The organism is Pseudomonas sp. NFPP25, from assembly GCF_900116505.1.
In the GTDB taxonomy this organism is placed as follows: domain Bacteria; phylum Pseudomonadota; class Gammaproteobacteria; order Pseudomonadales; family Pseudomonadaceae; genus Aquipseudomonas; species Aquipseudomonas protegens.
Map to the genome: position 1 here is coordinate 683,083 of NZ_FPBG01000001.1, position 112,254 is coordinate 795,336.

The following is a 112,254-nucleotide window of genomic DNA, read 5'->3' on the forward strand; positions in this document are numbered from 1 at the left end:
GCTATAAGCAATTGATACATTCCACCGTCAAGTTCTTGCTAATGTTACAGCCAGGTTTTCCAAATCACTGTTTCTAATAACTTTTCCATACCCTGGCGCCAAGGAACAGTCATGCTCGAAGCCCCTGTGCAGCGCCGTTTGCTGGTGGTCGATCCCTGTGACGATTGCCATCGCCTGTTACCCGGTTTGCGCACCATTGGCTGGGATGTCGACAGCTGTGACCTGGAGTCCGCTCGCGAACGCTCCTGCGATGTCGGCCTGCTGCGCCTGCAGCCTTTTCACCTGGAGCGCCCGGAGGCGGTCAAGGACCTGATCAGCCGCAGCGGCACCGAGTGGATCGCAGTATTGAGCCAGGAAGTGCTGCGCCTGCAGAAGGTCGGGGATTTCGTCTGCGAGTGGTTTTTCGACTTCCACACCCTGCCGTTCGACGTGTCGCGGGTCCAGGTGACCCTCGGCCGGGCGTTCGGCATGGCGCGCCTGCGGGGCCAGGGCTCGATCCATGTGGACCAGCCCGAGCATGAGTTGCTGGGCAATAGCCGGCCGATCCGCGACTTGCGCAAGCTGCTGGGCAAGCTGGCGCCCACCGAGTCGCCCGTGCTGATCCGAGGCGAAAGCGGCACCGGCAAGGAGCTGGTGGCGCGTACCCTGCATCGTCAGTCCCAGCGCCACGACAAACCCTTTGTCGCCATCAACTGCGGGGCGATTCCCGAACACCTGATCCAGTCCGAACTGTTCGGGCACGAGAAGGGCGCCTTTACCGGCGCCCATCAACGCAAGGTCGGGCGCATCGAGGCGGCCCATGGCGGCACCTTGTTTCTTGACGAGATCGGCGACCTGCCGCTGGAACTGCAGGCCAATCTGCTGCGCTTCCTGCAGGAAAAGCACATCGAACGGGTAGGGGGCAGCCAGCCGATTCCGGTGGATGTTCGGGTTCTGGCGGCCACCCACGTCGACCTGGAAGCGGCCATTACCAGCGGGCGCTTCCGTGAGGACCTCTACTACCGCCTGAATGTGCTGCAAGTGATCACCGCGCCGTTGCGCGAGCGCCATGGCGACCTGGGCATGCTGGCCAGCCATTTTGCCCACTTCTATAGCCAGGAAACCGGGCGCCGGCCCCGCAGTTTCAGCGAGGATGCCCTGGTGGCCATGGGCAAGCATGATTGGCCGGGCAATGTCCGCGAACTGGCCAACCGGGTGCGTCGCGGCCTGGTGCTGGCCGAGGGGCGGCAGATCCAGGCCAGCGACCTGGGCCTGCTCAGCCTGCAGGCCCAGGACCTGCCCATGGGCACCCTCGAAGACTACAAGCACCGCGCCGAGCGCCAGGCCCTGTGCGACGTGTTGAACCGGCACAGCGACAACCTCAGCGTGGCGGCGCGGGTCCTGGGGATCTCGCGCCCGACCTTCTACCGTTTGCTGCACAAGCACCAGATCCGCTAGGGCGGGGAGAAACGCCAAGGCCCGCTGCGATTGGGGAATCGCAGCGGGCCTTGGCGTTTTTGCCGGTGGGTCAGAAGTAGTAGGGGAATTTCAGGCTGAAGGTGAAGGCCGGAGCATCCTCGGTCATGCCGATGGACAGGTTGGGTACGATGGTCAGGTTGTCGGAGGCGGCAATCGTCATGCCGACGTTGAAGTAGCCGGCGTTGGCATCGCTGGAGACCACCGACTGCCAGTCGCCACCGTCCTGCTTGAGCTTGCTTTTACGCTGCACCAGGTCGGAAACCGAGAAGGACATACTCATCTTCTCGTTGAGCGCAAAGGCGACACCGGCGCCGATCTGGAAGCTGTCGCCCAGGCGCACCTTGCCGGGGGTCTTGCTGCCCACTGTCGAGCTGATGTCATCGAAGGACTCTTCCAGGTTGTGGGTATAGGCCAGAGTCCCGAACAGCACGGCCGGATCGAAGGTCTTGACCAGGGAGATCCCGGGGGTGACCGACCAGACGCCGTTACCGGTGGGCAGGCTTTCAGGCACATAGAGGTTGTTGTTGGCAGAGGACTGCACCAGCTTGATGCCGAATGGGTCCTTGCCGGTAGGGGCTTTGACGCGCAAGGTTGCCACCGCGTCGGGCCAGAACTCGGACTCGTCGAGGAACTTGTAGGCCACGCCGAAGTTCACGTCCCCCAATGTCGGGTCGCGGGTGACCGACTCTTCGGTGGTCTGGGTGCCTGAGCCGCCGCCACCGCCGGATTGGAAGGTGGATTCGCGATAGACCACGGGTGCGTTGATATCGAATTGCCAGCGGTTGTTGAGGTTGTAGCGCGCGGTCAGGTCGAGGGTCCAGGTATCGGACTTGATCCGGTCCAGGTTGATGTTGCCGAGAAAGATCGAATCCAGCGCCAGGAAGCCGTTGACTGTCAGTTGGCGGGCATCGTAGCGGGCATAGGTCAAGCCGGTCTCGACGCTGAACTTGCCGCCGCCAAAGAAGCCACTGGCCTCGTCGTAGAGGTTGCTGACGCTTTGTGCCGGTTCCGAATCATCCTTGAGGGACTGGCCATAGGAAGCGCCTCCTGCAGCGCCTCCGGAAGCGGCACCGGCCCCAGTACCGGCGACCTGTTGATTGCCTTTCAGGTCAGCAGGTGATTTGGCCAGGCGCTTGGGAGGCGGAGCCGCCGGTTGATCCTCCACTTGGCGAACCCGTTGTTCCAGCACCGCGAGGGCCTTCTGCTGCACTTCGTAACGTTGCTTGAGTTCCAGAAGCTCTCGTTTCAGGGTCTCTACATCGGCGTCCGGCGCCGCTTGTACCAGCGCCGCCGGGAATAGAGTGCTTAAACAGACTATTGCGCGCAGTGAAACCGATCGATACATGAAATAAACCGTCCCTTGTGAACCCCAATGGTCGAGAATCAGCGTAGTTCAAGATCAGAATTTGCGTAGAGCGTTGAGCGTACTCAAATTACAGTCCAAAGCACCGGTGCTGGGACCGTTGTTCCTGAGCACCACATTGAGCTGTGTCATGTTGTTCACCAGGTTGCTGTTACCCATCAACTGGGTGTTCTGCAGCAAATTGCCCTGGGCCACTTGCTGCAAGGCATTGCCCTGGTTGCCGCTGGCCTGAATGGCCATCTGGATGCCACCGTTGAGGGCCGACACCGCCACACTGCCGGCTGCGTTGCTGCCGGTGATGGTCTGGCCGCTGATCAATGCCTGCCCCACACCGGCCGCCAGTGCCGGCGCCTGATTGGCTTCTGTGACATTGATATTGATGTTGTTGTAGGCCGAGTTGCCGTCGCCGGCGGCCCTTACGCTCTGGGTTACGCCCTGGCCGCTGGCCAGCCCTGCGCCGCCGATCACGTTGCCGGTCCCGGGCGGGGGCGTAGTGCCATTGCCGGCCTGGCTGATGGTGGAGACGTAGAATTGCGGTTTGATCGTGGCTTGCTGGATCTGCAGCGAAGTGGACGCGCCGATCAGGTCACCGCTGGCGTTGCGCCAGGTACTGCTCATGACAATGCCGAAGCTGATGATCCGCCCCGGCATGACGTAACGGCCCCGCAACTGCGACAGTTCCTGATCCTGGATGAGTTCGGGCTTGAAACCAGCATGTGCTGGAAGAGCTGCTGCCAGGCAGGCGGCGGCCAGCCAGTATGAAGTCTTCATCTGCTTGCTGCTCCCGGAGCATCCTGCCCCTTTATAGTGTTTGCGCTTCTAGAAGAAGTCGCTCTGGATGAAGCCGAAGTCCATCAAGTCCGCGTCCCTGACCGGGTAGAAGTTATCGAGCTTGTTCTTCGCGGTCAGTGGGGCTGGCGGGTCGAGCAAGGCGTTGGCCTTGTCGTAGCCAGGGCCGATGATGGCGAACACGATACCGTTCCAGCCTTTGACGAAGTCATCATGGGTGTAGCGCTTGTGGCCCAGCACTGGATCACCGATATAGACCCAGCCTTTCTGCGCCCGCTGCATCACCACGAAGTGCTTGTAGCCGCGAATCTCCATCAGTACCACCACCGGGATGGTCACCGCTTCGAGCTTGTCGGGCGGAATCCGGTAGCCTCGGGCGCGCATGCCGATGCTTTCTACGTAGCGCTTCATATCGAGCATGGAAAAGCCCTGGGTGCGAACCAGGCCCTGATCCGAATTGACCAGCATGCCCTTGATGACGTGCTCCTCATCGACATCAAGCCAGTAGGCTTGACGCAGAATGGTCGCCAGTGCGGCGGCACCGCAGCTGAAGTCGGTCTTCTGTTCGACGATGTCGCTGAACTTGCGCTCGCGCACGCTCTGCACCTGTTTGAAGATCAGGTTGCCACCGGGCAGGCCGGCCACCGCCATCTGCGCAGCCTGGACTGGAGCACAGAGGCAAAGCAAGAGAGAGAGGATCGCAGTACGCATGATCGTTACGCCTGAGTCGGACTGTGGAAAAGCCCCGTTTCCGGGGCTTTCGTTACGATCGCGATTACATGCAGGCTTTGCAGCCAGCAGCGATGGACAGCGAGTTGCTTTGTTGGTTGCCCACACCGGCCGAGACGTTGGCGCCGCCGTTGCCGGAGAAGCCGTTCATCGAGTTGGTCATGCTGGCGTTGTTGACCACTGGGTTTTTCCAGCCGTCTTTGGTCAGCACTTGCTGGGTCCAGTAGCCAGCCAGTTCGATGGTGCCTTGTTCTTTGAAGGTGAATTTTTGATCGTCGTTGCCGTGGCCTTTGTTGTCGCCATAGCCATGGCCGCTGTGATCGTCGCCACCTTCGATTTTGCCGCTGCCGGTGCCTTTGTAGGTGCCGGAGGCAACGAAGCCGCCAGAGAGGGTGTCTTTTTTGTAGGCCTGGACACCTTTGTTATCCACGACCAGATTGGTCGACTGCTGGTTGGCCGAAGCAGCGGCAGTGGCTACGCGGCCACCGGAAACGGCAATGGCCAGGTTGTTTTTCTGTTGGTTGAAGTCGCCGGCGGTCACGTTGATGCCGATGTTGCCGGAACCGTTGTTGCCGGAGTTGTTGAGCACGGCGTTGTTCTGAGTCGAGGAGTTTTTCACGTAGTTGTTGTTGTTGACCTGGGTGGCGCTGGAAGCGGCCACGGCACTGCCGAAGATGAAGCTTTCGTCAGCGGTTGCCAGGGCAGCGGCATTGTCTTGTTGGTTGCCGTCGCCGGCGGCGACGTTGGCACCCATGTTGCCGTTGGAGTTGTTCAGGGAGTTGTCGGCCTTGGCGTTGTTGTTGGTGCCCTGGTTTTTCACTACGTTGGTGTTGCTGTTCTGCACATCGATGACTGCGGCACCGGCTCCAGCGGTGATTTGCAGCAGAGTGCTGAGGTCCGGACCTTGATCGTGATCGCCATGGCCGTTGCCATGACCGCCGTTGTTACCATGATCGTTACCACCTGCCTGAGCAGCCATTGCCATGACGGCGGCCAGTGCGAAAACCAGTGGTTTGAGAGCCATTGTAGGTTTCATGGTGTTTCTCCGGTGCTTATTAGTTGGTTAAGTGTTGGTACTTTCTAATTGCACTACGAGGGGTCAATCTGCGACCCGGATGCTCAGGGTGTTAGCCATTCGGTTCCCCACCCCGGCACTCTGGTTCACCTGAATCACTCCACGGCTGCCGGTGAAGGCCTGGTCGCTGGTAACGACCTGGCGGCTGCCTTGTTGAGTGCCAGTTGCTCCTGAGTCTGGTAACAGCGCCACGTTCTGTTGCGACAGGGCGCTGTCGTCAATGCTTTGCGGATTGGCACTGATGCTGATCCGCAGGGCATTGGCCATCTGGTTGTTGGCCCCGGCCGACTGGTTCACGCCCAGTGCGCCGTTGCCTTTGCTGAAAGAGTTGCCGCCGATGGTGCTGCTGGCGTTGACCGCGCGGCTGGCGGCGGTGGTGATCTTCTGGGTCACGCTGGTGGTTGCCGTGGCGTTGGTGCCGATGGCAATGGCCCGTACGTTGGTCTGTTGCTGTTGGTCGCCGGCGGCCTGGTTGACGTTGAAGTTGCCGGTATAGCCTGCGCCGGAGTTCTGGATGTTCGAGGTATCGGTGACTGGGCTGGCCGAGTCGGCCATGGCCCCGGTGCAGGTCAGCAAGGCGAGGAACAGCAGGGAGCGACTCATGTTATTGCCCTCCAATGTTGCTCAAGGGAGCCATGCCGGAGCTGATGCTGCGGTTGATCGAGTTGGAGATGCTGGCGCCCGCACCGCCGCCATGGCCGGCGGACATGCCGGGCAGGCCGTTGTTGTTGGTCAGTACATTCATGCCGGGTACACCGGCGCTGCCGGACAGCACCGTGCCGCGGACCAGCGCTCCGGTCTTGATTCCGGCAAAGTCGCCATCGCTCATTTCATTACTGGTCATCTGATTGACCAGGACCGACGGGTTGGTGTTGACCTCGACGGGGTTGGGATCTTTTTGCAAAGGTGCGCGGCCGATGGGCTGCGCCTGGACGGTGCGCTGGATGATGATTTCGCCATTCCCCGCAGCCATCACCGGAAGGCTGTACACCGCGCTGACGGCGCAGCCGATCAGCAGTAGGCGGGTGAAACTTTTATTCAGCGTCCCCACGGCGGTATTCCTTCTTCTCAGTGCTGGCCCTAGCCGGCGTTGCGAGGAAGAGAGCAGAAGCCGTGCCGCTTTTTGTTTGTTTTTAAGATTCAACGGCTTGCGAACGCTGCGGGGCGTCGGCTTTCGGGACTGTTTCAGGGATGAGACAAGTACCCCCGACGGCCATTGGCCATAACCGGGGCAACGCTCTGGAACAGGGGTTGCTGCGGGGGTGTATCAGGGGCTTAACAGTTTGCCCGGCCGTGGGCGCCACCGCGGAAAATGGCGGCCTGATGGCCAGGCAGGTGTTTCAGGGATGGACACTTGTGGCCCTGCGGCACTGCACCGATCACGCTTGCAGCAGTTGCCGGACCTGCTCGAAGGCCTGTTGCCGGCGGGCTTGCCAGTCGCCGCCAATGATGCGGTACGGCTGGCGGTGTTGCTCCAGCCAATGGCGGGTAGCCTCGAAGAACGCCATGCGTTCTGCCAGTTGTGGCTGGCAGCGCTGGCCGTCGTCGCTCCAGGCCACATCTTCCGGCGACAGCAGCAGGTGCAGGTCGTAGTGGCGGGCCAGCAGTTGGGGTTCCAGCCACGGCGGGCAGTCGCCGAACAGGGTCTGGCTCCAGAGTTGGTTGCTTAACAGGTGGGTATCGAGAATCAGCAGTCCAGGTTGCTGGGCGCGGGCCTGATCTTCCCAGGCGAGCTGGCCCCGGGCGATCTCGGGAATGTCCGCCAGGCAGGTGTCGCGGCCCTGCTGCTCGATGAAGTGGCGCACGTATTCGCCCACCTGGATGCCACCGAAGTGGGCTTGCAGCTCGCTCGCCAGCCAGCTCTTGCCGCTGGACTCGGGGCCGGTCAGTACCAGGACCTTCACGACTGCAGGGCCGGGTCGGCGCGCCAGGCTCGCCAGCCCTGGACGGCCAGCAGGGTGAACAGGGCATACAGCGCCGCCGTCAGGTAGAGCTCCTTGTAGACGAACAGCCCGACGAAAATCACATCCACGGCAATCCACAGCGGCCAGCATTGCACGCGCTTCTGCGCCATCCACCACTGCGCCACCAGGCTGAAGGCGGTCAAGGCGGCGTCCAGCCAGGGCTGCGCGGCGTCGGTCCAGTGGGCCATGGCAGCCCCCAGCAGCAGGCTGCCCATTGCGCCCAGGGCCAGCCCCTGTAGCAGTCCGCTGGACTGCAACTGGCTGACCGGCCGCCCCTGGTGCTGTTCGCCGCCCCGGGTCCACTGCCACCAGCCATAGAGCTGCAGCACCGCGTAGACCACCTGCAGGAGCATGTCGGAATAGAGCTTGACCTCGTAGAAGATCCAGCTGTACAGCAGCACCATGACCAGGCCGATGGGCCAGCACCAGGGGTTCTGTTTGACCGTCAGCCAGACGGCGATCACGCCGAGGGCGGCGGCAAACAGTTCAAGCCCGGACATGGCGGTTCCTTGGGGAAATGGAGGAGGGGGGCGATTGTACCCAGAGTCGGCCCCGGGCGTCAGTCCGGGGCCTTGGGTTCAGCGAGGGGTCAGACGCGGAACTGGCGCAACAGGCCGTTGAGCTGCTCCGACAGCTCCTTGAGGTGGCGGCTGGCGGCGCTGGAGTGCTGGGCCGCCAGGGCCGTGCCCTGGGACAGGCCGGCTGCCTGGCCGACGTTGTGGTTGATGTCTTCCACCACATGGGCCTGTTCCAGGGTGGCGCTGGCAATCGTCGCGTTCAGGCCGTTGAGGTTGCGCAGTGCCTGGCCGATGGCGTTGAGGCTGGCGCCGGCCAGCCCGGCCTGCTCGATGGTCAGTTGCGAGGCTCGGCTGCTATCGCCGATGACCTTGACCGCCGCTTCGGAGTGGTTTTGCAGGCGCTCGATCATGCCCTGGATTTCCGCAGTGGACTGCTGGGTACGCTGGGCCAGCAGGCGCACTTCGTCGGCCACCACGGCAAAGCCGCGCCCTTGTTCCCCAGCCCGGGCCGCCTCGATGGCAGCGTTCAGGGCCAGCAGGTTGGTCTGTTCGGCAATCGAGCGGATCACCTCCAGCACCGTGCCGATCTGGGTGCTTTCCGCCGCCAGGGTGCGGATCACTTCCACCGCCTGGTCGATGGTCACCGAAAGCTGGTCGATCTGCTGCAAGCTGCCGTCGATGTTGACCTGGCCCTGCTGGGCCTGGGCCTCGGCCTCGCGCACCTCGGTGGCGGCGTGCTCGGCGTTGCGCGCCACATCCTGGACTGCGCTGGTGACCTGGCTGATAGCGGCCGCCACCTGTTCCATCTGTTGGGATTGCTGCTGGCTGCGCTCCTGGGCGTCGTTGGCGTTGCTACCCAGTTCGCTGGAGGACTGTTCCAGGGCTGCGGCGCTGGATTGCAGCTGCATCACCACACCGCGCAACTTGGCGGTAAAGCCGTTGAAGTGCCGGGCCAGTTCGGTGACCTCGTCCTGGCCGTGGGTGTCGAGGCTGCGGGTCAGGTCGCTTTCGCCGCTGGCGATGTTGGCCATGGCGTGCACCGTTTCGCGCAGCGGGCTGACAATGCTGCGCACGATCAGCACCACCAGGGCGGCCATCAGCAGGGCAATCACCAGGCCGATGGAGGAGGCGCGCAGTACCTGGGCGTAGAACTCGTCCTGCAGGTCGTCGATATAGACTCCGGAGCCGATGATCCAGCCCCAGGGCTGGAACAGCTGGATGTAGGAGGTCTTCTGGACCGGTTGCTCGGCGCCGGGCTTGGGCCAGCGGTAGTCCACCATGCCGCCGCCCTTGGCCTTGGCCAGGGTCACCATCTCGTTGAACACCTCGAAACCGTCCGGGTCCTTGACCGCGGCCAGGTTCTGCCCGTCGAGCTTGGGGTTGGCCGGGTGCATGATCATCACCGGCGTCAGGTCGTTGATCCAGAAGTAGTCATTCTGGTTGTAGCGCAGCCCGCGAATCACCTGCAGCGCCTGCTTCTGCGCCTGCTCGCGGGTCAGGCTGCCGGCGGCTTCCAGGCCCTGGTAGTAATTCAGTACGCCGGCGGCGGTCTGCACCACGTGCTGGGTCTTCTGCGCCTTGGCCAGGTACAGGTCCCCATGAATCTGCTTGAGCATCATCACGCCCAGGGTCACCAGGGTCAGCACCGCCACGATCAGGATCAGCCACAGGCGCTGACTGATGGACATCTTGCGTAAGCTATTCATCATCCGGTCACTCCAGATTCTTGTTCTTGTCATAAAAGGCCCGGAGCATCCAAGCATGCTGGCCTTCCAACGCCAACCCTACGGAAGTCCAATAACATCGCGGCGTGTTTTGCGCCTGTCTGTTAGGATTTCGGCGCCTTTGCCGAAAACCTGAACCTTTCTGAACTTTTCACATAATTTTCATGGGCTTGTGTTGATCTTACGAGCGCCGATTTCTCGGCTACGCTCGACGCAGCAAATGCTTTGACCAATTAAAAAGAGGCATGCCACGAGCATCGCCTCATGGGGGAATTGATGGATCTTTGGACCGCCGCACAGGCATTGATACTCGGGATTGTCGAAGGCCTGACCGAGTTTTTACCCATCAGCAGCACCGGACACCAGATCATTGTGGCCGACTTGCTCGACTTTGGCGGCGAGCGGGCGATGGCCTTCAACATCATTATCCAGTTGGGGGCGATCCTTGCGGTTGTCTGGGAATTTCGCCGCAAGATCCTCGATGTGGTGATCGGCCTGCCGACCCAGCCCAAGGCCCAGCGCTTCACGATCAACCTGTTGATCGCCTTCCTGCCGGCGGTGGTGCTGGGGGTGATCTTCGCCGACCTGATCCATGCCTACCTGTTCAACCCCATTACCGTGGCCACGGCCCTGGTGGTCGGCGGCCTCATCATGCTGTGGGCCGAGCGCCGGCAGCACCAGGTGCATGCCGAGACAGTGGACGACATCACCTGGAAGGACGCGCTCAAGGTCGGCTGCGCCCAGTGCCTGGCGATGATCCCGGGCACCTCGCGCTCGGGCTCCACCATCATCGGCGGTCTGCTGTTCGGCCTGTCGCGCAAGACCGCCACCGAGTTTTCGTTCTTCCTGGCCATGCCCACCATGGTCGGCGCCGCGGTGTATTCAGGCTACAAGTACCGCCATCTGTTCCAGCCCGATGACTTCCCGGTGTTCGCCATCGGCTTCGTCACCGCCTTTGTCTTCGCCATGATCGCGGTCAAGGGCCTGCTGAAGTTCATCGCCAGCCACAGCTACGCGGCCTTCGCCTGGTATCGCATTGCCTTCGGCCTGTTGATCCTGGCGACCTGGCAGTTCGGCTGGGTCGACTGGACGGCGGCCAAGCCATGAGTACGGCCCGGCGCCCGGCGTCCTCGGCCAGTGCTGCGCGGCTCCAGCATCCCCGGGCCAAGCTGCTGGCGTTCGTACTGCTGTGCGGGTTGCCGCTGTTCGGTTCGCTGTCGCTGTGGTGGAAGGGGATTTCGCTCATTCCCCTGATCGCCTATGGCGCGGTCAGCCTGCTGGCCTTCCTGGTCTACTGGCACGACAAGCGCCGGGCCCAGGCCGAGGGCCGGCGTACCCCGGAGAACGTCCTGCATGCCCTGGAACTGGCCGGTGGCTGGCCCGGGGCCTTGCTGGCCCAGCAGCTGTTGCGCCACAAGACCCGCAAGGTCTCCTACCAGTTGGTGTTCTGGCTGATCGTGGCCTTGCACCAGGTGTTCTGGATCGACCGGCTGTTCCTGGAAAGCAGCCTGCTGAGCCTGTTCTAGAGCAGCAAACCCACCTGAACCCGCTTGGGCAGCTTGCTCACCACCAACTGGTGAGAGCGCTGCAGCAGCGCCTCGAGCTCCGAGGCGCCCAGGGGGTAGGGGGTGTTCATGATGATCCAGTGCGCCCGGGCCAGGTAGGGCGCCGGCGCAATGCCCGGGCGGTCGACATGGCCGAGAAACAGCTCCTGATCGACCTTGAAGGCCAGCGAGTCGCCCCGCAGGTGCTGCACGGCGAACATCTTGTTGCCGGCAATCGAGAACACCCGCACACCGCCCCACTTGTAGTCTTCCCGCGCACCCGGCAGGCCCAGGCAGAATTGCGCCACTTGCTCTTCATTCAAGGTTCGGGCTGTCACAGCAGTCGTTCTCCGCAGCGTTCGAAGGATTCACTCAGGTGCTCGATCCAGGCGCGCACGGCCGGCATCACACCCCGGCGGTGAGGATACACGGCCTGCAGCCAGCCGCCGGGCAATGACCATTGCGGCAGCATCTGCACCAACTGGCCGCTGGCCAGTTCCTCCTCGCAATACAGCATGGGCAGCACAGTGCAGCCCTGGCCAGCGAGGGCACAGGCACGGCGCACGATGAAGTCGTCGATGCCCAGGCGTGCCTCCAGGGCCAGGTCGCAGGCCTGGCCTTGCTGGTCGAGCAGGCGCAGGTGCACCAGGCGGTCGGCCTCCAAGGCGCCGAGAATCGGCACGCGCCGCAGGTCTTCCGGATGCTCCACCGGGTATTGCCGGAGGAAGTCTGGGGTCGCCACGATCGCCGTCTGGGCCCGGCGCAGGCGCCGGGTCACCAGCAGCGGGTCTTCGTCGCCCAGCTCGCGCACCCGCAGGGCGACGTCCACACCCTCGTTGATCAGGTCGACACGGCGGTTGAGCAGGAGCATTTCCAGCTGCACCTGGGGGTACTTCTCCAGAAAGCTGCTGACCAGCGGTGTCAGCAGTTCGTGGGCCAGGCCCACCGGGCTCGACACCCGCAGGCGCCCGCGGGGTTCGCTGGCCATGCTGGCCACGGCTTCGTCGGCCATCTCCGCTTCCAGCAGCATGGCCTGGCAGTGGCGCAGGTAACGCTCGCCCACGGCAGTCAGGCTCAGTTGCCGGGTGGTGCGTTGCAGCAGCCGGGCGTTGAGGCGTTCTTCAAGCTCGGCGATACGCCGTGACAGCCGCGATTTGGGAATGCCCAGCAGCCGTCCGGCGGCGGCGAAGCCACCGGCTTCCACCACCTTGGCGAAGTAATAGAGGTCGTTGAGGTCTTGCATGATGATTTTTCGCTCGATTGTCCTGCTGATGGGACGAACTATCGCATTTATACCGGCTAATCAGCTATTGGTTTCATCTGTAGGATTGCCCACATCCGATCGCCCAGTGGCGGTCCTCACTTGGAGATCCCAGATGAAACTCTTGCATATCGATTCCAGCATTCTTGGTGACAACTCGGCCTCCCGTCAGCTCAGCCACAGTGTGGTCGAGGCCTGGAAAGCCGCTCATCCGGCCACCGTGGTGACCTACCGCGACCTGGCCAATGACGCCATCAGCCACTTCTCCGCCGCCACCCTGGTGGCTGCCGGTACCGCCGCGGAGCTGCGTGACGCCGCGCAGAAGCATGAGGCCCAGCTCAGCGCTCAGGCCCTGGCCGAATTCAAGGCTGCCGATACCGTGGTAGTCGCCGCGCCGATGTACAACTTCACCATTCCCACCCAACTCAAGGCCTGGATCGACCGCATCGCCGTGGCTGGCGAGACCTTTCGCTACACCGAAGCCGGCCCGCAAGGCCTGTGCGGCGGCAAGAAAGTGATTGTGGTGTCCACTTCCGGCGGCCTGCACGTGGGCCAGGCCACTGGGGTGGCTCACGAGGACTACCTGAAAGTGCTGTTCGGCTTCTTCGGCATCACCGATGTCGAATTCGTTCGCGCCCATGGCCTTGCCTATGGCGAGGAAGTACGCAGCAAAGCCATGAGCGACGCCCAGGCGCAGATCAGCCAGCAACTCTTCGCTGCCGCGTAAGGCTTGTGTAAAGAGCCTTTGCTGCACGGCAAGGGCCACTAAACTCTGTATTCTGCTCACCGCATGAAGTGGGCAGGGTGCGGAGTTTTTTTATTGTGGTGTTCAGGGTTTCTGGCCCGGGTTATGCAACACACGGAGCAAGGCTCCCGGCTTGTGCATCCCTGGCTACGGCGTGGTACAGCTGCAAGGCCTTGGCGGCAAGGGATGGCAGGGGAGAACGGCTTTCTCGATCCGGCGGCAAAGGTGGGCGTGCGATGAAACGTCTTTGTGCAATGTTACTGATCTGCCTGCTCAGCAGCCTGCTTTCGGTGCAGGCCGCCCCTGGGCCGCATCCGCACTGGAGCGTGGGCTTTCACGAGATGAGTTTTCTCGACCCCCTGGACCGGCAACCGATGCGCGCCATTGCCTTCTACCCATCCACCGGTATCGAGCACGGCAGCCAGCTTGAGGGCTATCAGATCGCGGCTTCGCGGGATGCCAAGATCGCCATCGGCCGCTTCCCGATGCTGATGCTGTCCCACGGTAACACTGGCACCCCTCTGGCCCTGCATGACCTGGCCACCTCTCTGGCACGCAAGGGCTTTGTCGTGGTGGCGGTGATTCACCCCGGCGACAACTCCAAGGACCACAGCCGTCTGGGTACCCTGAGCAATCTGTACGGGCGGCCGATCCAGATTTCCGAAGCCATCACCGCAACCCTCGGCGACCCGATGCTGTCGCCCTTCGTCAATGCCGACCAGGTGGGGGTGATCGGCTATTCCGCCGGTGGCGAGACCGCGTTGATTCTCTCCGGCGCCACGCCGGACCTGGACCGCTTGCGGCGCTACTGCCAGGAGCGCCCCAATGACCGGGATGCCTGCAACACCCAGGGCGAACTGATCGTCGACCGCGACGACCTGCAACCGGTAGCCGACCCCCGGGTGCATGCCTTGATGCTGCTGGCCCCCCTGAGCCTCAAGTTCGGCCGCCAGACCCTGGCCGGGGTGCATGTGCCGGTGCTGCTCTACAGTGGTGATGGCGACCAGTTGGTGGCGCTGGACAAGAACGCCGCGGCCCTGGCGCGCAAACTGCCGGTGGCCCCGGACTTCAAGCTGCTGGCCGGCGCCGGGCATTTCGTGTTCATGGCGCCTTGTTCCGCACAGCAGATGGCCGCGATGCCGGCGCTGTGCACCGATGCCGACGGCGTCGACCGTGAAGACATCCACCGCAACCTGATTCTCGAAGCCGGCAACTTCTTCGCCCATACCCTGGGCCGGCCAAGCCGGGCCGGGATGCAGACCGCCGATCAATGACTCAGGCGCCGGCCCGGCGCTTGAGCATCAGGGTCAGGCCCAGGCCGGTCAGCGAGAGCAGGGCGGCGCAGAAGAAAATCCACGAATACCCCAGGTTCAACGCCACCGCGCCCATCAACGGCCCGGCGATGGCCAGTGCCAGGTCGAAAAACACCGCATAGGCGCTCAAGCCTGCGCCACGGCTGCTGTTGGGCACTTGCTTGATGGCCTCCACTCCCAGGGCCGGGTACACCAGCGACAGGCCGAAGCCGGTCAACCCGGCCCCCACCAGGGCCCAGCCGGTGGAGGGCGCCAGCCACAGCAGGGCCAGGCCCAGGGTTTCGACGCACATGCAGGCGATGGCCGAACGAAAGCCGCCGAAACGGCTGATGCAGGTGATGAACAGCAGCCGCGAAAAGATAAAGCACACGCCGAACACCGTCAGGCAATAGGCCGCGCCGGTCCAGCCGCGGCTGAGGTAGAACAAGGTGATGAAGGTGGTCAGGGTGCCGTAGCCGATGGAGGCCAGGCTCAGGCTGGCGCCAAAGGGTGCAATGCGCCCGAACACGGCCCAGAACGGCAGGCGCTCGCCGCGAACCACCGGCACCGAGGGTTTGTTGCGGATCAGCAGCAATGCCAGGGCCGCCAGGCAGGACAGGGCGACCCCCAGGCTGGCGAAACCGTATTGCTGGACCATCAGCACCCCCAACGGTGCACCAATGGCGATAGCGCCGTAGGAGGCAATGCCATTCCAGGAGATAGACCGCGCGGTGTGCTCCGCGCCGACCTGGCCCATGCACCAACTGATGGTGCCGACCCCGATCAGGCCCTGGGCCACCCCCAGCAGCAGGCGCCCGCCCAGCAGCACGGCGAGACTCAGCAGCGGCCACTGGACGAGCAGCACCGAAACCAGGGTCAGCACCCCGCTGAGCAGAACCCCCAGCAAGCCGTAGATGATCGAACGCTTGGTGCCCACGGTGTCCGACATGCGCCCGGCCATGGGCCGGCTGAGCAGGGTGGCCAGGTATTGCGCGCCAATGGTCAGCCCGGCGACCACCGCGCTGAAGCCCAGCTGTTCGTGGACATAACCTGGCAACACCGCGATCGGCAGGCCGATGCAAAGGAAGGCGATAAAGGTATAGAAGACGATGGAGACGATCTGCAGGGTGATCGCCATGGAGCTTTGAGCGGGCGTTTGTGGCTCGGGCATGAAGGCTCGTTCGCGGGCGGCGGTTAGAGGCCTGCATCATCGCGTGCCGTGAACATAAAAGAAAGCAGGCTAACTATCTATTCCCCGCACCCGGTAGGCGCTGGCAGGAGCGGTGCAAGTCTTGCGGGTCTCTTCGCCGGCAAGCCGGCTCCTACAGAGGCCTGTGGGTTCGTGCAGGAACTGGCTTGCCAGCGAAGGCGCCCGCCGGGTGATTCAAGGCTGGCGGGCCTTTTCGTCGGCAAGCCGGCACCTGCGAGCGAAGGGGGCATACAAAAAAGCCCCGTCACACTGGACGGGGCTTTTTTGTTGTCGCTTACCGCTTGCCGCTGTCTTTAGAACATCACGCCTTGGCTGCGCAGGTAGTCGTCGTAGGTGCCGCTGAAGTCGGTCACGCCGCTTGGGCTCAACTCGATGATGCGGGTGGCCAGGGACGATACGAACTCACGGTCGTGGCTGACGAAGATCAGGGTGCCCGGGTAGTTTTCCAGGGCCAGGTTCAGCGCCTCGATGGATTCCATGTCCAGGTGGTTGGTCGGTTCGTCCATCACCAGCACGTTGGGCTTTTGCAGGATCAGCTTGCCGAACAGCATGCGGCCTTGCTCACCACCGGAAATCACCTTCACCGACTTGAGGATCTCGTCGTTGGAGAACAGCATCCGGCCCAGGGTGCCGCGGATCATCTGTTCGCCCTGGGTCCACTGGCCCATCCAGTCGAACAGGCTGACGTCGTCTTCGAAGTCATGGGCGTGGTCCTGGGCGTAGTAGCCCAGCTCCGCGCTTTCGGTCCATTTCACTGTGCCGGCGTCCGGGGTCAGCTCGCCCACCAGGGTGCGCAGCAGAGTGGTCTTGCCGATGCCGTTGGGGCCGATGATCGCTACGCGCTCGCCGGCCTCGACGGTGAAGCTGAAGTTCTGGAACAGGGTCTTGCCGTCGAAACCCTTGGACATGCGCTCCAGGGTCACCGCCTGGCGGTGCAGTTTCTTGGTCTGTTCGAAGCGGATGAACGGGCTGACGCGGCTAGACGGCTTGACTTCGGCCAGCTGGATCTTGTCGATCTGCTTGGCCCGGGACGTGGCCTGCTTGGCTTTCGAGGCGTTGGCCGAGAAGCGGCTGACGAAGGTCTGCAGTTCGGCGATCTGCGCTTTCTTCTTGGCGTTGTCCGACAGCAGCTGCTCGCGGGACTGGGTCGCGGCGATCATGTATTCGTCGTAGTTGCCCGGGAACAGGCGCAGCTCGCCGTAGTCCAGGTCGGCCATGTGGGTGCAGACACTGTTGAGGAAGTGCCGGTCGTGGGAAATGATGATCATGGTGCTGTTACGCGCCGTGAGGATGTTTTCCAGCCAGCGGATGGTGTTGATGTCCAGGTGGTTGGTCGGTTCGTCCAGCAGCAGCACTTCCGGATCGGAGAACAGCGCCTGGGCCAGCAGAACTCGCAGTTTCCAGCCTGGCGCGACTTCGGTCATCGGGCCGAAATGCTGTTCCAGGGGAATGCCCAGGCCCAGCAGCAGTTCACCGGCGCGGGACTCGGCGGTGTAGCCGTCCATCTCGGCGAATTCGGTTTCCAGCTCGGCCACGGCCATGCCGTCTTCTTCGGTCATTTCCGGCAGCGAGTAGATGCGATCGCGCTCGGCCTTGACCTTCCACAGCTCCTCGTGGCCCATGATCACGGTGTCGATCACGGTGAATTCTTCGTAGGCGAACTGGTCCTGGCGCAGCTTGCCCAGGCGCACGTTCGGTTCCAGCATGACCTGGCCGCCGGACGGCTCGAGGTCGCCACCGAGGATTTTCATGAAGGTCGACTTGCCGCAACCGTTGGCGCCGATCAGGCCGTAGCGGTTGCCGCCGTTGAACTTGACCGAAACGTTCTCGAACAGCGGCTTGGCGCCGAACTGCATGGTGATGTTAGCTGTGGAGATCAATTACTTACCTACCAATGTTTTAGCGCCGACCTTAAATCCACAGGGCGCGATCTGGAGCCTTCCAGGTCGGACCGGTATGGGTGTGGAACTGAGCCAGCGGGCGTACGTCGAGCGCAACATTCCGGCCGAAAGGCCAGGTTGCTGAGCGAAGAGTGCGGGGTGCATGTTGAAATTTGCGCGCATTGTCGCATATGTAAACGAGCAGTTGTATGACACAGGGGCAGGGATTTTAGCGCGGGCAGCCGATGCTCAACCCCTGCCGGGCATGGCAGCCGCTTCCAGCAGGTCGTTCAGGAAGTGCTGCAATTGCGCCGCTGCCGCGGCCGGCGCGGCCTGGAGCAGGCAGTGGGGCGCCTCGATCTCCACCAGCCGGGCGTCGCTGCGCAGTTGCCGGACCAGGGCCGAAGCCGATGGGGGCACCAAGCGATCCTGGCGGGCCCGCAGGTACAGCAGCGGCACCCGGCTGGCAGCCAGGGCCTGGCGTACATCCACGGCGATCACCGCCTGCAACCGGGCCTGCAGTACCTGCGGCGCCACTTGGGCGATCGCCGCCGCCAGTGCCTGACGCAGTGCCGGGGTGGAAAAACCGCCCAGCAGCAGGGCATCCATGGGCCAGAACGGCAGGCGCTGCACCGGCAGTACCTTGAGCAGGGGCTGCAAAGGCGCAAGGCGCGGGCGCGGATTGCGTACAAAGCTGCTGCACAGCACCAGGCCCATCAGCCCTTCGGGATTGCGGGCGGCCACGCTCACCGCCACCGGGCCGGAAAAGGACTCGCCCAACAGGATGAATCGCCGGTTCGTCGGCAATTGCGCCATCACCCGCTCCACCAGGGCCGGGTAGCCCAGGGGCTGATCGCCGGGATAATGCAAGACCTGTACCGGCCAATGCTGGTCCAAGGCCTGGAGCAGCGGTTCGAACAGGGTGCCGGTGCCATCCATGCCCGGCAGCAGCACCAGGGTTGGCGGGAGATTGGGGTCGATCAAGTCGGGAATCCTTGCCGAAGAGGAGAGGGCAGCGGCGCGCAGGATACCTCGGCAAGGCCCGGCAACACAGTCCCTTGCGGGTCGCTACCGGCACCGAGCGGCTTTTGTTGAGCTGAATCAACAGCCGGCGCAATACCCGCATCTTTCAACGAAAGGAGCGCAGCTTTTAACAAATATGAGTTAACCATTGGTTACAAACTGTGGCTAAAATGCCAGCCGACGGCCAGATGCCGAGGGTCGAACCTGCGACGAAGAGTGTCGCCGGTTACGCTTTTTTCAACTCAGACGCTGCAATTTGCCTTTGGCCTTCCGGGCTTTCAGAGGCGCAGCATGTTCTCTTCTGACGTGTGACGATTTCCGTGAAACTCATCATTGCCGCTGTATACGTTTTATCCATTGCGTACGTACACCTGCGGGGGCGCGTGCGCCATAAACTGGGCCGCCAGCTCAGCGATCACTCGACCTTCCTGGCGCCCATCAACTGCTTCCTCTATCTGTTCTCCAAGTACCCCAATCGGCCGTACCTGGACCCGGCCGACTTCCCGGAGATGAACAAGCTGCAGGAACACTGGGAAGAGATCCGTGCCGAAGGCCAGAGCCTGCTGCAGGCCGGCGAGATCAAGCGCTCGGACCAGTACAACGATGTGGGTTTCAACTCCTTCTTCAAGACCGGCTGGAAACGCTTCTACCTGAAGTGGTACGGCGACAGTCACCCTTCGGCGATGAAGCTGTGCCCACGCACCACCGAGCTGGTGCAGAGTATCGGTTCGATCAAGGCTGCGATGTTCGCCGAGCTGCCGCCTGGTTCGCGCCTGGTTCGTCACCGCGACCCTTATGCCGGTTCCTATCGCTACCACCTGGGTCTTTCCACGCCGAACAACGAAGGCTGCTTCATCGAGGTCGACGGTGAGCGTTATCACTGGCGCGACGGCGAAGCGGTGATGTTCGACGAGACCTACATTCACTACGCGGAAAACACCACCGAGCAGAACCGCATCATTCTGTTCTGCGATGTCGAGCGGCCGATGAAGTACCGCTGGGCCGCTGCGTTCAATGGCTGGTTCAGCCGTACCGTGATGTCCGCCGCCGGCGCGCCTAACGATGCCGGTGACAAGACTGGTGGCCTGAACCGTGCCTTCAACAAGCTGTACAAGATCCGCTTGCGGGGCAAAGAACTGAAAAAGCGCAACCGCACGCGCTACTACCTGGAAAAGTGGGCGATCTTCGCTGCACTGCTGTTGCTGTTCATCTATATCTGACGTTGCACCCCCGCGGTGTAGGAGCGGGCTTGCCGGCGAACGTATCCTTGAGCCAGAGGCACGGCCAAAGGGCCCGTTCGCAGGCCAGCCAGCGCTTGCAGATGAAGGCACCGTGGATACCGGGTGTTACATGTTCTGAAGGATTATTTAGTTAACAAAGCCGAACCCTGGGCGTAGCGTGGAATCGAATTCGATACCTTGTCGCTCCTCAGGAGGCTTGTCATGAACTGTCTGGCTCGCGGGTTTGCCGCACTCATCGCGCTGGTCTGGACCAGCGGCGCCGCCTGGGCTGGCGCCCCTGAAGCACCTCCCACCCATCAACACCCCTTGCAATTGGCGCAGAACCTGCCCAGCAGCGGCAACAACGACCCCTACAGCAACCCCATCCGTCGCGCCAACCCCAACAGCATGCAGGGCACCCAGCCCAGCAGCCCGCCCGTGCGCGGCCCCAGCACCGCTCCGACCGGTCGCCCGCCAACCCTTGAGAACGGTGGCATCGGCAATGGCTACCCGCGTGGCGGGGTGCAGCGACCCAACCCTGATCCCCGGGTACAAAGCCCCCGCGACAGCGATCCCGGCAACCGGCGCTGAAGCACTGTCCTGCCACCCTGGCGGCAGGTGCGAAACCTGCTACCGAGGATTTTCTCGATCGACAAAAGGAAGCGAGCATGTTGCGTAAAACCCTTATCGCCACCTTGTGCTCCAGCGTCTTGCTGGGCAGTGCCGTGCCCGCCATGGCCGCCACACCCCAGGCTTTTCCCAGTGAGCAGGGCACGCTGAACCTGACTCCGGTGGCTGCCGGCCTTGACCATCCCTGGGCCCTGGCATTCCTGCCGGACCGCCAGGGCATTCTGGTGACCGAGCGCCCGGGCAACCTGCGGCTGGTCGGCGCGGACGGCAAGCTTTCGGCGCCCCTGAGCGGGGTACCCAAGGTCTGGGCCAAGGGCCAGGGCGGCTTGCTGGATGTGGCGCTGTCGCCGGACTTCAAGCAGGACCGCATGGTGTATCTGTCCTATGCCGAAGGTGGCGGCGAGGGCGGGACTGCCGGCACCGCCGTGGGCCGTGGCCGTTTGAGCGATGACCTGAGCGGGCTCAAGGATTTCCAGGTGATCTTCCGGCAGGAACCCAAGCTGTCCACGGGCAATCACTTCGGTTCGCGGCTGGTGTTCGACCGCGACGGCTACCTGTTCGTGACCCTGGGTGAAAACAACGACCGGCCCACCGCCCAGGACCTGGACAAGCTCCAGGGCAAGATCGTGCGCCTGTACCCGGATGGTCGGGTGCCGGATGACAACCCTTTCGTCGGCCAGGCCGGGGTGCGCCCGGAGATCTGGAGCTACGGCCACCGCAACCCCCAGGGGGCGGCGCTCAACCCCTGGAGCGGCACCCTCTGGGAGAACGAACACGGGCCCAAGGGTGGCGACGAGATCAATATCATCGAGCGCGGCAAGAACTACGGCTGGCCTCTGGCGACCCACGGCATCAACTATTCCGGCCAGCCGATCCCCGAGGCCGTGGGCCAGACAGCGCCCGGCACCGTGGCGCCGCACCATGTGTGGGAGAAGTCCCCCGGCATCAGCGGCATGGCCTTCTATGACAGCGACCGCTTCAAGCCCTGGCAGCACAACGTGTTCATTGGCGCCCTGGCCAGCCAGGAGTTGATCCGGCTGCAGTTCAACGGTGATCGGGTCGAGCACGAGGAACGCCTGCTGGGCGGGCTCAAGGCGCGTATTCGTGATGTGCGCCAGGGCCCGGACGGCTACCTCTACATCCTCACCGACGAGGACCAGGGCACGCTGTACAAAGTCGGCCTGCAATAGCCCCGGGCTCCCTTGCAGGCGCCGACAGGGGCCGCGCAAGGCTTGCGGGCCTCTTCGCCGGCAAGCCGGCTCCTACGGGGGGCGGCTGCGAGGCGTATCTGGCTGCTGTAGGAGCTGGCTTGCCAGCGAAGGCGCTGGCAGGGGCCGCGCAAGGCTGCGGGCCTTTTCGCCGGCAAGCCGGCTCCTACGGGTGGGCGCGCGCGGGGAAGAGGATCACCGCTGCGCGCAGTTTGCTGCTGCCGAAGCTGCACATCTTGGCGAACTCGCCGTGACTCACCGGCAGGTGCTGGCAGTCCAGGGGCTGGCGGTGCTGGCTGTGGTCGACATCCGGGTCGTGGAGGTAGACGAAGTCCTGGTCGCAGTCGGTGACTATCACCCAGTGCGGCGCCTTGGAGCGGGTCAGGCGATAGCTGCTGATCAGCACCAGGGGCTGGCCGCCTTCACGCAACAGGCCGGGCAGGTCCAGCGGCCCGCCGAGCACCTGCTGCACTTCGCTGGCATCCAGTTCCTTGCAGAACTCATCGTGGACCAGGCGCATGACGTCCTTTTTATGTTCGTCGCGCACGCCGTTGAGAAACAGCGGCCCGCTGCTGTTGACCTGCAAGCGCACGGCAAAACCGCGGCGCCAGGCCGCCAGGGCCAGGCCCTGGGGGCTGCAGCCACCATGGCCCGAGGTCATGAAGACGGTGGTGGCTTCACGCCAGATCTGCAGTTCCTCCCGACGCTCCAGGGGCCGTGAAGGTTGCAGGGCGCCCATGGCCATCAGCAGGCAGGCGGGGCCGCAGGTGAAGTCGGTGGTCTGCTGGTAATAGGGCACGCGGATGCTGCGGGTCTCGCGGTGCTGGAGGATGCGTTTTTCCAGGCGCAGGGCGTCGGCGTGGTCCTGGTAATAGTCGGGGACCAGGGCGAAGCGCCGGTAGCCGTTGCGCTCGTACAAGGCGATGGCCGCAGGGTTGTCGGTGCGTACCTCCAGGCGCAGGTAGGCGCAGTCATGGGCCAGGGCACAGGCCTCCATGCGTTGCAGCAGGCGCTTGCCCAGCCCCAGGCCCCGGGCGCTTTCGGCGATAGCCAGGGAATACAGGCGCGCCAGGGAGGTACCGCGATGAAACAGCACCAGGGCATACCCCAGCACCTGCGCCTGCTGTTCGGCCACCAGCAGCTGCCCATGGGCGCGGCTGATCATCCACTGGAAGCTGCGCGGGGTCAGCCGGTCGCTGGTGAAACATTGCTCTTCCAGCGCCACCAGCGCCGGCAAGTCCTCGAGGGTTGCAGTGCGAAAGACAAGATCCATATGACCGCCGTAAAAGTTGCGTAATGAAACGAGACTTCAAAAAAAGTTCGTGCTTAATAGAAAGGGTCAGGTTCTTCAGCGAGAGCGAACTTTATGTCAGCGGTACAAGGTCATTGGCGAGAAGTATCCGGGCAAAGTTTGCCGGCGACAATCACTTCCTCAACTAATATTGCCCGGCTGGACAAAACCTCAAGCCAGGTAATCATTATTGTCGAACGCAAGGAAGACTGGGCCTCGTACTTTCCCAGCGACGACATCCTCACGGCCCAGGAGTACCTCGAACACAGCCGCGAAAGCGCGCCCGGCAAGCGCGTCCAGGTGATCAACCTGTGCCGCAGCTACAAGTACCTGGGGCATGGCTACTATTGCTCGCTATTGGCTGAAGCCCGCGGCCACCGGGTGATTCCCTCGGTGCGCACCATCAGCGAACTGACCCGCAAGGCGCTTTACGGGTTGGCCCTGGACGATCTCGACAAGAGCCTGGAAAAGGCCCTGAGCAATCATCTTTACCGCGATACCGAAGGCTTTACGCTGACCCTTTACTTCGGTCGAACTCATATAGAGCCCTTGCAGGAATTGGCTCGGCAATTGTTTGAACTCTTCCCTTGTCCGATTCTGTTAGTTGATTTCAAGCGAACTAACAGTTGGCACATCGAAGGCGTCAAGTCGGGGGCGCTGCATAAGTTGCGCGAAGACCAGGAAGATCAATTCGCCAACTCCCTGGACAGTTTCAGCCGCAAGGTCTGGCGGGTTCCGCGCTCCCGGCAAGTGGCCCGTTATGACTTGGCCATTCTCCATGATCCCCAGGAACTGCTGCCGCCTTCCAACCCTCGGGCGCTGGAGAGTTTCATTCGCGTGGGCAAGGGCCTGGGCATCGATGTGGAACTGATCGAGAAGAAGGACTATTCGCGGCTGGCCGAATATGACGCGCTGCTGATCCGCGAGACCACCAGCGTCGACAACCACACCTACCGTTTTGCCAAGAAGGCCGAGAGCGAAGGGCTGGTGGTGATGGACGACCCGGCGTCGATCCTGCGCTGCACCAACAAGGTCTACCTCAGCGACCTGCTCAAGGGCCATCAACTGGGCATGCCCGCCACCGAGATTCTCTACAAGGAGCGACCGCAGGATTTCGAACGGGTCGGCGAGCGCCTGGGTTTTCCCCTGGTGCTGAAGATCCCCGACGGCTGTTTTTCCCGCGGAGTGATCAAGGTCGAGAGCCAGCAGGCCTTGATGGAAGCCACCGCCGAGCTGTTCGAGCACTCGGTACTGCTGCTGGCCCAGGAGTTCTTCTACACCGAGTACGACTGGCGCATCGGCGTGCTCAACCGCAAACCGATCTTTGCCTGCCAGTACTTCATGTCCAAGGGCCATTGGCAGATCTACAACCACAAGGCCAAGGGCCAGGACATCAACGGCGAGTGCCGCACCCTGGCGATCCACGAAGCGCCCCGGGCGGTGGTGGATCTGGCGGTGAAGACCGCCAACCTGATCGGCGACGGCCTGTACGGCGTCGATCTCAAGCAGTCCGGCGACAAGGTGGTGGTGATCGAGGTCAACGACAACCCCAACCTCGACGCCGGCATCGAGGATGCCTACCTGCAGGACGATCTCTATGCCCTGGTGCTGGAGGAGTTTGTCCGCCGCCTGGAGCTCAAGCGGCGCGGCCAGGCCTGGTAGGGGCCTTCATTGCGGTTGCAGGGTCAGCACCTCGAAGCCGTCCCGGGTCACCGCCACCGTGTGTTCCCACTGGGCCGAGAGGCCGTTGTCGCGGGTGACCACGGTCCAGCCATCCTTGAGCCCGCGGACCCGGGCGCTGCCCTGGTTGAGCATCGGCTCGATGGTGAAGACCATGCCCTCGCGCAGCTCCAGGCCGGTACCGGGGCGACCGAAGTGGAGGATTTGCGGCTCTTCGTGCATCTGCCGGCCGATGCCATGGCCGCAGTATTCACGGACCACGCTGTAGCCCTTGGCTTCGGCATGGGCCTGGATGGCATGGCCGATATCGCCCAGCCGGGCGCCGGGGCGCACCACCTTGATCGCCGCCCACATGGCCTCGAAGGTGGTGTCCACCAGGCGCCGGGCCTTGGGCCCGACAGTGCCGATCAGGTACATCTTGCTGGAGTCGGCGATGTAGCCGTTCTTCTCCAGGGTGATGTCGATATTGATGATGTCACCGTCCTTGAGCACGGCCTTGGGGTGGGGCATGCCGTGGCACACCACCTCGTTGATCGAGGTGTTGATGCAGTAGGGGTAGTTGTACTGGCCCTTGCTGGCCGGGCGCGCCTTGAGTTCATGGCGGATCAGGTGTTCCACCGCGGCGTCCAGCTCCAGGGTGGACAGGCCGGGGGCGACAAAACCGTCGAGATAGGTGAACACCTGGGCCAGCAGCCGCCCGGCTTCGCGCATCAGCGCCAGTTGTTCCGGGGTCTTGATCAGGGCCTGGGTCATGCGCGCCCCCTGAGCAGGTCGGGCTTGTTCAGCAACAGCTTGTTGATCAGGTCGTTGTAGGCGAGGTGAGGGTTGAGTTCGGCTAGCAGGCCGATCTTCATCCAGAACTCGGCCTGGGCGTTGATCGAGCGGTCCATGGCGGCGCTGGCCACGCGGATCTGCTCGTGCAGTTCATCGGAGATCTTGACGATGCCCATGGGGGGCCTCCCTTGAGGAAATATACGAATCATATATGTTTCGTATATTTTGCTTCAAGCCACGGTGCCCAATGGCAGACGTCGCCGTTCAAGGAGGCCGGGAAAAAAGCGTTGACCGGACCCTGCTGGCGCGAGTAATTTCCAGCCCATGACTTTCCCTGCATATCGTTTCCAGCCAAGCATTATTACCGCCATTCCTTATTGGCGGGCTTGCTGACGACTGCACCCAACCCGCCCTGGAGGCGGGTTTTTTCTCTCTGTCTCCCGGGCTTCGTACACAGCCAGGAGATCCACCATGAGTCGCCCCAGCCGTTCTGCTACCCCCCAGCCCAGTGCCGACATGGCGTTGCTGGAGCGCTACGTGAAGATGATTCTTGCGGCGCCGGTCTACGACCTGGCGATCCGTACGCCGTTGCAGGCGGCGCCGGCGCTGTCCGAGCGGCTGGGCAATCAGATCCTGCTCAAGCGCGAAGACCTGCAACCGACCTTTTCCTTCAAGATCCGTGGCGCCTACAACCGCCTGGCGCACCTCACCCCGGAGCAGAAGCTGCGCGGAGTGGTCACCGCGTCCGCCGGCAATCATGCCCAGGGCGTGGCGCTGGCGGCGCGGGAACTGGGGATCAAGGCAAGCATCGTGATGCCCGCCAGCACCCCGGAACTCAAGGTGCTGGGGGTGCGCAGCCGCGGCGCCGAGGCGATCCTGCATGGCCAGAGCTTTCCCTTCGCCCTGGAGCATGCCCTGGATCTGGCCCAACGCACCGGCAGTACCTTTGTTTCACCCTTTGATGATCCCCATGTGATTGCCGGGCAAGGCACCGTGGCCATGGAGATCCTGCGCCAGCAGCAGGGCGAACTGGACGCGATCTTCGTTCCGGTCGGCGGTGGCGGGCTGATCGCCGGGATCGCCGCCTATGTCAAATACCTACGGCCACAGATCCGCATCGTTGGTGTCGAGTCCGAACATTCCAACTGTCTGCAACAGGCCCTGGCGGCAGGGCAGCGGGTGGTGCTGCCTGAAGTGGGAACCTTTGCCGACGGCGTTGCGGTGGCGCAGATCGGTGAGCATGGTTTCCAGATCTGCCGGCATCACGTGGATCAAGTGATCAGCGTCAGCAACGACCAGCTGTGTGCGGCGATCAAGGACATCTACGACGATACCCGCTCCATCACCGAGCCCTCGGGCGCCCTGGCGGTGGCGGGCATCAAGGAATACGTGGCGCAAAGCGGCGTCCGCGGCCAGACCCTGGTGGCGATCGACTCGGGCGCCAACATCAACTTTGACAGCTTGCGCCACGTCGCCGAACGCGCCGCCCTGAGCAACGCCGCCTTGTAGGAACAGACCTGCCAGCGAAGGCGTCCTGCACAGCGATGCAGGCCTCAAGGGCCCATTCGCCGGCAAGCCGGCTCCTACGGGGGGCGTGCACGGTGTACCTGCCTGCTGCAGGAGCTGGCTTGCCAGCGAAGGCGCCCTGCGCGGCGATGCAAACCTTTCGGGCCTCTTCGCCGGCAAGCCGGCTCCTACGGGGGGCGTGCACGGTGTACCTGCCTGTTGTAGGAGCTGGCTTGCCAGCGAAGGCGCCCTGCGCAGCGATGCAAGCTTCACCGGCAAGCCGGCTCCTACGACAGCAGAGGGCGCATGAAGCTGCGTTCGTAGCTGAGGATGAAGCGCTTTTGCACCACCGCCGCTACCAGGGCCACGCTTTCCGGGTCACTGAGGGCGCTCTGGCGGTAGGCTTCGTAGTCCGCCAGGGAAGGAAAGCTGAACAGGCAGTAGGCGATGTTGCTGGCACCTTCGCAGGGCATGAAATAGCCGTGGTGGGTGCCGCCCAGCCGCCTCACCACCGCGATCCAGGCCTTGGAGTAGGCTTCGAACTCGGCCAGTTGGTAGGGGTCGATCACGTATTTGACATGGCAGGTAATCAAGGGCGGCACTCCGGCTGGGGGGATGGCTTATTCCTGGCGGGCGTTTTCTGTCTTGTCCGCGGCGCTCCACAGGCGGTAGCGCACTTCCACGTCCTTGGGCGCGTAGATCACGATCGGCAGCTTGCTGTTGTAGCGCAAGACGAAGCCGTCACCGGTCACCGGGACGAAATCCTCGCGGGTCTTGCCGTCGGGGCAGGCCATCCGCGTACTTATCGGGCCGCTGACCTGGTCCAGGCGGTAGTAGGGATAACCCCAGCCTTCGAGGTTCTTCTCTAGCAGCTTGCCGCCCAGGCGCTGCAGGTTGCAGTCCACGGTGAGGGTCTTGCCGGCGAGGATCTCGACCTTGTAGCGGTCTTCGTGCCGTTGCTTGGGCAGGTGGATGACCTGGCGGGTGAAGCCGTCTTCGGCCTTGGGGTAGGGTGCGGTGTCTTCGAGCTTGGCGGCAAAGGCCTGGGCGCAGAGAGCCGAAAGCAGGGTGACGCTGGCAAGGGGGAGCAGACGCATGAAGCCTCCTGGCTGATTGAAAGCGCGATACACCCGTTTGAGTGGGCGCCTTGGGGAAAGTCCGGCCCGGGCATTCTGACCGGCGCCCGAGGCGCAATGCAAACGTCCTGGGTAGCAGGGCATTTTGCAAGGCCAACTGCCTGCTTTCTTGCACTTTGCACGGCTGCTCGTGCGCCGCATGCCGATTTCGCAGGGCCCTGTGGCGCTGCCGGCCAGGCACGTTTCCTGCTGCTTTATCAATCAGGCCCGCGATTGAGCAAAACCTTGAAACAAGACCAGTTGCACGCAAATGGAGGGATAGGCCGGCGGCCGGTATGGGCTGGCAGCCAACCAAGCGAAAAAAACCGGTGCTCAGAGCGAAATCGAATTTAGCAGCCTCGGGAAAGCGGCTTAGTCTGTAGCTTGGCTCCGTCTGCAAGGATCAAGACCGGGCCCGGATCACTACCGAACACGGACGTCATTGTTGTCAGGTTGTTTGCCTATTGATTGGCCGTCTCGAACAAAGGAGAGAGTCGCCATGTTTCTATCTGCCCTTGAACTGCGAAATATCATTGAAAGCAGCTTTCTGCCCAAACGCTGCCAATGCACCCTAAGCCCCGACCTGTCGATGACCGTGAAGGTCTTCGGCGACCATCAAACCGACCGGGTCGACCTGGTGGTTACCGGCATCGACGCCTCGCAGCTCAACGGCTGTCGGGAAATCAACGAGCTGATTGCCGAATTGCGCTACGACCTGGCGCACAACCCTCGCCAGGTTGCCCCTCTGCGGCGTGCATTCTAGGCGCCTTCGGGAGTAGGGAATTCAACAGGGGGGCCGCCAGGCCGCCGCGAACCCCGGCTTGCCGATCGGCACCGGGCGTGATGAGGGGCCGCAGCGCGGCCCCGTGTGAGCGTGTTGCACAGCCTCAATTATCGGTGGTGCACGCATCCGACATCTTTCTGTAGGTGATTTCCTCGGGCTTGCCCTGGTTGTCGATGAACTTCATGTCGGCGGTGATCACTTTGCACTCCTGGGTCGCAGGTTCGGTCATCGAGATCACTTTGCCCACATGCAGCGGCATTCCATAGTGGTAGGGCACGGCGGTGGTGCTGTCTGCCTGGGCCAGGCCACTGAGGGCACTCAACAGCAGGGCGGTGGCAGTCAAACCGATACGCAGGTTCATGGCAATTCTCCGATGCAGGCTACGTCAGTTCCGCGCCAATCAGGCGTTAGAACTTGCCGCGCAGCGCTTCAGATTGTTCTGAGCTAGCGCGGTCAATGACACTTTTAGCCTGCCGGATTAATTGCCGATTAAATTGCATAGGGAGCTAATGTTTTTTACAGCTCGCTGTAGGCAATGCGTTGATACCCGGGCAATGCCTGTTGCAGCAGTTGCTCCAGAGACTGCTGCGCCGGCAGGTAATCGTCACCGAAATCACCCTCGGCCAGCTGGGTCGGGTGGGCCACCACTTCAATCACGCCGGGCGGGCGAAAACCTTCCAGCAGGTCCCTGGGCGTGCACACGCTCTGGGCCCCGGCCCCGCACAACCAGCGGATACGCCGGTTGAGCGCGCTCTTGAACAACCGCTTGAGGGGCCCGATGTTGCCCCCCACATTGCGCGCCAGGCGCACCGGCACCCCTTGCTGCGCGGCGAAGCGAGCGACGATGGCTGCCACCGGCCACAGGTTGTGCACGTGCTGGTGGGAGTCGATATGGCTGGGCCGCACACCCTGATCGACACAGCGCTGCCACTGGGCCTGCAACTCCTCGCGCACCGCCTCGGCCGCCGCGGCCGGCAGGCGCAGGGCCGAGCGCCGCAGGTTCAGGTCGAACTGCCCCTGAGGGTCACAGAACAACGGCTGGTGGCGCATCGCCGGGCTCAGTGGCGCGCCGTAGGTGAGGTTGAAATGCAGGCCGATGCGTCCCAGCAAACCGTGCTGCAGGGTCAGTTCACAGGCGTCGTTGAACGCCGGCATGTTGGCCATCAGGGTCGCCGAGCTGATCACCCCTCGCTTGAAGGCGCGCAGGGTCAGCTGGTTGTAGTCCAGGTCGAGACCGAAGTCGTCGGCATTGACGATGACCCGGTGGGCCCGGGCGGCAGTCAGGGGGCGGTTCATGGGCGGGATCCTTGTACGGTGTTGGCCTGGCGCCGTTCGCGCCAGGCCTTGAGGCGCGGCTTGAGCCACTGCCAGATGCGTTCGGCGGTACCGGCCAGCAGCGCTCGCGGGCGCCAGGAATAGAAGCTCCAGCGCTGGTGTTCCACCAGGCCGCTCATGCGTTCATGCAACTGATGGCTGGAGCGGCTGAGGCTGACCCGCGAGGCATCGACCCACTGCCAGCCTTCGTCCAGCCCCCAGCGGATCCACTCATCCAGCAGCAGCCGGCCGCTACCCAGGTTCTTGTATTGCGCCAGGAAGGCGATGTTGTAGTCGTACAGGCGGCCGCGCTCCAGCAGGCCGAGGCGATAGCTGATGCAACGGCCCTGGTGTTCCAGCATCACCACCCGCACACAACCTTCGGCGGCCAGGCCGCGCAGGGCGCTGGCCATCCATTGCCAGCGCAGCTCCCCGGAGAAGATCCCCAGCCCGTCTGCGCCTTTCCAACTGGCCTGTTCCACCTCGCGGAGCATTTCCAGCACCCCGTCCATGCCGTCGGCCTGGGGCGCCATGCGGATCACCCGAGCGTCGATTTCCGCGCAGCGTTTCTTCGCCCGGCGCAGCTCGTAGCGCAAGGTGCCGGTGGCTTCCTCGCGGTCGCTGTCGACAATCAGGTGTTCCGGCGCCCGGCAGCTCAGGGCTTGTTCGCTGTACCAGCTGGCCCGGCGCCAGGGCGCCAGCAGGCGCTCGGCGTCCACCAGTTCATGAAGTTGCAGCAGGTCATGGGGCAGTTGCCGGCGGATCTGCTCCAGCACCTCGGGCATGGCGCCTTGCGCCGGGTCCGCGACCAGCAGCGCCAGGCGATCGCTCAGCGGATGCCCCAGGTGGCGTACCACCTGCAGGCGCAGGCCGGCCCGGGTTTCGCGGCCCAGGGTCAGCGGCAGGCAGAGCACCAGGCGCTGGCCATGCCAGCCCAGGAGGATCTGCAAGTGCCGGTGATCCAGGGCCCGTTCCGCCCCCAGCAGCCAGCTCAAGCGATTGAACGGCGTGGCCTGTGGCACTTGCTGGCGCAGTTGCTCATAGGCCGCCACGGGAAAGTCCTGGGTGCAGAGGCTGGCGCACCATTGCCAACGCAGGCTCACGAACGTTCCTTGTCGATAGGGCTGGAACCGCTGGGCTGCTGTGCCAGGCGCCCGCGGCGCAGGTGGTGCAGGCGTGTCTGGTGGTACGGCCGGCGGCGGTGGAAGTGCAGGCAGCGCAACAGGCAGTAGACATGCAGGGATTCACCCACTTCCTGGAACCCCAGGCGCATGTGCATCTTCAGCGCCGGCTCGTTGCGCACGTTGACCAGGGCCCGGGTGGCCTTGAAGCCGCGCTCGCGGTATTCGTCCCAAAGCAGCTTCTGCGCCAGGATCACCACCCCCGAGCCGCGATACGGCACCGCGCACTCTCCGGCGAACTGATACAGGCAGCCCGGCGGGATGCGCATCCAGCAGCGGTACAACTGGTCGTCGTAGTAATCGCGCTCGCTGATCCACACCATCATCATCACGTTGCCGTCTTCATCCAGGTGTGCGCTGCCGCGGCTGCCTTTGTCCAGCAGGCCGCGAATGGCCGGCAGTTGTGCCTTGAAGTACTTGTCGAAGGCCGGCAGAAGCTCGCGGGTGATGGGCACCTGGGGCCAGCGGCCGGGGTTGATGGGGCAGGGCACCGGCAAGGCCAGGGAACGTTCCAGGGTCAGCAGTTCCCAGTGGTAATAGAAGAAGCGTTCACGCAGCACCCGCAGGCTGCCACGCAGGCCCTTGCGGCGGATTCTGGCCAACAGGCCGGTCAAGCGACTCATAGGGTTTTCCAGGTCAAGGCAAACAGGGTTTCACCGGGCACCTGCAACTGGGCCCGGCCATTGCTGCACTGCACGGCGGCGGAGCGGCTGTGCCCGTCGGCGCCGAGCAGCTCCAGGCTCGGGCCGGCCTGGCAGATCTGCTCGGCGCCGTCCAGGTCGATGGTTTGTGCGCGCGGGGTCTTGGTCACGCCCAGCAGGCTGTGGCGCGGGCCATCGCGCAGTGCCAGGGCATCCACCTCGAAGGCCGGGTTGTCCAGCGCCTGGACCTGCCCCAGCCAGTGCCGCTGGATGAATTGCTGGGCCACGGCCACCGGCTTCAGGCTGAAGCGCTGGGCGTCGTGCTGGACCAGCATGCCCTTGGGGTACTCGGGCTCATCGGCGGCCTGGAACCAGTTGAGCATATCCAGCAGGCCGTCCTGGGAGGCATTGGCCACCACCGACATCCACCACAAGGCGGCGTAGTGAGTGTCCTGCTGATAGGGGCTCAGGTCCGGGCCGCTGGAGATATTGGTCTGGCTCAGCAACAGCGCCTTGCGCGGCCGGCCCAGGTCATCCAGGCCCACCAGGTCGGCGGCGGCGCGCACGCTGGCGCGGTAGTGGCGGGTGGCCAGCAGGTCGCGGACCATCCACTCGTGCCAGGCCATGGCGTCGATATCGGCGCCGTGGGCCTCCAGCAACTGGCGCGCCCAGTCGATGCCGCGGCGCTGCCCGGCACCGATGCGAAACGGCCCGTCCAGCAGCCGCGAACTGACCGGCATGGCAATGCGCACACCTGCGGCCCGGGCCTCGGGGTTGGCCTTGACGTGCTCCAGCATGCGCCCGAAGTAGCTGGCGAACACGGCGTAGCTGGGGTAGTTGAGGTTGGGTTCGTCGGCGAACGCCAGGTAGTGCAGGCCCTGGTTGCCCAGGCGCACGCTGTCCGCCAGCCAGGCGTCGAGGCCGGCGAAGCTCTGGCTGTCGGCTGCCAGCACCGCACGGCGCCCGGTGCCCGCCAGCAGGGTGATGTCGCGGTCGATCTTGAACGTTTCGCGGTACAGCCGGCGAAAGCCCAGCTCGCGCTGGGGTTCCTGCTGGATCACATCGACGAAGCTGTAGAAGTTGGCCGCCCGCGGCCCCAGGGCCCGCAGCAGTTCAAAGGTCGACTGCGGCGGCTGGGCATAGGGCAGGGCGATCCCCAGGTGCGGGCTGGGGCCGCGCATCTGCGGCTTGAGGTTCAGCTCGACCCGGCCCGGTGTCCATTGCAGCGGGTGCAACTGGCGCAGGTCCTGGGCGAACAGGTTGGCGGTGCCGTCGAGCCAGAACGCCACCTTGCCCGAGCCGCCCAGGGACAGGCGCCAGACCTCGTCCTGCTGGGCCACCGGCAGTTGGATCTGGTCGAACTGACCGTACTGCGGGTGCTCCACCAGCTTCAGGCGCAGCAACTGGTGGTCACTCAGGCGCGTGGCCTGGAGCACGCTGACCCCACCGTAATACTTGCCCGCCAGTACCGCCTGCTCTCCGGCGGCCACGCGAAAATACAGCTCCACGCCACTGGGCACGTCGGCGCTGAAATGCACCTTGGCCGGTTCGAACTGGGCCAGGGTGGCGCTGTCGTGGCTGACCTTGAAGTTGCGAAAGCTGTAGCCCGGTACCTGCAGCCGGTAGTCGCCCTGGGTCGCGGGCAGTTGGACTTCCCGCTGGCCGTAGGGTTGGTCGGCGCGAATCTCCAGCTGTTGCAGCAACTGGCCGTCCGGGCGCAGCAGGTACAGCTGCTCCTGGTTGGCGTCGCTCTGCCAGGCCGGGCTCCAGCGCAGGTGCAGGGTGTCGCCGGCCTCGGCTTGCAGGTACAGGCTGCCGTCGCGGATATCGCCCCATTGCAGGGGCGCGGCGTGCAGGGCAGTGGCCGCCGAGATCAGCATCAGGGCGAGCAGGGAACAGGGTTTCATTGAAGCCTTTCCTTAGGGCGCAATAACTGGCGCACGTAGACGATGTCTCCAGGTAACAGGATCAGGGTGCGGTACCAGGGCACACCGCTGAGGTGGCAATACAGGCCGAGCATGGCCAGGCTCACCGCGAGGTAGGCGATGGACGAGGCCAGGCCGGCGCCGACGATGCCCAGCGACGGGATCAGCAGCGCATTGAGCGCCAGGTTCAGCAGGGCGCCACCGGCCAGCAGCAGCGACAGCGTGCCGGGGCGCTGCTTGCCCAAGAGGTCCAGGCGCAGGATGCTCGCGTAGCACAGGCCGAACAGGCCGGGCAGCAAGGCCAGCAGGGCACCGTAGGCCGGGGCGTAGTCGGCGCCGAACAGGGTGACAATCAACCACTGGCCGATCAGCGCCATGCACAGGCAGGCGCCGAGCATCACCGTGGCGGTCAGGCGCAGGGCCAGGGCGGTCAGTTGCTCGATGCCCGACCCCTGTTGCAGCAGGCGCTTCATCAGTGGCGTGGTCACCGCCTCGGGAATGATCAGCAGCAGCTCGGCGGCGGCGCTGGCCATGGCGTACCAGCCCAGGGCCGCGGGGTCGAGCAGGGCACCGATGAACAGGTAGTCCGAACGCAGCATCAATTGTTGCGACAGCACCCCGGGGTGGCTCTGGGCGCTGTAGCGCAGCAGCTTGCCCTGTTCCCCGGCCTGCCAGCGCAGGCCCAGGTCGTGGAAGCGTCGCAACCAGCACCAGCCAACCACCACCACCAGCAAGGTGCCCCCCAGCCAGCTGACCAGGGCCGCCGACAGCGGCTGGTCGCGCCAGATCCACCACAGGCCGACGAACAGCAGCAGCGGCACCAGGGATTCCAGCAGGCGCAGGGCATTGAAGGCTTCGACCCGGCCATCGGCGTTGTGCAGGGTCAGCAGGCCGCTCTTGAGCACGGTGATGGGCACCGCCAGCAACAACAGCCAGGCCAGGTCCCCCAGTTGCAGGCTCAGTTCCCACTGGCTGCCCAGGGTGTTCATCAATGCCAGCCCGGCCAGGGTCAGCAGGCTGGCCAGCAGGCAGCCGTAGACCAGCACCTGGGTCAGTAGCAGGCCCATGGGCCGCTGGCGCGCGGCCTCATAGCCGACCGCGGTGTTCAGCCCGCCGCTGGTCAGGGCGGCAATCAGGTCTGGCAGGGTGCTGAGCAGGGCGAACAGGCCGCGATCCGCCGGGCCCAGCAAGCGAGCCAGCAGCACGTTGCGCAGCAGCCGCAGGCCGATCATCGCCAGGCGCGTGCCCATGCTCAGGGCCAGGTGCCAGAGGTAGCCGCCGCGCTTCATGCCCGGGCTCCCTGCAGCAGGCGCCAGGCCAGCAAGCCGGGGCGGGCGGCGCTGGCGTGGCTGACGTCGATGCGTGGCAAGGCCAGGAGCGGGTTGCCACTGGCCTCGATCAGCCCGGGGCGGGTGCCCAGGGCGTAGCGATAACCCAGCCCGGCGACGGCGGCGCGCACCTGGGCATTGTGGTCGCCATTGGGGTAGCAATAGACCCCCAGCGGCGCCTGGCAATGGTTCTGCAACGCCTGATGGGAGCGTTGCAGATCCGCTTTCAGCGCGGCCTCGTCAAGGCCGGTGAGAATGGCATGGCTGGCGCCGTGGGGCCCGAAGCGCACCAGCGCCGAACGCTCCAGGCGCTGCACCTGGGCCCAGTCCAGGCTGTGGGGGCCGTGCTCGTTGGGGCAACTGTCGGCCAGGGCCTGGAGGGTGGGCCCGGGCAGGGTCTTCAAGCGTTGCAGGTAGCGGCCCAGGAGCCGGCTGCGGGCGTCGCTGTCACCCGGCTGCAACAGTTCGGCCGCAGGTGCCAGTTGCAGCGCCTGCAACTGTTCCAGCAGCGGCCGGGCCGCGGCGCTTGCGGGCCGCAGCCAGAGCGTTTCGCCGATGGACTCCCACCAGAAGCCCTGGGCGCTGCCGATGAAGTCGGTGGAGAGGAAGATGCTCGCCGGCACCTCGTAGCGCTCCAACATCGGGTAGGCCACCTCGGCGTTGTCGCGCCAGCCGTCATCGAAGGTCAGGGCCAGGCGCGGCCGGTCACCGCCGGGGTATTGCAGCAGGTGATTGAGCGGCACACAGTCGAAATGCCGCCGCAGCCAGCGCAGCAGGTGCTCGAACTGGCGCTGGCCGACGCACAGTGGCGCCCGGTGCGGCCGGCGGGCGGCCTGCTCGTCGGCCAGCACCCGGTGCAGCATCAGCACCACCCCGGCTTCGCTGAGGCGGGCGCGGCCGACGCTGTGCAAGTAGGCGTTGCCCAGCAGGCGCTTGAGGTTGAGTTTGAGGTTCATGTCAGCGGTTCTGTTGTGGGTTCCACAGGGCATAGCGCTGCCCGCGGAGAAATTGCCAGAGGCCCATGCTCATGCCGGCCATTGTCACCAGCACGAAACCGGCCAGGCGAAACACCTTGGGCAGGCGCCCGCGGCGGTCCAGCAGGCCCATGATCCCGGCGCCGTAACCCAGCACCTGGGCCAGCAGGGCCAGGCTGTAGAAGGCGCCGGCATTCCACAGCAGCAGGCTGCTGACCAGCAGTGGCAGCAACAGCACCGGGGCCAGGCGGCGGATCAGCTTGTGGCTGATCAGGGCGATGGCGTAGGCGCCGTGGCGCAGTGGGTTCATCAGCTCGCGGCGCTGGGCCAGGCTCTGCAGGCCGCCGACGGTGACCCGCAGGCGCCGCCGGTACTGCTTGCCGGCTTCGTCCACGCCCTGGTCCAGCACCTGGGCCTCCTCGACATAGACGATCCGCTTGCCGGCCACCGGGGCGCAGGTGCTGATGAAGAAGTCATCGTTGACCTCGGCCGGAACCCGCTGGAACAGTTCGCGGCGCAGGGCCAGCAGCGCGCCGTCGGCGGAGACCATGCAGCCGGTGCGGTTTTCCGCCTGGCGCAACCAGGCCTCGTAGTGCCGGTACAGGCTGTCTCCCAGGCTCAGGTTGTGCCCGGGGTCGGGGATGATCATGTGCCCGCCACAGGCCCCCACCTGCGGGTCGGCCAAGGGCGCCAGCAGCTTGCCCAGGGTGTCGTGGGACCACTGGTTGTCGGCGTCGGTGAACACCAGGATGTCGTTGCGCGCCAGTTCCACCGCGGCGTTCAGCGCCCCGGCCTTGCCCACCCGGGGCAGGTCCAGGACCACGATCCGTGAGTCGCGCACGCCCAGGGCCGTGGCCACGGTGTCGTCGCTGGAACCGTCGCTGGCGAGGATGATCTGCAAGTCGGTGGCCGGGTAGTCCTGCTGCAACAGGGTGCGCAGCTTGTGCTCGATGTGCGGGCCTTCGTTGTGCGCGGCGATGATCACGCTGACCGACAGCGGCGCGCCTTCCTGCACCGGCCGCGGCCTGACGAACAGGCTGAGCAGGGCCAGCAGCAGGGGGTAGCCGACCCAGGCATAGAAAGGCAGTAGCAGGCACAGCCAGAAAAGTGTTTTAGCCACGGTCAGGTCTCTCGGCAGAACGGTTGAACAGGGCCTGCACCAGGGCCAGGGCGCCCAGGTGCAGGCGCACCCAGTGCAGCAGCCAGAGTTGCAGGACGAACAGCGGGTCGCGTTGGCGCAGGCCCTGGCGCACGGCCAGGGCCAGGGGCGCCAGCGCCCCCAGCAGCAGGCACAGGCCCGCGGCGCCGGGCAGGCCCGCGAGCAGGCACAGCAACGCCACGAGGCTGAGCAGGGCGCAGGCCAGGCACAACAGGGGAAAGCGCAACAGGCGCAGGCTGAAGCCGCTGCCCTTGAGCAATTGCACGTGGCTGCCCTGGCGCCAGCGTTCCTTGCCGGCCCATTCGGCCCAGCTGGCCTCGTAGCCCCAATGCAGCACCTGGGGCTGGGGCAGGCTCAACTGGCGGGCGCCGGCAGCGTGCAGGCGCAGGCCGAAATCCTTGTCCTCGCCGGTGCGCAACTGCTCGTTGAAGCCGCCGACCCGTTCGAACCAGGCCCGCTGCAGGCACAGGTTGGGGGTGGGCATCCACGGCAGTAGCCGGGGTTGCGGGTCGCCGGCCAGGCTGCGGCGCTGCCAGGCCCGGGCGAACCAGGGGGCGCTGGCGGGTGCCGCGCAGTCCAGGGCGAAGACCTCGGCACGCTGCTCGGCCTGGGCCTGCTGCCAGAGCTGCAGCCAATTGCCGGGCACTTCGATGTCGGCGTCGAGGAACGCCAGGCTATCGCCGGTGGCCACCGCCGCACCGCGGTTACGTAGGGCGCCGATGCCGATGCCCGGGCACAGCAGCACCCGCGCGCCCAGCTCCCGGGCCCGTTGCGGCCCCTGATCGGTGGAGCCGTTGTCCACCACTATCAGTTCGCAGTCCAGGGTCGCCGCCCGGGCGGCGCGCAGCACGCTGTCCAGGGTGCGGGTGATGTGACGCGCCTCGTTGTACATGGGCACGATCACGCTGATCCTTTGCATCTTTGCCTCCCTTGGCCAGATTGCGTTGTTGTCGTGGGCGCCGGGTGAGGGCGCGGTGTTGCTGTTCTGTCGGTGCTGCTCCTGGGGGCCAGAAGGCCCTTCGGGCCTTGTCGCAGCCTGGGGCAGTGGCTACACGCGGCGTTGTCAGGCCGGGGCCGGGCGCGGCACGGGAGCGTCTTCGGCCTGCAGGCGCAGGACGCTGGACAGGGCCAGGAAGATCCACAGGTACTTGTGGTTCGGCGCGCTGAGAAACAGCAGGAACACCGCCATGGCCAACAGGCTCAGGCCCAGGTGGGTGGCGATATCGGCCTGTTCGCGCTGGCCCCGGGCAAGAAAGCCCTGGCGCGCCCGTTCGAAGTTGCGCAGGCCCATCAGCATCAGCGCCACGAAGCTCAGGCCGCCGGGAATGCCCAGCTCGCTGAACAGCTCCAGGTAGGTGTTGTGGGCCCGGCGGAACAGGTCCGGCTCGTTCATGTTTTCCGAGAAGCTGCTGGCAAAGCCGGTCTGCGCGTAGTGGATCGGGAAGGTCCCCAGGCCCGAGCCCAGCAGCGGGTTCTGGCGGATCATCTGGCCGCCCACCACCAGGTAGGAGGTGCGCCGGCCCAGGGAGGTGTCCGCCGAGTGCGCGCCGGACTTGAGCATGCTCAGGGACTGGATCCGCGCCACGTACTCCGCCGGCAGCACGGCAATGCCCAGGGGAATGACGATGGCAACGGCGAACATGGCGAAGCCCAGGTGCTTGGGCCGCAGGCCCTTGAGCCGCTCGCGGTAGTGCCAGACGCCGATGGCAATGGTGAACAGCACCACCAGCAGGCCCGAGCGCGAGTCGGTCTTGGTCATCCCGGCCATCAGGGTCAGGCTGATGCCGACCCAGAACAGCCGCACCGGCCAATGGGGCGAACGCAGGGCGAGGAAGATCGCCGGCGGCACCGCCATGGCGATCAGCAGGGCGAAGTAGTTGGCATCCTGCAACAGGCCGATGGCCCGGCCGCCCACCTGGTACTTGGCCGATACCAGGGCGATCACACAGGTGATGGCCACGCTCACCGCCAGCAGGCGGCAGAGCATCAGCAGGTTGACTTCCCGGGCAATCAGCAGGGTGACGAAGAACAGCACCAGGCCCACTGCCAGCTCCCGCAGGCTGTCCAGCGACACCAGCAGGTTCTCGCTGTACAGCATGCTCAGCAGCAGGCACAGCAGAAATGGCCCCAGGGCCCGCCACAGGTTGCTGCGCAGGCGGGTGTCGGGGATCTGCCGCAGCAACAGCTTGAACAGCATGATCAGGATCAGCGAGGCGCCCAGCAGCTTGGCCCCGGAGAACGCGCTGTCCTTGAACAGGCCTTCGAACGGCACCAGGGCGCAGATCCCCAGCAGGCCCCAGCCCGGGCGCCGGTACAGCAGCGCCAGGCCGAACAGCCCGACCACCACCAGCGGCGCAAGAAACGGCCAGGGGCTGGCCAGCAGCAACAGTGCGGCCAGGCCCAGCAGCAAACCCAGGAACGGAGCGGCGATCATACTCGGGAGCTCTCTCTGGCGACGCGGTACAGCTCATCCCAGCGGCGAGCCAGGGTGGGCAAGTGATAGTGCTTGCGCTGGGTGACCTGGGCGGCCTTGGCCAGCTCCCCGGCCAGTACCGGGTCGTCCAGCAACTGGCCGATGCAGCGCCCCAGCCCGGCACTGTCCAGGGGCTTGGCCAGCAGGCCGTTGTGCCGGTGCTGCAGCACATCGGGAATCCCGCCCACGGCAAAGGCCACCACCGGGGTGCCGGCCTGCATGGCTTCGAGCAGGATCATCGGTGTGCCTTCGGTGCGTGAACTCAGTACCAGCACATTCAGGCGCTTGAGCCAGGGCTGCATGTCGTTCTGATAGCCCGGCAGCAGGATGCGCGTGGCCAGCCCGGCTTCGTTGATGCGCTCGCGCAGGGCCTGGTTCTGCTCACCATCGCCCAACAGCACGGCCTTGAGCGCAGGGCGCTGCTGGCACAGGCCGATCAGCGCATCGAGAAACAGGTCCGGGCCTTTTTCCGCGCTCAGGCGCCCGACGAAACCCACCAAGGGTTCCATTTCGTCGCGGCGTACTTCGGGCTCGCGCAGCGGCGGCCCGTCCAGGCTCGCCGGCAGTTCCAGGGCCGGCTCCGGCAGGCCGTTGGGGATCACCCGCAGCTTGCCCTCGGCGACCCCCGCCTCCAGGTGCAGCAGGGCAATGCTCTGGGCCACGCAGGCGACCCGGCGCACCCGGCGGCTACGGCACAGGCGCAGGCTGAGCCAGGTGTAGAACTTCTGTTTCAGGCTGCGCGGGGTGAAGCCGTGCTGGGTCATGACCAGGGGCAGGCGCAGGCGCCGGGCGCAGACCCAGGCAAACACCTGGGCCTTGAAGTTGTGCGCGTTGAGCAGCCCCGGCTGTTGCCGCAGGTGCGCCAGCAGTTCCTGCAGGCAGTGGCAGTTGTGGCTCGCCACGCCGGCCTCGGCGAAACGCTGCAGCAGCGCATCGGGGGCATTGATGAACACCACCCGATGCTGCCCCGGGGTGCCCAGGCAATGATCCAGCAGCATGCGCTCGGCACCGTAGAAACCGCCGCTGTGGATCAGGTGCACGATAGGCTGCGCGGCCATGCTCAGGTCGCTCACTGTTTGGCCCAATGCCAGGCCCAGCGCCAGGTCCAGCGCGGGTACGGGTTGACCTGGGGCTGCTCGACCGCGTTGAGCACCATCAGCACCGGCAGGCCGAGGTGATCACTGACCTGGGCCGGGTGCTTGAAGCGATGGTCGAAGAACTCGTAGACATAGCCCAGGGCAATGGCCAGCAGCAGGCCGGTGAGCAGGCCCAGGGGAATGATCAGCATCGGCTTGGGGAACGCCGCTTCGCTGGGTTCGTAAGGCTGGCTCAGGACCCGCGCGTTGGACAGCTCGCCACTGATCAGGCGCTCGCCACGGCTCTCTTCGTAGCGCTGGGTGTAGGTGAAGAAGGCTTTGTGCAAGGCATCGATTTCAGTGTCCAGCTGGCGCAGTTTGCTCAGGACCTCTTGCAGGTCGCGCACCCGCGCCTTGTAGTCGTTGATCCGCGCGGTCTTCTGGGCGATCACCGACTGGGTGATCTGCAAGTCGCTGCTGCGCTCGCGCACGCGGTTTTCCACCACCTTGAGGAACTGCGCCCGGGCCCGCACGATCTGCTCGCGCTGCTGCTGCATGGGCACGCTGTCGGCGCGGTAGGTGTCGGCGGTGGTGCCGTACTGGCTCACCAGGTTGGTCAGCTGTTCGCCCAGTTGCTTGATCTCGCGGTCTTCGTAGGCAACGTTGTCCACGGTGTTGGCGAAGGCGAAGGGGAAGGTGTAGTCGGTGAGGCCGGCCTTGCGCGCGGCAGCCAGGTTCTTCTGCAGGTAATCCAGGCGGCGCTGGTTCTCCAGGGCCTGGTCGCGGTAGCCGTTGAGCGATTGCTCTTCGGTGTTGATGGCGTTCAGGCGGAAGGTGATCTCTTCCTTGGGGTCGGAGGCGTGGGCCGCTTCCAGCAGGGCCTGGCGCTTGCCTTCCAGGTCATCCAGGCGCGACTGGTACTGGGCCTTCTTCTGTTCGTAGAAGGCTTCGGGCAGTTCGTTGGATTGCAGGTCCTGGCGGTTCTTCAGGTAGTTGGCCAGCAGGCGCTCGACAAAGCGCGTGCCTTCGGCGGCATTGGGGCTGGCGTAGACGATGGAGATCACGTTGGAGCCGGGCAGGGTGCCGATCTTCAGGTCCTTGACCGCCTGGTCGGTGAAGGCATCCAGGCTGGTATCGCGCACCGGGTCCACGGCCAGGCCGAAGAAACCGCGCACCGGGTTGATCACATGGTTGCGCAGGGGGTCGATCAGGCCATTGCGGATCGGCTTGACGATCAGCCGGGTCAACAGGCCCTCGCTGCCGCCGAACTGGCCCTCGCGGCGCAACTGGTCGATGGTGTCGCGGATCAGCGTGGGTGAACGCAGGATGTTGCTCTCGGTCTCCATGTCCGCCAGCGACGGCGGGATGAACTTGTCGGAGTCCGGGGCGAGCACGGTGTTGGCGTCGGTCTGCGAGAGTTTCTTGGACTGCACGATGACTTCGGCAGTGATCTCGAAGCTCTGCTTGAGCACCAGGGGCAGCAGCAGGGCGATCACCGCGAAACCCAGGAACACCCGTTTGATCAGGCGCCGATTGACAAAGAACACGAGCAGGAACTCGTGCAGGTAGTTTTCGATCTTGGTCATCAAGAGGTAACTCAGTTGTTGTTCGTTTCTTTGTTGTCGACGCGGTAGCCGAAGCTGAACCCGACACCCTGGAACATGATCACGTCCGCCAGCTGCTTGCTCAGGGCGCCGGCCTTGGCCAGGCGGGTCTTGGGCACATAGAGCATGTCGTCGGGCTGCAGGTAGGCGAATTGCAGGGCCTTGCCGTCCAGCGCCGCGTCGGCGTCGTAGACCCGGGCTTCGACCTGGTTGCCCTTGCGCCGCATGATCACCACCGAATCCAGGCGTGCAGTGGGGCCGGCCCCCTTGGCCAGGGTCAGGGCCTCAAGCACCGAGATCGGCCGGCGGATCGGGTAAGCTCCGGGCTGGCCGACTTCGCCCATGACGAACACCTCGTTGGAGGCGGTGGTCTTGAGCAGCACATCGACGCTCACCGAACCCACCTCCTTGGCATAGCGCTGGTTGACCAGGGTCTGCAGCTCGCTGAGGCTCTTGCCCTGCAACGACAGGCTGCCCAGCAGCGGGAAACTGGCGCGGCCGTCGGAGCCCACGACGATCTCGCGGCTAAGCCCGGTGGCCGGGTTGGTCAGGCTGGTGCGCAGGTTGTCCAGCTGGGCCATGGCGTGGGAGATCGAAAAGTTGATCTGCGGCTTCTTCAGCACCTTGGCGTATTGGGTTTCCAGGACCTGGCGCGCCTGTTCGGCGGAGAGCCCGGCGACCTGGATGTTGCCCACGTAGGGCATGTCGATGCTGCCGTCGGGCAGCACCAGTTTGCTGCCGCCCAGTTCCGGAGCGGTGAGGAAGGTCACATCCACCTGGTCGCCAGGCTGCACGAGGTAGCGCTGCTGGCTGGTGGTGCCGATATGGAAGATCACGTCCAGCACGTCCTGGGGCCGCAGCACCTGCTCGATGGGCACCACCTCGGTGAGCTGGGCCTGGTCGGCCGGGGCGCTGAGGATCTGCACCGGCATCTGCTGCGGCTCGCGATTGACGCAGCCGCCCAGGGCCAGCAGCAGTGACAGGCTCAGCAGGGAAAGTCTTGGCTTGTTCATGGTTACACGGTCCTTGTGCCGGTCAGAGACGGTCATAAACCCACTTGGGCATGTAGTACTTGCGGGCGTTGAACACGCTGCCGATCAACTTGGCCTCGGCCTGGATCAGGCGCTGGGCGGCGGCCTGGGCCACTTCCCAGCGGGTTTCCTCGCTGCGCACCACCAGCACCACGCCGTCGACCTGGGTGGCCAGGGTGAGGATGTCGCCGCTGCTGTAGACCGGGTCGCCGTCGATGATCACGAAGCGGTATTCCTCGGCCAGGGCCTGCAGCAGTTCGCGCAGCAGTTCCGGGGTCAGGCGCTCGCTGTACTGCTGGCGGCGGCCCAGGGGCAGGAAGTCGAAATTCACCGCGTCGCTGCTCTCGATGCACGAGGCCAGGGGCGGCGGGGTTTCGGCCAGTGCCAGGTCGAGGAAGCCGGGCCGCTCATCCAGAGCCAGGCGCCGGGTCAGGCTGCTGTCCGAGAGGCTGGTGTCCACCACCAGCACCCGGCCGCGGCTGGTGCGCGCCAGTTCGTTGGCCATGCTCAGGCTGCTGCTGGTGACGCCGCTGTTGCGGTTGGCCGCGGTCAGCAGGATGACCCGCAGTTCCTGGTCGAGTACGGTCACCGCCAGGTTGCTTTCGCTGGGGCTCTGGATCTTCAGACTGGCAAAGGTTGCTGCCGCCATTTCAACTTGCTCCGTGGCCATTGAGGACCTTGAAAGGGGTTTTGATCAGGATCTTCAGGTCGAGCCAGGGGCTCTGCTGGAAGATGTAGGTCATGTCGAGGGTCACGCGGCCGTCGAAATCCACGTCGCTGCGCCCGGATACCTGCCACAGGCCGGTGATCCCCGGGTAGATGCTCAGGCGGCCGAGGTGGTGTTCCTTGTAGGTCTGGGCATGGAACGAGGTGGGGCGCGGGCCGACGATGCGCATCTGGCCGAGCACCACGTTGATCAGATTGGGCAGCTCGTCGAGGCTGGTACGGCGCAGGAAACCGCCGATTCCAGTGATCCGCGGGTCGCGGTCGATCTTGAAATCCACCGAGTCGGCGCCGTGCTTGTTCAGGTGGCGCACCGAATCCTTCAGGGCCTCGGCGTTGACCACCATGGTGCGGAACTTGTACATGCCGAAGCGCCGGCCGCGAAAACCGGTGCGCAACTGCACGAAGAACACCGGGCCGGGGCTGGTGAGCTTGATCAGCAAGGCCACGACCAGCAGCACCGGCGACAGCAGCACCAGCAGCACCGCGGCCAAAAGCGCCGAGGTCAGGCGCTTGCTGCGCGACAGGGTCCAGGGCCGCCCGCCGTCGCGGCCGGTGATCCAGCCGTGCTGTTGCAGGTCGATGGCGGCCTGGACCTTGCGCCGGAACGGGTCGTTGCGCCGGTCGATGTGCAGCGGGGCGGGCACCTCGGTTGCGGGCGATGAGAGAGGTCTATCCATATCCACCGGGAATACTTCCATTGCAGGGGTTGGGTAAAAACGTTCGGCTGTCGCGGCTCAGGACGCCGCGCCCGGGTAGTAGCTCAGGTACCACTGGACGAACTCGCGCAGGCCTTCCTCCAGGGGCAACTGGGGGCCGAAACCGGTGAGGTTTTCCAGGGCGCTGACATCCGCGCAGGTGTTGAGCACATCGCCGGGCTGCAGCGGCAGGTATTCCACCTGGGCCTTGTGGCCGAGGAGTTTTTCCAGGGTCGCCACGTAGTCCTTGAGCTCCACCGGGCGCTGGCCGCCGATGTTGAACAGGCGCCAGGGCGCCATGCTGGTGGACGGGTCCGGCTGTTCCCGGTCCCACAGCGGATCGCGCACTGGCGGCTTGCCCAGCAGGCGCACCAGGGATTCGACGATGTCGTCGATGTAGGTGAAGTCGCGCTGGTGCATGCCGTAGTTGAACAGTTTCAGCGGCCGGCCCTGGCTGATGGCGTCGGCGAACAGGATCGGCGACATGTCCGGCCGGCCCCAGGGGCCGTACACCGTGAAGAAGCGCAGGCCGGTGGCGGGCACGCCGAACAGGTGGCTGTAGCTGTGGGCCATCAGCTCGTTGGCTTTCTTGCTGGCCGCATACAGCGACAGCGGGTGGTCGACGTTGTCACTGACCTTGTACGGGGTCTGCTGGTTGGCCCCGTACACCGAACTGGACGAGGCGTAGATCAGGTGTTGCACCGGGTAGCGCCGGCACATCTCCAGCAGGTTGAGGAAACCGCTGAGGTTGCTGTCCAGGTAGGCCTTGGGGTTTTCCAGGGAATAGCGCACCCCGGCCTGGGCGGCGAGGTTGATCACCACCTGGGGCCGTACTTCGGCGAACAGCCGTTCCAGGCCCTCGCTGTCGGCCAGGTCCAGGCGCAGCAGGGGAAAGTGCCCTACCTGGCGTTCCACCCAGCGCACCCGGTCGCGCTTTAGCTGGGGGTCGTAGTAGTCGTTGAAATTATCCAGCCCGGTGACCTGGTGCCCATCCTTGAGCAAACGCAGTGCGGTATGGGCGCCGATGAATCCGGCGGCCCCGGTGATCAGGATATTCATGCGCGCAATGCCTCCGGTACACGGTAGGGCAGGCCGATGCTCAGGTAATGCAGGCCGGCATCCGCTGCCTGTTGCGGGTTGTAGAGGTTGCGGCCGTCGACCACCAGGCGATCCCTGAGGGTCTCGCGCAGCAGCGTGAAGTCCACCACGCGAAAGGCCTTCCATTCGGTGCAGATCACCAGCGCGTCGGCGCCTTGCAGGGTGTCGTCACGGGTGGCGCACAGTTGCAGGTCATCGCGGTAGCCGTACAGGCGCCGGCATTCGGTCATGGCTTCCGGGTCGTAGGCCTGGACCTTGGCCCCGACCTCCCACAGTGCCTGCATCAGGTAGCGGCTGGTGGCTTCGCGCATGTCGTCGGTGTTGGGCTTGAAGGCCAGGCCCCAGAGCGCGATGACCTTGCCCTGCAGGTTGTCCCCCAGGTGCGCCTTGAGCTTGCGAAACAGCACATGGCGCTGCTGCTCATTGACGTCGCGCACGGTCTTGAGCATGTGCGGTTCCAGCCCGTGGCTTTCTGCGGTGTGGATCAGCGCCCGCAGGTCCTTGGGGAAGCACGAGCCGCCGAAGCCGGCGCCGGGGTAGATGAAGTGGTAGCCGATGCGCGGGTCGGCACCGATGCCCTTGCGCACGGCATTGATGTCCACCCCCAGGCGTTCCGCCAGGTTGGCCATCTCGTTCATGAAGCTGATGCGGGTGGCGAGCATCGCGTTGGCCGCGTACTTGACCAGCTCGGCGCTGCGGTTGTCCATGAACATCAGGCGGTCATGGTTGTGGTTGAAGGGCGCGTATAGCTCGCTCAACTGCTGGCGGGGCAGGTCGTCGGCGCAACCGACGATGATCCGGTCCGGGCGCATGCAGTCGGCCACGGCCGAGCCTTCCTTGAGGAACTCCGGGTTGGAGACCACGTGCACCCGCAGTTCGGATTTGCCCAGGTCTGCCAGTTGTTCGGCGACGGTCTCGATCACCAGATCGGCGGTGCCCACCGGCACCGTGGATTTGATCACCAGGGTCTTGTCGCTGAACATCAGGCAGGCAATGTTGCGCGCCACGGCCAGGACATGGTCGAGGTCGGCGGAGCCGTCTTCGTTGGAGGGAGTGCCGACCGCGATGAAAATCACCTTGCCGTGGCCCACTGCATCGCTGGCCTGGGTGGTGAAGTGCAATCGGCCGGCCTTTTGATTCTCTTCGATCAGGGTCGCCAGGCCCGGCTCGTGAATCGGCGGAATAGAACGTTGCAGCTGGGCGATCTTGTGGCTGTCGATATCGACACAGACCACGTTATGCCCGACATCGGCCAGGGCAACTGCTTGCACCAGGCCAACATAGCCAGTACCAAAAACGCTGACTTCCAAGGGAACGACCTCGTCCATGATGAGTGTTGGGGTGAGGGTGGTTCTCACCTTCTGAAAAGGCGTATGGCACATTGCCGCTATCACGCTCTTTTTTTGACACTACCATAACGTCGAGACGTTTAATTGACGTTTTGCTGTGTTACATAAATGACAGCTGTGTTTTGTTTATTTTTCGATGAATAAAATAATGTTTAAAAACAATTAGTTAAGCGTCTTCATGATGGTCATCATGGAAAGCGTCAAATAGTTGGTTTTTGTTAATAAATGACTGAAAAAACCGACGAACGGTAGTGTGGCGAGACGAAAAGCTAATGCCTTTTTGATATTACCTGCTACGGCATCCTGGGTTCCGAAGGCGAAGCTGAGCAGTCGGACAGTTTTTTTGACGCTTTTCTGCAGCTTGAAAACTGTTGAAATTGATCGGTTTTTTCAAAGATATGGCTGGCAAGGCGGGACGGGTAGCGCCGGTTATGACCAGGCGGGCGTCAGACTAAAGTCGGGTTGGGAGGGTAGGGGCTATCTGCCATCATTGCCGGTCTTCATTGATTCAATCAATTCAGCTGGCGATCACAGATTCGCTGGATGAATTTCACCTGGGTCTTTTTCTTTACCTCGCGTCACTGATTTGCTGCTGGAGCCTGTTCATGCGTCCCCCTTTCCCCTTACTCAATCCGTGCCCATTGCTGGGCCTCGGCGCTGCCGTGCTGTGCGCGGGTTTTGCCCCCCTGGCCAATGCGGCGGGTTTTTTCGAAGACAGCAGCGCCAAGCTGGAATCGCGCACGATCTACTTCAACCGGGACTTTCGCGACGGCCACACCAGCACCGACCAGGGCGCATCCAAGCGTGAAGAATCGGCCCAGGGCTTTATTCTCAACCTGCAATCGGGCTACACCGAGGGCACCGTGGGTTTCGGCCTGGACGCCCTGGGCATGCTGGGGATCAAGCTCGACTCCAGCCCCGACCGCAGCAACAGCGGCCTGCTGCCCTCCAGCGGTCACGACCCGCGGGGCTCGGCGGACCAGTACGCCAAGCTGGGGTTGACCGCCAAGGTCCGGGTCTCGCAGACGGTATTCAAGTACGGCGCCCAGTTGCCGGACCTGCCACTGCTCAAGTACAACGACGGGCGCCTGCTGCCCACCATGTTCAACGGCGCGGTGCTGACTTCCCGGGAGGTCAAGGACCTGACCCTGACCGCGGCCCGCTTGAACCGCTACACCGCGCGGGACTCCAGCGATGCCCAGGACATCCGCGTGCACTGCAAGAACAAGCGCTACGCCTGCAACACCACGGCGGATCACTTCGACACCTATGGGGTGGACTACAAGTTCAACGATCGCCTGACCGGCCAGTACCACTACGCCGAGCTGGAAGACATCTACCGTCAGCATTTTGTCGGCCTGCTGGCCAACCAGCCCCTGGGGCCCGGCGTGCTCAAAGGCGACCTGCGCCTGCTCAAGAGTGCCGACACCGGCGCCGAGCGCGCCGGCGGCATCGACAACCGCGCCCTGAGCACCATGCTCGGCTACAGCGTGGCCGGGCACGTGTTCAGTGCCGGCTGGCAGCGCATGTACGGCGACAACTCCATGCCTTACCTGGATGGCAGCAACCCGTACCTGGTGAACTACGTGCAGGTCAACGACTTCGCTGCGATCCAGGAGCGTTCCTGGCAACTGCGCTATGACTATGACTTCAAGGCCATTGGCCTCAATGGCTTGAGCTTCCTGACCCGCTACGTCAGCGGCGACCACATCAAGGTCCCGGGCAGCCTGCGCGAAGGCCGCGAATGGGAGCGCGACAGCGAGCTCAAGTACGTGGTGCAGAGCGGCGCCTTCAAGGACGTGAGCCTGCGCCTGCGCAACGCCACCTACCGCAGCAACTACCAGAAGATCGCCCGCGACATGGACGAAACCCGCCTGATCGTCAGCTACAACTTCTCGCTGCTCTGACCGACGACTCTGGTAGAAGCTGGCTGGCCAGCGAAGGCGGTAGCCGCAATTGCGCAAGGCTTGCGGGCCTCTTCGCCGGCAAGCCGGCGGCTACGGGAGTTGATGCCGGTATGGCAGGTCCGGGCCGGTGCGGGTGCAGGTCTGGGCCGCGGCGTTGACGGCGAAACGCAGCAGGGCGTCGGTCTGTTCGCGATCGAGCTGTTCAAGGCCCTGGGGGGAATCCAGGCCCTGTTCGGTCAGCCAGGTGATCAGCGCAGCCTGGAAGGTATCTCCGGCGCCCACGGTGTCGGCAACCTCCACCCGGGGCGCGTCCACCGACCAGCTGCCATGCCCACGGCTGAACACCGTCGCGCCCTGGCTGCCACGGGTCAGGAACACCAGCCGGGCGTTGCCTTGCAGCCAACCCCGGATCAGCGTCTCGGGCGCCTGCCCGGGGTACAGCTGGGCCAGGTCTTCGTCGCTGACCTTGATCAGGTCGGCATGGCCGGCCAGTTCGGCGATGCGCTGGCGCCACAGCTGGATATCCGGCTGCGGGTTGAGTCGTACGTTGGGGTCCAGGCTGATCAGCCGCTGCCCCCGCTCACGGCGCACCAGGGCCAGCAAGGTATCGGCAATCGGCTGCACCACCAGGGCAAACGAGCCGATATGCAGCCCGCGCACCTGTGCGTCGAGCTGCGGCAGGTGCTCTTCTTGCAACTGGCGATCGGCACAGCCCTCGCCGCGAAAGCTGTAGTGGGGCGAGCCATCGGCGCCCACGGCCACCATGGCCAGGGTGGTTGGGGCGTCGAATTCCCGCAGGTAGCGGGTATCCACGCCTTCGTTTTCCAGCACCCGCCGCAGGCGCTGGCCCAGGTAGTCCCGGGACACCCCGGCCAGCAGGGCGACATCGACGCCCAGGCGGCGCAGGCCCACCGCCACGTTGAACGGCGAGCCCCCGGCGATCGCCTGGAACGCCACTTTACTGGCCGGGGCCCCGGCCTCATCCGCGCTGAAAAAGTCGAACAGCGCTTCGCCACACACCAGATACATAGTCATTCGCTCTTCAAAGGCTTGCCAGTTGCTGTCGATAGCGCTGGTACACCGGTTCGTAGGCCGCCACGTGTTCGGCCCGGGGCTGGGTTTCGCTGCCCGGGTCGAGGCGCACGCAGCGTTCGCAGAGTTGTTGCAGGTCCAGGTCCGGATCATCCTGCCGGCCATGGCACCAGGCTGCCTGGATCGCCGCGCCCAATGCGGCGGCTTCGGCCTCGCGGGGGCAGATCACCGGGGCATGCATGATATCGGCGACCATCTGCCGCCACAGCAGACTTTTCGCACCGCCGCCGATCAGCCGGATGCTCTGGCTGTGCAGGCCCGCTGCGCGCAACAGGTCGAGGCCGTAGCGCAAACCGAAGGTGGTGCCTTCCACCACCGCGCGGCACAGGTTGGCCGGGGTCAGGTTGTCCAGGGTCATGCCGTGCAGGCTGCCCTGGGCCTGGGGCAGGGCGGGCACTCGCTCGCCGTTGAAGAACGGCAGCAGGCACAGCCCCTCGGCCCCGATGGGGGCCTGCTCCAGGCACTGGTTGAAAGCGGCAAGGTCCAGGCCCAGCAGTTCGCGCACCAGGGTGGTGGCGTTGGTCAGGTTCATGGTGCAGATCAGCGGCAGCCAGCCACCGCTGGACGAACAGAAGGTCGCCACCGAAGGCTCGGGGCTGATCAGCGGGCGCTCGGCGTAGGCATACACGGTGCCGGAGGAGCCCAGGCTCATGGTGATGATTCCGGGCTGGATATTGCCGGTGCCGATGGCCCCCAGCATGTTGTCGCCACCGCCGCTGGCCACCCAGGCATCCGCGCTGATCCCCAGTTGCCGGGCGACCGGCGCAAGGATCCGGCCCACAGGCTGGTGCGCTTCGAGCAACGGCGGCAAGGCCCGCTCCAGGCGCCCGCTGGGGTCGATATGGGCCAGCAGGGCGCGGTCCCAGTCGCGCCTGCGCACATCGAAATAGCCGCTGCCCGAGGCATCGCCGTACTCGCTGCAGCAGCGCCCGGTCAGCCAGAAATTGAGGTAGTCGTGGGGCAGCAGGATATGCGCAATGCGCTGGAACAGTTCCGGGTGCTGCTCCCGGGTCCAGAGCAGCTTCGACACCGTGTAGCCCGGGGCAATGGCCAGCCCCAGGCGCTCCAGGGAGCCCTGGGTGCCCCCCAGCCAGTCCAGCAGGCGCTGGTTTTCGGCGCTGCTTTGGGTATCGCACCACAGCTTGGCCGGGCGCAGCACCTGGCCCTGGTCATCCAGCAGCACCAGACCGTGCTGCTGGCCGCAAACCCCGACACCGAGCACCTGCCGGCCATCCACCCCGGCCGCCTGCAAGGCCTGCCGGGTGGCGCTGGTGCAGGCTTGCAGCCACTGCGCGGGATCCTGTTCGCGGCAGCCATTGGCGCCGCTGATCAGGCTGTGGGGCGCAGCGCCCCGGCCCAGGACGGTGCCGCTCCGGCTGTCGAGGATCAGCGCCTTGGTGCCCTGGGTGCCGCAGTCGAGGCCGAGAAAAAGCGCGGGTTGAGTCATCGTCGCTCCTGGTGTGGGTGATTACTGTCGAGCTGTAGCCGCTGCCGAGCCTGCGGCAGCGGCTACACGGGCCTGGCCAACAACCGCTCCAGCGTCTTGCTCACGCCATGTTCGCGCAAGCTGTTGAAGCAGCGCTCGAAAGCATCGACAAACGCGCTGGAATGGGGAATCGCCGAGCCGAAGATTTCTTCCACCGCCAGCAAACGCTGGGTCAGCAAGGTATCGTCGGCCACCAGGGCCTGGCAGAACTCGGCCCGCGGGTCGGGAACCCGGTAGCTCAGGCCATTCTCGTCCACGCCCTTGAGGTACAGGGCCCAGGCCGCCACCACCAGGGCCGCACGCTCGGTATCACGGCCATCGGCGATCAGCCGGTTGATGGTAGGCACGGTGAACTTGGGAAACTTCGACGAACCGTCGCTGCACACCCGCTCCAGCTGGTCGGCGATCGCCTGGTTGGAGAAGCGCTGGACCAGGGTGTCCTTGTAGGCCGCCAGGTCGATGCCCGGTACCGGCGCCAGTTGCGGGGTTACGTCCAGGTCCATGTAGGCGCGCATGTAGGCGACGAACAGCGGGTCGTTCATGGTTTCGTGGACGAAGCGGTAGCCCTTGAGAAAGCCCAGGTAGGTCAGGGCCAGGTGGCTGCCGTTGAGCAGCTTGATCTTCATCTCTTCATAGGGCGTGACGTCGTCGGTGAACTGCACGCCGACCTGTTCCCAGGCCGGCCGGCCATTGCAGAACTTGTCTTCCAGGACCCACTGCACAAAGGGCTCGCAGACGACCGGCCAGGCATCGTCGATGCCGTGCTCATCGTGCAGTTGCAGGCGGTGGGCGGTGCTGGTCATGGGAGTGATGCGGTCGACCATGGCGTTGGGAAAGCTCACGTGGCGCTCGATCCAGTCATGCAGGTCGGCGTCGCGGCGGGCGGCGAAGGCCAGCAGCGCCTTGCGGGTCACCGCGCCGTTGTGGGGCAGGTTGTCACAGGACATCAGGGTGAAGGCCGGGATCCCCGCGGCCCGGCGCAGGGCCAGGGCCGCGCAGAGAAAGCCGAATACCGTGCGCGGCTGTTGCGGATGGGCCAGGTCGTGCTGGATCTGCGGCAGGTGCAGCATGAACTCGCCCGTGCTGTCGTCGATGCAGTAGCCGCCCTCGGTGATGGTCAGGGAGACGATGCGGATCTCCGGGCTGGCCAGCTTGTCGATCAGCGCCTGGGCGTCGTCCTCGGCCAGCAGCATCTGGCTGATGGCGCCGATCACCCGCACCTCGTGGCCGTCGCCATCGCCCAGCTCGTACAGGGTGTAGAGGTAGTCCTGGCCGGCCAGATCGTCCCGCGCGCGGCGGTCTTCGGAGCGCAGGCCGACCCCGCAGATGCTCCAGTCCAGGCCCTGGCCCAGGTTCATCAGGGCATCGGTGTAATAGGCCTGGTGGGCCCGGTGAAAGCCGCCGACGCCAATGTGCGCGATGCCCTGGCGGGTGGCGGTGACGGTGTAGGCGGGTACCCGCACCTGGGGCGGCAGTTGGCTGAGGTTCAAGCGTTTGAGTTTCATGCAGGGCTCTCTGGGATCAGGCGGCGGCGCGCAGGGGGCGGGACACGGCGACCCCCTGGGCATCGAATAGATGGCAGTGCTGGGGGGCCAGGTGCAGGTGCAGCTGTTCGCCGTAGCGGCTCGCCAGGTCACCGCGGATACGCAGGGTCAGGGCTTCACCGCAACTGCTGCGGACATGGCAGAAGGTGTCGCTGCCCAGGCGCTCGGCCACGTCGCTGGTGACCGCCAGGCTGCCCGGGCCGGGCTCGCCCAACTCCAGATGCTCGGGACGGATGCCCAGGGTCACCTCGCTGCCCAGGCTCAGTTGCGCACCGCTCTGCTCCAGGCGCAGGCGTGCCCCGGCATCCAGCTGGACCTCGCAGCCCTGGCCGTCGACGTGGCTGATGCGGCCCTTGAGAAAGCCCATCTTCGGCGTGCCGAGAAAGCCTGCGACAAACAGGTTGGCCGGGCGATGGTAGAGCTCCAGGGGCGAGCCCACCTGTTCCACCCGGCCACCATTGAGCACCACCACCTTGTCTGCCAGGGTCATGGCTTCCACCTGGTCGTGGGTCACGTAGATCATGGTGGCCTGCAGTTCCTTGTGCAGGCGCGCCAGTTCCAGGCGCATCTGTACCCGCAGGGCGGCATCGAGGTTGGACAGCGGCTCGTCGAACAGGAAGATCTTCGGGTTGCGCACAATGGCCCGGCCAATGGCCACGCGCTGGCGCTGGCCGCCGGACAGCTGCTTGGGCTTGCGTTCGAGCATCGGCCCCAGTTCCAGGATGCGCGCCGCTTCGTCGACCTTTTGCTGCACCAGGGCCTTGTCGACCCCCGCCAGGTCCAGGGCGAAGGACATGTTCTTGCGCACGCTCATGTGCGGGTACAGGGCGTAGGTCTGGAACACCATGGCCAGGTCGCGCTTGGCCGGGCTGACTTCGGTGATGTCGCGCCCGTCCAGCTCGATGCTGCCGCCGCTGACTTCCTCCAGGCCGGCAATCAGCCGCAACAGGGTGGACTTGCCGCAGCCCGAGGGGCCGACGAACACCACGAATTCCTTGTCGTTCACCTCAAGGTCAATGCCCTTGATGATCTCGAAGCCTTCGAAGCCTTTTTGCAGGTTGCTGATTTTCAGGTGAGCCATGGGATGTCTCCAGAATTCGAGGGTTACTTCACCGCGCCAAAGGACAGGCCGCGCACCAACTGCTTCTGGCTGATCCAGCCGAATATCAGGATCGGCGCGCAGGCCAGGGTCGAGACCGCCGAGAGCTTGGCCCAGAACAGCCCTTCGGGGCTGGAGTAGGAGGCGATCAGCGCGGTCAGCGGGGCGGCGTTGGAAGAGGTCAGGTTCAGCGACCAGAAGGCCTCGTTCCAGCACAGGATCAGCGACAGCAGTGCAGTGGAGGCCAGGCCACCCTTGGCGATGGGCATCAGCACCCGCAGCATTTCCTGGGCCAGTGTGGCGCCGTCCAGGCGGGCGGCTTCGAGGATGTCCCGGGGGATGTCCTTGAAGTAGGTGTAAACCATCCACACCACGATCGGCAGGTTGATCAGGGTGTAGATCACGATCAGCGCGATGCGCGTATCCAGCAGGCCAAAGCTCTTGGCCAGCAGGTAGATGGGCATCAGCACGCCCACCGGCGGCAGCATCTTGGTGGAGAGCATCCACAGCAGGGTGCGCTTGGTGTTGCGGGTTTCAAAGAAGGCCATGGAGTAGGCCGCCGGCACCGCGATCAGCAGGCACAGGGCGGTCGCGCTGAAGGAAATCACCACCGAGTTCCAGGCGAAGGCCAGGTAGTTGCTGCGCTCGTTGATGTGCAGGTAGTTCTCGAGCGTTGGCGTGAAGATGAATTGCGGCGGCGTGGCAAAGGCGTCGATCTCGCTCTTGAAGCTGGTCAGCACCATCCAGAAGATCGGGAAGAAGATCAGGATCGCGATGGCCCAGGCCAGGGTGCCCAGTAGCAGGCTTTGCAGGCGTCGGGATTGTTGCAGGGTCATGGCGGCCACCTCAGCTCTGGTCAGTCAGGTTTTTGCCGATCATCCGCACCAGGATGATCGCGGCGATGTTGGCGATGACCACGGCGATCAGCCCGCCGGCCGAAGCCATGCCGACGTCGAACTGCACCAGGGCCTGGTTGTAGATCAGGTACGCCAGGTTGGTGGAGGCGTAGCCCGGGCCACCGTTGGTGGTGGTGAAGATCTCGGCGAACACCGACAGCAGGAAGATGGTCTCGATCATCACCACCACGGCAATCGGCCGGGCCAGGTGCGGCAGGGTCAGGTGCCAGAAGATGGCGATGGGCCCGGCACCATCGAGGCGCGCGGCTTCCTTTTGTTCCTGGTCCAGGGACTGCATGGCGGTCATCAGGATCAGGATGGCGAACGGCAGCCACTGCCAGGAAACGATGACGATGATCGACAGCAGCGGGTAGTGCGCCAGCCAGTCCACCGGCTGGGCGCCGAACAGTTTCCACAGCGCGGCGAGGATCCCCGACACCGGGTGGAAGATCAGGTTCTTCCAGATCAGCGCGCCCACCGTGGGCATGATGAAGAACGGCGAGATCAGCAGCACCCGGACGATGCCCCGGCCGAGGAACTCGCTGGCCTCCAGCAGGGCGCTGATCAGTACCCCGAACACCACGCTGATCAGCAGTACGCTGCCCACCAGCAACAGGGTGTTGGTGGCCCCGGGCACAAAGCCCGAATCACTGAGGAAGTAGCTGAAGTTCTCCAGGCCGACGAACTGGTTCTCGCCGGGGTACAGCAGGTTGTAGCGGATCACTGAAAAGTACAGGGTCATGCCCAGGGGCACGATCATCCACAGCAGCAACAGCGCCACCGAGGGGCTGACCAGGAACCAGCCGGGGTTGGCCAGGCGGCTTTTGCGAGGCGCCGCCTGCGGTTGCACATGCAGCTTGGCAGTCGAGGTATTCATAAGGGTCACAACCAGTTGGGTACAAGGGGGCGCGACACGGCGCTGGCACGGCCGGGCTGCCCGTAGGTGCTGGCTTGCCAGCGAAGGCGCCCTTGAACACTGCGCAAGACTCAAGGGCCTCTTCGCCGGCAAGCCGGCTCCTACAGGGAGAGCCGGGTTATTTCGGGTAGCCGGCGCGTTTCATTTCCCGTTCGGTGCTCTGCTGCGCGGCCGCCAGGGCCTGGTCCACCGTGGTCTGGCCGATCAGGGCGGCGGAAAACAACTTGCCGACCTGGGTGCCAATGGCCTGGAACTCGGGGATGGTCACCAGTTGGATGCCGACGTAGGGCACGGGCTTTAGGGTGGGCTTGCTCGGGTCGGCGACCTTCAGCGATTCCAGGGTGACCCTGGCGAACGGCGCGGCCTGCATGTAGGCCTCGCTGTAGGTGGAGGCGCGGGTGCCCGGCGGCACATTGGCGATGCCATCCTTCTCGGCCACCAACGCGGCGTACTGCTTGGATGTGGCCCAGGCACTGAAGGTCTTGGCGGCGTCCTTGGCCTTGGAACTGGCGGGGATCGCCAGGGACCATGAGTACAGCCAGGCGCTGCCCTTGTCAGTGACCTGGTGCGGCGCGTAGGTGAAGCCCACATGGTCGGCGACCTTGCTCTGGCTCTTGTCGGTGACGAAAGAGCCGGCCACGCTGGCGTCGACCCAGATCGCGCACTTGCCGCTGTTGAACAGCGCCAGGTTTTCGTTGAAACCGTTGCTCGAAGCCCCCGGCGGGCCGGACTTCTTCATGTTGTCGACATAGAAGGTCAGGGCGTTCTTCCATTCCGGCCCGGTGAACTCCGGCTGCCACTTCTCATCGAACCAGCGCGCCCCGTAGCTGTTGGCCAGGGTGGTGATCAGCGCCATGTTTTCGCCCCAGCCGGCCTTGCCCCGCAGGCACAGACCGTATTGCTCCTGGTCGGGCTTGTTGAGCTTGGCGGCGAATTCGCCGATCTGCTCCCAGGTCGGCCGCTCGGGCATGCTCAGGCCGGCCTCCTTGAACAGGTCGGTGCGGTAGTAGGTCATGGAGCTTTCGGCGTAGAACGGCAGGGCATAGAGAGTGCCCTTGACCGACAGGCCCTCGCGCACCGAAGGGAAGACATCGTCCAGCCCATAGTTGGCCGGCAGGTCCTGCATCGGTTGCAGCCAGCCCTTGGCACCCCAGAGTGCGGCTTCGTACATGCCGATGGTGAGCACGTCGAATTGCCCGCCCTGGGTGGCGATGTCGGTGGTCAGGCGCTGGCGCAGCACGTTCTCTTCCAGCACCACCCAGTTCAGCTTGATGTCCGGGTGCTCGGCCTCGAAGGTCTTGGACAGGCGTTGCATGCGGATCATGTCGCTGTTGTTGACGGTGGCGATGGTCAGGGTCTGGGCGCCAAGGGTGACGCTGCTGAGGGTCATGCAGGTGGTGAGGAGCAGGGCTTTGCTGCAGGGTTTCATCGTTCACTCCTGTCCTGCGCCGGTGAGGGCTGCAGAAGGACGGTTATTGTTGTTATGTCTTCCTCTGCCGAGGAAGAAGGTGGGCTGATTACAGCCCTCAAACGCGGTGCTGACAAATCATCCCTGACACTTGAATTGATACTTTTTTGCACTGGCTCGCCAAAGGGCCCTTGGCTTGGGCAGACGTTCTGCGGGACTCGCTGGCGCTTGGGTCTGTTCGCGGCCTTGCAGATGCGTATTGGTTTTGCCTGGCAGGAGGGGTTGCCACTTAGCCCAAAGCCCACTGGCTTTTTCCCGGTCACTGCCTAAGATGGCCATCCCAGGATTGAGTAAACCGTTGGCCGCGATGTCGGAAAAAGACACCATCTCCATGCAACTGGTGCGCGAGGCACTGCTGCAAAGCTGCGCCCCGGGCGCCGCCACCGATGAAGTGCTGCACAAGGTTGGCATCGACCCGGCGGGCCTGCAGCAGGGCACGGCGCGGGTACCGGCCAGTGCCTATGCACGGCTCTGGCGCCTGCTGGCGCGGCGCCTGGACGATGAGTTCTTCGGCATGGACCCGCGCCGCCTGAAGTCCGGCAGCCTGGCCTTTCTCTGCCGCTCGGCCATGGCCCAGCCGACCCTGGCCAGCGGGTTGGACTCGGTGCTGGGCTTTCTGACGCTGATGTTCGAGCGCATGCCGGCGCAGCTGGTGCACCAGCAGAGCCTGGCGGAAATCGTCCTGCTGGAGGATGAACACGAGCCTAGGCGGGCCTTTACCTACTTCACCTACTGGATGATTGTCCACGGCGTGGCCTGCTGGTTGGCGGGCCGGCGCATTCCGATCCTGGCCATCGAGCTGCGCGGCCCGCAGCCGGATTTCTGCGACGACTACCGGGTGATGTTCTCCGACAACCTGCGTTTCGAGCGGCCGCGCACGCGGATGATCATCGCCGCCGACTGCCTGGACCTGCCGATCAAGCGCAGCGAGGAAGAGCTCAAGCGCTTCCTGGCCCATGCCCCGGCCAACATCCTGGTCAAGTACCGCGACCCCGAGAGCCTGGCCAGCCGCATCAAGCAGCAGTTGCGGCAACTGCCAGGGGAGCAGTGGCCCGAGAGCGAAAGCCTGGCCCAGAGCCTGTGCATGTCCGCCTCGACCCTGCGCCGGCGCCTGGCGGAAGAGGGCCAGAGCTACCAGGCGCTCAAGGACAGCGTGCGCAAGGAACTGGCGATTGTCTGGCTGGCCGAGCCGCAGATCAGCTTTGCCGAGATTGCCGGGCGCCTGGGGTTTGCCGACACCAGCTCGTTCTATAAGGCCTTTCGCAAATGGTCCGGTTCCAACCCCGGGCATTACCGCAGCCTGATCCTCAACGACCCGCACCTCTCGTAGGCGCCGGCTTGCCGGCGAAAGGGCCCGCAAGCCTTGCACCGCCCGGGCCGACGCCTTCGCTGGCAAGCCAGCGCCTACGGCAATTTCAGGTGCCGCCGCCAACCGTGGCGGGGCGTGCTCTTGGCCAAACCGGTCACGCAACTTGATAGCTTTGACCATTGTTCCGCGAGGGCTCTGGCGCCAGTATTTCCCTGATTTTCATGAGGTTCCCATCCTAATAAGAACAGTGAGGGATTCTGGCAATGCGCAACTACCTGTCTGCTATCAAGGAATTCGATTATCAGCACACCATGGAGTCGGCCCTGGCGGGCTCGCTCTCAGCCCTCAATGCCTGTGTCGAGTGCTGCGACCGGCATGCCTTGCCCGGGCGCATCGCGCTGTTCTGGGAAGGCCGGGACGGCAGCAGCGCCAGCTACACCTTCACTGAACTGCAGGACAAGGCCGGGCGCCTGGCCAACTTCTTCCTGGCCCAGGGGGTCGGCAAGGGCGACAAGGTCGCCGGGCTGCTGCCACGCAATGTCGAACTCTTGATCACGGTGCTGGCCACCTGGCGCATTGGCGCGGTGTACCAGCCGCTGTTCACCGCCTTCGGCCCCAAGGCCATCGAGCACCGCCTCAACAGCTCCAAGGCCAAGCTGGTGGTCAGCGACGCGGTGAACCGGCCCAAGCTGGCGGAAGTCGCCGAATGCCCGACCATCGTCACGGTCGCAGGCGCCCAGGGCCAGGGCATCGTGCGCGGTGACTTCAGCTTCTGGGCCGAGCTGGAACAGTACCCGGCCCAGTGCGAGCCCGTGCTGCTGACCGGCGAAGACCCATTCCTGCTGATGTTCACCTCGGGCACCACCGGCCCCTCGAAAGCCCTGGAAGTGCCGCTCAAGGCCATAGTCGCGTTCCAGGCCTACACCCGCGACGCCGTGGACCTGCGCCCGGAAGACGCCTTCTGGAACGTCGCCGACCCGGGCTGGGCCTACGGCATCTACTTCGGCGTCACCGGGCCCTTGGGCCTGGGCCACCCGATCACCTTCTACGATGGCCCCTTCACCCTGGAAAGCACCTGCCGGGTGATCAACAAGTACGGCATCACCAACCTCACCGGTTCGCCCACTGCCTACCGCCTGCTGATCGCTGGCGGCGACCAGTTCGCCCGTTCGATCAAGGGCCGCCTGCGTATCGTCAGCAGCGCCGGCGAGCCGCTCAACCCTGAAGTCATCCGCTGGTTCGCCGAACAGCTGGGCGTGGTGATCCACGACCACTACGGCCAGACCGAGCTGGGCATGGTGCTGTGCAACCACCACGGCCTGGAGCACCCGGTGCATGTCGGCGCCGCCGGTTTCGCCTCGCCGGGCCACCGCATCGTGGTGCTGGATGAGCACTACCAGGAACTGGGCGTCGGCCAGCCGGGGATTCTGGCCATCGACCGCAGCCAGTCACCCATGTGCTGGTTCGCCGGTTACGCCGGGGTGCCGACCAAGGCCTTTGTCGGCAACTACTACTTAAGCGGCGACACCGTGGAGCTGAACCAGGACGGCAGCATCAGCTTCGTGGGCCGCAGCGACGATGTCATCACCACCTCCGGCTACCGGGTCGGCCCGTTCGACGTGGAAAGCGCACTGATCGAACACCCGGCCGTGGTGGAAGCGGCGGTGGTGGGCAAGCCCGATCCGGAGCGCACCGAACTGGTCAAGGCCTTCGTGGTGCTCAGCGAGCAGTACCGCGCCACCGATGAGCTGGCAGAGGAGTTGCGCCAGCACGTGCGCAAGCGCCTGGCGGCTCATTCCTACCCCCGTGAAATCGAATTTGTCAGCGAATTGCCGAAGACCCCAAGCGGCAAATTGCAGCGCTTTATCTTGCGCAACCAGGAAATCGCCAAGGCTCAAGAGGCCGCGGCGTCAACAGCTACCGCATGAACAGGATTTGAATGATGGACATTGCAAACCAGGTGTTTCTCGTCAGTGGCGGCGCTTCCGGCCTGGGAGCCGACAGCGCCGAAATGCTGGTCGCCGCCGGCGCCAGGGTGATGCTGGTGGACCTCAATGCCGAGGCCGTGGCGGCCAAGGCCCAGCAGCTGGGCTGCCAGAGCGTGGTGGCCGACATCAGCCAGGAAGCCGCGGCCGAAGCGGCGGTGCAGGCCACGGTCAAGGCCTTTGGCGGGCTCAACGGCCTGGTCAACTGCGCCGGCATCGTGCGTGGCGAGAAAATCCTCGGCAAGAACGGTCCCCACGCCCTGGCCAGCTTCAGCCAGGTGATCAACGTCAACCTGATCGGCAGCTTCAACCTGCTGCGCCTGGCAGCAGCAGCCATTGCCGAAAGCCCGGCCAATGCCGACGGCGAGCGCGGGGTGATCATCAACACGGCGTCCATCGCCGCCTTCGACGGGCAGATCGGCCAGGCGGCCTACGCTGCCTCCAAGGGCGCCATCGCCAGCCTGACCCTGCCGGTGGCCCGGGAGCTGGCACGCTTCGGCATCCGGGTGATGACCATCGCCCCGGGTATTTTCGAAACCCCGATGATGGCCGGCATGAGCGACGAAGTGCGGGCCGGCCTGGCCGCCGGCGTGCCATTCCCGCCACGCCTGGGCAAGCCCGCCGAGTACGCCGCGCTGGTGCGGCACATCATTGAAAACAGCATGCTCAACGGCGAGGTGATCCGTCTCGACGGCGCCTTGCGCATGGCCGCCAAGTAAGGAGGATTCATCATGTCCATTGCCCAAGATCCGATTGTCATCGTCAGCGCCGTCCGTACCCCCATGGGCGGTTTCCAGGGGGACCTCAAAGGCCTCAGCGCGCCGCAACTGGGGAGCGAAGCCATTCGCGCCGCAGTCCAGCGCGCCGGCATTGCACCGCAGGCGGTCGAAGAAGTGCTGTTCGGCTGCGTGCTGTCCGCCGGCCTCGGCCAGGCCCCGGCCCGTCAGGCCGCCCTGGGCGCCGGCCTGGACAAGGGCACCCGCTGCACCACCCTGAACAAGATGTGCGGTTCCGGCATGGAGGCCACCATCCTGGCCCACGACATGCTGTTGGCCGGCAGTGCCGAGGTGGTGATCGCCGGTGGCATGGAAAGCATGTCCAACGCCCCGTACCTGCTGGACCGCGCTCGCAGCGGCTACCGCATGGGCCACGGCAAGGTGCTGGACCACATGTTCCTCGACGGCCTGGAAGACGCCTACGACAAGGGCCGCCTGATGGGCACCTTCGCCGAGGATTGCGCCGAGGCCAACGGCTTTACCCGCCAGGCCCAGGACGATTTCGCCGTGGCTTCCCTGACCCGTGCCCAGCAGGCGATCAAGGACGGCCTGTTCAAGGACGAGATCGTTCCCCTGCAGGTGATGGTCGGCAAGGAGTCGAAGCTGATCAGCGACGACGAGCAGCCGCCCAAGGCCAAGCTGGACAAGATCCCTACCTTGAAACCGGCGTTCCGCGACGGTGGCACCGTGACTGCGGCCAACTCCAGCTCGATCTCCGACGGCGCCGCGGCCCTGGTGCTGATGCGCCGCTCCGAAGCTGACAAGCGCGGCCTCAAGCCCCTGGCAGTGATCCACGGCCACGCGGCCTTCGCCGATACCCCCGGGCTGTTCCCGGTGGCCCCGGTGGGTGCCATCGAGCGGCTGATGAAGAAGACCGGCTGGTCGTTGAACGAGGTCGACCTGTTCGAGATCAACGAAGCCTTCGCCGTGGTCAGCCTGGTCACCATGAGCAAGCTGGAAATCCCCCACGCCAAGGTCAACGTGCACGGCGGCGCTTGCGCCCTGGGCCACCCGATCGGCGCTTCCGGTGCGCGGATCCTGGTGACCCTGCTGTCGGCCCTGCGCCAGAAAGGCCTCAAGCGTGGCGTGGCCGCGATCTGCATCGGCGGTGGTGAAGCCACGGCCATGGCCGTTGAATGCCTGTAACGAGGAATCCCGATGTTGCCCAATGACGAACAACTGCAGATCAGCGACGCGGCCCGGCAATTCGCCCAGGAGCGCCTCAAGCCTTTCGCCGCCGACTGGGACCGCGAGCACCGCTTTCCCAAGGAAGCCATTGCCGAGATGGCCGAGCTGGGTTTCTTCGGCATGCTGGTGCCCGAGCAGTGGGGCGGGTGCGACACCGGCTACCTGGCCTATGTCATGGCCCTGGAGGAAGTCGCCGCCGGTGATGGCGCCTGTTCCACCATCATGAGCGTGCACAACTCGGTGGGCTGCGTGCCGATCCTCAAATTCGGCAACGATGACCAGAAGGAACGCTTCCTCAAGCCCCTGGCCAGTGGCGCCATGCTCGGCGCCTTCGCCCTGACCGAACCCCAGGCCGGCTCCGATGCCAGCAGCCTGAAGACCCGGGCCCGCCGCGACGGCGACCACTATGTGCTCAACGGCTGCAAGCAGTTCATCACCTCCGGGCAGAACGCCGGGGTGGTGATCGTGTTCGCTGTCACCGACCCGGCGGCCGGCAAGCGCGGCATCAGTGCCTTTATCGTGCCCACCGACTCGCCGGGCTATAAGGTCGCGCGCGTCGAGGACAAGCTCGGCCAGCATGCCTCCGACACCTGCCAGATCCTCTTCGAGGATGTGAAGGTGCCGCTAGCCAACCGCCTGGGCGAGGAGGGCGAGGGCTACAAGATCGCCCTGGCCAACCTTGAAGGCGGGCGCGTGGGCATTGCCTCGCAATCGGTGGGCATGGCCCGGGCCGCATTCGAAGCGGCACGGGATTACGCCCGCGAGCGCGAAACCTTCGGCAAGCCGATCATCGAGCACCAGGCCGTGGCCTTCCGCCTGGCGGACATGGCCACCCAGATCGCCGTGGCGCGGCAGATGGTGCACTACGCCGCGGCCCTGCGCGACAGCGGCAAGCCGGCGCTGGTGGAGGCCTCGATGGCCAAGCTGTTCGCCTCGGAAATGGCCGAGAAGGTCTGTTCCGCGGCCTTGCAAACCCTGGGCGGCTATGGCTATTTGAGCGACTTCCCGGTGGAGCGGATCTACCGCGATGTGCGCATCTGCCAGATCTACGAAGGCACCAGCGACATTCAGCGCATGGTCATTTCGCGCAATCTCTGACTTTTAGCAGGAGCTGATTCATGAGCTACGAAACCATTCTGTTGGACATCAAGGGCCGGGTCGGCCTGATCACTCTCAACCGCCCCCAGGCGCTGAACGCCCTCAATGCACAGATCGTCGGCGAGGTGAACCAGGCCCTGGATCGCCTGGAAGCCGACCCGCAGATCGGCTGCATCGTCATCACCGGTTCCAAGAAAGCCTTCGCCGCCGGTGCCGACATCAAGGAAATGGCCGAGCTGAGCTACCCGCAGATCTACCTCGACGACCTGTTCAGCGACAGTGACCGCGTGGCCAACCGGCGCAAGCCGATCATCGCCGCGGTCAACGGCTTCGCCCTGGGCGGCGGTTGCGAACTGGCGCTGATGTGCGACTTCATCCTGGCTGGCGACAACGCCAAGTTCGGCCAACCGGAAATCAACCTCGGCGTGCTGCCGGGCATGGGCGGCACCCAGCGCCTGACCCGCGCGGTCGGCAAGGCCAAGGCCATGGAAATGTGCCTGACCGGGCGTTTTATCGACGCCGTGGAAGCTGAGCGTTGCGGCATCGTCGCACGCATCGTGCCGGCCGATGAACTGGTGGAAGAAGCCCTGAAAGTGGCAGCGGTGATTGCCGGCAAATCGATCCCGGTGAGCATGATGATCAAGGAAAGCGTGAACCGCGCCTTTGAAGTCAGCCTGTCCGAGGGCGTGCGCTTCGAGCGCCGGGTATTCCACGCCGCCTTCGCCACCCAGGACCAGAAAGAAGGCATGGCCGCCTTCATCGCCAAGCGTGACCCGCAGTTCAAGGACCAGTAACCGCAGCGTCCTAGCCACGTAGGAGCTGGCTTGCCAGCGAAGGCGTCCCCGAGGGCAGCGCATGACTCAGGGGCCTGCTCGCCGGCAAGCCGGCTCCCACGAGGGAACAGCCAAAAAAAATCGCAGCCCCGGCTGCGATTTTTTGTTTTCGGCGTCAATGCCTACAGCTGGTAATGCTTCAACTCGCGAGCGATCAGCAGGCGCTGGATCTCGCTGGAGCCTTCGTAGATCTGGGTAATTCGCGCATCGCGGTAGTAGCGTTCCACCGGATAGTCTTCCAGGTAGCCGTAGCCGCCATGGATCTGCATGGCCGAGGAGCAGACCTTCTCGGCCATTTCCGAGGCGAACAGCTTGGCCTGGGAAGCCTCCGACAGGCACGGCTGGCCCGCGCTGCGCAGGCGCGCGGCGTGGAGGATCAGCAGACGGGCGGCATTCAGGCGGGTGTGCATGTCGGCCAGCAGGTTGGCGATGCTCTGGTGTTCGATGATCGGCTTGTCGAACTGCACCCGCTCCCGGGCGTAGGCCAGGGCGGCTTCAAAGGCGGCGCGGGCGATGCCCAGGGCCTGGGCGGCGATGCCGATGCGCCCGCCTTCGAGGTTGGACAGGGCGATGGCCAGGCCCTTGCCCCGTTCACCCAGCAGGTTGGCCTCGGGGATGGTGCATTGGTTGAGGGTCACGGCGCAGGTGTCGGAGGCGCGGATGCCCATCTTGTGTTCGGTGCGGTCGACGATGAAGCCAGGGGTGTCGGTGGGCACCAGGAACGCCGACAGGCCTTTCTTGCCCAGTTCCGGGTCGGTCACTGCAAAAACGATGGCTAGCTGGGCGCGCTTGCCGTTGCTGACGAACTGCTTGGCGCCGTTGATTACCCACTGGCCGTCCCGCAGTTCGGCGCGGGTGCGCAGGTTGTGGGCTTCGGAGCCGGCCTGGGGTTCGGTCAGGCAGAAGCAGCCGATGGCTTCGCCAGCGGCCAGGCGCGGCAGCCATTGCTGCTTTTGTTCCTGGCTGCCGTAGTTGAGGATCGGCCCGCAGCCCACCGAGTTGTGGATGCTCATCAGGGCACCGGTGGCGCCGTCGCCGGCGGCGATTTCTTCCACTGCCAGGGCATAGGCCACGTAGTCCAGGTAGCTGCCGCCCCATTCCTCGGGAACCACCATGCCCAGCAGGCCCAGTTCGCCCATCTTGCGCACCAGGCCATCGTCGATCCAGCCGGCCTTTTCCCAGGCCTGGGCATGGGGGGCGATCTCGCCTCGGGCGAAGTCCCGGGCCATGTCGCGGATCATCACTTGCTCTTCGGTCAGTTCAATGTCGTGCATGAGTTCAGCTCCCGCTGCCGTCAAAACCGCTGAAGAAGCTCGCCACCCGATCGGCGTCGAGGGCCGCCAGGGTGGGCGGATTCCAGTGCGGAGTCTTGTCTTTGTCGATGATCAGGGCGCGTACGCCTTCCATCAGGTCGCCACGCTCGAACCACTGCCGGTCCAGGTGCAGTTCCAGGGCGAAGCATTGTTCCAGGCTCAACTGGCGGCCGTGGCGCAGCATTTCCAGGGTCACGGCCATGGCCAGGGGAGAACGGGTTTCCAGCAGGTCGGCGGTGCTGCGCGCCCATTCATGGCTGTCGGCAACGGTGACGGTACGCAGTTGCTCGACGATGCTGGGTACGTCCGCCTGGGCGAAGAAGTGGTCGACGACCGGGCGCAAGGCTTGCAGGGGCGCATCGGGCAGGGCCTGCACCGCGAGCCTGGCCAGCAGGCCTTGCAGGTCCTTGAGGGGCGAGTCGCTCCAGTGCAGGCGGTCCAGGCGCTGGTTCAGCAGGTCCAGCTTGCTGCTGTCCAGGTGCCAGTCGGCCAGGCCGCAGTACAGGGCATCGGCGGCGCGGATCTGCACGCCGCTGACTCCGAGATAGATCCCCAGCTCCCCGGGTATGCGCGACAGGAAGTAACTGCCGCCAACATCCGGGAAGTAACCGATGGCCACCTCCGGCATCGCCAGGCGGCTGCGCTCGGTGACTACCCGCAGGTCGGCGCCTTGCACCAGGCCCATGCCGCCACCCAGGACAAAACCGTCCATCAGCGCCAGCACCGGCTTGCGGTAGTGGTGGATGGTCAGGTCAAGGGCATATTCCTCGACGAAGAAGTCTTGGTGCAGGCTGTCGCCGCTGTGGTAGCTGTCGTACAGCGAGCGGATATCGCCGCCGGCGCAGAAAGCCTTGTCCCCCGCGCCACGCAGGACGACGGCGTGGATCAACGGATCCTGGGCCCAGTGGTCCAGGTGCTGCTGCAAGGTGCGGACCATCGACAGGGTGATGGCGTTGAGGCCGGCGGGGCGGTTTAGGGTCAGGTAGCCGATGTGGTTGCGCACCTCGACCAACACTTCGTCCGGGGTGGCGTCGCAGGCCCGGCTCGCCTGGGATGAAACCTGAGCAGTCATCACTAACTCCCTGCTTTTATTGTTTTTTATATGAGGCTCGCGCGCGAGCATCGGCGGATCGTAGCAGTGCAAATTTGCCAATTACAACCCGGAAAGCTGCAGGTCGACTGTGCATTTTTGCATGACAAAAAAACACGCCCTGGCCTTGCGCAACCGCTCTGGACCAAGGTGTAGAGCCTTGACGACAGAATCGGCTGTGAAATAGCCGTGATCAGCCGATCCCGGCTGTTTCAGGCGCCCCTTACGACACCTGGGCCACTTCGGCAGTTGGCATTCTGGCGCTCCGTTGCAGCGTAGACCGCGGCAACCAGGAACGGGTTCGGCTCTGCGCGCCAAACCCGGCCAATAACAACAAGAACCCGACTGCGGCGACCCCGCATCCACTCTCTGCCCCTGTCACAAGTGGGGCCTGGCATTGCTGCCGGGCCGCTATAAATCCAAATAATCCGGGACTCTGAAGATGACTAAACACTGGCTGGCTGTGCCGTTACTGGCAATTGCGTGCGTTTCCATGGGCGCCAGCGCCAAGGAATGGAAAGAACTGCGCTTTGGCGTCAACCCGAGCTATCCGCCCTTTGAATCCACCACGGCAGGCGGCGGCGTGCAGGGCTTCGGTGTCGACCTGGGCAACGCCATCTGCGCCGAGCTCAAGCTCAAGTGCGTGTGGGTCAGCAACGACTTCGACGGCCTGATCCCGGCACTCAAGGCCGGCAAGTTCGACGCCATCGAGTCCTCCATGACCGTTACCGATGCGCGGCGCAAGCAGATCGACTTCAGCGACCGCCTGTACGCCGGCCCCACGGCCATCGTCACGCGCAAGGGCTCGGGCCTCGAACCCACCGGCGAATCGCTGAAGGGCAAGACCCTGGGCTACATGCAGGGCACCGTCCAGGAAACCTACGCCAGGGCCAAGCTGGGCCCGGCGGGAGTCAAGCTGCGGGCCTACCAGAACCAGGACCAGGTCTATGCCGACCTGGTCTACGGCCGGCTGGACGCCTCGATCCAGGACAAGCTGCAAGCGCAGATGAGTTTCCTCGCATCACCCCAGGGCGCCGACTTCGAGAACAGCGTCGGCATCAGCGACCCTCTGGTGCCGTCGGAGATCGCCATTGGCCTGCGCAAGGACCAGGACGAGCTCAAGGCCATGCTCAATGGCGCCATCCAGGCGCTGCATGAGAAGGGCATCTACGCCCAGATCCAGCGCAAGTACTTCGGCGACCTCGACCTCTACAACAACTGATCGCCCACGGCGGGCCCCGGGACTGTTACCCAGTATCCCGGGCCCGGCCGTGGCCCGAGCAAGGTGATTGGCGTGAATACCTTTCTGACTCTGTTGGGCCTGGACCTCGAGGTCCTGCAAGGCTATGGGCCGCTGTTGCTGCACGGCGCCTGGATGACCCTGAAACTCTCCGCCCTGGCGCTGCTGGTGAGCATGCTCCTGGGGTTGCTGGGGGCGGCGGCCAAGCTTTCGCCGCTGCGCCTGCTGCAGATCCCGGCGACCTGCTACACCACCTTGATCCGCGGCGTACCGGACCTGGTGCTGATGCTGCTGATCTTCTACAGCCTGCAGGGCTGGCTCACGGCCCTGACCGAACTGCTGGACTGGCCCTATATGGAGATCGACCCCTTCGTGGCCGGGATCGTGACCCTGGGCTTCATCTACGGCGCCTATTTCACCGAGACCTTTCGCGGGGCAATCCTCAGCGTGCCCCGGGGCCAGCAGGAAGCCGCGGCGGCCTTCGGCCTGAGCCGCATGCAGCGCTTTCGCCACGTGGTGTTCCCGCAGATGATGCGCTTCGCCTTGCCGAGCCTGGGCAATAACTGGCTGGTGCTGCTCAAGGCTACGGCGCTGGTGTCGATCATCGGCCTCACCGACCTGGTCAAGGTGGCCCAGGAAGCCGGCAAGAGCACCTTCAATATGCTGGATTTCCTGCTCCTGGCGGCGGCCCTGTACCTGCTGATCACCAGCGCTTCAAACCAGCTGCTGCGGCGCCTGGAACGGCACTACAACCAGGGCGTGCGAGGGCTGTCTCGATGATCGAACTGATCCAGGAATACTGGCGGCCGTTTCTGTTCACTGACGGCGAGAGCCTTACCGGGCTGGCCATGACCCTGTGGCTGCTGGTGGCCAGCCTGGCCATGGGTTTTGTCCTGTCGCTGCCCCTGGCCATTCTGCGCACCTCGCACTGGGCGCTGCTGCGCTGGCCGGTGCAGCTGTTCACCTATGTGTTTCGCGGCACGCCTTTGTACATCCAGCTGCTGATCTGCTACAGCGGCCTGTACGGCATTGCCGCGATACGCCAGCAGCCGTTTCTCGAAGCCTTCTTCCGCGATGCCATGAACTGCACCTTGCTGGCCTTCACCCTGAACACCTGCGCCTACACCGTGGAGATCTTCGCCGGGGCCATCCGCAGCATTCCCTATGGCGAGATCGAGGCAGCCCACGCCTATGGCCTGAGCGGCTGGCGCCTGTACTGGCGGCTGATCCTGCCTTCGGCCCTGCGCCGGGCGCTGCCGTACTACAGCAACGAGGTGATCCTCATGCTGCACGCCACCTCGGTGGCCTTCACCGCCACCATCCCGGACATCCTCAAGGTGGCCCGGGACGCCAATGCCGCCACCTTCATGACCTTCCAGGCCTTCGGCATCGCCGGCCTGTTGTACCTGGGGCTGTCCTTCGGCCTGGTGGCGGCCTTCCGCCTGGCGGAGCGGCGCTGGCTGAGCTTCCTCGGCCAGGCTCACTGACGCTCCTTTCCTCTTTTTCCTATCCAGAACCTTGCTGCCAGCGGCGGGGTTCCAGGAGTCTGCGATGTACAAATTGACCGTTGAAAATCTCTACAAGCGTTTTGGTGACAACGAGGTGCTCAAGGGCGTCTCGTTGAAGGCCCGGGCCGGAGACGTGGTGAGCATGATCGGCGCCAGTGGCTCGGGCAAGAGCACCATGCTGCGCTGCATCAACTTCCTGGAGCGGGCCGATGCCGGGGCCATTGCCCTGGACGGCGAGGAGGTTGTCACCCGCGAGGCCCCTGGCGGCATGCAGGTGGCCAGCCCGGCCCAGTTGCAGCGCCTGCGCACGCGCCTGGCCATGGTGTTCCAGCACTTCAACCTGTGGAGCCACCTCAGCGTGCTGGAGAACATCATGCTGGCGCCGTGCCGGGTGCTGGGCATTGGCCGCAAGGAGGCCGAAGCCAGTGCCCGGGCCTACCTGGACAAGGTGGGCTTGGCGCAACGGGTGGCCGAGCAGTACCCGGCGTTCCTGTCCGGTGGCCAGCAACAGCGGGTGGCGATCGCCCGGGCCCTGGCGGTGGAGCCGCAGATCCTGCTGTTCGACGAGCCGACCTCGGCGCTGGACCCGGAACTGGTGGGGGAGGTGCTGAAGGTGATCCAGGCCCTGGCCGAAGAGGGGCGGACCATGCTCATGGTCACCCATGAAATGAGCTTTGCCCGACAAGTGTCGAGCCAGGTGTTGTTCTTGCATCAAGGGCGGGTCGAGGAGCAGGGTAGCCCGGCGATTCTCGACCAGCCGCAGAGTGAACGTTTGCAGCAGTTTCTATCCGGCCGTTTGAAGTGAGGGAAGACATCCATGGCGGACATCCGCGACCTGTCGATCGTGCTTGATCGAATCGACCAGGCGATCATCGAGGTTCTGCGCCACGAAGGGCGCATCACCTACCAGAAGCTCTCCGAGCGCGTGCACCTGACCCCCAGGCCGTGCCTGGAACGGGTGCGCAAGCTGGAGCAGCTCGGGGTCATCCGTGGCTACGGGGCGATCCTCGACGAAAAGAAACTCACCCCGGGGCTGTCGCTGCTGGTGCTGGTGGCCTTGTCCAACCAGAGCGGGCGGGCGGCGCAGAAAGCCTTCGAGGCCAAGGTCCGCGCCTGCCCCCAGGTGCTGGAATGCCGGCTGATCAGCGGCGCCTTCGACTACAGCCTGCGCATGCGCTGCCGGGACATGGAGCACTACCGGGTGCTGACCGAAGTCTGGTTCGACGACCCGGACCTGCACATCGACAAACTGGTCAGCCACCCTGAACTGGCGATGGTCAAGACCGGCATGGAATAACCCCCGGTACGCCCCCCGCCGCAGGAGCCGGCTTGCTGGCGAACAGGCCCGCAAGCCTTGCACCGCTCGCAAGATCGCCTTCGTTGGCAAGCCTGCTCCTGCAGGTCGCATATCGGTGTTTTCAGGGGGTGCGAAATCGGCTGGGGCAACCCGTGCTTTCAGCCATTTCCTGCTGTGCAGGCCCGCCGTTCAGCCGGGTTTTGTCCCGACAAAAAAACACAATGGGCCCCTCTGAAACCTCATTGATTGCGTGCCCCATGCAGACTACCCATAGCGTTTTGATGATTCGCCCTACGCGTTTTTCGTTCAACCAGGACACTGCCGGCAACAACCATTTCCAGCGCCCGCCCGGTGCCGCCGAAGACGTGCAGGCCAAGGCCCTGCAGGAGTTCGACGGCTACGTCGCGACGCTGCGCGAGCATGGGGTCCGGGTGCTGGTCCATGAAGACGGCGCCGCACCCCATACCCCGGATTCGATCTTTCCCAACAACTGCTGGAGCAGCCACCCCGACGGCACCCTGGTGCTGTACCCGATGCAGGGCCCCAACCGCCGCCTGGAGCGCTACAAGGGGGTACTGGCGCACCTGCACGAGCAGTACCAGGTGAACCGCACCCTGGATCTCACCTCCCTGGAGCAGGAGGAACTGTTTCTCGAAGGCACCGGCAGCATGGTCCTGGATCGCCAGCAGCGCATCTGCTACGCCGGCTACTCGACCCGCACCCACGCCCGGGCCCTGGACCAGCTGGTGGCGCACCTGGGTTACGAGCTGTGTGCCTTTCATGCCCGGGACCGCCAGGGTGAGCCGATCTATCACACCAACGTGATGATGAGCGTCGGCAGCCAGCTGGCGGTGGCCTGCCTGCTAGCCCTGGACGATGCACAGGAGCGGGCGGCCCTGCGCCAGCGCCTGGAAAGCAGCGGCAAACAGCTGCTGCCCTTGACCTGGGCCCAGCTGGAATCCTTCGCCGGCAATATGCTGGAAGTCCACAACAGTGCCGGCGAGCCGCTGCTGGTGATGTCCCGCAGTGCCTGGCGCTCCCTGGATGCCGAGCAGCGCCGGCTGATCGAGCGCCATGTGCAGCCGGTGCCGGTGAACATCGACACCATTGAACGCATCGGCGGCGGCAGCGCCCGCTGCATGCTGGCGGAAATCTACCTGCCCGAACGTCAACCTCAGCTGGAGCTCTCGCGATGATCGTCCGTCCCGCCACCCTGGCCGATTTGCCGGCGCTGCTGGCCCTGGCCCACAGTGCCGGTGCCGGCCTGACCACCTTGCCCGCCGACGCCGGGCGCCTGCGGTCACGCCTGCAATGGGCCGAGCAGACCTTCGCCGGCCAGGCCTCGCGGGCCGATGCCGACTACCTGTTCGTGCTGCAAAGCGCGCAGGGCGAGGTGGTCGGCATCTGCGCCCTGGCCGGCGCCGTGGGCCTGCGCGAGCCCTGGTACAACTATCGGGTCGGGCTGTTTGTCGCGGCCTCGAAAAACCTGGGGATCAACCAGCAACTGCCGACCCTGTTCCTGGGCAACGACATGACCGGCCATTCGGAACTGTGCTCGCTGTTCCTGCATGCCGACCACCGCCAGGGGCTCAACGGGCGCCTGCTGTCCAAGGCGCGCTTCCTGTTCCTGGCCGAGTTCCGCGAGCTTTTCGGCGACAAGGTGATCGCCGAGATGCGGGGCTATTCCGACGAGCAGGGTGTGTCGCCGTTCTGGGAAGGCCTGGGCCGGCACTTTTTCAAGATGGATTTCGCCGACGCCGACTACCTCACCGGCCTTGGCAACAAGACCTTCATCGCCGAGCTGATGCCCAAGTTTCCCTTGCCCACCTGCCTGCTGCCGGAGCCGGCACGGGCAGTGATCGGCCGGGTGCACCCCAATACCGAACCGGCCCTGGGCATGCTCAAGGCCGAAGGTTTTGCCTTCAAGGACTACATCGACATCTTCGACGGCGGGCCCCTGATCGAATGCGCCACCGGCGACATCCGCGCAGTGCGCGACAGCCAGGTGCTGCAACTGAGCATCGGAACCCCGGGGGAGCAGGCCCAGCCCTACCTGGTCCACAACCGCCAGTTCGCCGACTGCCGGATCAGCGTGGCGGCGGCGCGGGTCGCCGCCGGCACCCTGATTGTCAGCCGTGACAGCGCCCGGGCCCTGGGGTTGCCGGCCGGGGCCTCGGTGCGGGCGGTGAGCCTGGCGGTGCCGGCGCGGCAAATGTCCGCAGCCTAGAAGCGTCGTGGCGCGAGCGCCGCTACAATGGCGCTCGAATTTTCTGCCGGCGAGGCACCATGGACATCGATCTGGCCCGCACCTTCCTGGAAATCGTCCGCAGCGGCAGCCTGATCGCTGCTGCCGAGCGCCTGCACCTGACCCAGACCGCCATCAGCGCCAGGGTGCAGAACCTGGAAGGCCAGCTCAACTGCAAGCTGCTGGTGCGCAACCGCGCCGGCGCCCGGCCCACCGCCGACGGCGAGGCCTTCATCAGCTACGCCAACCAACTGGTGCAGACCTGGGAGGCAGCCCAGCGCGACCTGCCGCTGCTGGCCGGCTACCGCAATGTGCTGCACATCGGCGGCGAGCTGAGCCTGTGCAACCCGCTGATGCTCAACTGGGTGCGGCGCCTGCGCCAGGCGTTGCCCAACCACGCCGTGCGCACTCAGATCGGCGAAGGCGCCAGCTTGCAGCGGCAACTGGAGCTGGGCGTGCTGGACGCCGCGCTGGTGTTCCAGCCGCTGTACTCGCCGGGCTTGCAGGTGGAGCAGTTACTGGAGGAAAAACTGATCCAGGTGCGCTTGGCGGGGCGCCCCGAGCCCTATGTGTACATCGATTGGGGCGAGGACTTTCGCCGCCAGCACGACGCCGCGCTACCTGCGCAGGCCAAGGCGGCAGTGGGCTTCAACCTCGGGCCGCTGGCCCTGCAGTTCATCCTCGATGCCGGTGGCAGCGGCTATTTCCGCACACGCGTGGTGCAGAGCTACCTGGAGAGCGGTGTGCTGGAGCGGGTGGAAAAAGCCCCGGAGTTCAACTTCCCCACCTACCTGCTGTACGCCCGCGAGCGCGATACCCCAGAGCTGCAACAGGCGTTCGCGGTACTGCGGGAAGTGATAGAAAGCGACACCGACTGGTCCCAGCGCTGGTCGCCGATGGTCTGAAACCCGGCAACCTGGCAGGCGAGGAGGCCCTTGAGTGATGGGTTGTCCTTGAGGGCGCCTTGGCGGGCAAGCCGGCGCCTGGCGCTGGCTGTCAGCGGCGTGAGGCGAGCACCTGGCCGATGCTGCGGCGCCGGGCGTGGGCCTCGCTGGCATGAATCAGCTGTTCGAGGTCTTCGGGGGTGACGTCGAAGAACTCCTCCATCTCCGCCAGGGCCAGTTTCAGGTCCTGGGCCGTGATCGCCAGGCTGTCGCTGGCAGCGGTTGCTGGCAGGAGCGCCGGAGCTTCGCTGGGGCCCTTGGGGTAACGGGTGCGCGTCAGGTTGTTGTAGGCCAGGGCGCTGAGCAACAGGCTGGCGGCGGCCAGCATCACCGGCCCCAGCTCGTACCAGTCCAGGGCCACGCTGGCCGGGTCCGCCAGTACCAGGGTCAGGGCCAGGGCGCCGGCCGGCGGGTGTAGGCAGCGCAACCAGCACATCAGCACCAGGGCCATGCCCGCCGCCAGGCAGGCACTGCCCAAGGTACGGCCCAGTACATGGGCCACCGCCAAGGCCATGACGGCGGCACAGAGGTAGCCGCCAAGAATCGACCAGGGCTGGGCCAGGGCGCCTGAAGACACCGCGAACAGCAGCACCGCCGACGCGCCCAGAGGGCCGATCAGGTGCAGGGCCACCGGCATGCCGAAGACCTGGGCACAGAGCCAGACACTGAACAGGGTGCCCAGGGCCATGCCGATGGCGGCGCGGCTCCATTCCAGTGGGCGGGTATTGATGGCGGCGGGTTTCCAGCGGGCGAACATCGGTAAACGCTTTCCAATCCAGAACGACAGGCAAAAAGAAGGGCTTGCCTGGATGACCAGAAAGCCCTTGAACGTTCCAACATTTGGGGGAGGAACCGGCACAGTGTGCCGAGGAATCTTGTGCCTGACAAATTCATAATAATGCTGCTTCAGTGCATTTATTTTGCACTTAAATACGACAGCCCCTGTAGGAGCCGGCTTGCCGGCGAAGAGGCCTTTGAGTGTGGTGTAGCCCTGGCGGACGCCTTCGCTGGGAAGCCCGCGAAGGCAGCCCATTCCTCACCGGTTTCTACAGCGCCAGGCGCATGGCGCAGCGGCGCGCCGCGGGCAGGCCGTACCGGGCTTCATCGGCCAGCACCTGGCACAGCCGTGGGCCCAGTTGCGCCTGTTCGAGGGTGACAAAGCCCTGGCGCTGGTAGAAGGGTTCGTTCCAGGGCAGTTCGCGAAAGGTGCTCAGGGTCAGGGCTTCAAGCTGCTGCTCCAGAGCGTATTGCCGCGCCGCCTGCAACAGGCGCTTGCCGATGCCATGGCCCTGGTGAGCGCGGGCGACGGAAATCTCCCACACATGCAGTTCCCGGTTGCAGGCTTCGGCGTTGAGAAAGGCGCAAGGGATGTCATCCGCCGTCACCGCCACCCAGACCGGGTGGCGCTGGATATTGGCGCGGTGGCTCGGTACGTCGGCCACTGCGGCGTCTGCCAGCCAGGCCAGTTGCGCATCGGAGCGAAACAGTTCGGCAGCGCAGGTTTCAATGGCGGGAAGAAAGTCGGCGTCGGTCACCCGCGCCCGGCGGATCTCAATAGTCATGGGCGCGAGTGTAGGCAGCGGGCAGGGGCCGTGCAACGCTTTCAGGGTTGCGCGGCGGTTGGCCCGGTCAGGTGCAGGAGGACGAAGTCGTTCTTGTCGAAACGCCCGCTCAACACCGGCTTCAGGTCGGCCAGCGGCGTATTCTGCAGGCTGGCCAGGTCGCTCTGATCGAGGATGACCCAGGCCGGGCCGGGTACCTGAGCCAGGGCGTCTGGGCTTTCGGTGAACTGCGGTTGCAGATCCCGGTCCAGGTTGACCATGAACTTGATGGCCTTGGCGTCCTTGCCCATGCGGTGCAGGACCACCGGTGCCGGGTCGGCCTCGATCAGTTGCATGGCGCTGTGGCTGAAGGTGCGCGTGTCATAGAGACGGTGCTCCACCGGCTCGAAGACTCCGATGTAGCAGGCCCAGACTGCCAGCACTGCGCTGTAGGCCAGGCCCACGGCGCGCCACTGGCGCTTGAACAGCAGCCCCAGCGACAACAGCTGCAACAGGCCGAGCACCAGCAGCATCGGCGTCAACGAGTCGAGTTGCTCGGGGAATTTGCGCCGTAGCACCAGCAAGCCGATGATCAGCAACCCCGGCAGCAGCAGCCACAGGCCCTGGATCGCCCCGCGCAGCCAGGCCAGCAGCCGCCCGCGGCCGGCCTGGAACGGATAGGCGGCAATGATCGCCGCCATGGGCAGCATCGGCAGCAGGTAGCGAGCCTTTTTCGCTTGGGGAATCGACAGGCCGATCATCACGATCAACCCGGCCGCGGTGCACAGGCGCAACAGTTTCAGGCCCGGGCCCTGTTCCGTGGCGCGGGTCAGCAGCACGGCCAGCCACGCCAGGATCGCCAGGGGGTAGGCCAGGGCGTAGTTGCCCAGGGAACTGGTGAAGTAATAGAAGACATCGCTGGAGCCTTCGCTGCCGTCCATGCGCCCCATGAACTGCATGCGGATGACATCGTCGACGAAGGCCTGGCCGCCACTGAGCTTGGCCAACCACAGCAGTAGGCCGACGCAGGCCACCAGCAGCGCCAGGGCGCTGAAACCGACGCTGAACAGCCGCCGCCACTGGCCATTGAGCAGGTAGTAGCTGCACAGCATGCCGGTGGGAATCACCAGGCCGATGGGCCCGCGAATGGCAAAGCCCAGCACCAGCAGGAGGAAGATCCAGCCCAGGCGCCGGCGGGTACCGAAATGGTCATGGGCGTAGCCCAGGTAGAACACGGCCAGGGACACCGCAGCCAGCATCTGGTCCAGGGACACGGCGCGGGTTTCACTGATAAAGGTGTTGCTGAGCAACAGCAGGGCAACGCTGAGCAGGGCCCAGGTGCGGGAATAGGGCGCCAACAGGCGATAGATCAGGCTGACGATCAAGGCCGAGGCGATGGCCGTGGGCAACCAGGCGGTAAGGCTGGTGACTTGCCCCCCTGGCAGGGAGAACAGCCAGACCAGCAGGGTCGAGGCGCTGGAGTAGTCGGCGTAGGGCTGGCCGTAGGTGGTGGGGAAGAACCCCGGCCCGTGGCGCAGCATTTCCTTGGCAAACAGCACGAAGCGCGAATCGAAGCCGATCGCCGACTGGTGGTCGGCGCCGACGCAGAACAGCAGCAGGGCCAGCAACCCCAGCCCCAACGATTGCCAAAGAAGAGTGTTCGAAGGGGAGGAGTGACTGGTGTTCATTCAGGCCTCAGCAGACCACTGCTGGTGGGGGATCGGCAGGTTGCGCGATTCACCGCGGCCAATCGGGAAGTAGGTGAAGCCGTTGCGCGCCAGGCGCTCGGCGTCGTACAGGTTGCGCCCGTCGAAGATCACCGGCGCCTTGAGACGCTGCTGGATCAGGTCGAAATCCGGTGCCTTGAACTGCTGCCACTCGGTGCAGATGACCAGGGCGTCGGCGCCCACCAGTACCGATTCCGGGGTGCCCATGAGCATCAGGCGCGACTCGTCCGGGTACAGGCGCTGGGTTTCCTGCATGGCTTCCGGGTCGAAGGCCCGCACCTGGGCACCGGCGGCGAACAGCGCATCGAGCAGCACCCGGCTCGGGGCGTCGCGCATGTCGTCGGTGTTGGGCTTGAATGCCAGGCCCCACAGGGCAAAGGTCTTGCCTTTGAGGTCGCCCTTGTAGAACGCCTTGATGCGTTCGAACAGCTTGTGCTTCTGCCGCTCGTTGATGGCTTCCACGGCTTGCAACAGGTCGCTGGAGCAGTGGGCTTGCTGGGCACTGTGGATCAGCGCACGCATATCCTTGGGGAAGCAGGAGCCGCCGTAGCCGCAGCCCGGGTAGATGAAGTGGTAGCCGATGCGGGTGTCGGCGCCGATGCCCAGGCGCACCGCTTCGATGTCGGCCCCCAGGTGCTCGGCCAGTTCGGCGATCTGATTGATGAAGCTGATCTTGGTCGCCAGCATGCAGTTGGCGGCGTACTTGGTCAGCTCGGCGCTGCGCAGGTCCATGAACATGATGCGGTCATGGTTGCGGTTGAACGGTGCGTACAGGTCGCGCATCACATCGCGCACTTCTTCGCGCTCGCAGCCGATGATGATCCGGTCCGGCCGGCGGCAGTCGGTGACCGCCGAGCCTTCCTTGAGGAATTCCGGGTTGGAGACGATATCGAATTGCAGCGCACGGCCATCCAGGACCTTCTCGATGTGGGCCTTTAAGGTGTCGCCCGTGCCCACCGGTACGGTGGATTTTTCCACCAGGATTACCGGCTGCTCACGGTGGCGGGCCACCGCGTCGCCCACTGACAGCACGTAGCGCAGGTCCGCCGAACCGTCTTCGCTGGAGGGCGTGCCCACGGCGATGAACAGCACCTGGCCATGCTGCACCGCGAGTTTTTCATCGTGGGTGAAGTGCAGGCGCTTGGCTTCGAGGTTTTCCTTGACCAGGCTGGCCAGCCCCGGCTCGAAGATGCTCACGTGTCCCTGTTGCAGCTGTTTGACCTTTTGCTCGTCAATGTCCATGCAGATGACATCGTGGCCGACTTCAGCCAACACGGCAGCCTGTACGAGGCCGACGTAACCACTTCCAAATACACTGATTTTCATGGGGTATTCCTGGGACTTGTCGCGGGTGCAGATCGAGAGTTGATGGTGATGACCCCGAGGATGACCAGGGCCACCCCGAGGGTTTTGGAAAGCGTGAAAGGCTCGTTGAACAACGGCAGGCTGGCGGCCAGCAGGTAGACCAGGGCGTAGCTGATGCTGAGCAGCGAATAGGCCCGGCCCAGCGGCAGGTCGCGCAAGGCCAGCAGCCAGCAGAGCATCGACAGCGCATAGGCGGCGATGGCCGCGGCCACCACCGCCAGGGCGGCCAGGTCGACGCTGCCGGCACTCAACGCCGGCAACCACTGATCCGGAGCGGGCAGGCGGGTCATGCTCCAGCGCATGCCCAGCTGGGCGCCGCTGACCAGGGCCACGCTGCCCAGGGCGAAGGCAAACCCCTTGGCCCGGCTCATGCGTGGCGACTCAACAGCAGCACGCCGCCGATCACCAGGGCCACGCCGAACCAGTGGCGCCGGTCGATGTGCTCACGGAATACGAAGTGGGCAATCAGGGTGATGAAGACGAAGTTCAGGCTGAGCATCGGGTAGGCCACGCCCACCTCCATGCGTTGCAGCACCAGGAGCCACACCAGCAGGCCCAGGCCGAGGCTGAACAGAGCCAGCCACAGCCAGCCCGAGCGCAGTTTCTGCAGGGCGCTGGAAGGCCGGCCGCGCCAGCTTTCCACGGCGAACTTCTGCGCCACCTGGCCCAGGCAGGTCAGCCCGCAGGCCAGCAACAAAAGCAGCAGGCTCATGGCTGGCCCTGGGGAATGATGAAGATCACGATATTGCCTTGCTCGTAGCGCTTGGCATCCTTGGGCAGCAGCTCGACTTCATGTTCCTCGTCGCTGCTCTTGACCCGCATCACCACGCCGATCGAACCCTGCTTGCGGGCCTCGGCGATCCACGGCTGGACCTGATTGAGGTCGACCTTGCGCGCGGCAGTGTCTTCGTAGCCCAGGCCGTATTTCACTTCGCCTTCGGTGTTGTACAGGGTCACGTCAGGGCGCCGCAGGCGCCAGGCCAGGGCGGAGGCAGCTCCCAGGTCGTTGCTCAGCAGGGCCTTGGCCTGGCCCAGCTCGGCCACGTGATCGATGATGAACTGGTCGGGGATCTTGTTGTAGACCACCGAGTTGGGCAGCGCTGCCGGGGCCAGGGCCACCAGCAGGAAGCTGCCCAGGGCCGGCGCCGCCCACAGGGTCAGGGGGCGCATGGCTTGCAGCAGGTTGCTGAGGATCCAGCCCAACAGCAACACATACACCAGCACCAGGTGCTGCGGCTCGTCCACATACACCGGCTTTTTCATCTGGAAGTACACCAGGGCCAGCAGCCCCAGCAGGCCGGCCACCAGGTTGAGCACGCCGTTGAATGCCAGCAGCCGGGTCTTGCCGGCAGCCAGGCGGTCCACCAGGGTGTTGCCCATCAACAGCGCCAGGGGCAACAGGCACGGCAGGATATAGGCCGGCAGCTTGCCCTTGCTCAGGCTGAAGAAGGCCAGGGGCAGCACCAGCCACAGCAGCAGGAAGCCGCTGCTGTTCTGGCGCCGCTGTTGCCAGGCCTGCTTCAGGCCGGCCGGCAGCAGCAGCACCCAGGGCACGCTGAACCCCACCAGCAACGGCAGGTAGTACCACCACGGCGAGGCGTGCTGGGCATCATCACCGGCAAAACGGCGGATGTGCTCGTGCCAGAAGAAGAAACGCCAGTAGTCCGGTTCCTGGGAGTGCACCGCCAGGGCCCAGGGCAGGCTGATGAGAATGGCCACCAGCACACCGATGCCGCCATAGATCAGCAGCGAGCGCAGGCGCTTCTGCCAGATGGCGTAGGGCAGGGCCACCAGCACCGGCAGCAGCCAGGCCAGAAAGCCCTTGGTCATGAAGCCCATGCCGCAGGCCAGGCCCAGCGCCACCCAGGCCAGCACCTGGCCGCGGGTTGTCCGGCAGTCGAAGGTGAACCACAGCGCCACCAGGCTCAGGTTGACCCAGAAGGTGAATTGCGGATCGAGGTTGGCGTAGCCGGCCTGCAGCGCGACCACGGTAAAGCTCATGTAGAGCAGGGCGCTGGCCAGGCTCTTGCGCGGATCGTTCCACAGGCGCCGGGCCAGCAGGTAGGCCAGGACCACGCTCAGGCCGGTGCTCAGGGCCGAGGCCACGCGCACGCCGAACAGGTTGTCGCCAAACAGCGCCTGGCCGATGGCGATCATCCAGTAGCCGGCCACCGGTTTCTCAAAATAGCGGATGCCCATGAAGTGCGGCGACGCCCATTTGCCGGTCAGGAGCATTTCCTGGCTGATCTGCGCGTAGCGGGTTTCATCGGGAATCCACAGGCCGTGGGTGGCCAGGGGCAGCAGGTAGAACAGGCCAAACGCGATCAGCAGCAGCGGCAGAGCCCAACGTCTGGTCATGCGCCTTGCACTCCCAGCCAGCCTTCACGGCCTTCCAGCACACCGCGCACCACCTTGCCCGCGGGCAGGCTGGCCAGATCCGCCGGGAGCATGTCGCCCAGGGGTTGGAAGTGGATGTCGCGCTGCCTGGCGCTGGCCAGCAGCTGGCGAAAATCGTTGGCCATGAGAATCCCTTCTACTTCTGCATGCACGGTATAGACGTTGAGTTTGTCCGGGCTGAACCGGTCGAGGATGTAACTGTTGAAATCCTTGGCGGCCACCACCGGCCCGACCACTTCGTCGAAGGTCGGCAGGTCCACCGGAATCTGTGGTGCGCCCAGGCTGCCGTCCGCCAGGCGTGGCAGGAACAGGCTCTGGCCGCGGCAGTCGCTGTTGTAGCGAAAGCCGAATTGCTGTTTGGCTTCGATGACGCGTTCGTCGGCGCGCCAACCGGCGGACGCCGAGCAGCTCACCGCTTGCCCGAGAATATCGTTGAGGCTGTCGACGCCACGGCGGATCTGTTCGATCAGCTGTGCCTGGCTCCAGCGCCCGGTATTGGCCTGCCAGCCGTGGTGATCCCAGGCGTGCAGGCCGACTTCATGACCGGCGGCCAGGGTCTGGCGCATCAAGTGCCCCAGGTCCCGGCCAATGGGTTTACCCGGCCAGGCCGTGCCGGCCAGGAGAATGTCCCAGCCGTACAGGCCCGCGGCATTGGACCGCAGCATTTTCCAGAGGAACTGCGGACGGATCAGGCGCCACAGGTGGCGCCCCATGTTGTCCGGCCCGACGCTGAAGAAGAAGGTGGCCTTGACCCCGGCTTCATCCAGCGATTCGAGCAGCCGCGGCACCCCCTCCCGGGTGCCGCGGTAGGTATCGACATCAATGCGCAGACCTGCCTGCATCAGCGTGCTTCTTGCTTGGCGCGGTCGGCGATTTCCAGCATCGCTTCACGCAGGAAGAAGTCCAGGGTATTGCCGATGGTTTCGCTCATTTCCACGGTCGGCTCCCAGTTCAGCAGGCGCTTGGCGTTGTCGATGCTTGGCTTGCGGTGTTCCACGTCCTGATAGCCGGCACCGTAGAACGCCTTGCTCTCCACATCGCGGAAACCGGCGAACGGCGGGAAGTTGCCGCGCAGCGGGTGAGCTTCGAACTGGCGCAGCAGCTCTTCGCCCAGCTGACGGATGCTGGCTTCGTTGTCCGGGTTGCCGATGTTGATGATCTGGCCGTTGCAGCAGTCGTTTTCGTTGTCGACGATGCGTGCCAGGGCTTCGATGCCGTCGGCGATGTCGGTGAAGCAGCGCTTCTGCTCGCCACCGTCGAACAGACGGATCGGGGTGCCTTCCACCAGGTTGAGGATCAACTGGGTGATGGCCCGGGAGCTGCCGATGCGTGCCGAGTCCAGGCGGTCCAGGCGCGGGCCCATCCAGTTGAAGGGACGGAACAGGGTGAAGTTCAGGCCCTTGGCGCCGTAGGCCCAGATCACCCGGTCCAGCAGCTGCTTGGAGACCGAGTAGATCCAGCGCTGCTTGTTGATCGGGCCGACGATCAGGTTGGAGGTGTCTTCGTCGAAGTTCTTGTCCTGGCACATGCCATAGACTTCCGAAGTCGACGGGAAGATCACGCGCTTGTTGTACTTGACGCAGTAGCGAACCAGCTTGAGGTTCTCTTCGAAGTCCAGCTCGAACACGCGCAACGGGTTGCGGGTGTACTCGATCGGGGTGGCGATGGCCACCAGTGGCAGGACCACGTCGCACTTCTTGATGTGATATTCGATCCACTCGGAGTGAATGCTGATATCGCCTTCGACGAAGTGGAAGTTCGGATGGCTGCGCAGGCGCTCGATGGCGTCGGAGCCGATGTCCAGGCCATAGACGTCGTACTTGTCGTCACGCAACAGGCGCTCGGACAGGTGGTTACCGATAAAGCCGTTGACGCCCAGGATCAGTACGCGGGTGCGACGTGGCTTGCGCCCCGATTCGGCGCCGCGCAGCAGGGAACCGTCCACCAGGCCCAGTTCGTTGGCCAGTTGCGGGCCACCCAGGAACAGGCCGTTGGCGTTGCGCTGGCCGGAGGTGATCACCAGGGAGTCCTGGCCACAGGCGATGCGCAGCGGGTCGACGCTGATGACCCGGCCCGGGGCCTGGCCTTCGTTGCCCTTGGCGACTTCGGCGCTCCAGACGATCAGCTTGTGCTCGCCCACGGCGCAGAAGGCGCCCGGGTAGGGTTGAGTCACGGCGCGCACCAGGTTGAACAGCTCTTCGGCCGGACGCTGCCAGTCGATCTTGCCGTCCGCCGCGGTGCGACGACCGAAGTAGCTGGCCTTGGACTCGTCCTGGGCGGTTTCGGTGATCTTGCCCTGGGCCAGTGCCGGCAGGGTGTCGCGCAGCAGGCTGGCGGCGGCGTCACGCAGTTTGTGGTGCAGGCTCAGCGCGGTGTCGCTGCGCTCGATGGCCACACGCTCCTGGGCAATGATGGCACCGGCATCGGCACGCTTGACCATGCGGTGCAGGGTCACGCCGGTTTCGGTTTCGCCCTTGACCAGCACCCAGTTGGCCGGTGCGCGGCCACGGTAGCGCGGCAGCAGCGAGCCGTGCAGGTTGAACGCGCCTTTGCTGGCAGTGGCCAGCAGCGGCTCGCTCAGCAGGTTGCGGTAATAGAAGGAGAACAGGTAGTCGGGGTTGAGCTTGGCGATGCGCTCGATCCACAGCGGGTGGTTGGCATCTTCCGGGGCATGCACGGCAATGCCCTTGCGGGCGCAGAGCTGGGCCACCGAGCCGTAGAAGGTGTTTTCCTTGGGGTCATCGGCGTGGGTGAACACGGCGGCGATCTCGTAACCTGCGTTGAGCAGGGCTTCGATGCCAGCACAGCCAATATCGTGGTAGGCGAAGACAACAGCTTTATTGCTCATGGCGAAACCTGATCAGTATGAGTGGAAGTTAAACCGTCGACAGTCACAGCAGGGGCCGGGGCCGCAGGCTGGCTGCGCAAGACTTTTTCGATGAAGAAACGCGGGCGGGCCCGCACGTCGCTGTACATGCGTCCCAGGTATTCACCCAAAAGACCCATGCCGATGAACTGGCCACCGGTGAACACGAACAGCACCGCGAACAGCACGAAGGTGCCGTCGCCGGCCCAGGTGGCGCCGAAGATCAGGCGCAGCACGATCAGCATCAGGGCAAACAGCGCGCCGAGGCCGGCCATGCCGAAACCGATGATGCTCAACAGCCGCAGGGGCGTGGTGGTCATGCAGGTGATCAAGTCGAACATCAGGTTGATCAGGCGCATCGGGCTGTACTTGGAGTCGCCGTGCTCGCGCTCGGCGTGCTCCACCAGCACCTCGGTGGTGTGCCGGGCAAAGCTGTTGGCCAGGATCGGGATGAAGGTGCTGCGCTCGGTGCAGGCCAGCATCGCGTCGATGATGGTCCGGCGATAGGCCCGCAGCATGCAGCCGTAGTCGCTCATGGCCACACCGGTGGAACGCTGCACGGCCAGGTTGATCAGCTTCGAGGGCCAGCGGCGGAACGCCGAGTCCTGCCGGTTGTTGCGCACGGTGCCGACCACGTCGTAGCCCAGTTCGGCCTGAGCCACCAGGCGCGGGATTTCTTCCGGCGGGTTCTGCAGGTCGGCGTCGAGGGTGATCACCACATCGCCACGGCACTGCTCGAAGCCGGCCATGATCGCCGCATGCTGGCCGTAGTTGCGGTTGAGGATCACCGCCACTACCGGGCTGTCTTCGCGCTCGGCGGCAGCTTGCAGGATGTTCGCCGACTCGTCGCGGCTGCCGTCGTCCACCAGGACGATTTCAAACTCGTGCTTGAGCTGGCGGCAGGCCGCTTCGGTGCGCCGCAACAGCTCGGGGAGGCTCTGTTCTTCGTTGTAGACCGGGATCACGATCGACACGAACTGAATCGGATAAGGTTTCAAAGGCTTCAGTCCAAAAGGTTTGCAATGGCACCGGTCACCCGCTCGACATCGTCGAGGGTCATGTCCGGAAACAGTGGAATCGAGCATAGCCGCGCCGAATTCCATTCGGTATGGGGCAGCTGCACTTCAGGGAAGCGCTGTCGGTAATAGGTATGCAGGTGCGTCGCAATGAAGTGGATACCGGTGCCGATATTCTGTTCCTGCAGGCCTTTCATGAAGGCTTCGCGGTCCAGGCCGCAGCGTTCGGCGTCGATGCGCAGGATGAACAGGTGCCAGGCATGCTGCTGCGGGTACTGGGGCAGGAGCAGGGGCTGTACCGGCAAGCCTTCCAGGCGCTGCAGGTAGGCCTTGGCCAGCACTTCACGCTTGGCGTTGATCTCGTCCAGGCGTTGCAGTTGCACCAGGGCAATGGCCGCGTTCATGTCCGCCAGGTTGTACTTGAAGCCGGGCTCGATGACCTGGGCCTGTGGCTTGCGGCCATGGGTCAGGCGGTCGTAGGCGTCCACTCCCAGGCCGTGGAACTTGAGCATGCGCACGCGGTTGGCCAGGGCTTCGTCATCGCTGACGAACATCGCGCCTTCGGCGCACGTCATGTTCTTGATCGCGTGGAAGGAAAAGATCGCCGTGCCCCGGGCGCCGATGGCGCGGCCGCGGTAGGTGGTACCGGCGGCGTGGGCGGCGTCTTCGATTACCGCGATGCCGTGCTTGTCGGCCAGGGCATAGAGCGGGTCGAGGTCGAAGGCTGCGCCGGCGTAGTGCACCGGGATGATCGCCTTGGTCCGCGGGGTGATGGCGGCTTCGATGGTGGCGGCGTCGCTCATCAGGGTGTCGGGGTCGACATCGACGAACACCGGGGTGGCGCCCAGCAGGCAGATCATGTTGGCGGTGGAGACCCAGGTCTGCGACGGGGTGATCACTTCATCCCCGGGGCCGATGCCCAGGGCCAGCAGGGTGATGTGCATGGCGCCGGTGGCGGAGGACAGTGCCACGGCGTGGCGGGCGCCGACGCGTTCGGCGAACTGCTGTTCCAGTTCCTGGTTTTTCGGGCCGGTGGTGATCCAGCCGGAGCGCAGAACCTGCTCCACTGCAGCAATCTCTTCTTCGCCAATACTCGGGCGCGAGAAAGGAAGGAAAGCCTGGTTCATGGTTACCTCGGGTTTACACAATGCGAATTACTGGAATACGGGTTGCTGCGGGTGAACGGACAGTTCATGGAAAGCGGGGAGGTCTTGCAGTCATCAAGGCGCATCCAGTTATTGAGCCAACAGGGCATTCCATGCAGCGAATCAGTAAAGACTGGGTTTGTGAAAAGTAAAGGTGGATCAAGGTGTTATCTTTACAACCTGAGAACAAACTGCACTCGGATGGTTGTCTGTCGGGGGCTGAGATTAAGCCGAAAATTGTGAAACGAATATGAAAAATAAGGTAAAAGTCCGTTTTTCTGCGAGCCAGACAGCTAGTGTTCAGTTTGTTTCCAAAGTTATCGAAGTGCGCAGGCCTGGCGGCTTTTGTAACCAGTTTTCAATGGGTATTGAAGGGGCCTGCGGGAGTGTTTTTTTCACCTCGCCAAGGTGCTACCCGGTACAACCTTGCCCAGCGGAGCATCCATGAACCCGCCGGGCCATGACCGCGCCGCCGGCCTTGACGCGCCCAACCCCTTGAGCCTGTACCTGAAGCGCCTGGCCCCCTCCAGCCAGTCGACCCTGCGTTATGTGCTGCAGGACGCCGCCGACCGCCTGGGCTACGCCGAGCAGAACCTGGAAGAAATCCCCTGGCACCTGCTGCAACCCGAGCATGTCACGGCCCTGGTGGCCACCTTGCGCGAAGACGGGTATGCGCCCAATACCTCATCGCTGTACGTCAACGCCCTGCGCGGGGTGATGAACGAGGCGTGGCGTGCCAGCCTGATCAGCCAGGACCACCTGCTGAAGATGCGTTCGGTCAAGGCCATCAGCGGCACGCGCCTGGCCCGCGGGCGCAACCTCAAGCGCGGCCTGATCCATGAACTGATGGCCGTGTGCGCTTCCGACCCGCGCCCCCAGGGCGTGCGCGATGCAGCGCTGATTGCGCTGCTCTATGGCTCGGGCATGCGCAAGTCCGAGTCGGTCAACCTGGACCTGGCCCAGGTGGATTTCAGCGAGCGCAGCCTGCAGGTGCTGGCCAAGGGCAATCGTCAGTTGATCAAGTACGCACCCACCTGGGCTTTCGACAAGCTGCAGGCCTGGCTGGAGCTGCGCCGCCGGCATCTGCCCGCGGGCCTGGTAGACGACCCGTTCCTGTTCAACCGCATCCGCCGGGGCGGGCACATCACTCGCGAGCGCATCACCAAGCACGCCATCTACTACATTGCCCGGCAACGCGGGGCCCAGGTGGGCGTGCGGATCATGCCCCATGATTTCCGGCGCTCGTTCATCACCCGGGTGATTGAGGAACACGACCTGTCGCTGGCGCAGAAACTGGCTCACCACAGCAACATCCAGACCACGGCCAGCTATGACCTGCGCGATGACAACGAACGGCGCCGGGCCATCGACCGCTTCGATCTGTAGGCCGTGGCAGGGTCAGAGCGAGGGCAGGGTGGGCGACAACTGCCCGGTGAGGTCCCAGGCTTCCAGCATCTTCGCGTACTCGAAGGCATGGCTCGGGTCGCTCTGCAGCCAGTCCTCGAATGCCCGGCGCTCGGCCAGGCTGCAATCGGCCTCGCGCAGGCGCATGCACCAGTGCGCGGCCTGCATCATCAGGTATTCCTCTGCTTGGCTGGCAGAATCAGTCATGGTTCATTCCTTGTTCAAGGTGGAGCCGGTAGCCACGGTGTACAGCGGCATGGCTGAAGTATCGGAGCGATTGCCGCGCGTGACCATGATCAAGGGCAGCATCCTTCACTCAAGCACCGGGGGCCGCCCCCAGCACATGGGCATGCCCCAGGGTGCGGATGCGCACCCGGCTGCCGACCGGTAGCGCATGCAGGCCGGAACTGCGGACCGGCACCAGTTGTTCATGGCCCCCGGCACCGGCCACGCCGATGCTCAGGGTGCAGGTGTTGCCGGCAAAGTCGCAGTCCCTGACCACTCCCGGGCAACTGCCGGCGCCATCGCCGTCGTCCGCCAGCACCTGCAGTTGCTCGGGGCGCAGCATGATCCGCGCCGGGCCCTTGAGCGAGCGCTCGCGGATCGGCACCTGCCCCAGGTCACATTGGGCCAGCCCCTGGTCCAGCTGCGCCGGCAGCAGCACCGCCTCGCCGAGAAACAGCGCAGTCTGGGCATCCCGCGGGTGCTGGTACAGCTCCAGCGGCGCACCGGCCTGCACCAGCCGGCCCTGGCGCATCACCGCCAGCTGGTCGGCAAAGGACAAGGCCTCGGCCTGGTCATGGGTGACCAGAATGGTGGTCACCCCGGCCTCAGCCAGGAGCCGTGCCACGGCCTTGCGCATCGAGGCCCGCAGGCCGGTATCGAGGGCGGAAAAGGGCTCGTCCAGGAGCATCAGCCGCGGGCGCTGCGCCAGGGCCCGGGCCAGGGCAACCCGCTGCTGCTGGCCGCCGGAAAGCTCGTGGGGCCAACGGGCGGCCAGGCTGCTATCCAGAGCCACCATGTCCAGCAGCTCGGCAATGCGCTGCTGCCTCTGCGGGTTCTTGCCCGTCAGGCCGAAGCCGATATTGGCCGCCACGTTGAGGTGCGGAAACAGCGCGCCATCCTGGGGTACATAGCCGATCAGGCGCTGATGGGCCGGCACCGCGCCCTGAGCGTCCGCCAGCACCTGGCCATTGAGGCTGATGCGCCCGCGATCGGGAAACTCGAAGCCGGCGATCATTCGCAGCAAGGTGGTCTTGCCCGAGCCCGAAGGGCCGACGATAGCCGTGCGGCTGCCGGCGGGCATGCTGAGGCTGATGTCCTGCACCGCCGGCACGCCGCCGAAGGATTTGTGCACTGCGTGGAGTTCGAGAGCGTTCATCGGCCCGCCGTACGTCTGGATTGATGGTAGAGGAGGCCGGTCAACGGCAGGGACAGCAGGATCATGATCAGGGCATAGGGTGCCGCGGCGGCGTAGTCGATCTCGCTGGTCCTGGCCCAGAAGCCGGTGGCCAGGGTGCGGGTGCCGTTGGGCGCCAGCAGCAGGGTCGCGGTCAGTTCATTGCTGATGGCCAGGAATACCAGCGCCGCGCCGGCTGCCGCTCCCGGTGCCGCCAGGCGCAGGGTGACCCGCCACAGCGCCTGGAGCGGCGAGCGGCCCAGGCTGCGGGCGATGTTTTCCAGCTCCACCGGTGCCTGGGCGATACCCGCCCGCAGGCTGACCAGGGCCCGGGGCAGGAACATCAGCAGGTAGGCCAGGAGCACGGTGAAGCTGGTCTGGTAGATCGGCCTGGCGAATTTCACCGTGACCGTCACCAGGGCCAGGGCCACCACGATGCCGGGCAGGGAACTGGTGAGGTAGTTGCAGCTTTCCAGTAGCCGCAGCAGGCGCCCCGGGGCACGGATCGACAGCCAGGCCACGGGGATCGCCGCACAGGTGGTCAACAGCGCCCCCAGGCTGGCCAGCATCAGGGTCTGGCGCAGGCTGGGCAGCAGCTCCGGCACCTGCCAGACCTCAAGGCCGCCGGCCAGCAGCCAGTTGCCCAGGGTCAGCAGGGGCACGCCCAGGGCCAGAGCACTGGTCAGCGCCGCCAGCAACAGCCCGGCGGCCCGGGCCACGCCGCGCAAGGCCTGCATGCGCTGGGGCCGCGGGCTGCCCGAGCCGACCCGGGCATAGCGCGCCTGGCCACGGCTGGCGGACTCCACCCCCAGCAGCACCAGGCAGCACAGCACCAGGATGCCCGCCAGCATGTTCGCCGCCGGGCCGTTGTAGGTGGATTGGAACTGGTCGTAGATGGCGGTGGTAAAGGTGTCGAAGCGGATCATTGCGTACAGGCCGTACTCGGCCAGCAAATGCAGGCCTACCAGTAATGCGCCGCCGCCCACGGCCAGGCGCAACTGTGGCAGTACCACCCGCAGGAACAGGGCCCAGGGTTCGAGCCCCAGGGCCTCGGCCACGTCTTCCAGGGCCGGATCCAGCCGGCGCAGGGTGGCCGCCGCCGGCAGGTAGACAAAGGGGAAGTAAGCAATCACCGACACCAGCACCGCCGCTGGCAAGCCGTGCAGCGCGGGCGCCAGGCTGACCCAGGCATAGCTGTGGACGAACGCCGGCACGGCCAGGGGCGCCACGGCCAGCAGCGACCAGATGCGCCGCCCGGGCAGGTCGCTGCGTTCGGTCAGCCAGGCCAGCGCAATCCCCAGCAGCACGCACAGCGGCAGGGTCAGCACCAGCAGCAACAGGGTATTGCCCAGCAGCTGCGCGACTCGCGGGCGCAGCACCAGCTCGGCGATGGTCGCCCAACCGGTCTGGATCGAGATGCCGACGACAAATCCCAGGGGCAGCAGCGCCCACAGCGACACCAGCAGCGCCGCGCCCAACAGCCAGGGAGCGGCCCGCCGTCCCGGCCCGTGGCGGCGATAGCCAGTGTGGGTCGCGGCAGCGACCCGGGTCGTATCCCCGGCGGGCAAGCGTGAGAGGTCGTCGGCCATGGGTTTACAGGAGGCCGGCCTGGGTCATCAGGTCCACGGCTTTCTTGCTGTTGAGCCTGGCGGCGTCAACCTTGGGCGCGTCCAGCTCGGCCAGGGGCACCAGCTTGGGATTGGACTGCGCGCCCAGGCCCACCGCGTATTCGAACGACTTGCCGCTGCCGAGCACTGCCTGGCCCTTGGCGCTGGTGATCCACTTGAGGAAAGCCTGGGCCTGCTCCTGGTGCTTGCTGGAAGCCAGAACCGCACCGCCGGAAAGGCTGACAAACGCCCCTGGATCCTGGTGCTTGAAGTAGTGCAGGGCGGTGTTCTTGCTGTTTTCCCCCGTCTTGGCCTGGTCGACGAAGCTGTAGTAGTGATAGATCACACCACTGTCCACCTGACCGGCGTTGACCGCCTTGAGCACCGCGCTGTTGCCCCGGTAGAGGCTGGCATTGCTCTTCATCCCCTTGAGCCATTCCAGGGTGGCGGCTTCGCCCTTGAGTTCCAGCACCGCGCTGACAATGGCCTGGAAGTCGGCTCCGGCAGGGGATGCGGCCCAGCGGCCTTTCCAGGCTGGGTTCGCCAGGTCGAGCAGGGACTTGGGCAGGTCGGCCTGCTGCAGCTTGGCCGGGTTGTAGACGAACACCGTGGAGCGCGCGGCGATGCCCACCCAGTTGCCGTGGGTTGGACGATAGGCAGCGGCCACTTGCTCCAGGGTGGTCGGAGCCACTTTGGCGAACAGCCCGGCGTTGTCCACCAGGGCCATGGCCGGTGAGTTCTCGGTGAGGAACACGTCCGCCGGCGAAGCCTGGCCTTCCTGCACCAGCTGGTTGCCCATTTCGCTGTCATCACCGTTACGCAGGGTGACCTTGATCCCGGTGTCCCGGGTGAAGCCTTCGACCCAGGCCTTGGTCAGGCCTTCGTGCTGGGCGTTGTACACCAGCAGGCCGTCGGCATCGGCCGCATAGGCATGGCCGGCAGTCAGCAAGGCACCGACCAGCAGGCCGGCTTTCAAGCGTGAGGGGATACGTGGGGTCATGGAGAAGGTAGCTCCTGCGGTGGTTTTTGGATGCATCAAGCCGGAAGAATCGAGCCGTCGGGCAGCTCGAACAATAGGAATCATTTGCAAATGAAAACTGCGCGCAATGTAGAGCGGCAAACAAGAAAAAATCGTCAAATTTATGGTGAATTCCCGTGATGCCCGGAGGTTCTCGCGGTAGCCGGTCACGCGTCTGCCTTGAGGCTGTGACGCACTCGACAGCGTGGGCCCCGGGTTGCTTTATAATCACGCGGCGAAAACCGCAGTAAATGGAATTGACCGGTCAACCGAGGGAACAAACGTGAGCGCCAGACTCTGCAACAACATCAGTGCCGTGACCTTTGTCAGCAAGTACAAGGCGGTGTGCCAGCCGATTGCCGACCAGCTGGACCTGCCGGTGGAAAACCTGCTGGGCCTGGCCGCCCAGGAAAGCCAGTACGGCACCGGGCGCATTGCCCGGGAACTGAACAACTACTTTTCCATGCACGCACCGGCCCCCCTGCAGATCGGCGCCGAGGCGCCCCTGGGCAACGCCAGCATCAAGGTGGCCAAGTTCGACTCCTTCCAGAAGTCCGCCCAGTCCTTTGCTTCGAGCTTTGGCACGGCAGTACGTGGCCAGCGTGACCCCATGGCATTCGCCCAGGCGCTGGTACGCAGCGGCTACAACACCGGCAACGCCAAGACCGGCGGCCGGGATGGCTTCGCCCGCTACCTGGCGGACATCATCATCGCGGTCAGAGGGCGCATGGCGTGCTGAAACTAAAGAGCCCTTCCTGGGTGCTTGGCCTGTCCCTGGCCTGCACCACACTGGTGGCCTGCGCCACCGATAGCCTGCAGCCGGCGCGGATCAAGGACAGCGGCCTGACCCGCGAACAGGCGGAGCAGGTCCTGCGGGTGGCCCTCAAGCACCAGGACTATCAGTTGCAGCGCCCCGGGGTGTTCATCGACGGCGACCTGCAGGACGAAAACGGCAAGCCGCCCCATCCCGGGTACTACGACTTCAGCCTCGGCTACAACGATCCCAAGGCCGGGGCCACCGAGTACTGGGGCCTGTTCTCGGTCAGCCTGAACACGGGCGATACCTGGGAAATCAACAGCTGCAAGCGCCTTGATGGCGCCGAGCTGCGAGCCTTGCAGCGGCGGGTGATGGCCCGCACCGGCAAGAGCCTGGCGGATGAAAAAAGCCAGCGCGAGGGCCTGGGCTGCGAAGACCAACAATAAGCCTAGGAGCACCGTCGCCGCGTGCTCTTCCAACCTCTGGCTCATCACTCGGGCAGCCCTGCGGCAAAGGCTTGCACCGGCGCCTGCTGCATGGCCGGGGCCGCTGCAGCACCGAGCAATAGGCGCTTGGGCCGCCGGAAAGCATCCAGGGCCCTGGGAGACAGGTCGCCGGCCAATTGCGACAGGGTCCAATGGTGCTCGCTGTCGGGGTGGTTCGGCACGGGCGGCGGGTTGATCCGCACCCGGGCGCTCAGCAAGCGTTGGGCCAACTGCACCGCGTGCGCCGGATCTTTGCTGAACAGGGTCACCTCAAAGCTTGCCGGGCAATCGTTGGCCAGTTGCGCGGCTGCGCCAAGGTCACTCACCCGTCGGATGACCGCCACCGGGCCCAGGCACTCTTCCTGGGTGATGACCATGTCGTCGTCGATCTCGGTGAGGATCACCGGCGGTTGCAGGCTGCCGGGCAGCGGGTTTTCGAGTGCCTGTTCTCCGGCCAGCAGTGCGGCGCCCTTGGCCAGGGCGTCACGCACCAGCCGCCGGACTTTGTGCCGTGCGGCCTGGCTGATCAGCGGCCGCACCGCGCTGCTGGAGTCGTGGCCCGGGTGGCGGGTGTGCTCGATGAAGTGCCGGACGAACAGGTCATGGACCTGCGCCTCGACGAAAAAATGCTGGATCGACAGGCAACTCTGGCCACCGCGGCTGAAGGCGGCGCGAGCTCCGTAGGCGGCGGCGAGCGCGACGTCGGCGTCCTGGGCAACGATCATCGCGCCGCGGCCGGTGCTCTCGATCGCACAGGGCTTGAGCAGTTCGGCGCAGGTCACCGCCACCGCGCTGGCAGCGCCGACACTGCCGGTGAAGGCCACGGCATGGGTGCCGCTGGACTGCAGCAGCCATTGTGCGGTGGCGGCGTCCCCGGGAATGCACGAGACCAGCCCCGCCGGCAGGCCAGCGAAGTGCTGCATGAAGGCCAGGGTGGACAGGCTGGCGTTCTGCGCCGGCTTGACCAGGCAACTGTTACCGGCCGCCAGGGCTGCGGCCAACGTGCGCCCCAGCAGGGCAATGCCCAGGGCGAACGGCAGGATATGCACGCTGACGCCGTAGGGCTCGTACCGTAGCCGGCACTGCGCTGCACCGCTCGGGCTCGGGGCCGGGACATCGCCATCGGCCAGTGCCCCGTAATAGCGGAACACGGCTGCGCAGTGATCCAGCTCGGCCCGGGCTTCGGCCACGCAAAGCGCCAGTTCCCGAGTCATCTGCCGGATGATCTGCCGGTTCAGTTCGCTGTCGGCGGCCATGCTGTCCGCCAGTTGCAGCAACAGCGCCTGACGCTGATCCGTATCCAGCAGGCGCCACAGGGTGTGGGCAACGTTGGCCGCCGCCACCGCGGTGTGCACATCGTCCTTGGTACAGCTGGGGTTGAGCCCGATGGGCTCGCGGGTGTCCGGGTTGAACACCTGGTGCGGGGCATCGCCGGAAGCCGGCAGGTACAGCGGGTTGATATAGAACTGCGGGTTCCAGGGTTGAAAACCGTGCATTGGAAGATCCCTTTCCAAGTGTGCCGGGACTGGCAACGATGGCAACGCCGGGCCACCGCGGCGCGGTGGTCATTCAGCGGGGAGTCTAGGAAGGGGAGTGCAGAGGCGTCTTGTACGATTGTGCGAGGGCCGGGTGCTCAGAGGCGGTAGCCGACGTTGACCATCACCGCCGCGGCCCCCAGCACCACCAGCTCTGCGCCCACCGGGCCGTAATGGGTGCCGATGGCCGGGATCAGCACTGGCGCCACGCCAAAGTGGTTCAGCGGGATCTTGTCCTTGTAGTCGCCCTTGTAGCCCTGGATCAGGCCGCCACTGAGCTTGGCATAAACCGGCCAGTCGGCATTTTCCCAGGCCTTGCCGACATAGGCGTAGTAGGAACGCTGGGAGAAGGAGTTGCGAAAGGTGCTCACGCCCCACAGTTCACCGTCGGCGTAGTTGCGCTCCAGGCCGATCAGGTCCTGGTGGTTGTTGTGGTCGGGGTCGTTGCTCCAGTGGTTGGTGTACACGCTGGTCTGTACGTACCAGAAGTCCTGTTGCTGGTCGGCCTGGGCGCTGGCGGCCGCGCCCAGCAACAGCAGGGCCGCAGCGGCGGCTTTCAGGGTGCGGTGCTTGGGCGTTGGCAGGCGCAGGGCCGGAGATTGAAGCATGGAGATCATGGTCTTTCCCTGCCATGGCGGCAGTTGCGCCCCCTCGGAAATCAAGGAGGGTAGGGGGCGGCGAAACTACCACTTGGGTATTCACGGGATCAATCAATGAACTGTTGCTTTATCTATCTGCGCCTCGATGCGCTGGATCAGGTAGGGGTAGAACGGGTTCGCGCTCAGGCGCATCAGCTCATCCATGGGCACCACCAGCACACCCCGTTCGCCACGGGCGGCAATGGTGCCCAGGTGCACGCCAAAATCCTCATCGGGGCTGGGCTGGGCGCCGTACAGGCCGTCATCGATGGGGAAGGGCAATGCCACATGGGACAGGGAAAACACCCCCGGCGGGTAGGCCAAGCCAAGGGGCCGCCGGCTGCTGTCCGGGCTCAGGGCGGGGGTGCTCACTTCTTCCAGTGTCGCGCTGCCCGTGCCTTCGTTGCTGAGGATGCGGGTGGTGTAGTTGCGTGGCGCGGGCGGTAGCAGGCTGGCCAGGGAGGTGACGCTGGCCGGGTCCAGCAGCCCTTCGAAATCGCGCTCGCGGTTGAGGTCGAAGATCACCAGTTCACTGCCGTTGGCCGGCAGTTGCCGGTACAGCCCACTGACCAGGGCCGGGGTGCTGACGGTGGCGTCGGTCAACGACTGGAAGCTGAGGATAGGTGGCAATCGGGCCAGCCGTGGATCGCCCACCAGGGCCAGCAGCTGCTTTTGCAGGGTGTCGGTCAGCAGCCAGGACTGGCGCGCGGCATTGGCTGGAAACGAGTTGTACTTGAACGGGTTGTATTCGGGCCGCAGGTTGAGCCACGCCGCCTTGCTGAAGGCCGGGAACACCGCAGGCAAGGCGGCCAGCCCGGCAAAACGGGCGGACGAGGCGACGCCGATCATCGGGGAAATCAGTACCAGGCGCTGGGCCTGGGGCAACTGCGGGTCGCTCAAGGCATCCAGGGTGTACTTGACTGCCAGTGCGGCGCCGTTGGAGTAGCCCACCAGGTGCAGCGGAGCCGGCGCCGGCACTTCGGCCCGGGCGGTACGCAGGGCCAGGCGGGTGGCGGCCAGCCAGTCCTGCCACTGGGCATCGGTCAGCCCCGCCGGCACCGTGCCATGGCCGGGCAGGCGCAAGCCGATGGCCAGGTAGCCGTGCTCGACGTAGCGCTGGGCGACATGCCGCAGGCTGTAGGGCGAATCGGTCAGGCCGTGCAGCAGCACCACCACGCCCCGGGGCGTACCCGCCGGGCGCAACAGGTAGGAACGGTTCCAGTTCGTGGCAAAGCGTGGCGGGTAGGCCCGGCTGTCCTGGCGGTAGCGGTTGAAGGGCGGTACCTGCCCGGGGTCCAGGCGCTCGCTGACCTGCTGCCGGACCTCGGTGAATACCCGGTCCTCGGCCTGCAGCCAGGCGCCCCAGTCGGCGTGGTCCAACTGCTCCACGCTCAGTTCATGGGGCACCTTCAGGTGCCAGGGCTGCAGCGCCGGGCCGCGCTCGCTGTCGTAAGCCCGCCAGGCCAGCAGGGTCAGGGTGGCGACGCCGAGGATCAGCGCGCCCTGTTTGAGCAGGCGGGACAGGACTGGCAGGGGCACGGGCATCAACTCACTGGGGTGGCACGGATGCGATAGACGCAGCGTCGATCGCCGGTAATCAGGTGTTCCACGCGCTGTACCTGGCCCAACTCGCCGATGGCGGCCTGGAACACTTGCAACTCGGAACGGCAGAAGCCCTGGCACTGCTGGGCCGCGACGCAGATCGGGCAATGGCTCTCGATCAGCAGCCAGGCATCGCCGTCGGCTTCGACACTGGCCATGTAGCCGGCCACTTCACGGATCTGCGCCAGGGCCCGGACCCGCTGCTCCAGGGTCGGCAACGGCGCGCAGACGCTGAGGTACTCGGCGCTGTTGGCCCGCTCCATATCGCTGACGATGCGCTCCACGCCGTCGGCGCCATACACCGCGCGGATCGAATCGATCAACTGCAGGGTCAGGTTGGCGTGGGTGTCGGGAAAGCGCGCCTGGGCCAGCTCGGTGAGCACCCATTTCTGTGAGGGCCGCCCGGCGCCCTGGGCCGGCATCAGTTGGCCGACGATCAGTTCGCTGTCCACCAGCTTCTGCAATTGCTGGCGCGCGGCTTCCTGGGACACCTTGAGCAGCGGCGCCAGATCGGCGGTTTTCAACGGGCCGCGGGTTTTCAGCAGAAACAGGATCCGCTCGGCGGTAGCCCCGGGGCTTTTCTTATCGGTGGAGGGGGAAATCAAAGACATCTGGGCCATTAACCAATGCACAGGTGGGGTATCAGGAGCGTCCATGACGCCGGCAACCACGCAAGCATAACAGGCTCGGGCGCAGGGGCTCGCAGCTTGTCGATCCATTGCCTGCTGCTGGGGGGAATTGCCGGAACGGCTGGAAAAAACAATTATCAAAGTATTTGCTTGTGTATTACATTCGCCCAACAGCGAACAACACACATGGAGAACGGCATGGCATCGACAAGCGGATGGTCGGCACTGTTACTGGGCAAGAACGGGCTGCGTTCTGCGGCCCTGGCTGGTGGCGTGGCCCTGCATGCAATCAACGTCTACCTGGTAACCACCCTGTTGCCTTCGGTGGTCAAGGACATTGGCGGCCTGGACTACTACGCCTGGAACACCACCTTGTTCGTGGTGGCCTCGATCATCGGCTCGGTGCTCTCCACCCGGGCCCTGGCGCTCCTGGGGCCCAAAGCCGCGTACGGCCTGGCGGGCCTGGTGTTCATGCTCGGTTGCAGCCTGTGCGCCCTGGCGGCGGACATGGGCGGGCTGATCCTCGGGCGCAGCGTCCAGGGGCTGGGGGGCGGCCTGCTGTTCGCGTTGCCCTACGCCATGATCCGCCTGGTGTTCGACGAGCCGCTGTGGCCCCGGGCGATGGCGTTGATTTCCGCCATGTGGGGCGCAGCGACCCTGATCGGCCCGGCGGTCGGCGGAATTTTCGCCGAACATGGGGCCTGGCGCGCGGCGTTCTGGGTGCTGCTGCCCTGCACCTTGCTGTTCATGCTGCTGGCCGTTGCACTGTTGCCGGGCAAGAGTCGGGAAAGCGCGCCCCGTAGCCCGATTCCCGCCCTGCAACTGCTGTTGCTGACCGCCGTGGTACTGGCCATTTCCATCGGCAGCATCACCCCATCGCCGCTGTACAACGCCCTGGGGCTGGGAGCCGGGCTGGTTCTGCTGGTGCCGGTATTCGCTCTGGAGAACCGCGACGGCGCGCGCTTGTTGCCGCGCAATAGCCTGAAGGCCGGGAGTGCCTTGCTGGCGCTGTACATTTCCATGGCCCTGCTGGTGGTGGGCATGACCAGCGAGGTCTTCGTACCGTTGTTTCTGCAGGTGCTGCATCAGCAGACGCCGTTGCTGGCAGGTTATATCGCCGCGCTGATGGCCGCCGGCTGGACCCTGGGGGCGATCTTCAGCTCAGGCCTTGGCCCGCGGGGCGCGGCCCGGGCGATTGCCATCGGACCGTTCCTGGTGGTGGCCGGGCTGCTCCTGGCCTGCCTGTTCATGCCTGCCACCGCCACCCCGGCCCTGAGCCTGGGGGCGGTGTGCCTGGCCATGCTGCTGGTGGGCGTCGGTATCGGCCTGGCCTGGCCGCACCTGCTGTCCCGGGTTCTGGAACAGGCCCCGCAGGATCAGAAGGAACTGGCCGGCGCCTCGATTACCACGGTGCAACTGGTGGCCACTGCCCTGGGGGCGGCGCTGGCGGGAATGATCGTCAACCTGGCAGGCCTGACCTCCACGGGCGGGACTGCTGGCGCGGCCCAGGCTGCGGCCTGGCTGTTCGGCCTGTACGCCGGGCTGTCGGCGCTGCTGTTTGTCTCGGTGCGCCAGGTACGGCGCAACGGTTCACCGCACCTGGCCCAAGCCTGAACCCTGTCGGGCGTGCGCCTGGCGTCATTGACCTGTAAGGAAACCACGATGAACAGCCTTGCCACTGATGCGCCGCAACCGGCCTTGATCCTCGATCCGGGGCTGGCCCCGCACTTGCACCACCTGCAGCTCAGGCAGTTGGGAGGAAGGGTGATCGGCATTGCCGACAACCGCTTCACTGACTTGCTCAGCGTTGTCGGCGGGCCCGGCTGCGCGGTGCGCAACGGCAACCCCTGGGACCTGCGCCGGGAGAATATCTGCCAGCTCGGCTATCGCCTGGGCGGGCAGGGCGAATTGAGCCGTGCAACCGCGCCTGCGCCGGCGGCGCTCCCATGGCCGGTGGCAACGCCGGCCCCGCCCCTGGAGCTGGATTTGCCAGCCCTGCGCCTGGGCCGGCAAAGCCGCTATGGCTTCCTGCCCCTTGGCCAGAGCACACACCGCGAGAACATCTCCCTGGATTCCATCGATACCCCGGCGACCCTGTTGACCCTGTCCCATTGGCCGGCGAACAAGACGCCTGTCGAGCACAAGGCCAATCTCTCCACCACCAGTGCCCTGGGCTTTCTCCAGCAGGGGTTGACGGTGGACCGGGCGCAGGTGATCACCAGCGATCATTTCGACCTCGACGGGCTGGCCTCGGTGTATGCCTTCCTGGCGCCGGAGCATGCCCTGGGGCACCGCCAGTTGCTGATCGACATTGCCCGCCTCGGTGATTTCTCCCGGGGCACTTCGGCCCAGGCCCTGCACTGCGCCTTTGCCCTGCATGCCCTGGCGGCCCGGGTGCGCGTCGACCCACAGGCCAGCAACGACCGGCAATTGCTGACACGCTTCGCCGCGCTGCTGCCGCAGATGGCCGATGTACTCGACAACACCCGGCGCTATGCGCCCCTGTATGCTCCGGCCATGCTCGCGCTGCAACGCAGCGAGGCGCTGCTGGCCGATCCGGGCACGGTGATCGAGGAGTACCCGGCCATTGATCTGGCGGTGTTTGTCCTGCCCGAGCAGGGCTGGGACGGTTTGGGCGAGTATTGCGGCCTGTCGCCGGTGGCGGTGCACAACCGCAGCCGTTGCGGGGTGCTGGCCATGGTCCGTCAGGGGCGGGTGGAGATTCGCCAGCGCTACGAGAGCTGGGTCGAGCGCATCAGCGGCATTGCCCGGCCCCGGCGCGACCTGGCGATCTTCGCCCGGGCCCTGCAGGAAGCCGAACGCACCCCGGGGCAATGGCACTACGACGGCGTGCAGGAAATCATGCCGGCCCTGAGGTTTGTCGCCAGCCGGCCCAGCAGCCACGCCAGCAGCACCCTGCTGGCCGAACTGCGCCAGTTCCTCGAACAAGCCCCTGTCGCCTGGGATGCCAACGCCTGAGCTGCGGCCCGCTCCTACGATGGAGGGGCAGGGCTACCAGGTATCGACAAAACCCTGGGCGCGCTCGGCCCAGGGCACCGGGCGCGGTGCGGCCTGCAGGCCACGCAGCAGCCACGCTCGGCTTTCCAGGGGGTCGATCACCGCGTCGATCTCCAGGTAGCTGGCCATGTTCAGCGCCTTGCCCCGGGCGTAGGCCTTGGCCACCAGTTTGTCGAACAGCGCCTGTTGCGACTGCGGGTCGGGCTGGGCCGCCAGTTCCTTGGAGAAGCCCAGGCGCACCGCACCTTCCAGGCCCATGGCGCCGAACTCGGCGCTGGGCCAGGCGACGGTGAACAACGGGCTGTGAAAACTGCCCGCCCCCATGGCCTGCGCGCCCAGGCCATAGCCCTTGCGCAGCACCAGGGTGAAGAACGGCACCGTGAGGCTGGCGGCACTGACAAACATCCGTGACACATGGCGCACCGTGGCCTGCTGCTCCGATTCCGGCCCTACCATGAACCCCGGGGTGTCGCACAGGGACACCAGCGGCAGGCCGAAGGCTTCGCACAGGCGCATGAAACGTGCGGCCTTGTCCCCGGCCGCGGCGTCGATGGCGCCGCCCAGCACCGCCGGATTGTTGGCCAGCAGGCCAAAGGCCCGGCCTTCGACGCGGATCAGCGCGGTAATCAGCCCCGGGGCGAATTGCCGGCGCAACTCCAGCACGCTGTCGCGGTCGGCCAGGGTCTCGATGACCCGGCGGATGTCGTAGACCCGCAGGCGGTTTTCCGGAATCAAATGCCGCAGCTCACGCTGGTCGGCGCAGTGCCAGTCCTTGAGCGGCCCCTGGAAATAGCTCAGGTACTGCTTGGCCACCTGCACGGCCTCGGCTTCGTCGGCCACCAGCACGTCGATCACTCCGTTGGGGCCTTGTACCGACACCGGGCCCACCTGTTCCGGGGTGAAGCTGCCCAGGCCGCCGCCTTCGATCATCGCCGGGCCGGCCATGCCGATGCTGGCGTTCCGGGTGGCGATGATCAGGTTGCAGCAGCCGAGCAGGGCGGCATTGCCGGCGAAGCAGCGCCCCGAGGCGATGCCCACCGTGGGCACCCAGCCGGACAGCCGAGCCATGGCGGCGAAGGTATGGCAATCCAGGCCGGCGACCCCGACAAAGTCGCTGTCGCCGGGCCGGCCACCGCCGCCTTCGGCAAACAGCACCACCGGCAGCCGCCATTCCTGGGCCAGGCTCAGCAGGCGGTCGGTCTTCTTGTGGTTCATCACCCCCTGGGTGCCGGCGAACACCGTGTAGTCGTAGGCCAGGGCCAGGCAACGGGCGTCCTGGCCGTCGAACAGCCCGGCATTCACCGTACCTATGCCTCCCACCAGCCCATCCGCCGGGCTCAGGGCCTGCAACTCCTCGACGCTGCGCCGACGCCTTTGGGCGGCCAGGGCCATGGCGCCGTACTCCATGAAACTGCCCGGGTCCAGCAGGTGCTCGAGGTTCTCCCGGGCGGTGCGCTGGCCGTTGCGGCGACGCTTGGCCACCGCCTCCGGACGCTGGGCATCCTCCAGCAAGGCATGGCGTTCGCGGACTTCGGCCAGGTCGGCGCGAATCAGTGCCAGGTCCAGTTGCTCTTCGCTGCGCTGGCCCTGGTCGGCAAACTCCGCCGGCTCCAGAAACAGCAGGGGCTGGCCTTCGCCCAGTGCCTCGCCAACCTGGACGGCCAAGGCCCGGACGATACCGCTGCTCTGCGCCTTGACCTCGAACTCCATCTTCATCGCTTCCAGCACCGCAACCCGCTGGCCAATCCGCAACTCATCACCCACGGCCACTTCCAGGCTCACCAGCACCCCGGTGCTCGGGGCGTTCAGCGCCGCCGTGCCCGGGGGCGCCTGGACATCGCTGCGAGTGCTCTGCGCAGTGGCGGCCTGCCGGGCAAAGAACATCGGCCGGTGTTGCCCGGCGCAATCTTGCAGCAACTGGGCCCAATGGGCTTCGACGAACCTGGTGTCCACCTGATAGTCCAGCACCGCCGGCTGGCGCAACAGGTTCAACAACAGCCCCAGGTTGCTCGGCACGCCCTCCAGGCGAAACTCGCAAAGCCCACGATAGGCCCGGCCCAGGGCCGCGGGAAAATCCGTACCCTGGGCGATCAGCTTGGCCAGCAGCGAGTCATAGCCGGGGTTCACCGGGTAACCGGCATAGCCGTAGCCGTCAACCCGCAGCCCGGGCCCGCTGGGGGCTTCATAGGCACTGAGGGTGCCGGCCACCGGCCCCATGCCGCCATCGGCCAGGGGCTGTTCCAGGTTGATCCGCGCCTGCACGGCAAAGCCTTGGGGCTCTGGTGGCCGGCTCAGGCCCAGGCTGGCCAGGGAGGCGCCCGCGCCAAGGCGCAGTTGGGTGTGCAGCAGGTCGACGCCGGTGATGGCCTCGGTCACCGTGTGCTCCACCTGGATCCTTGGGTTGGCCTCCATGAAATAGAAGCGCCCCGGGTGTTCCTGGTCGAGAAGGAATTCGAAGGTACCAATGCCCTGGTAACGCACTCGCGCGGCCAGGGCCAGGGCGGCGTCGATCAACTGCTGGCGCAACTGCGGGGCAAGGTCCGGGCTGGGGGCGATTTCCACCAGCTTCTGGTGTCGGCGCTGCAGGCTGCAATCGCGCTCCCACAAGTGGCTGACCGCGCCGCTGCCGTCTCCCAGCACCTGGATCTCGATGTGCCGCGCCCGCTGCAGCAGTTGTTCGACATACAGCGCGCCATTGCCGAAGGCCGCCTGGGCTTCGGACTGGCAACGGATGAATGCCTGCTGCAGTTGCCCGGCCTCGGTGACCGCGCGCATGCCCCGGCCACCGCCACCGGCCAGGGCCTTGAGCATCACCGCGCCATGGCGTTCGAGAAAGGCTGCGGCCTGTTCCAGGCTGACTGCTCGGTTGATGCCCTCCAGCAAGGGCACCCCACAATCTTCGGCCAGGGCACGGGCCGCGGCCTTGTCGCCAAACAGTTGCAGCACCTCGGGGCCGGGGCCGATCAGGGTCAGCCCGGCTTCCAGGCAGCCCCGGGCAAAGTCGGGGTTTTCCGCGAGAAAGCCGTAGCCCGGGTGAATCGCCTGGCAGCCCTGTTGCAGGGCCAGGGCGATCAGTTGCTGGCGGTCGAGGTAGGCCGCCACCCCGCGGCCCTTGAGGGGCAGGGCCAGATCGGCCTTGCGCGTGTGCAGGCTGGCGGCGTCGTCCTCGGCGAATACCGCGACGCTGCGAACGCCCAGGTCGGCGCAGGCCCGGGCAATACGGATGGCGATCTCGCCGCGATTGGCGATCAACAGACTCTGGAACATGGCAATTCTCGCAATGCTGAAAAGGAAGGGCTCAGAGCTGTTGTTCCAGCTCGTTCTTCTTGACCTTGCCGGTGGCGGTCATGGGCAGGCTGGCCACCAGGCGGATCTGCGGCACCTTGTAGGCGGCCATCACCTCCTGGCACCAGGCTGCCAGGGCATGCGGGTCTTGGGGCGCATCGGGCTTGAGCACAACGAAGGCCACCGGCTGCTGGCCCCGACGTTCATCGGCGCGGCCGATCACTGCGCTGGCCAGCACCTGCGGGTGCTGGCCGAACAGCGCCTCCAGCTCGCTGGGAAACACGCTCATGCCATTGACCTTGAGCATTTCCTTGCGCCGGCCCAGGTAGCGGATAAACCCTTGTCCGGTGATCTGCCCCAGGTCACCGGTGTGCAGCCAGCCGTCGCGCAGGGCCGCCGCGGACGCCTCCGGGCGCTGCCAGTAACCCTGCAGCAGGGAAGGGCTGCGCACGCACAACTCGCCCTCGGAGCCCAGGGGCAGCAGGGCGCCGCTGTCGAAGTCGCAGACCTTGAACTCGGTGCCCGGCACCGGCAGGCCAACGAAGGTTGGCGCGCTTTTGAGGTCGAAGTCGTCGGTCTGCAGGCCGGCGGTAAAGGTGTCGCAGGTGTGGGTTTCGGTCATGCCGAAGCTGAACTCGAACAGGGTGCAGCCGGTTTGCGCGCGCCAGCGCTGGCGATAGTCCGGGGTGAGCTTCTTGACGAAGGAGATGCAGCCGGTGGCCTTCAGGGAGCTCAGGTCGTAGTCGGCGACGCTTGGGTGCTCCAGCACTTCGGCGGCGCTGTCCACCAGCAGCCCGCAATGGCTGACCCAGTAGTGCGCCACCGCCGCCATGAAACCCAGGGCGTCCCAGCGCGCCAGCAGCACCAGGCGGCAGCCGGCGTAGATGGGAAACAGCAGGCCGGCGTTTTCCCCGGCGATCCAGAACTCGGGAAGGAAATTGAGCAGCACGCTGTCCTGCCTCAGGCCCAAGGCCACCGGCACGAAGCTGGCGCAGGTGTAGAGCATGTCGCCGTGGCTATGAATGCAGCCCTTGGGCATGCCGGTGGTGCCACCGGTGTAGTTCAGTGCGGCCATATCGCCCAGGGCAGGACGGTGGGCCGGGGTGGCGGCGCGACAGGCCTCCAGGGCGGGGAAAAAGTCGATCACCCCCGGGGCCAGGCGCTTGGGCGCCCGCAGCAGGTCCGGCAGGGGAATGCTTGGGGTGGCCGGGCACAACTCGCTGAGGCTGGTGGCCAGGATCGCGCTCAACTCGCAGGCGTCGCTGACCGCCTGCACCACATCCAGCAGTTGGTCGAAGCACAGGATCACCCGGGCGCCGCTGTCCTTGAGCTGATACTCCAGCTCCAGGGTGCGCGCCAGGGGGCTGACCGGCGCGTACACGGCGCCGCACTTGAGAATGCCCCAGAAGCCGATATGCAATTGCGGGCAGTTGGGCAGGTACACCGCCACCCGGTCACCGGGGCCGATTCCCAGCTCGCCGAGCAAGGCGGCGCACCGGTCGGACAGCCGGTCCAGCTCGGCAAAGCTCAACTGATAGCCATAGAAGTCCAGGGCCACGGCACTGGCTTGCGACTGCGCCCAGGCCCGCAGGTATTCGGTAAGGGGCTGCTGGCCCAGGGGGTACTGCGGGGTACGCGGCGCGCCTTCGGGCCAGGCGGCCTGCTGCAGGGCGTGAAGGTGCTGCTGATAGGCCGCAAGGTCCATGGTGCCTCCTGAATTGTTGTTATCGGCACGGCCATCTTAGGCAGCGCCCGGGGCACCACAGAACCGACGGTTATTCATCGAGATTCATGAATGCGCTACATGGTTCTGCCGGCGCCGGCCCGCTGCTAGCCTGCTGCGGGTCGAGACTGCGAGGGCACAACCATGAACTCACCGCATGAATGGTCAGGGCTGAGCCGCCTGGACCTGAACCTGTTCCGGGTCTTCGAGGTGGTGTACCAGGAGCGCAACCTGACCCGCGCCGCCTCGGTGCTGCACCTCAGCCAGTCGGCCATCAGCCACGCCCTGGCGCGCCTGCGCGCCCAGCTGGACGATCCGCTGTTCGTCCGCGAGGGCTATGGCGTGGCCCCTACGCCGCTGGCCAAGCAACTGGCCCCGGGGATCCAGGACGCCCTCAGCGGTCTGCGCCGCAGCCTCAACCCGGCCCAGGCCTTCGACCCGTTGCGGGACCGCCGGCGTTTCACCCTGAACATGCCGGAGCAACTGGAGCCGGTGATCCTGCCCTTGATCCTGGCGCACCTGAACCGTGTTGCCCCGCACCTGGAAGTGCGCAGCACCAGCGTGCACTGGGCCGACCTGAAGCTGGAGATGATTGCCGGGCGTATTGACCTGGCCATCGAACTGTCGCGGCTCACCGACCCGCAACTGCAACAGCAACTGCTGCTGCAGGATTCCTTCTGCGTGATGGCCGGCCCCGGCTTCAGCGGCGAACTGACGGTGGAACGCTACCTGGCGGCCGAGCATGTGGCGGTGACCTCCAGGCGCCGAGGCATCTGCGTCGAAGACCTGGCCCTGGGGCACCTGGGGGTGGTACGGCGCATCCGCCAGCACTGCCAGCACTTTCTCACCGCCGCGCAACTGGTGGCCCAGGGCGATGGCCTGCTGACCCTGACCCGCAACAATGCGCAGTTGATCAACGCCGGGCTGGGCAACCGGATTCTCGACATGCCCCTGACCCTGCCCGAGGTCTGCCTCAACCTGTACTGGAGCAAGCAAGTGCAGAACGAGTCGGCCAACCGCTGGCTGCGCGGGCAGTTGCTGGAGCTGGCAGGGCGCAGTTGAACGGCTTGATGCCCGGCCCAAGCGCCGTTGTGCTGTAATTTGCGGCCACACACGCACACGGAAACCTGTGGATGCACGAGTCCGCCCGTCATATCGTCGATCTGTACCAGCGTCATGCTCGGGCCTGGGACCAGCGTCGCAGGGCCAACCCCGAGGCCTTCGAGGGAGAGCAGGCATGGCTGGAGCGCTTTCGCCGGGTCATGGGGCAGGGCGGCCAGGTGCTGGACCTGGGGTGCGGAGGTGGCGAGCCGATTGCGCGCAACCTGATCGAACACCAATGTGCAGTCACCGGCGTCGACAGTTCTGCCACCTTGCTGGACCATTGCCGCCAGCGCTTTGCCGGGCAGCAATGGATCCACGCTGACATGCGCAGCCTCGCCCTGGACCAGGATTTTGCCGGCATCCTCGCCTGGAACAGCCTGTTCCACCTGAGCCCGGACGATCAGCGCGCCATGTTCGCCGTTTTCGAATGCCACGCCGGCCCGGGCTGCGCCCTGATGTTCACCAGCGGCCCCGAGGCAGGGGAGGCCATCGGCGAATTCGAGGGCGAAGCCCTGTACCACGCCAGCCTCTCCCCGGGGGAATACTGCACCTTGCTCGACACCCATGGTTTCGAGGTGGTGCAGCACATCAGCGAAGACCCGGACTGCTGCGGGTTCACCGTTTGGCTGGCGCGGGCGATTGACTGGGGATGAAAAAAAACCGGCCCAAGGGCCGGTTTTTCTTCACGGTGCTGTCAGTGCTTCATCATGCTGTGGTCCGGCGCATTCAGCGCTCGGGCTTGGGCTTCGACCTTGATGGTCTCCTTCTCGCCCTTGGCGTTTTCCACGGTCAGGGTCAGGGGCACCTTGTCGCCGGCCTTGATCTGGCCGGTAAGCTCCATGAGCATCACGTGGTAGCCGTGGGTGTCCAGGCTGACTTTCTGTCCGGCCGGCAGGGCCACGGCGTCCACTTGCTGCATGCTCATCACGTCGTTGTGCATGCTCGACTGGTGGATCTGCACGTTCTTGGCCACTGGCGATTGCACCTCAACCAGCTTGCTGTCGCTGCTGGCGGTGAGGTCCATGAAGGCGCCGCTGGCGTGCTGGCCGGCTACGGTGGCGCGGACCCAGGCGTTGTCCACTTGGGTCGCGGCGCTGGCGGTGCCGCCCAGGCCCAGCAGGGAAACCAGCAGCAGGGCAGCTTTGAGACGGGATGGGCGCTGTAGGGAATGCATTAACAAACCTCCATGACGGTGAGCAGGTCTTCCGCGCACTCTTGGGCGGTAAGGGATTGGGAAAGCCCCAGGCGCAAGGTGCCCCGGGAGTCGAAGACGAAACTGGTGGCGGTGTGGGACAGGGTGTAGGTCGAGCCGCTGGGGATCTTTTCGTAGAACACGCCGAATTCCTTGGCGGTGGCAGCGGTCTGCTCCAGGGTGCCGTACAGCGCCTCGAAGCTGGGATCGAAGGACTTGACGTAGGCGTCCAGCACTTCGGGGGTGTCGCGCTCCGGGTCCAGGGTGATGAACACCACTTGCAGGCGGTCGCCATCACGGCCCATCAGCTTCTTGGCCTGGGCCGCGCGGGCCAGGGTGGTGGGGCACACGGCCGGGCACTGGGTGAAGCCGAAGAAAATCATCGGCATCAGGCCGCGGTAGCTGGACAGCGACTTGGTTTCGCCCTGGGAATCGGTGAGTTTGAAGGTGCGGCCAAGAATCTGATTACTCAGGTCCTTGCCGTATTTGAAGGACAGTCGGGGACTGTTGTCGCAACCGGCGAGCAGGCCCAGGCCGAGCACTCCGGCGCTGGTGAGCAGGGTGCGGCGAGTCAGCAGAACACTCATGAAATAACGCCCTTTGAACAGCCAGACAGGCAAAAACCCGCGCATGGTAACAAACAGACGAAAGCGGCGGCGGGCTAATTAGACCAATGCCTGCGGCCATCGGTCGCAGGTCGGGAAGGGCCGGGGCGTGGCTGCTCAGCTTTCCAGGGCGGCCATCTGCACCAGGGCGCGCACGGCGCTGCGGGTGGCCTGGGTCAGGGGTTGGGGCAGGCGGTCGAGCTCGAACCAGGCCACATCGCTGTGCTTGTGCGGCTCGCAATTGCGCGCCGGCATGGCCGGGGCCGAGGCCAGGTACACCGGTGATACCCAGTGCTCCTGGCGCTGCGGGTCGATCTGGTCGACCACGCACAACAGGCTCACGCCTTGCAGGGTCAGCCCCAGTTCTTCGTGGATTTCCCGGCGCATGGCCTGTTCCACCGGTTCCAGCCAGTCGACCTTGCCTCCGGGCAGGCCCCAGCAACCGGCTTCCGGGTCGCGCAGGCGCTTGACCAGCAGCAGCTGGCCGTCCCGGACAATCGCGACACCGCACCCCAGGCGTGGTTGTTGTTGCATGGCAGGTCCTCCTTGCACTGTTTCGGCGGGGCAGATACCGGGCAATGCCCGGCAGGCCCGTTCACCGTTGCGACAATATCGGCAGCGGCGCTTTCGGCAGATTATTGCTTTGTTGTTTATTTGTAATGACAGTTGGAAGTCACTGCCCGGGGCGTGGATCAGTGACGCCACACAGTGGCGCCGATCACCAGCAGCGCCAGCAGGATCAGCACCACCCCGGTGCCCCGTTCCAGCCAGGGCAGGGCCCGGGCAAAGCGCTCGCGCACCCGGCGGTTGCCAATGGCCAGGGCCACCAGCACGTCCCACAACAGCACGGCGCTGAACATCCACAAGCCATAGACCAGCTTCCAGCCGGCACTGGTCTGGGCCCCCACCAGGGACGCCAGGCTGACATAGAACAGAGCGTTCTTGGGGTTGAGGATGCCAGAGAGAAAGCCCATGCCCAGGCCACGCCACCAGGTGGCCCGGCCCAGCGGCCGGGCTTCGCCGTTGCCGTCTACCGCGGCCAGTGAACTGGCGCCGGCATGGCGGATAAACAGCCAGCCCATATAAAGCAGGTAGCCGCACCCGGCCAACTGGATCGCCAGGAACAGCGGGCTGCCTGCCCGAAACACCGAGACCCCGGCAAACGCCAGGACGATAAAGGCACCATTGGCCAGGGCGATGCCCAGGCAGGCGCCGGTGGCCGATCGCCACCCCGCGGCCATGGACATGCGTGCTACCAGGAAGAAATCCGGGCCGGGGGAGAGCAGGGCGAGAAAGTGCGCGGCGGCGACCAGCAGGAACTGTTGAATCATGGGTAGAGCCTTCCAGTGACGTGAAAGCCTGGAAGTCTGCGGCGCCGAGAGAGCCGGGGTATTGAAGAAAATTGCGCGGCCTCAGGCCTTGTACAGGCCCGGGGTTACGCCGACATGAGCCTTGAACACTCGCTGAAAATGCGCCTGATCGGCAAAGCCCAGGCGCTGGGCCAGGGCTGCCGATGCTTCCCCGGCCTGCAGCGAAGCGCGGGCCTGGATGATCCGCTGGTTCAACTGGTAGGCATGGGGCGTCATCCCGGTGGCCGCGCGAAAGGCGCGGATCAACTGGTAGCGGCTGATTCCCGCCAGTTCCGCCAAGTGCTCCAGAGGCCCGGCCTGCTGCGGATCACACTGGAGGAAATCCACGACCCGGCGCACACCTGCGCTGGCCCGGGCCGGATCGGCCGCCAGGGCAATCACCGGTTGCTCCCGGGTGGCCAAGCCACCGATGAACTCGATCAGCGCGGCCTCCTTGTGCTGCCAGCTGGCGCTGGAAAACAACAACTGGTTGAGCCGGCAAAAAGCCTGGTAGAGGCCACTGTCGTGGCTCAGCACGACCTGGGAAAGCGCCGCCCCATGCTGCTGCGCTTCTTCGCGCACAGCGTCCACCCAGCGCGGGTCCAGGTGCAGCATCTGGTAACTCCAGGCGCTGTCGGGCAGGGGATTGCAGGCATGGGCGCAATCGGCCGGGACAAATACCACGCTGCCAGCCTGGATCCGGGTCGGGCCCTGGGCGCCGCCGCTGAACACACTGACACCCCGGTCCACGGCACCGATGGACACCGTCGGATGGCTGTGGGCCTTGTAGTTGGCGCGGCTGTCACAGGCCCGGCGGCTTTCGACGTAAGGCAGGTTCGGGTCGCGCCAGAATTGGGCGGTGGAGGACATGGTGCGGTTCCGCGAAGGGCTGTAGAGACCGCGGCGACGCGGTGGGCGGGTTAGCCTAACAGGCCCCCCGGCAGGCTTGCCACAGGGTTGAAGGCCGATGGGGAGCCTTGACCGATCGGAGATTGCCAGCTATTTGATTCAAAAAAATATTTCAATGCTGTTTTTGAATTTCGCCCAGGGTGGAGGACTTTCCTTGGCGCCTTGGCCGCTCCCGTGAAATACAACCGACCTGAAGCTTGGCTGGAAAGGGACGTCCTGCCGTTTTCATGACCTCTCGATCATGGCCATTACCCCGGCGAAACACTTCGCCCTATGCGTGAGGAACAACAATGAAAAGCTTGAATAGCCTGATGATCGCAAGTGCGCTTGTCATAGGGTTGTGCTCCACGACCCTGGTGGCCGCTGCACCACACTTTTCACCCCAGGGCCCGTTCTACGGCAACAATGGCACCCTCTCGATAAAACTGCCGTCGTCGTTTCAGGCACAGGTCACCTGTGGCATCAGCCTGAGCGGTTCGATCAACACTCAGGATGAAGCCAAGATCTACAGTGTGTTCATCAGCGGTGGCGGAATCTGCAAGTCCTTGCAGGCAAAGAACCTGCCCTGGATCTTGAAACCGGAAACCGTGTTTTCCTTGAAGCTGGAGGGCGTCAGCTTTGTCGTCTCCAATTTCGTGCCTGCCAGCAATTGCGGGGCCAATGACATATTCGTGACCTGGAACGGTCCCTTTCAAAAGTTGAGTGCCTTCAACCAGGCCCTCACTGGCAATTGCACACTGGCCGCACTGGATATCACCCTGCAGCCGCCACTGACCCTGGTCCCGTAGCCCCCTCGCGATACCCCAAGCTCCCGGGCCTTGTGGCCTCGGGCGCTCGGGGCACATTGCCTCGGCAGCGTAGAAACCCCTCAGGCACCTTGAAACTTGAAGGCGGGGGTGACCTTGAAGTCGCCGGAATAGGTGGTGGACTGGTCCTTGCCCAAGTCGAGCTTCTTCACCTGGCCCGTAGTGCTTGCGAAGTCGATCTTCTTCAGGTCGACCCAAAAGGTATTGGGGGTCAGTGCCGACTCGAAAAAGTACAGCTTGCGTTGATGGTCCACTACAGTGCGCCAGCGAGTGGAGGAAATATTCGGTTCACCAGGGGTGGAGATGCCGTAAGGCACAGAGACGTTTCTGATCACGCTGAATACGCTGGCCAGGGAGACCTGCGGGCTCTCGTCCTTGGGAATAGCGTTGACATAGAAGGAGGCTCGGGCGAAGCGATCCGCGGCGCGGTTGGTGCCCGGCAACATGACGGTACCGCCAATGGATTTCCAGTAGGCATTGAGGGCCAGCTGTTCATCAAAGGTCGGGGAATTGGTCATGACCTGGAATTCCCGGCCATGGT

Annotated in this window: 106 protein-coding genes (1 of these 106 only partly in view); 34 read left to right on the plus strand and 72 right to left on the minus strand. The window is 65.0% G+C overall.

Going from position 1 to position 112,254, the window contains the following annotated elements; genetic code table 11:
* Positions 1–111 precede the first annotated feature (111 nt).
* Positions 112–1,437, plus strand: coding sequence for a sigma-54 dependent transcriptional regulator (locus tag BM382_RS02885; protein WP_011061411.1), 1,326 nt, complete (start codon positions 112–114; stop codon positions 1,435–1,437).
* 70 nt (positions 1,438–1,507) lie between these two features.
* Here the strand turns inward: BM382_RS02885 and BM382_RS02890 are convergent, their stop codons facing one another.
* The 9 genes from BM382_RS02890 to BM382_RS02930 form a co-directional block, all read right to left on the minus strand.
* A complete protein-coding gene (locus tag BM382_RS02890; protein ID WP_011061410.1) occupies positions 1,508–2,803 on the minus strand; it encodes a coiled-coil domain-containing protein in 1,296 nt (431 codons plus the stop codon).
* 54 nt (positions 2,804–2,857) lie between these two features.
* On the minus strand, positions 2,858–3,592 hold the full coding sequence (locus BM382_RS02895; RefSeq protein WP_011061409.1) for a hypothetical protein: 735 nt from the start codon (positions 3,590–3,592) through the stop codon (positions 2,858–2,860).
* A 48-nt stretch (positions 3,593–3,640) separates the two neighbouring features.
* Positions 3,641–4,321, minus strand: a complete 681-nt coding sequence (locus BM382_RS02900; protein WP_011061408.1) for a C39 family peptidase — start codon at positions 4,319–4,321, stop codon at positions 3,641–3,643.
* Between the two features lie 64 nt (positions 4,322–4,385).
* The gene (locus tag BM382_RS02905) at positions 4,386–5,375 is read right to left on the minus strand and encodes a hypothetical protein (protein WP_011061407.1); all 990 of its coding nucleotides are present in this window, start codon (positions 5,373–5,375) and stop codon (positions 4,386–4,388) included.
* A 63-nt stretch (positions 5,376–5,438) separates the two neighbouring features.
* A complete protein-coding gene (locus BM382_RS02910) occupies positions 5,439–6,017 on the minus strand; it encodes a hypothetical protein (RefSeq protein ID WP_011061406.1) in 579 nt (192 codons plus the stop codon).
* Between the two features lies 1 nt (position 6,018).
* Positions 6,019–6,465 carry a hypothetical protein gene (locus BM382_RS02915; RefSeq protein WP_011061405.1) on the minus strand — a complete coding sequence of 149 codons (447 nt, stop codon included), beginning with the start codon at positions 6,463–6,465 and terminating at the stop codon, positions 6,019–6,021.
* 328 nt (positions 6,466–6,793) lie between these two features.
* A complete protein-coding gene (locus BM382_RS02920; RefSeq protein ID WP_011061404.1) occupies positions 6,794–7,318 on the minus strand; it encodes an AAA family ATPase in 525 nt (174 codons plus the stop codon).
* Complete coding sequence (gene pnuC / locus BM382_RS02925; protein ID WP_011061403.1) at positions 7,315–7,878, minus strand: nicotinamide riboside transporter PnuC; 564 nt, start codon at positions 7,876–7,878, stop codon at positions 7,315–7,317. Before pnuC ends, BM382_RS02920 begins: the two co-directional genes overlap by 4 nt.
* A gap of 89 nt (positions 7,879–7,967) precedes the next feature.
* Positions 7,968–9,602 carry a methyl-accepting chemotaxis protein gene (locus BM382_RS02930; RefSeq protein ID WP_011061402.1) on the minus strand — a complete coding sequence of 545 codons (1,635 nt, stop codon included), beginning with the start codon at positions 9,600–9,602 and terminating at the stop codon, positions 7,968–7,970.
* A 294-nt stretch (positions 9,603–9,896) separates the two neighbouring features.
* Between BM382_RS02930 and BM382_RS02935 the strand changes: the two genes are divergently transcribed.
* Together BM382_RS02935 and BM382_RS02940 are read left to right on the plus strand one after the other, a co-directional pair.
* Positions 9,897–10,727 carry an undecaprenyl-diphosphate phosphatase gene (locus BM382_RS02935; RefSeq protein WP_011061401.1) on the plus strand — a complete coding sequence of 277 codons (831 nt, stop codon included), beginning with the start codon at positions 9,897–9,899 and terminating at the stop codon, positions 10,725–10,727.
* Positions 10,724–11,146 (plus strand): DUF1294 domain-containing protein, encoded by a 423-nt coding sequence (locus tag BM382_RS02940; RefSeq protein ID WP_011061400.1) that lies wholly within the window; start codon positions 10,724–10,726, stop codon positions 11,144–11,146. Before BM382_RS02935 ends, BM382_RS02940 begins: the two co-directional genes overlap by 4 nt.
* Here BM382_RS02940 and BM382_RS02945 read toward each other — a convergent pair.
* Both BM382_RS02945 and BM382_RS02950 read right to left on the minus strand, forming a co-directional pair.
* Entirely contained in the window at positions 11,143–11,487 is a 345-nt protein-coding gene (locus tag BM382_RS02945) for an MmcQ/YjbR family DNA-binding protein (protein ID WP_169891849.1), read from the minus strand. The genes BM382_RS02940 and BM382_RS02945 overlap by 4 nt on opposite strands.
* Positions 11,488–11,498: 11 nt before the next feature.
* On the minus strand, positions 11,499–12,407 hold the full coding sequence (locus BM382_RS02950) for a LysR substrate-binding domain-containing protein (RefSeq protein WP_011061398.1): 909 nt from the start codon (positions 12,405–12,407) through the stop codon (positions 11,499–11,501).
* A gap of 133 nt (positions 12,408–12,540) precedes the next feature.
* Between BM382_RS02950 and BM382_RS02955 the strand changes: the two genes are divergently transcribed.
* Both BM382_RS02955 and BM382_RS02960 read left to right on the plus strand, forming a co-directional pair.
* The gene (locus BM382_RS02955) at positions 12,541–13,152 is read left to right on the plus strand and encodes an FMN-dependent NADH-azoreductase (RefSeq protein ID WP_011061397.1); all 612 of its coding nucleotides are present in this window, start codon (positions 12,541–12,543) and stop codon (positions 13,150–13,152) included.
* Between the two features lie 254 nt (positions 13,153–13,406).
* Positions 13,407–14,444: an alpha/beta hydrolase family protein gene (locus BM382_RS02960; protein ID WP_011061396.1), complete on the plus strand. Its 1,038-nt coding sequence runs from the start codon at positions 13,407–13,409 to the stop codon at positions 14,442–14,444.
* Position 14,445: 1 nt separating this feature from the next.
* Here BM382_RS02960 and BM382_RS02965 read toward each other — a convergent pair whose 3' ends face one another.
* From BM382_RS02965 to BM382_RS02975, 3 genes are all read right to left on the minus strand, one after another.
* Complete coding sequence (locus BM382_RS02965; protein ID WP_072441771.1) at positions 14,446–15,633, minus strand: MFS transporter; 1,188 nt, start codon at positions 15,631–15,633, stop codon at positions 14,446–14,448.
* Positions 15,634–15,965: 332 nt separating this feature from the next.
* Complete coding sequence (locus BM382_RS02970) at positions 15,966–17,552, minus strand: ABC-F family ATPase (RefSeq protein WP_011061394.1); 1,587 nt, start codon at positions 17,550–17,552, stop codon at positions 15,966–15,968.
* A gap of 249 nt (positions 17,553–17,801) precedes the next feature.
* Positions 17,802–18,536, minus strand: a complete 735-nt coding sequence (locus BM382_RS02975; protein ID WP_072441773.1) for an alpha/beta fold hydrolase — start codon at positions 18,534–18,536, stop codon at positions 17,802–17,804.
* A 359-nt stretch (positions 18,537–18,895) separates the two neighbouring features.
* Between BM382_RS02975 and lpxO the strand changes: the two genes are divergently transcribed.
* From lpxO to BM382_RS02990, 3 genes are all read left to right on the plus strand, one after another.
* Positions 18,896–19,795 carry a lipid A hydroxylase LpxO gene (gene lpxO, locus BM382_RS02980; protein ID WP_011061392.1) on the plus strand — a complete coding sequence of 300 codons (900 nt, stop codon included), beginning with the start codon at positions 18,896–18,898 and terminating at the stop codon, positions 19,793–19,795.
* 222 nt (positions 19,796–20,017) lie between these two features.
* Positions 20,018–20,386: a hypothetical protein gene (locus tag BM382_RS02985; protein ID WP_011061391.1), complete on the plus strand. Its 369-nt coding sequence runs from the start codon at positions 20,018–20,020 to the stop codon at positions 20,384–20,386.
* Between the two features lie 77 nt (positions 20,387–20,463).
* Positions 20,464–21,615 carry a PQQ-dependent sugar dehydrogenase gene (locus tag BM382_RS02990; protein ID WP_011061390.1) on the plus strand — a complete coding sequence of 384 codons (1,152 nt, stop codon included), beginning with the start codon at positions 20,464–20,466 and terminating at the stop codon, positions 21,613–21,615.
* A gap of 184 nt (positions 21,616–21,799) precedes the next feature.
* Here BM382_RS02990 and BM382_RS02995 read toward each other — a convergent pair whose 3' ends face one another.
* The gene (locus tag BM382_RS02995) at positions 21,800–22,906 is read right to left on the minus strand and encodes a GNAT family N-acetyltransferase/peptidase C39 family protein (RefSeq protein WP_015635683.1); all 1,107 of its coding nucleotides are present in this window, start codon (positions 22,904–22,906) and stop codon (positions 21,800–21,802) included.
* Positions 22,907–22,999: 93 nt separating this feature from the next.
* On the opposite strand from BM382_RS02995, the gene BM382_RS03000 reads away from it, so the two are divergent.
* Positions 23,000–24,586 (plus strand): RimK family alpha-L-glutamate ligase, encoded by a 1,587-nt coding sequence (locus BM382_RS03000; RefSeq protein WP_015635682.1) that lies wholly within the window; start codon positions 23,000–23,002, stop codon positions 24,584–24,586.
* A gap of 6 nt (positions 24,587–24,592) precedes the next feature.
* Here the strand turns inward: BM382_RS03000 and map are convergent, their stop codons facing one another.
* Both map and BM382_RS03010 read right to left on the minus strand, forming a co-directional pair.
* Positions 24,593–25,357, minus strand: a complete 765-nt coding sequence (gene map, locus BM382_RS03005) for a type I methionyl aminopeptidase (protein WP_011061387.1) — start codon at positions 25,355–25,357, stop codon at positions 24,593–24,595.
* A complete protein-coding gene (locus BM382_RS03010) occupies positions 25,354–25,554 on the minus strand; it encodes a ParD-like family protein (protein WP_011061386.1) in 201 nt (66 codons plus the stop codon). The genes map and BM382_RS03010 overlap by 4 nt, the downstream gene beginning before the upstream one ends.
* A 295-nt stretch (positions 25,555–25,849) precedes the next feature.
* Between BM382_RS03010 and ilvA the strand changes: the two genes are divergently transcribed.
* Positions 25,850–26,887: a threonine ammonia-lyase, biosynthetic gene (gene ilvA, locus BM382_RS03015; protein WP_015635681.1), complete on the plus strand. Its 1,038-nt coding sequence runs from the start codon at positions 25,850–25,852 to the stop codon at positions 26,885–26,887.
* A 284-nt stretch (positions 26,888–27,171) separates the two neighbouring features.
* Here the strand turns inward: ilvA and BM382_RS03020 are convergent, their stop codons facing one another.
* Both BM382_RS03020 and eco read right to left on the minus strand, forming a co-directional pair.
* The gene (locus tag BM382_RS03020; protein ID WP_072441775.1) at positions 27,172–27,477 is read right to left on the minus strand and encodes an NIPSNAP family protein; all 306 of its coding nucleotides are present in this window, start codon (positions 27,475–27,477) and stop codon (positions 27,172–27,174) included.
* Positions 27,478–27,504: 27 nt separating this feature from the next.
* Entirely contained in the window at positions 27,505–27,981 is a 477-nt protein-coding gene (gene eco / locus BM382_RS03025; protein ID WP_072441777.1) for a serine protease inhibitor ecotin, read from the minus strand.
* Between the two features lie 517 nt (positions 27,982–28,498).
* Here eco and BM382_RS03030 point away from each other — a divergent pair.
* Complete coding sequence (locus tag BM382_RS03030) at positions 28,499–28,762, plus strand: DUF1652 domain-containing protein (protein WP_011061382.1); 264 nt, start codon at positions 28,499–28,501, stop codon at positions 28,760–28,762.
* A gap of 124 nt (positions 28,763–28,886) precedes the next feature.
* Here BM382_RS03030 and BM382_RS03035 read toward each other — a convergent pair whose 3' ends face one another.
* The 17 genes from BM382_RS03035 to BM382_RS03115 all read right to left on the minus strand — a co-directional run bounded on the left by BM382_RS03035 (position 28,887) and on the right by BM382_RS03115 (position 47,318).
* A complete protein-coding gene (locus BM382_RS03035) occupies positions 28,887–29,144 on the minus strand; it encodes a DUF2790 domain-containing protein (protein ID WP_011061381.1) in 258 nt (85 codons plus the stop codon).
* Positions 29,145–29,299: 155 nt separating this feature from the next.
* Positions 29,300–30,079 carry a carbohydrate deacetylase gene (locus tag BM382_RS03040; RefSeq protein WP_072441778.1) on the minus strand — a complete coding sequence of 260 codons (780 nt, stop codon included), beginning with the start codon at positions 30,077–30,079 and terminating at the stop codon, positions 29,300–29,302.
* The gene (locus BM382_RS03045; protein ID WP_072441780.1) at positions 30,076–31,200 is read right to left on the minus strand and encodes a GNAT family N-acetyltransferase; all 1,125 of its coding nucleotides are present in this window, start codon (positions 31,198–31,200) and stop codon (positions 30,076–30,078) included. Before BM382_RS03045 ends, BM382_RS03040 begins: the two co-directional genes overlap by 4 nt.
* Positions 31,197–31,901 (minus strand): GNAT family N-acetyltransferase, encoded by a 705-nt coding sequence (locus tag BM382_RS03050; RefSeq protein WP_011061378.1) that lies wholly within the window; start codon positions 31,899–31,901, stop codon positions 31,197–31,199. Before BM382_RS03050 ends, BM382_RS03045 begins: the two co-directional genes overlap by 4 nt.
* Positions 31,898–33,826: a hypothetical protein gene (locus tag BM382_RS03055; RefSeq protein WP_072441782.1), complete on the minus strand. Its 1,929-nt coding sequence runs from the start codon at positions 33,824–33,826 to the stop codon at positions 31,898–31,900. Before BM382_RS03055 ends, BM382_RS03050 begins: the two co-directional genes overlap by 4 nt.
* Positions 33,823–35,133 (minus strand): lipopolysaccharide biosynthesis protein, encoded by a 1,311-nt coding sequence (locus BM382_RS03060; protein WP_072441784.1) that lies wholly within the window; start codon positions 35,131–35,133, stop codon positions 33,823–33,825. Before BM382_RS03060 ends, BM382_RS03055 begins: the two co-directional genes overlap by 4 nt.
* On the minus strand, positions 35,130–36,128 hold the full coding sequence (locus BM382_RS03065; RefSeq protein ID WP_072441786.1) for a polysaccharide deacetylase family protein: 999 nt from the start codon (positions 36,126–36,128) through the stop codon (positions 35,130–35,132). Before BM382_RS03065 ends, BM382_RS03060 begins: the two co-directional genes overlap by 4 nt.
* 1 nt (position 36,129) lies before the next feature.
* A complete protein-coding gene (locus BM382_RS03070) occupies positions 36,130–37,266 on the minus strand; it encodes a glycosyltransferase (RefSeq protein ID WP_019093966.1) in 1,137 nt (378 codons plus the stop codon).
* Positions 37,259–38,224, minus strand: coding sequence for a glycosyltransferase family 2 protein (locus BM382_RS03075; RefSeq protein WP_072441788.1), 966 nt, complete (start codon positions 38,222–38,224; stop codon positions 37,259–37,261). Before BM382_RS03075 ends, BM382_RS03070 begins: the two co-directional genes overlap by 8 nt.
* 144 nt (positions 38,225–38,368) lie before the next feature.
* Positions 38,369–39,739 (minus strand): O-antigen ligase family protein, encoded by a 1,371-nt coding sequence (locus BM382_RS03080; RefSeq protein WP_065364095.1) that lies wholly within the window; start codon positions 39,737–39,739, stop codon positions 38,369–38,371.
* Positions 39,736–40,836: a glycosyltransferase family 4 protein gene (locus tag BM382_RS03085; RefSeq protein ID WP_050783812.1), complete on the minus strand. Its 1,101-nt coding sequence runs from the start codon at positions 40,834–40,836 to the stop codon at positions 39,736–39,738. The genes BM382_RS03080 and BM382_RS03085 overlap by 4 nt, the downstream gene beginning before the upstream one ends.
* 11 nt (positions 40,837–40,847) lie before the next feature.
* Positions 40,848–42,440: a GumC family protein gene (locus BM382_RS03090; RefSeq protein ID WP_041118261.1), complete on the minus strand. Its 1,593-nt coding sequence runs from the start codon at positions 42,438–42,440 to the stop codon at positions 40,848–40,850.
* 11 nt (positions 42,441–42,451) lie between these two features.
* The gene (locus BM382_RS03095) at positions 42,452–43,471 is read right to left on the minus strand and encodes a polysaccharide biosynthesis/export family protein (RefSeq protein WP_011061369.1); all 1,020 of its coding nucleotides are present in this window, start codon (positions 43,469–43,471) and stop codon (positions 42,452–42,454) included.
* A 22-nt stretch (positions 43,472–43,493) separates the two neighbouring features.
* Positions 43,494–44,138, minus strand: coding sequence for a CpsD/CapB family tyrosine-protein kinase (locus BM382_RS03100; protein WP_011061368.1), 645 nt, complete (start codon positions 44,136–44,138; stop codon positions 43,494–43,496).
* 1 nt (position 44,139) lies between these two features.
* The gene (locus BM382_RS03105) at positions 44,140–44,892 is read right to left on the minus strand and encodes a sugar transferase (protein WP_019093969.1); all 753 of its coding nucleotides are present in this window, start codon (positions 44,890–44,892) and stop codon (positions 44,140–44,142) included.
* Between the two features lie 57 nt (positions 44,893–44,949).
* Positions 44,950–45,969: an NAD-dependent epimerase gene (locus BM382_RS03110; protein ID WP_072441790.1), complete on the minus strand. Its 1,020-nt coding sequence runs from the start codon at positions 45,967–45,969 to the stop codon at positions 44,950–44,952.
* Positions 45,966–47,318 (minus strand): UDP-glucose dehydrogenase family protein, encoded by a 1,353-nt coding sequence (locus BM382_RS03115; protein ID WP_026020068.1) that lies wholly within the window; start codon positions 47,316–47,318, stop codon positions 45,966–45,968. The genes BM382_RS03110 and BM382_RS03115 overlap by 4 nt, the downstream gene beginning before the upstream one ends.
* 644 nt (positions 47,319–47,962) lie before the next feature.
* Here BM382_RS03115 and BM382_RS03120 point away from each other — a divergent pair.
* Positions 47,963–49,264, plus strand: coding sequence for an OprD family porin (locus BM382_RS03120; RefSeq protein WP_015635666.1), 1,302 nt, complete (start codon positions 47,963–47,965; stop codon positions 49,262–49,264).
* A gap of 90 nt (positions 49,265–49,354) precedes the next feature.
* On the opposite strand, the gene BM382_RS03125 is transcribed toward BM382_RS03120, so the two are convergent.
* From BM382_RS03125 to BM382_RS03155, 7 genes are all read right to left on the minus strand, one after another.
* On the minus strand, positions 49,355–50,293 hold the full coding sequence (locus tag BM382_RS03125; RefSeq protein WP_011061363.1) for a carbohydrate kinase family protein: 939 nt from the start codon (positions 50,291–50,293) through the stop codon (positions 49,355–49,357).
* A gap of 13 nt (positions 50,294–50,306) precedes the next feature.
* Positions 50,307–51,803, minus strand: coding sequence for a xylulokinase (xylB, locus tag BM382_RS03130; protein WP_072441792.1), 1,497 nt, complete (start codon positions 51,801–51,803; stop codon positions 50,307–50,309).
* Positions 51,804–51,865: 62 nt separating this feature from the next.
* Complete coding sequence (locus tag BM382_RS03135; RefSeq protein ID WP_011061361.1) at positions 51,866–53,347, minus strand: mannitol dehydrogenase family protein; 1,482 nt, start codon at positions 53,345–53,347, stop codon at positions 51,866–51,868.
* A 16-nt stretch (positions 53,348–53,363) separates the two neighbouring features.
* Complete coding sequence (ugpC, locus tag BM382_RS03140; RefSeq protein WP_011061360.1) at positions 53,364–54,467, minus strand: ABC transporter ATP-binding protein; 1,104 nt, start codon at positions 54,465–54,467, stop codon at positions 53,364–53,366.
* A gap of 23 nt (positions 54,468–54,490) precedes the next feature.
* The gene (locus tag BM382_RS03145; RefSeq protein ID WP_011061359.1) at positions 54,491–55,321 is read right to left on the minus strand and encodes a carbohydrate ABC transporter permease; all 831 of its coding nucleotides are present in this window, start codon (positions 55,319–55,321) and stop codon (positions 54,491–54,493) included.
* 10 nt (positions 55,322–55,331) lie between these two features.
* The gene (locus BM382_RS03150) at positions 55,332–56,258 is read right to left on the minus strand and encodes a carbohydrate ABC transporter permease (protein WP_011061358.1); all 927 of its coding nucleotides are present in this window, start codon (positions 56,256–56,258) and stop codon (positions 55,332–55,334) included.
* Positions 56,259–56,415: 157 nt separating this feature from the next.
* Positions 56,416–57,687, minus strand: a complete 1,272-nt coding sequence (locus tag BM382_RS03155; RefSeq protein WP_239690403.1) for an ABC transporter substrate-binding protein — start codon at positions 57,685–57,687, stop codon at positions 56,416–56,418.
* A 385-nt stretch (positions 57,688–58,072) separates the two neighbouring features.
* On the opposite strand from BM382_RS03155, the gene BM382_RS03160 reads away from it, so the two are divergent.
* From BM382_RS03160 to BM382_RS03185, 6 genes are all read left to right on the plus strand, one after another.
* The gene (locus BM382_RS03160) at positions 58,073–59,095 is read left to right on the plus strand and encodes an AraC family transcriptional regulator (RefSeq protein WP_041120647.1); all 1,023 of its coding nucleotides are present in this window, start codon (positions 58,073–58,075) and stop codon (positions 59,093–59,095) included.
* Positions 59,096–59,337: 242 nt separating this feature from the next.
* Positions 59,338–61,002, plus strand: coding sequence for an AMP-binding protein (locus tag BM382_RS03165; RefSeq protein ID WP_072441797.1), 1,665 nt, complete (start codon positions 59,338–59,340; stop codon positions 61,000–61,002).
* 14 nt (positions 61,003–61,016) lie between these two features.
* Positions 61,017–61,778 carry an SDR family NAD(P)-dependent oxidoreductase gene (locus BM382_RS03170; RefSeq protein ID WP_072441799.1) on the plus strand — a complete coding sequence of 254 codons (762 nt, stop codon included), beginning with the start codon at positions 61,017–61,019 and terminating at the stop codon, positions 61,776–61,778.
* 12 nt (positions 61,779–61,790) lie between these two features.
* Positions 61,791–62,981, plus strand: coding sequence for an acetyl-CoA C-acyltransferase (locus BM382_RS03175; RefSeq protein ID WP_011061353.1), 1,191 nt, complete (start codon positions 61,791–61,793; stop codon positions 62,979–62,981).
* Positions 62,982–62,993: 12 nt separating this feature from the next.
* Complete coding sequence (locus BM382_RS03180) at positions 62,994–64,121, plus strand: acyl-CoA dehydrogenase (protein ID WP_015635656.1); 1,128 nt, start codon at positions 62,994–62,996, stop codon at positions 64,119–64,121.
* A gap of 20 nt (positions 64,122–64,141) precedes the next feature.
* Entirely contained in the window at positions 64,142–64,915 is a 774-nt protein-coding gene (locus BM382_RS03185) for an enoyl-CoA hydratase (protein ID WP_011061351.1), read from the plus strand.
* A 161-nt stretch (positions 64,916–65,076) separates the two neighbouring features.
* On the opposite strand, the gene BM382_RS03190 is transcribed toward BM382_RS03185, so the two are convergent.
* A complete protein-coding gene (locus BM382_RS03190; protein ID WP_011061350.1) occupies positions 65,077–66,228 on the minus strand; it encodes an acyl-CoA dehydrogenase family protein in 1,152 nt (383 codons plus the stop codon).
* 4 nt (positions 66,229–66,232) lie between these two features.
* On the minus strand, positions 66,233–67,339 hold the full coding sequence (locus BM382_RS03195; RefSeq protein WP_072441801.1) for an enoyl-CoA hydratase/isomerase family protein: 1,107 nt from the start codon (positions 67,337–67,339) through the stop codon (positions 66,233–66,235).
* Between the two features lie 460 nt (positions 67,340–67,799).
* Between BM382_RS03195 and BM382_RS03200 the strand changes: the two genes are divergently transcribed.
* The 8 genes from BM382_RS03200 (at position 67,800) to BM382_RS03235 (ending at position 74,552) form a co-directional block, all read left to right on the plus strand.
* Positions 67,800–68,579 carry a transporter substrate-binding domain-containing protein gene (locus tag BM382_RS03200; RefSeq protein WP_011061348.1) on the plus strand — a complete coding sequence of 260 codons (780 nt, stop codon included), beginning with the start codon at positions 67,800–67,802 and terminating at the stop codon, positions 68,577–68,579.
* A gap of 72 nt (positions 68,580–68,651) precedes the next feature.
* Positions 68,652–69,377 (plus strand): ABC transporter permease, encoded by a 726-nt coding sequence (locus BM382_RS03205; RefSeq protein WP_011061347.1) that lies wholly within the window; start codon positions 68,652–68,654, stop codon positions 69,375–69,377.
* The gene (locus BM382_RS03210; protein WP_072441803.1) at positions 69,374–70,084 is read left to right on the plus strand and encodes an ABC transporter permease; all 711 of its coding nucleotides are present in this window, start codon (positions 69,374–69,376) and stop codon (positions 70,082–70,084) included. The genes BM382_RS03205 and BM382_RS03210 overlap by 4 nt, the downstream gene beginning before the upstream one ends.
* 64 nt (positions 70,085–70,148) lie before the next feature.
* The gene (locus BM382_RS03215) at positions 70,149–70,910 is read left to right on the plus strand and encodes an ABC transporter ATP-binding protein (RefSeq protein ID WP_072441805.1); all 762 of its coding nucleotides are present in this window, start codon (positions 70,149–70,151) and stop codon (positions 70,908–70,910) included.
* A gap of 12 nt (positions 70,911–70,922) precedes the next feature.
* A complete protein-coding gene (locus BM382_RS03220; RefSeq protein WP_011061344.1) occupies positions 70,923–71,402 on the plus strand; it encodes an Lrp/AsnC family transcriptional regulator in 480 nt (159 codons plus the stop codon).
* 257 nt (positions 71,403–71,659) lie between these two features.
* Positions 71,660–72,598 carry a citrulline utilization hydrolase CtlX gene (locus BM382_RS03225; protein WP_072441807.1) on the plus strand — a complete coding sequence of 313 codons (939 nt, stop codon included), beginning with the start codon at positions 71,660–71,662 and terminating at the stop codon, positions 72,596–72,598.
* Positions 72,595–73,629, plus strand: coding sequence for an arginine N-succinyltransferase (astA, locus tag BM382_RS03230; RefSeq protein ID WP_015635649.1), 1,035 nt, complete (start codon positions 72,595–72,597; stop codon positions 73,627–73,629). Before BM382_RS03225 ends, astA begins: the two co-directional genes overlap by 4 nt.
* Positions 73,630–73,688: 59 nt before the next feature.
* Entirely contained in the window at positions 73,689–74,552 is an 864-nt protein-coding gene (locus tag BM382_RS03235) for a LysR family transcriptional regulator (RefSeq protein WP_072441809.1), read from the plus strand.
* Positions 74,553–74,643: 91 nt separating this feature from the next.
* Here the strand turns inward: BM382_RS03235 and BM382_RS03240 are convergent, their stop codons facing one another.
* The 11 genes from BM382_RS03240 to arnB form a co-directional block, all read right to left on the minus strand.
* On the minus strand, positions 74,644–75,348 hold the full coding sequence (locus tag BM382_RS03240; protein ID WP_015635647.1) for an HPP family protein: 705 nt from the start codon (positions 75,346–75,348) through the stop codon (positions 74,644–74,646).
* A gap of 289 nt (positions 75,349–75,637) precedes the next feature.
* Positions 75,638–76,153 (minus strand): GNAT family N-acetyltransferase, encoded by a 516-nt coding sequence (locus BM382_RS03245; RefSeq protein ID WP_072441811.1) that lies wholly within the window; start codon positions 76,151–76,153, stop codon positions 75,638–75,640.
* Between the two features lie 41 nt (positions 76,154–76,194).
* Entirely contained in the window at positions 76,195–77,820 is a 1,626-nt protein-coding gene (locus BM382_RS03250; protein WP_053151697.1) for an ArnT family glycosyltransferase, read from the minus strand.
* Positions 77,821–79,185, minus strand: coding sequence for a UDP-glucose dehydrogenase family protein (locus BM382_RS03255; RefSeq protein ID WP_011061338.1), 1,365 nt, complete (start codon positions 79,183–79,185; stop codon positions 77,821–77,823).
* Entirely contained in the window at positions 79,182–79,595 is a 414-nt protein-coding gene (gene arnF, locus BM382_RS03260) for a 4-amino-4-deoxy-L-arabinose-phosphoundecaprenol flippase subunit ArnF (protein WP_015635644.1), read from the minus strand. The genes BM382_RS03255 and arnF overlap by 4 nt, the downstream gene beginning before the upstream one ends.
* Positions 79,592–79,936, minus strand: coding sequence for a 4-amino-4-deoxy-L-arabinose-phosphoundecaprenol flippase subunit ArnE (gene arnE / locus BM382_RS03265; protein ID WP_015635643.1), 345 nt, complete (start codon positions 79,934–79,936; stop codon positions 79,592–79,594). The genes arnF and arnE overlap by 4 nt, the downstream gene beginning before the upstream one ends.
* The gene (gene arnT, locus BM382_RS03270) at positions 79,933–81,582 is read right to left on the minus strand and encodes a lipid IV(A) 4-amino-4-deoxy-L-arabinosyltransferase (RefSeq protein ID WP_072441813.1); all 1,650 of its coding nucleotides are present in this window, start codon (positions 81,580–81,582) and stop codon (positions 79,933–79,935) included. The genes arnE and arnT overlap by 4 nt, the downstream gene beginning before the upstream one ends.
* Positions 81,579–82,463: a 4-deoxy-4-formamido-L-arabinose-phosphoundecaprenol deformylase gene (arnD, locus tag BM382_RS03275; RefSeq protein WP_019095578.1), complete on the minus strand. Its 885-nt coding sequence runs from the start codon at positions 82,461–82,463 to the stop codon at positions 81,579–81,581. Before arnD ends, arnT begins: the two co-directional genes overlap by 4 nt.
* Positions 82,463–84,469: a bifunctional UDP-4-amino-4-deoxy-L-arabinose formyltransferase/UDP-glucuronic acid oxidase ArnA gene (gene arnA / locus BM382_RS03280; RefSeq protein WP_011061333.1), complete on the minus strand. Its 2,007-nt coding sequence runs from the start codon at positions 84,467–84,469 to the stop codon at positions 82,463–82,465. Before arnA ends, arnD begins: the two co-directional genes overlap by 1 nt.
* On the minus strand, positions 84,466–85,485 hold the full coding sequence (gene arnC, locus BM382_RS03285; RefSeq protein WP_011061332.1) for an undecaprenyl-phosphate 4-deoxy-4-formamido-L-arabinose transferase: 1,020 nt from the start codon (positions 85,483–85,485) through the stop codon (positions 84,466–84,468). The genes arnA and arnC overlap by 4 nt, the downstream gene beginning before the upstream one ends.
* A 5-nt stretch (positions 85,486–85,490) precedes the next feature.
* Positions 85,491–86,630, minus strand: coding sequence for a UDP-4-amino-4-deoxy-L-arabinose aminotransferase (gene arnB, locus BM382_RS03290; protein WP_011061331.1), 1,140 nt, complete (start codon positions 86,628–86,630; stop codon positions 85,491–85,493).
* Positions 86,631–87,092: 462 nt separating this feature from the next.
* Between arnB and BM382_RS03295 the strand changes: the two genes are divergently transcribed.
* Positions 87,093–88,034: a site-specific integrase gene (locus BM382_RS03295; RefSeq protein WP_011061330.1), complete on the plus strand. Its 942-nt coding sequence runs from the start codon at positions 87,093–87,095 to the stop codon at positions 88,032–88,034.
* Between the two features lie 12 nt (positions 88,035–88,046).
* Here the strand turns inward: BM382_RS03295 and BM382_RS03300 are convergent, their stop codons facing one another.
* The 4 genes from BM382_RS03300 to BM382_RS03315 all read right to left on the minus strand — a co-directional run bounded on the left by BM382_RS03300 (position 88,047) and on the right by BM382_RS03315 (position 92,058).
* On the minus strand, positions 88,047–88,259 hold the full coding sequence (locus BM382_RS03300; RefSeq protein ID WP_011061329.1) for a FecR/PupR family sigma factor regulator: 213 nt from the start codon (positions 88,257–88,259) through the stop codon (positions 88,047–88,049).
* A gap of 109 nt (positions 88,260–88,368) precedes the next feature.
* Positions 88,369–89,433 (minus strand): ABC transporter ATP-binding protein, encoded by a 1,065-nt coding sequence (locus tag BM382_RS03305; protein WP_053158558.1) that lies wholly within the window; start codon positions 89,431–89,433, stop codon positions 88,369–88,371.
* Positions 89,430–91,040 carry an ABC transporter permease gene (locus BM382_RS03310; RefSeq protein WP_072441814.1) on the minus strand — a complete coding sequence of 537 codons (1,611 nt, stop codon included), beginning with the start codon at positions 91,038–91,040 and terminating at the stop codon, positions 89,430–89,432. The genes BM382_RS03305 and BM382_RS03310 overlap by 4 nt, the downstream gene beginning before the upstream one ends.
* A gap of 4 nt (positions 91,041–91,044) precedes the next feature.
* Entirely contained in the window at positions 91,045–92,058 is a 1,014-nt protein-coding gene (locus BM382_RS03315) for an iron ABC transporter substrate-binding protein (RefSeq protein WP_015635635.1), read from the minus strand.
* Positions 92,059–92,359: 301 nt separating this feature from the next.
* Between BM382_RS03315 and BM382_RS03320 the strand changes: the two genes are divergently transcribed.
* Positions 92,360–92,815 (plus strand): glucosaminidase domain-containing protein, encoded by a 456-nt coding sequence (locus BM382_RS03320; RefSeq protein ID WP_015635634.1) that lies wholly within the window; start codon positions 92,360–92,362, stop codon positions 92,813–92,815.
* Positions 92,809–93,279: a hypothetical protein gene (locus BM382_RS03325; protein WP_011061324.1), complete on the plus strand. Its 471-nt coding sequence runs from the start codon at positions 92,809–92,811 to the stop codon at positions 93,277–93,279. Before BM382_RS03320 ends, BM382_RS03325 begins: the two co-directional genes overlap by 7 nt.
* A gap of 44 nt (positions 93,280–93,323) precedes the next feature.
* Here the strand turns inward: BM382_RS03325 and BM382_RS03330 are convergent, their stop codons facing one another.
* From BM382_RS03330 to BM382_RS03345, 4 genes are all read right to left on the minus strand, one after another.
* On the minus strand, positions 93,324–94,814 hold the full coding sequence (locus BM382_RS03330; protein ID WP_072441816.1) for an aldehyde dehydrogenase family protein: 1,491 nt from the start codon (positions 94,812–94,814) through the stop codon (positions 93,324–93,326).
* Between the two features lie 137 nt (positions 94,815–94,951).
* Positions 94,952–95,461 carry a sn-glycerol-3-phosphate transporter gene (locus tag BM382_RS03335; RefSeq protein ID WP_227454061.1) on the minus strand — a complete coding sequence of 170 codons (510 nt, stop codon included), beginning with the start codon at positions 95,459–95,461 and terminating at the stop codon, positions 94,952–94,954.
* 102 nt (positions 95,462–95,563) lie between these two features.
* Positions 95,564–97,036, minus strand: coding sequence for an alpha/beta hydrolase (locus BM382_RS03340; protein ID WP_239690383.1), 1,473 nt, complete (start codon positions 97,034–97,036; stop codon positions 95,564–95,566).
* A complete protein-coding gene (locus tag BM382_RS03345; protein ID WP_072441818.1) occupies positions 97,036–97,812 on the minus strand; it encodes a helix-turn-helix transcriptional regulator in 777 nt (258 codons plus the stop codon). Before BM382_RS03345 ends, BM382_RS03340 begins: the two co-directional genes overlap by 1 nt.
* A gap of 108 nt (positions 97,813–97,920) precedes the next feature.
* Between BM382_RS03345 and BM382_RS03350 the strand changes: the two genes are divergently transcribed.
* Both BM382_RS03350 and BM382_RS03355 read left to right on the plus strand, forming a co-directional pair.
* The gene (locus tag BM382_RS03350) at positions 97,921–99,336 is read left to right on the plus strand and encodes an MFS transporter (RefSeq protein WP_011061319.1); all 1,416 of its coding nucleotides are present in this window, start codon (positions 97,921–97,923) and stop codon (positions 99,334–99,336) included.
* Positions 99,337–99,384: 48 nt separating this feature from the next.
* Positions 99,385–100,701: a DUF6687 family protein gene (locus BM382_RS03355; protein WP_072441820.1), complete on the plus strand. Its 1,317-nt coding sequence runs from the start codon at positions 99,385–99,387 to the stop codon at positions 100,699–100,701.
* 33 nt (positions 100,702–100,734) lie between these two features.
* Here BM382_RS03355 and BM382_RS03360 read toward each other — a convergent pair whose 3' ends face one another.
* Both BM382_RS03360 and BM382_RS03365 read right to left on the minus strand, forming a co-directional pair.
* Positions 100,735–104,007, minus strand: coding sequence for an acetyl-CoA carboxylase family protein (locus BM382_RS03360; protein WP_072441822.1), 3,273 nt, complete (start codon positions 104,005–104,007; stop codon positions 100,735–100,737).
* Positions 104,008–104,038: 31 nt separating this feature from the next.
* Entirely contained in the window at positions 104,039–105,730 is a 1,692-nt protein-coding gene (locus BM382_RS03365; RefSeq protein ID WP_072441824.1) for an AMP-binding protein, read from the minus strand.
* 162 nt (positions 105,731–105,892) lie between these two features.
* Here BM382_RS03365 and BM382_RS03370 point away from each other — a divergent pair, with 162 nt between their 5' ends.
* On the plus strand, positions 105,893–106,810 hold the full coding sequence (locus BM382_RS03370; protein WP_011061315.1) for a LysR family transcriptional regulator: 918 nt from the start codon (positions 105,893–105,895) through the stop codon (positions 106,808–106,810).
* Positions 106,811–106,881: 71 nt separating this feature from the next.
* On the plus strand, positions 106,882–107,505 hold the full coding sequence (locus BM382_RS03375) for a class I SAM-dependent methyltransferase (protein WP_072441826.1): 624 nt from the start codon (positions 106,882–106,884) through the stop codon (positions 107,503–107,505).
* A 41-nt stretch (positions 107,506–107,546) separates the two neighbouring features.
* Here the strand turns inward: BM382_RS03375 and BM382_RS03380 are convergent, their stop codons facing one another.
* From BM382_RS03380 to BM382_RS03400, 5 genes are all read right to left on the minus strand, one after another.
* On the minus strand, positions 107,547–108,026 hold the full coding sequence (locus BM382_RS03380) for a copper chaperone PCu(A)C (protein ID WP_011061313.1): 480 nt from the start codon (positions 108,024–108,026) through the stop codon (positions 107,547–107,549).
* Complete coding sequence (locus tag BM382_RS03385; protein WP_011061312.1) at positions 108,026–108,631, minus strand: SCO family protein; 606 nt, start codon at positions 108,629–108,631, stop codon at positions 108,026–108,028. Before BM382_RS03385 ends, BM382_RS03380 begins: the two co-directional genes overlap by 1 nt.
* 135 nt (positions 108,632–108,766) lie before the next feature.
* A complete protein-coding gene (locus BM382_RS03390; protein ID WP_011061311.1) occupies positions 108,767–109,183 on the minus strand; it encodes an NUDIX hydrolase in 417 nt (138 codons plus the stop codon).
* Between the two features lie 158 nt (positions 109,184–109,341).
* On the minus strand, positions 109,342–109,977 hold the full coding sequence (locus tag BM382_RS03395) for a LysE family translocator (protein WP_204840248.1): 636 nt from the start codon (positions 109,975–109,977) through the stop codon (positions 109,342–109,344).
* Between the two features lie 84 nt (positions 109,978–110,061).
* Positions 110,062–110,868 carry an AraC family transcriptional regulator gene (locus tag BM382_RS03400; protein WP_011061309.1) on the minus strand — a complete coding sequence of 269 codons (807 nt, stop codon included), beginning with the start codon at positions 110,866–110,868 and terminating at the stop codon, positions 110,062–110,064.
* Positions 110,869–111,197: 329 nt separating this feature from the next.
* Here BM382_RS03400 and praB point away from each other — a divergent pair, with 329 nt between their 5' ends.
* Positions 111,198–111,695 (plus strand): alkane oxidation protein activator PraB, encoded by a 498-nt coding sequence (gene praB / locus BM382_RS03405; protein WP_065364066.1) that lies wholly within the window; start codon positions 111,198–111,200, stop codon positions 111,693–111,695.
* 80 nt (positions 111,696–111,775) lie between these two features.
* Here praB and BM382_RS03410 read toward each other — a convergent pair whose 3' ends face one another.
* A protein-coding gene (locus BM382_RS03410; protein ID WP_072442434.1) for a linear amide C-N hydrolase crosses the window boundary here: on the minus strand, positions 111,776–112,254 show its final stretch. It continues 583 nt past the right edge of the window; 479 of the gene's 1,062 nt are visible here — the last part of the coding sequence; its start codon lies off the right edge, out of view — the gene reads right to left on this strand; it ends in the stop codon at positions 111,776–111,778.

What these genes read in the sequence shown, in the direction of transcription:
- BM382_RS02900 (WP_011061408.1), bottom strand. Translation starts at nt 4,321, where the DNA reads ATGCGTACTGCGATCCTCTCTCTCTTGCTTTGCCTCTGTGCTCCAGTC.
- BM382_RS02910 (WP_011061406.1), bottom strand. Translation starts at nt 6,017, where the DNA reads ATGAGTCGCTCCCTGCTGTTCCTCGCCTTGCTGACCTGCACCGGGGCC.
- BM382_RS03030 (WP_011061382.1), top strand. Translation starts at nt 28,499, where the DNA reads ATGTTTCTATCTGCCCTTGAACTGCGAAATATCATTGAAAGCAGCTTT.
- ilvA (WP_015635681.1), top strand. Translation starts at nt 25,850, where the DNA reads ATGAGTCGCCCCAGCCGTTCTGCTACCCCCCAGCCCAGTGCCGACATG.
- BM382_RS03040 (WP_072441778.1), bottom strand. Translation starts at nt 30,079, where the DNA reads ATGAACCGCCCCCTGACTGCCGCCCGGGCCCACCGGGTCATCGTCAAT.
- BM382_RS02965 (WP_072441771.1), bottom strand. Translation starts at nt 15,633, where the DNA reads ATGCCCGAGCCACAAACGCCCGCTCAAAGCTCCATGGCGATCACCCTG.
- BM382_RS03300 (WP_011061329.1), bottom strand. Translation starts at nt 88,259, where the DNA reads ATGACTGATTCTGCCAGCCAAGCAGAGGAATACCTGATGATGCAGGCC.
- BM382_RS03120 (WP_015635666.1), top strand. Translation starts at nt 47,963, where the DNA reads ATGCGTCCCCCTTTCCCCTTACTCAATCCGTGCCCATTGCTGGGCCTC.
- BM382_RS03210 (WP_072441803.1), top strand. Translation starts at nt 69,374, where the DNA reads ATGATCGAACTGATCCAGGAATACTGGCGGCCGTTTCTGTTCACTGAC.
- pnuC (WP_011061403.1), bottom strand. Translation starts at nt 7,878, where the DNA reads ATGTCCGGGCTTGAACTGTTTGCCGCCGCCCTCGGCGTGATCGCCGTC.
- BM382_RS03315 (WP_015635635.1), bottom strand. Translation starts at nt 92,058, where the DNA reads ATGACCCCACGTATCCCCTCACGCTTGAAAGCCGGCCTGCTGGTCGGT.
- arnA (WP_011061333.1), bottom strand. Translation starts at nt 84,469, where the DNA reads ATGAGCAATAAAGCTGTTGTCTTCGCCTACCACGATATTGGCTGTGCT.
- eco (WP_072441777.1), bottom strand. Translation starts at nt 27,981, where the DNA reads ATGCGTCTGCTCCCCCTTGCCAGCGTCACCCTGCTTTCGGCTCTCTGC.
- BM382_RS03000 (WP_015635682.1), top strand. Translation starts at nt 23,000, where the DNA reads ATGTCAGCGGTACAAGGTCATTGGCGAGAAGTATCCGGGCAAAGTTTG.
- BM382_RS02985 (WP_011061391.1), top strand. Translation starts at nt 20,018, where the DNA reads ATGAACTGTCTGGCTCGCGGGTTTGCCGCACTCATCGCGCTGGTCTGG.
- BM382_RS03360 (WP_072441822.1), bottom strand. Translation starts at nt 104,007, where the DNA reads ATGTTCCAGAGTCTGTTGATCGCCAATCGCGGCGAGATCGCCATCCGT.
- BM382_RS03335 (WP_227454061.1), bottom strand. Translation starts at nt 95,461, where the DNA reads ATGCTTCAATCTCCGGCCCTGCGCCTGCCAACGCCCAAGCACCGCACC.
- BM382_RS02940 (WP_011061400.1), top strand. Translation starts at nt 10,724, where the DNA reads ATGAGTACGGCCCGGCGCCCGGCGTCCTCGGCCAGTGCTGCGCGGCTC.
- BM382_RS03100 (WP_011061368.1), bottom strand. Translation starts at nt 44,138, where the DNA reads ATGGCGGCAGCAACCTTTGCCAGTCTGAAGATCCAGAGCCCCAGCGAA.
- BM382_RS03245 (WP_072441811.1), bottom strand. Translation starts at nt 76,153, where the DNA reads ATGACTATTGAGATCCGCCGGGCGCGGGTGACCGACGCCGACTTTCTT.
- BM382_RS03305 (WP_053158558.1), bottom strand. Translation starts at nt 89,433, where the DNA reads ATGAACGCTCTCGAACTCCACGCAGTGCACAAATCCTTCGGCGGCGTG.
- BM382_RS03145 (WP_011061359.1), bottom strand. Translation starts at nt 55,321, where the DNA reads ATGACCCTGCAACAATCCCGACGCCTGCAAAGCCTGCTACTGGGCACC.
- BM382_RS03155 (WP_239690403.1), bottom strand. Translation starts at nt 57,687, where the DNA reads ATGACCCTCAGCAGCGTCACCCTTGGCGCCCAGACCCTGACCATCGCC.
- BM382_RS03195 (WP_072441801.1), bottom strand. Translation starts at nt 67,339, where the DNA reads ATGACTGCTCAGGTTTCATCCCAGGCGAGCCGGGCCTGCGACGCCACC.
- BM382_RS03170 (WP_072441799.1), top strand. Translation starts at nt 61,017, where the DNA reads ATGGACATTGCAAACCAGGTGTTTCTCGTCAGTGGCGGCGCTTCCGGC.
- BM382_RS02960 (WP_011061396.1), top strand. Translation starts at nt 13,407, where the DNA reads ATGAAACGTCTTTGTGCAATGTTACTGATCTGCCTGCTCAGCAGCCTG.
- BM382_RS02935 (WP_011061401.1), top strand. Translation starts at nt 9,897, where the DNA reads ATGGATCTTTGGACCGCCGCACAGGCATTGATACTCGGGATTGTCGAA.
- BM382_RS03380 (WP_011061313.1), bottom strand. Translation starts at nt 108,026, where the DNA reads ATGCATTCCCTACAGCGCCCATCCCGTCTCAAAGCTGCCCTGCTGCTG.
- BM382_RS03310 (WP_072441814.1), bottom strand. Translation starts at nt 91,040, where the DNA reads ATGGCCGACGACCTCTCACGCTTGCCCGCCGGGGATACGACCCGGGTC.
- BM382_RS02885 (WP_011061411.1), top strand. Translation starts at nt 112, where the DNA reads ATGCTCGAAGCCCCTGTGCAGCGCCGTTTGCTGGTGGTCGATCCCTGT.
- BM382_RS03235 (WP_072441809.1), top strand. Translation starts at nt 73,689, where the DNA reads ATGGACATCGATCTGGCCCGCACCTTCCTGGAAATCGTCCGCAGCGGC.
- BM382_RS03295 (WP_011061330.1), top strand. Translation starts at nt 87,093, where the DNA reads ATGAACCCGCCGGGCCATGACCGCGCCGCCGGCCTTGACGCGCCCAAC.
- arnF (WP_015635644.1), bottom strand. Translation starts at nt 79,595, where the DNA reads ATGAGCCGGGCCAAGGGGTTTGCCTTCGCCCTGGGCAGCGTGGCCCTG.
- arnE (WP_015635643.1), bottom strand. Translation starts at nt 79,936, where the DNA reads ATGAGCCTGCTGCTTTTGTTGCTGGCCTGCGGGCTGACCTGCCTGGGC.
- BM382_RS03150 (WP_011061358.1), bottom strand. Translation starts at nt 56,258, where the DNA reads ATGAATACCTCGACTGCCAAGCTGCATGTGCAACCGCAGGCGGCGCCT.
- BM382_RS03350 (WP_011061319.1), top strand. Translation starts at nt 97,921, where the DNA reads ATGGCATCGACAAGCGGATGGTCGGCACTGTTACTGGGCAAGAACGGG.
- BM382_RS03250 (WP_053151697.1), bottom strand. Translation starts at nt 77,820, where the DNA reads ATGAACACCAGTCACTCCTCCCCTTCGAACACTCTTCTTTGGCAATCG.
- BM382_RS02950 (WP_011061398.1), bottom strand. Translation starts at nt 12,407, where the DNA reads ATGCAAGACCTCAACGACCTCTATTACTTCGCCAAGGTGGTGGAAGCC.
- ugpC (WP_011061360.1), bottom strand. Translation starts at nt 54,467, where the DNA reads ATGGCTCACCTGAAAATCAGCAACCTGCAAAAAGGCTTCGAAGGCTTC.
- BM382_RS03220 (WP_011061344.1), top strand. Translation starts at nt 70,923, where the DNA reads ATGGCGGACATCCGCGACCTGTCGATCGTGCTTGATCGAATCGACCAG.
- BM382_RS03385 (WP_011061312.1), bottom strand. Translation starts at nt 108,631, where the DNA reads ATGAGTGTTCTGCTGACTCGCCGCACCCTGCTCACCAGCGCCGGAGTG.
- BM382_RS02895 (WP_011061409.1), bottom strand. Translation starts at nt 3,592, where the DNA reads ATGAAGACTTCATACTGGCTGGCCGCCGCCTGCCTGGCAGCAGCTCTT.
- arnT (WP_072441813.1), bottom strand. Translation starts at nt 81,582, where the DNA reads ATGACCAGACGTTGGGCTCTGCCGCTGCTGCTGATCGCGTTTGGCCTG.
- BM382_RS02990 (WP_011061390.1), top strand. Translation starts at nt 20,464, where the DNA reads ATGTTGCGTAAAACCCTTATCGCCACCTTGTGCTCCAGCGTCTTGCTG.
- BM382_RS03135 (WP_011061361.1), bottom strand. Translation starts at nt 53,347, where the DNA reads ATGAAACTCAAACGCTTGAACCTCAGCCAACTGCCGCCCCAGGTGCGG.
- BM382_RS03160 (WP_041120647.1), top strand. Translation starts at nt 58,073, where the DNA reads ATGTCGGAAAAAGACACCATCTCCATGCAACTGGTGCGCGAGGCACTG.
- BM382_RS03225 (WP_072441807.1), top strand. Translation starts at nt 71,660, where the DNA reads ATGCAGACTACCCATAGCGTTTTGATGATTCGCCCTACGCGTTTTTCG.
- BM382_RS03035 (WP_011061381.1), bottom strand. Translation starts at nt 29,144, where the DNA reads ATGAACCTGCGTATCGGTTTGACTGCCACCGCCCTGCTGTTGAGTGCC.
- BM382_RS03340 (WP_239690383.1), bottom strand. Translation starts at nt 97,036, where the DNA reads ATGCCCGTGCCCCTGCCAGTCCTGTCCCGCCTGCTCAAACAGGGCGCG.
- BM382_RS03330 (WP_072441816.1), bottom strand. Translation starts at nt 94,814, where the DNA reads ATGCACGGTTTTCAACCCTGGAACCCGCAGTTCTATATCAACCCGCTG.
- BM382_RS03370 (WP_011061315.1), top strand. Translation starts at nt 105,893, where the DNA reads ATGAACTCACCGCATGAATGGTCAGGGCTGAGCCGCCTGGACCTGAAC.
- BM382_RS03060 (WP_072441784.1), bottom strand. Translation starts at nt 35,133, where the DNA reads ATGAAGCGCGGCGGCTACCTCTGGCACCTGGCCCTGAGCATGGGCACG.
- BM382_RS03345 (WP_072441818.1), bottom strand. Translation starts at nt 97,812, where the DNA reads ATGGATCGACAAGCTGCGAGCCCCTGCGCCCGAGCCTGTTATGCTTGC.
- BM382_RS03085 (WP_050783812.1), bottom strand. Translation starts at nt 40,836, where the DNA reads ATGGCCGCGCAGCCTATCGTGCACCTGATCCACAGCGGCGGTTTCTAC.
- BM382_RS03240 (WP_015635647.1), bottom strand. Translation starts at nt 75,348, where the DNA reads ATGTTCGCCCGCTGGAAACCCGCCGCCATCAATACCCGCCCACTGGAA.
- BM382_RS03365 (WP_072441824.1), bottom strand. Translation starts at nt 105,730, where the DNA reads ATGGACCTTGCGGCCTATCAGCAGCACCTTCACGCCCTGCAGCAGGCC.
- map (WP_011061387.1), bottom strand. Translation starts at nt 25,357, where the DNA reads ATGACCCAGGCCCTGATCAAGACCCCGGAACAACTGGCGCTGATGCGC.
- BM382_RS03125 (WP_011061363.1), bottom strand. Translation starts at nt 50,293, where the DNA reads ATGTATCTGGTGTGTGGCGAAGCGCTGTTCGACTTTTTCAGCGCGGAT.
- arnB (WP_011061331.1), bottom strand. Translation starts at nt 86,630, where the DNA reads ATGAACCAGGCTTTCCTTCCTTTCTCGCGCCCGAGTATTGGCGAAGAA.
- BM382_RS03215 (WP_072441805.1), top strand. Translation starts at nt 70,149, where the DNA reads ATGTACAAATTGACCGTTGAAAATCTCTACAAGCGTTTTGGTGACAAC.
- praB (WP_065364066.1), top strand. Translation starts at nt 111,198, where the DNA reads ATGAAAAGCTTGAATAGCCTGATGATCGCAAGTGCGCTTGTCATAGGG.
- BM382_RS03185 (WP_011061351.1), top strand. Translation starts at nt 64,142, where the DNA reads ATGAGCTACGAAACCATTCTGTTGGACATCAAGGGCCGGGTCGGCCTG.
- BM382_RS03055 (WP_072441782.1), bottom strand. Translation starts at nt 33,826, where the DNA reads ATGAAACCCTGTTCCCTGCTCGCCCTGATGCTGATCTCGGCGGCCACT.
- BM382_RS02995 (WP_015635683.1), bottom strand. Translation starts at nt 22,906, where the DNA reads ATGGATCTTGTCTTTCGCACTGCAACCCTCGAGGACTTGCCGGCGCTG.
- BM382_RS03090 (WP_041118261.1), bottom strand. Translation starts at nt 42,440, where the DNA reads ATGACCAAGATCGAAAACTACCTGCACGAGTTCCTGCTCGTGTTCTTT.
- BM382_RS02890 (WP_011061410.1), bottom strand. Translation starts at nt 2,803, where the DNA reads ATGTATCGATCGGTTTCACTGCGCGCAATAGTCTGTTTAAGCACTCTA.
- BM382_RS03190 (WP_011061350.1), bottom strand. Translation starts at nt 66,228, where the DNA reads ATGCACGACATTGAACTGACCGAAGAGCAAGTGATGATCCGCGACATG.
- xylB (WP_072441792.1), bottom strand. Translation starts at nt 51,803, where the DNA reads ATGACTCAACCCGCGCTTTTTCTCGGCCTCGACTGCGGCACCCAGGGC.
- BM382_RS03065 (WP_072441786.1), bottom strand. Translation starts at nt 36,128, where the DNA reads ATGAACCTCAAACTCAACCTCAAGCGCCTGCTGGGCAACGCCTACTTG.
- BM382_RS03095 (WP_011061369.1), bottom strand. Translation starts at nt 43,471, where the DNA reads ATGAACAAGCCAAGACTTTCCCTGCTGAGCCTGTCACTGCTGCTGGCC.
- BM382_RS03110 (WP_072441790.1), bottom strand. Translation starts at nt 45,969, where the DNA reads ATGAATATCCTGATCACCGGGGCCGCCGGATTCATCGGCGCCCATACC.
- astA (WP_015635649.1), top strand. Translation starts at nt 72,595, where the DNA reads ATGATCGTCCGTCCCGCCACCCTGGCCGATTTGCCGGCGCTGCTGGCC.
- BM382_RS03050 (WP_011061378.1), bottom strand. Translation starts at nt 31,901, where the DNA reads ATGAGTCGCTTGACCGGCCTGTTGGCCAGAATCCGCCGCAAGGGCCTG.
- BM382_RS03010 (WP_011061386.1), bottom strand. Translation starts at nt 25,554, where the DNA reads ATGGGCATCGTCAAGATCTCCGATGAACTGCACGAGCAGATCCGCGTG.
- BM382_RS03080 (WP_065364095.1), bottom strand. Translation starts at nt 39,739, where the DNA reads ATGATCGCCGCTCCGTTCCTGGGTTTGCTGCTGGGCCTGGCCGCACTG.
- BM382_RS03105 (WP_019093969.1), bottom strand. Translation starts at nt 44,892, where the DNA reads ATGGATAGACCTCTCTCATCGCCCGCAACCGAGGTGCCCGCCCCGCTG.
- BM382_RS02905 (WP_011061407.1), bottom strand. Translation starts at nt 5,375, where the DNA reads ATGAAACCTACAATGGCTCTCAAACCACTGGTTTTCGCACTGGCCGCC.
- BM382_RS02955 (WP_011061397.1), top strand. Translation starts at nt 12,541, where the DNA reads ATGAAACTCTTGCATATCGATTCCAGCATTCTTGGTGACAACTCGGCC.
- BM382_RS03180 (WP_015635656.1), top strand. Translation starts at nt 62,994, where the DNA reads ATGTTGCCCAATGACGAACAACTGCAGATCAGCGACGCGGCCCGGCAA.
- BM382_RS03390 (WP_011061311.1), bottom strand. Translation starts at nt 109,183, where the DNA reads ATGCAACAACAACCACGCCTGGGGTGCGGTGTCGCGATTGTCCGGGAC.
- BM382_RS02930 (WP_011061402.1), bottom strand. Translation starts at nt 9,602, where the DNA reads ATGAATAGCTTACGCAAGATGTCCATCAGTCAGCGCCTGTGGCTGATC.
- BM382_RS03255 (WP_011061338.1), bottom strand. Translation starts at nt 79,185, where the DNA reads ATGAAAATCAGTGTATTTGGAAGTGGTTACGTCGGCCTCGTACAGGCT.
- BM382_RS03375 (WP_072441826.1), top strand. Translation starts at nt 106,882, where the DNA reads ATGCACGAGTCCGCCCGTCATATCGTCGATCTGTACCAGCGTCATGCT.
- BM382_RS03355 (WP_072441820.1), top strand. Translation starts at nt 99,385, where the DNA reads ATGAACAGCCTTGCCACTGATGCGCCGCAACCGGCCTTGATCCTCGAT.
- BM382_RS03200 (WP_011061348.1), top strand. Translation starts at nt 67,800, where the DNA reads ATGACTAAACACTGGCTGGCTGTGCCGTTACTGGCAATTGCGTGCGTT.
- arnD (WP_019095578.1), bottom strand. Translation starts at nt 82,463, where the DNA reads ATGCAGGCAGGTCTGCGCATTGATGTCGATACCTACCGCGGCACCCGG.
- BM382_RS03075 (WP_072441788.1), bottom strand. Translation starts at nt 38,224, where the DNA reads ATGCAAAGGATCAGCGTGATCGTGCCCATGTACAACGAGGCGCGTCAC.
- BM382_RS03400 (WP_011061309.1), bottom strand. Translation starts at nt 110,868, where the DNA reads ATGTCCTCCACCGCCCAATTCTGGCGCGACCCGAACCTGCCTTACGTC.
- BM382_RS03165 (WP_072441797.1), top strand. Translation starts at nt 59,338, where the DNA reads ATGCGCAACTACCTGTCTGCTATCAAGGAATTCGATTATCAGCACACC.
- BM382_RS03175 (WP_011061353.1), top strand. Translation starts at nt 61,791, where the DNA reads ATGTCCATTGCCCAAGATCCGATTGTCATCGTCAGCGCCGTCCGTACC.